This window comes from uncultured Tenacibaculum sp., from assembly GCF_947495995.1.
GTDB lineage: Bacteria > Bacteroidota > Bacteroidia > Flavobacteriales > Flavobacteriaceae > Polaribacter.
On sequence record NZ_CANMAX010000001.1, the window covers coordinates 403,698 to 519,040 of the forward strand.

Here is a 115,343-nt window from a genome sequence, read left to right on the forward strand (position 1 = left end):
AATAATTTAGGATATAGTCGTTTTACATATACGCCTAATTTTTCTTTAACTCCGGCAATATAAACCTCTTCTTTTTCGGCTTTTATTGCTTTAAGCATTAATACAGCAAAACGATCTGGATGAATACCATTAGCAGTTGCTTTGTCCATTTTTTCTTGAGGAGAACCATCTCCTGTTAATGCATTTTTAGACACATTGGTCGTTACAAAACCAGGGCAAACTAAAGTTACTTTTACATTGTTAGCATGAACTTCTGCTCGTAAACTATCAAAAAAGCCGTGTAATGCATGTTTTGTTGCTGCATAAGTAGAACGTAAAGGAGTTCCTATTTTTCCTACTATGCTAGTAGTAACTACAAAATGACCTGAATTTTGTTGTATAAAATGAGGTAAAATAGCTTTAGTTAAAGCTACAGTTCCCAAATAATTGATATCCATTAATCTTTTATCAACAGCAATACTTGTGTCTTTAGCTAAAGATCTTTGGCTAATTCCACCATTATTCACCAAAATATCTACGGTACCAAAAAGAGAAATTGCCTGTGCAACTTTGTCTTGAAAATCTTCGTATTTCTCTAGATCTAAAGGTAAAACCTTCACATTTTCTTTATCGTTACACAAGTTTTTCACTTCATTTAAAGCAGATTCATTTCTAGAAGATAAGATTAATTTTGTATTTTGGCGGGAAAGTAAGATGGCTAGAGATTTTCCTATACCAGAAGAAGCTCCAGTTATCCAAATTATTTTATTTTTTACACTCATTTAAGTCAATTATTTAAACCTAAAGTACTTAAATTAAATAAGAAATAGTAATTTTGGTATGCTTATTGGATACAAGAAGTTGAATTTAAATATATTTTAATATAAAATCCCTTACTAATGATGAAAAGATTTTTTGTTTTACTAATTTTTGTTGCTTCAATTGCAAATGCGCAATTTTCAGTTAAAGGGACAATGACTCCTCCTGAAAAGAGTGATTGGGTTGTATTGTACAGAATTGATGGAGCAAAACAAAAGTTTATTGGCAATTCAACAATAAAATTAGAAGACGTTGATTTAGGTGGAAGCGTACAGAAAGTAGGTCGTTTTGAATTAACTCTTCCGGCAGATGCTAAAGTAGGAGCTTACAGAGTTAGCTATAGAAATACTGGAGCTGGTTTTGTAGATTTCTTTTTTAATAAAGAAAATATTGAATTTGTTTTTAATCCACAATTCCCTGAGGAATCTGTATTATTTACAAAATCTAGAGAGAACAAAGTATATAGAGAATACTTAGATGCATTAGCTTTAACTCAGCGTGCAATTGATTCTCTTCAAGTTGAATATTTAAAATCTGACGAGAAGAAAACTAAAAAAGCTTATAAGAAAGCTTACAAAGAGCAAGAAGAACTTCAAGAGATTTATGAAGGTAAATCTGAAGGAATGTTAGTTAACACTTTCATTAAAGCTTCTGAAGCTACAAATTCTGATGATATTTTTGATGATACTCAAGAATACTTAGATTACGTTTTGGATAATTTCTTTAAAAATGTAGATTTTTCTGATAAAACCTTATACAACTCGCCTTTTATAGTCGATAAAGTAACGAACTATGTTTTCTACTTAAACATAGCTGAAAGCCAGTCATTACAACAAAAATTATACAAGGAGTCTATCGAAAAAATTATGGAAATAATTAAAGACGATAGTATCAAAAAAGAAATCCTAGAATATTTAATTACACGTTTTACAATTCAAAGAAATTCAGAAATAGTCGATGGACTTTTTGATCAGTATTACGCTAAATTACCAGCAGATTTACAGAATTCTAAGTTTAAATCTGAAAAGCTAGGAGAACTACTTGCTTCTGTAGGTAGAACTGCTCCTGATTTTTCTTGGAAAGAAGGAGATAAAGATTATACTCTATCAACATTAAATGATGGTGAAAACTATTTATTAATTTTTTGGAGTACGCAGTGTGGTCATTGTGTAAATGAAATACCTTCAGTTCATGAATTCATGAAAGAATACAAAGAAACATCTGTAGTTGCTTTTGCAATTGAAGAAGAGGAAAGTTTAGAATTTGATTCTTGGAACAAAAACAAACTATATAATTGGCATAATGTGAAAGGAACTCATCCTGAATTCAGATTTAAAAATGAAACTGTTTTAAAATATAGAATTGACGCAACGCCTACATATTTTATCCTAGACAAAGACAAAAAAATAATAGCTGTTCCTAATGCAGTTGAAGACATTAAAGAGTTTTTAAATAAAGAAAAAACAGCTTCTAAAGAATAATAAACTTAGGTTCTTAATAAAAAATAAAACGACAATCAGAATTGATTGTCGTTTTATTTTTTATTAATTCCATTCCATCGTAATTGGATCATAATTACATTTAATCGGTTTGGAATACTTTCCTGAACTTTCAGTATAAGCCCTACAATCTGTACATACATTTCTAAACTCACATATGTTACATGTATCTATTTGCTCTTTATTAATAAACCAAAGATCTCTAAACCCTTTTTTATTCATTGCACTATTAAGAGTACTGTTGTTTATATTCCCAAAACTAACTTTCAGTGAAGGGCAATTTTTTATTTCTCCTTTTTTATCAACTGATATTTTTTTAAATAAACACGTATTACAATGAGTAGATAAGTTATGAAACCTTGTTCCGATTGTAAACATTGATGGATTATTCTTACCACAATGTGTTTCATCTACTATGTTTAAACAATAATAAAACAAATTACATTTATTTATTTTATTTTTTTTATCTGAAATAGCATTATAAAAAACTACACTCTGCAACCTTCTGTTAAAAGGAATACATTCTTCTATTTTCGAATTTAAATTATCTGAATAAGGTAGTATTAACTCTATATAACGACATCTTGTTTTATTAAACTTTTTTAATATTTTCTCTATGTAATCTGGTGCTAAAACTTTATTGTAAAACCTTAGCTGAACATAAGGAACACCAATGTTATTTAAATTTTCAATGATTTTATCTAAATCATGATTTGATTCATCATCAAAATCAATAATACAATTTAAAATTTCTTCAGCATATTCATACTTTTTATTAGAATAAACTATCGGTGTTTTTAATTTTGTTTGAAAACAAAACCCTTTTTCTATTAAAAAATTTAAATATTCTTTAATTGTATCTTGCTGCTCTTCATCAAAATCTGCTAGAATGTTATCCATTCGTTCCCCATTGTAAAACTTAATTATCTCTACCAATGAATTAGGAATAAACTCAAACTCTCCTCTTTCAAGGTCACATATAATAGACCTGGCGTGTCCTTTAGTAGTTTTACAGTGAGAAAACAAGTAAATATAGTTCCTGTAATCTATCATATAATCTTCGATATTGGTCTAAAATCACCATAACATTCAACTCTTTTTGTGTTCAAACTTTTAATATACCCCTCTTGGTTTACAATTTTTTTTGATTCATTTTTTTTTAAACTTTCAAGAGTAAAGAAAATATTTTGAACAAATGAATCTTTAATTATTTCTTTAAAGTCTTTATTCTTTTCTTTCATCATAAAAACATAATTTTTCAGCTATTATTTTTTCTAAATTAAATTTACCTACATCTGATACATTTCCAAATTGACCTACTGGATTAATTTCTAAAAAATAGTATTCTCCATCAATTCCTCTAATAAGATCTATTGAACCACTTTTCATATCAAGATCAATCATTAACTTTTTCAGTTTTTGTTCAATATCTTCTGGTAATTTATAAATACAATTATTATAAAATGAATGCTCATCATCACTTCCATAGAAAATATTTCTATAGTCTATTTTTGTTTTAGAATTCTGTTGAGAAAAAATAGCTATTGAATAGAAATCTCCATCTAAATAAAAACTCCTGACTTCATATTCTTTTTCAATTTTTTCTTGAAATAATGAAGGGAAGAATACTTCTTTTTTGAGCTTAGGCTCTGAAGTATACATAGAATAATAATTAAAATCATCATTAAAAACTCTCACTTCTGTGGTGGGCTTTGTAATAAATTTTTCAACAGGTAAAGGAGCAGTATTTTGAATAAAACTTTGAGGTACTTTTATACCATACTTTATAGCTCTATTAAGTACATCTAATTTATTATAGCGCTGCATAGGCTTATTTATCCAAACTACATTTTTTAATGTAAACTCAATAATCTCATAAAAAGACAACATTTCATTATAATGATAAGTATTAATACCTAAAATACTTCTAAACTCATTTATATTATTGGGTACTAAATTACATACAGCATCATAAACTTTATTAATTTTTCTTCTATACCACACTGTAGTGATTTCCTCAGAAGAAATAATCCTATCATTAATTTTATCTTCTACATAAAATACAGGCTTAAAATCTATAAACTTAAAATGAAATGAATCTATAATATCATCACCATTAAGTCTTATAAAATCTGCATTAAATTTCTTTAACCAAACTATTACTTCATCTGTTGAAGTTTCTAATTCAGAAGTACTTAAAATTAATATCATATAAAGTATAAAATCAGTAAGAGCTACTTTTTAGCAGCTCTTACATATTACTAGTTTAGTTTAACTATTTTAAGATATAAAATCTTATAAAGAAATAGCAACTAATTGATTTTCGATAGGCTTACCATTATCATCGTCTTGCTTATCTTCACAAGATCCATCAGTTGGTCTTGTACATTTTGATGCTTTAGGCTCAGTCATCCCTCCCATAACGAATCTAGAAGAAGATAAATCAATTTTGTTTGTTTCGAATTTTTCTAAGTTCAAGCTCTCTAATTTTAAATTTTTCATTTTATATAATTTTTAAATAATAAATATATCCCAAACCATTTATAGACACTCAGGATTATGTCTACCTTTAGCTAAAAGTATTTTTACAATTTTTAATAAAAACTGGAATATTATAAATAGTAGAAGTTTTTCATAGTATTATTTTTCATAGCGTTCTACAAAAGTAAAATTACACTTCAATCAAAAAGTTAACAAAAAGTTAAATTACAAACAGTCATTTTAACAAAAAAAGCAATAGAAACATCATAAACACTCATTATCAATAAATAAAACAAAAAACGACAATCAGGGTTGATTGTCGTTTTTTGTTTTTATAAAAAGTTCTAAATACTACTAGTAAGCGTTTTCTAAAATACGTTCAGTAACATCTAGTGTTAAGTCTCCTGTTTCAGATAATGCTACCATTCCATGAGATTCTAATTGAGAAATAATATCTTTCAATTCTTCCTTTTGAATATCATAGTCACTAATCTTTGTAGCTACACCTAAACTATTAAAGAATTTTTCTGTTTCTTGAATTGCAGCTTCAATTTTTTCATCTGAAGTTCCTTCAGTAATGTTCCAAACTCTTTCTGCATATTGTAATAATTTTGCTTCCTTTTTATCCTTTCTTTCTCTTAAAAGTGAAGGTAAAATCATCGCTAAAGTTCTTCCGTGATCAATATCAAACTTAGCCGTAAATTCATGACCAATCATATGTGTACTCCAATCTTGTGGAACACCAGAACCAATCAATCCGTTTAATGCCATTGTCGCACACCACATAAAGTTTGCTCTCGTATCGTAATCTTCAGGATTGTTTAATGTTTGTTCTCCAATTTCAACTAAAGTCTGTAAAATACCTTCAGCAGTTCTGTCTTGAAATCTCGCATCTACAGGAAAAGTAATGTATTGCTCAACTACATGAATAAACGTATCTACAATTCCGTTGGCAACTTGTTTCTTTGGCAACGTGTAAGTTAATGTTGGATCTAAAAATGAAAACTTTGGATAAAACAAAGGAGAATAAATTCCATACTTTCCTGTTTCATGGCTGATCACTGAAAATGCATTCATTTCAGAACCTGTAGCGGGTAAAGTTAAAACAGCTCCAAAAGGAACAGCTTCTTCAACAGGAATAGGTGAAAATCCGTGTTTAATTAAAGATGTATAATCGTCTCCTTCGTATTTCGCAGCAATAGAAATATATTTTGTTGCATCTAGTACAGAACCTCCACCTACAGCTAAAATAAAGTCAATATTATTTTCTTTAATAAGTTCTGCTGCTTTGACACATGTATTTAATTGTGGATTTGGCTCTATACCGCCAAACTCAAATATTTCGAAACCTTTTAAAGCTTTAGTGATTTTATCGAATGTTCCAAACTTCTTGATACTTCCACCTCCGTAAGTGATTAATACTTTAGCATTTTTTGGAACTAATGTTGCTAGTTCTGACAATCGATCTTTACCGAAAACGATGTGAGTCGGATTGTAAAAGTTAAAATTAAGCATAGTGATTTATTTTATGTTTTTTATGAAAATATGAGGCTTTGTATTAGCATTATTTACAAACTCTAATACTTTTTCAAAACTACACTACACTTGTATCTTAAAAATTGATCTATGGTAATAAATGAAATTGAAAAACTTAAACTCTTCTTAAAAAAATAAAAAAGCGTCTTCGATATGTTCTATTTTGAAGTCATTTTTTTGCTTTAAAACAGCAATGATATCGAACCTTACTTCAACATCTAAATCGTACTCAATTACATAAGAATTCATAGCTTCAACTAACATTTTCTTTTTCTTTGTATTTACAAATTCTTCGGGATTACCAAAATAGTTTGTTGATCGAGTTTTAACCTCTACAGCGATCAACAAATTTTCTTTTATGATGATGAGATCTATTTCGGCTTTTCCTAATCTGTAGTTTTGTTCAAGAATTTTATACCCTTTTTCTTTTAAAAACTCTAAAGCTAGTTGTTCTCCTTCTTTTCCTAATTCATTGTGTTTTGCCATAACTTTTTAAATCATTTTTTTGTAAAATTCCCAAAAACCATAACGAATGCAAAAATTACTGAAGATATTAGGAAAGGAATTCCCGTAAAAAATATAATGCCTCCACTAGAATTACTTCCAAGATTAAAGTTCAAAAAGAAAAAAGAAACCCATAATAATATAAGACCTAGAAACTCTAATATTTCTTTAGTTTTAATTTTTTTTATAAAAAAACTAATCAACAATAAAACTTTGCCGATTAAAGATATAAGTCCTACAGACATAATTCTATCGCTAAAGCTTCCTTTTAAAGTAAATCCATAATCACTGATTAAATTAGGAATAGACGCCACATCTATTAATCCCATAAAACCAATACCGTGTCCTACTCCCAAAATAATTAAAGCATGCGATACGATTGTAAATATTTTGACTGTTTTTTTACCTGTCATAACCAATTCTTATTTCAAGAAAACTAATTTAGAGTTTTCATCTTTATGAATAGCTAATTCAATTGTTCTTCCCATTAACAACGCACGATTATCTGGTTCATGTCCTGCAGGAAAATCAAACAATATAGGAACGTTTTCAGGCAACACATTCAAAATTAAATCTTCAATAGACATTCCCCATTTTGTTGAATTCTCTTTTACTTTCGAAATATCTCCAATAATTACGCCTTTAACATTTTTGAAATAATCAGCTCGTTTTAAGCTAAACAACATGCGATCAATTGCATATTCATACTCACCGATTTCTTCAATAAATAGAATTTTATCTGTTGTATTAAGCTGACTTTTTGATCCTAACATTGATGCTAAAATTGCTAAATTTCCACCAACTAATTGTCCTGTAACTACCCCTACTCTATTATTTTGATTTGATGGCAATTGATATTCTAAACCTTCGCCAAAAATAGCTTTACGAAAAGTTTCTACAGATTCGTTAATTATGGTTACATCATCTTGCATACTGGTTCCCATAATCGCATGTAAGGTTTCAACTCCTAAATTGTGAATGTGATTATGAAAAACGGTAACATCAGAATAACCAATAATCCATTTGGGCTGTTTCAGAAATTGATTAAAATCTAAATGATCTATAATTCGCACAGAACCATAACCACCTCTGGCACACCAAATCGCTTTAATATTTGGATTGTCTAATGCTTTTTGAAAATCTTCTATTCTTTGTTCATCTGAACCTGCAAAATGATTTGACTGTGCAAATACATGATTACCCAATACGACTTGTAAACCCCAACTTTCTAGTAAGTCTACTGCTTTTTTAATAACAGCTTCTCTATTTATTAAGATTCCTGCAGGAGCAATAATGGCAACTATATCTCCTTTTTTAAGATACGATGGTGTAATCAACTTCATACAACCAAATAACTAAAATTAGTAGCAATCAACCAAAATTTGGTTTCTGTTTTTATAATAACTTAAAGTTTTACCGTTTTTTTCAAGTGCTGTTTCTAAAACTAAAAATATGGCGTTTTGCATTGCTATGGCTCCACAAATCATAATTACTGTTCCGTTATGTAAGTCTGAAATGATTTGATCTATTTGCTCTGCAATTATATCTTGAACATATACTTTTTTATCACCTTCTCTTGAAAATACATAATTGATCTTCGATAATTTTTCTTCATTTAATACAGATTCATAAATCTTTAAACTTGCTTTGTTAGGTAATCCGAAGTACAGGTCTATTGTTGTTGATTTCGCCTCATTTATCATTCCTAAAAATGGTGCGATACCAGTTCCTGTAGCAATCAAAATTACTTTCGGAACTTTCTTCGGAAAATGAAATGTTGGATTCTTTTTCACAAACGCGTTGATAGAATTTCCTGCAACCAAATTGTGCAAATAGTTAGAACAAATACCTAATTCGTGTCGCTTAACACTCAGCAGTAATTTATCATTAATTTTTGCGATAGAATACAAACGTTCATGTTCTTGATCATTCGGATAAATACCTAATAAATCTCCAGAAGTAAACTTTTCATTACAATCAAATTCTAACAAAAAAGTATCTTTAGCTAAATCGTTCGTTACTTTTTTAGCTAATGGTAATGAAACAGTTTTTTCTCTTTTGGTTAGTATCGTTTTATCAAGTTTTAATTCAGTTTGAATTGTATTACTGAACTCTTGTTTCCATTGTGAAAATGCTTCAAACGATTTATTATTTATTGTGTGAATTGGTAATAGCATTGTCGCATTTTTATTTGTTGTTAAAGCAGCATCAACATCGTATCCGAACTGACAAAACTTAGGATAAGCCAACGAACCAAAAGCAACTACTGAAAAAGAAAACGGATGATTATTAATTGTTTTATCTTGAAGTAATTTCAAGAATTTAGAAGCATTAGACGGAGCTTCACCTTCTCCGTAAGTTGCTGTTAATACAACTAAATGTTCCATATTTTCAAAAGTAGTGTACTTATTTAAATCGGTAATAAAAACCTTTTTACCAGCATTTATCATTGCTTTATAAAGCATTTTGGCAAACGTTTGTGTACTTCCATTTTCTGTACCAACCAAAATAACATACTCACATGTTTCCTTTTTGAATTTATTTCTAGTTTTTCCTTTTATACGTTGAAATGTCATTGCAAACCCAGAATAAATAAAAAACAGCGTGGCTATACTTGATAATGCTAAAATAATCGCCCAGATTATACTTCCTTGTCCGGTATGTAATAGTAAACTGTAATAGACTACTACTTTTGTAAACGGATAATTTACTTCACTTAATACTTCTCCTGTGATCTGATTTACTGTGAATTCTTTATCTGTAACTTGTACTAAAAAGTAATCTTCTACATCTGGTGAAAATGGAAAATCTATTTTTCTGAGTTCCGATAATTTTGTTTGCTGAAAGATTTTAAAATTAGAAATCTTTTGTTGTGATTCAGCTTTTAAATGATCAAAATCTATAACATGACTGATTTTCTCTTTAGGTAAAAGATTAAACTTTTCCAGAGAAAGATATACTCCAGATATTGTTATAATGATTAAAGGAATTATAGAAAGTCTTCCTAAGACTACATGAAAATACTGATAGAAATTTTCCCACGTAACTTTATTAAAAAACTTCTTTAAACTTCCTTGTCTTTTCAGAATTAAAACGAGTCCAGAAACTGTAATTAAAAACAATAAAAATGAAACTAAGCCAACAAAAAACCGACCAATACTTTTCAAAAATAAAGAACGATGCAATGTGGTAGCAAACTTATAAATTGAGGCTTTCGGTTTTATATCACCTAACCTCTTTCCTGTTTTCGGGTCAATATAACACGTTTGACTTTCTCCATCTTTGGTAATTACATCTGCTACTACGAAACTATTATTATCGATTTCAACAGAAATAACTTCTTCGTATTTTTCTTGTAATACTGTTATCATTTCTGCCACTGAAACCTCAGAAAGATTAGATACTGAATAGGTTTCTAACTGATTAGAAACAGGTTCAAAAGCTAAAATAATTCCTGTAACAGCAGCAATAATTATAAACAAAAAAGAAGATATCGCCAGTGTTAAATGGCTATACCTCCAAATTGAAAGTGTCATACTTTATATTTTATAACTTTCATGATCTTACCAAAAAGATCAATTTTTAATCATTTTTATTATTAAATATTCTCGATCTACAAGAACATTTAATTTGTTCTTTACTCTTTCTACTTTTTCTTCAACTTTTGTGATTTGTAAGTTTGTTCTTTCTATCAGTTTTTCAATGTTTGCAATATCATACAACGCAAAACGATCTCCTACAAAAGGTAACTTTTTCATAAAATCTTTGGCGACAAAAGTTAATACAAATACGCCTTTAACTTTTAAAACTCTATCTATTTCTTGAAGCAATTTACTTGGATCTTCCCAAAAATAAATAGTATTGACAGTCATTAATTTATCAAAATATAAATCTTGATAGGGAATTATTGTTCCGTCATACAACTTAAATGTGATTTTTAATTTACTTTGAAATTGTTTGGCTTCTTTATGCATTACATCAGAAATTTCTAAACCATGAAAATCTATATCCTGAACTTTTTCTTCTATGTAATTTAAATGATGACAATTACCATGGCCTAATTCTAAAACTACATCATTACCTTTTAGATTAAGACGATTAATTGAAGATCTAATCATTCCTAAATTAGAAGCATACATGGTATGACCAAGTTTAATTCCTTCAACTCCTTTAGGATTACTTAATTGTTCTTCTAATGATTGTATCTCAGTTTTAGACTTTCTGTAAAACAATAGTTTAAACCATTCTTTTAGCACATGCATATTAGAATATTTTTATTTCGGCACGCCTTCAATTTTAATTTTCTGTTAGGATAAAAGACTATGAATGTGTGAATATCAGGCGTGCTTGAAATTTATTTTTGAGGCATCATTCTTACATATCTAATGAAGCCTTTACCTTCAAACTTACTTTTTACGTTTTCTGAAGTTAATTCAAATTGAACATCATCGGCATAGTATTCTTGATCTTCAACTGCTGTTTCGAATCGAATTTTATAACCAGCATCAATTTTATCTGTAGGAATTTCTACCACTTTAATTGCACGTTGTCCTCCACTAATTGTCGCTCCTGTAACTGCATCAATATCTGGTCTTCTTTTTCCGTAAAAATCCCACCATTCAGAAATTTCGTGATACCACTCATCGTCATCTCCCAATACTTGAAGTGTTTCTAAATATTTTCCTTCTGTATCTAAAAGAGAAACTACAATATATGCTCCTTCTCCATCATAATTCTTTAACTGAATCATACATTTATATTTCGCTGTTTCCTTTTTTGTGAAAGCGAAAACTGTGAATGATAATAGTAGAACTAAACTTATTCTTGTGATTAATTTCATATATTATTTATTTTAAAAAACTTAAATCGAACTTTGATAATTGTTCATTTTCTTTTGCCAAATCGTATATCGTTTCATCAAAACTTGTTGTCACAGTTTTATCTGCTCCATTAGCTAATAAAAACTTTACTATTTCAGGTTTTTTGGCAACCATTACTGCTTTTTGTAATGCTGTTTGCCCTTCTTTATTCTTAGCATTTACATCGATTTTAAACTTCTGTAAGAATTTTAACAACGATAAACTCCCTTTATCAGCAGCTAGATGGAACAATGTATTTCCATCTTTCTGAGGTGTTGTAAAGTCAAATCCTTTTGCTTTTAACAAATTGATTTTCGACACAAATTCATCTTCTTTTTTAACATTATAAGACGCCGCTAAATAAAAAGCCAAGTTGTTTCCTTTGGCATCTTCAACAAATACATTTGCATTTTGCTCAAGTAAATAGTTAACTACAGCTGTTTTGTTTCTTAATGAATTGCTTAATGCAGATTGTCCTTTCTTGTTTTGAACATTAATATTCTTTGTTTTCTCTACTAATAATTGAACTACTTCAAGAGAATTTCTATAACTAGCATTCATTAACGGTGTATTACCTTCTTCATTTTGCTGATCTGAACTTACACCTTTGTCTATAAAATATTGTAATGAAGCTACATCTTGATTTCTATACGCTAGATTGTGAAGCGGAGTTAATCCTTTAGTTGTTGTTACATTTGGTTTCACACCTTTAGTTTCTAAATATTTGAAAAAAGCTAGAGAATTATAACCTCTTCGTCCACCTTGAGTAGCCATAATCATGGCATTTCCTCCAATCTTATTTTTATTCTTGTATGGTAATCCTTTTGCTATTAACTGATCAATAATTTTCTGATTTCCTTTTTTTGCAGCATAGTTTATAGCTCCGTTTCCATCGTTATCAGTCGCGTTTAAGCTTAAACCTTTTGACACGAAATAATCAATCAGCTTAAAATCTTTTTGAGTAGGAATCGCTAATAATAATGCATTAGCTCCATGTAAATCTTTATCTTTCTTTACATCTGCTCCTTTAGAAACTAGATAATCAAATAATGCTATATTCTTTACTCCTGTAGACACAGCAAAATTTAATGCAGTATAACCATGACTATCAATTACATCTAATTTAGCTCCTTTAACAACTAAATATTTTACCAAATCTAAACGATTTTTGTAGGCAGCCCAGAAAACATAAGTTCGTCCATCATGAGTTAATTTATTCACTTCATTTCCTTTAATCGTAAGTAAATATTTTATAATATCGTTGCTTACTATGTCCGACGTTTCCAATAAAGCATAAGAAATCGCATCAAAACTACTTCCGCTTAATGCTGTAGGGTCATTTCCTTCGGAAATTTTAGTTTTCACAAGTTCTAATGTTGGTTTAGATTTCCAAAAAGCTCTATCTAAAAATATATTTTTACCCTTTTGCGCTTGCAGCATTCCAACCACAAAAACACATAGTATAAAACTCTTAAATTTCATTATTTAGTGATTTTTTTCTCCGACAAAGATAGTTTATTTATAATAAATCTAAATAAAAATATTGAAGTAGATTTTATAACGGTTATAGTTTATAAAAACAAGAAGTAAAAACGAATTATTAACTACATTTGTAACCCAAAATAAGATTATAATTTTAACATGAGTTCTTCTAAAAGATATACGATTACAGCTGCATTACCTTATACTAATGGACCAATTCATATTGGGCATTTAGCTGGGGTTTATGTACCTGCTGATATTTATTCGCGTTTTTTACGTTTAAAAGGTAACGATGTTGCTTACATCTGTGGTTCAGATGAGCACGGTGTAGCTATACCAATGCGTGCTAAAAAAGAAGGCGTAACTCCAACGGAGATTATTGATAAGTATCATGCAATTATTAAACAATCTTTTGAAGACTTCGGAATTTCTTTTGATAACTACTCTAGAACTTCAAACAAAATTCATCATGAAACAGCTTCTGAATTTTTCAAAAAAATGTATGCTGATGGTGAATTTATCGAAGAAGTTTCTGAACAATTATATGATGCCGAAGCGGATCAGTTTTTAGCCGATCGTTTCGTAATTGGTACTTGTCCGAAATGTGGAAATGAAGAAAGTTATGGTGATCAGTGTGAAAAATGTGGAACAAGTCATAATGCAACAGATTTAATTAATCCTAAATCTGCAATTACTGGAAACGTTCCTGTGTTAAAGCAAACGAAACACTGGTTTTTACCTTTAGATAAACACGAACCTTTTTTACGTGAGTGGATTTTAGAAGGTCATAAAAATGACTGGAAAGCCAATGTATTAGGACAAGTAAAATCTTGGATTGATGATGGATTACGTCCGCGTGCTGTAACTCGTGATTTAGATTGGGGAATTCCTGTTCCTGTTGAAGGTGCTGAAGGAAAAGTTTTATACGTTTGGTTTGATGCTCCTATCGGATATATTTCTTCTACAAAAGAATGGGCTGCAAGAGAAGGAAAAAACTGGGAAGATTATTGGAAGAATGAAGACACGAAATTAGTGCATTTCATTGGAAAAGATAATATTGTATTCCACTGTATTATTTTCCCATCGATGTTAAAAGCACATGGAGATTATATTTTACCAGAAAACGTTCCTGCAAATGAGTTTTTAAATTTAGAAGGAAATAAATTATCTACTTCTAAAAACTGGGCTGTTTGGTTACATGAGTATTTAGAAGAATTTCCTGGACAGCAAGATGTGTTACGTTATACATTAACTGCTAATGCACCAGAAAATAAGGATAACGACTTTACTTGGAAAGATTTTCAAGCGAAAAACAATAATGAGTTAGTAGCTGTATTCGGAAACTTTATTAACCGTGTGGCTGTTCTTACGAATAAATATTATGATGGAGTTGTTCCTGCACCTAATGAGTTCACAGAATTAGATGAAGACGTTTTAGAACAATTACAACAGTTTCCTGATATCATAGAAAAATCAATTCAACGTTATAGATTTAGAGAAGCTTCTCAAGAGTTTATGAATGTTGCTCGTTTAGGAAATAAATATTTGGCAGATGAAGAACCTTGGAAAAAATTCAGTAAAGATGGAGAACGTGTAAAAACGATTATGTATGTTGCTTTACAAATAGCAACTGCGTTATCTGTTTTATCTGAGCCATTTTTACCGTTTACTTCTGAAAAATTAAAAGGTATTTTAAAAACCGATCCAAATTTAGGTTGGAATGATATCACAGAGAAAGATACTTTATTACCAGAAGGACATAAGATTCAAGAAGGAAAAGCTCCACTTTTATTCAATCCTATTGATGATAAAACTATTGAAGCTCAACTAGAAAAATTAGAAGCTACTAAAAAAGCAAATGAAGCTGCCAATAAAGCTATAGAAACTCAAAAAGATACTATTGAGTTCGATGATTTTACTAAAATGGATATTCGTATTGGTACTATTTTAGAAGCTGAAAAAGTAGCAAAAACCAAAAAGTTACTAAAATTAAAAGTAGACGTAGGAATTGATGTTCGTACTATTGTTTCTGGAATTGCAGAAAGTTTTTCTCCAGAAGACATTGTTGGACAACAAGTAACTGTACTTTGTAATTTGGTTCCAAGAAAAATTAGAGGTGTTGAAAGTCAAGGAATGATTTTGATGACCGATGCCGAAGATGGTTCTTTAGCTTTTGTTGAACCTCAACAAAAAGTAAAAAACGGAGGACAAGTTTGTTAATAATATAAAAAGAGCTGCGTAATGCAGCTTTTTTTAATTTCTCTGAATTGTAAATTCTGGATTATCAAATTTTACTTCATAGACTATAGATTCTGGTTTATATTCAAATTGTAAAACTCTATTTGGTTTTCCTTTGAGTTCGTAAACTGAACCATTTTTAACTACTTTAAACTGTATGGCATAAACTGCTGTTTTCTGAGTTAATGTAGTTTCAAAAATTCCATCTTTATCTTCATCCGTTAACGGAACTTCTACTTTCCATCTTGGATCTGTAAAATCTCCTTTAACTCCAATTGTTTTTACATCTGTTATACCTCTAGTATCTACTTTTAATGTTACTGTTTTTATGTGTTGTTTTTGTACACAACCTATTAATACGAATGCAATTATTGCTATGAATACTGTTCTCATCTTTTATAGTTTTTTAGAAATTAAATAATCTAATCCGAAGCGTCCGCTGCCTAAATACAAATTGTATGTTGAAACCCATAAGAATCCCATCGCTGGTAACATTCCCCAAGTACCTTGACTCCATTTTTGCATAAAAATGGCAACCAACATGGTACATAAAATTAAAAATGACGCTAATCTAGTTTTTAATCCGAAGGCAAATAATAATCCACCAACAGCTTCGCTAAAAGCCCCCATCCAAGCAAAAAACACAGGAAATAACGCAAATATTCCACCGTAAGCTGCTACATCTTCAGGAAACCAAGCTGACACTTCAAATAAACTTAAGTTTCTATCGGCTGCTGTCCATGGCATTCCGAATTTGCTTGCTCCAAAATCTATTGCTAATAACATTCCGCAGATAAATCGAATGATTGCAAAATGTAAATCTACCCACCAATGTTTTTGCAATACAGGAGTCATAATTTGTTTTAATAGTTTTCTCATCAGTTCTAAATTTTATAGTTATCTAAATTGTTAGGAGAATTTGTTTTCTCATTTTGATGACACAAAGATTCGAATTGATAAGTCCACCAACGACTTATACTGTATTCACAAGGCTCAGATACGATTTGAGACGTCTTAAACTATAGAAATAAGCTTTTAATTATGGATAAAAAAAGTAATTTTCTGCACATAATTTTTAGTAAATAATTATTAGAAAAATCACGAAATAGCTCTTATGAAATTCGTCAACAAATTACTGTTCACTGACTACTGATAATTGTTTTATAAACTCTGTAGGAGAAGTATGTGTGAGTTTTTTAAAAACTCGATTAAAAGTTGCTTTGCTATTAAAACCACAATCTAATGCAATACCTAATAATGAAAGTTGTTTGTGTGTTCCTTTTCGCAATTCATCTTTAAATGCATTTACACGAAATTCATTAATAAAATCGTTGAAATTTTTATCGTAACCTTGATTAATAATTTGAGAAAGTTGCGATCTATGCATTTGTAAATTTGAAGCTAAATCTGATAAATTCAATTCAGAATTTAAATACGGTTTTTCAACCTTCATGTATTCGTCAATCAATTGAATTTCTTCATTGGAAACTGTTTTCTCAACTGTAACTTCTTTTTCTTTTATAGTTTCAGGAGTAAAATCAAATGTTAAATTATTTAATTTTCCAGTGTCTGTAAAATAACCACGAACAGCTACATAAACTGTACTTACTGCTAAAAATAAATTCAACCACCATTGTTGTGTGTAACTTAGTTGAATAAAAGCAATATTAATTACTGTTTGAATGCTTCCGTAGAGAAATAATAAAGAAAAAATTACTAGAAAACTGAGTACCCAATTCAATTCTAATTTATAGGTATTTGAAAAAAACTGATTGATTTTCTTTCGATAATTATAGAATAATTGAAATGTAAAGGCCAAATACAACAACATTACAGCAAAATCTAAAAATACGAGTACGGGTTGAACAATGCGTTCATCAACAGCTATTTTTAAAACTCCGTTTTGTTTATCGTTAAACCCGGGTTGCAATGCATCATAAATATAAATCACTACACGAAAAATCACAAGTAGAGACATTAAAACAAAATGCTTAAAATCTGACCGTTTAAATTTAAAATTTGATTGTGTTATTGATTTCACATAGAAATACAACAACGGGGCTAAAGCTAAACTAATCGGCATTAACCAATAGTTGATTTTTGTGGTTCTATATGTATTATACCATCCCATAAAACCAACAGTGTAGCAAATTTGTTGGTAGCAAACCAACAACAAAATAAGACTGAGAATTAAATACGATGTGTTTCTTTTCTTCAAGTACTTTCCTAATAACAAGCCAGCAAATAACAATCCTTGAAGTACCAATACCAAAAGTGGCGTACTGTATAGATTAAAATCTGGAAATGCGTGAAACGGAATTAACATCATATCCAAATATAGAAAATATGATTTATAACCTTAAAAAAACACGAACAACTTTATTTCTACTTGTTTTATAGTTTGAAACCCTCACGAAGTTTGTGTAAATTAGCTTATCAAGATCTATTTATGAAAAGAGTTATTGTTTTTCTTTTTTTTCTATCGTTACACATCTGTATTCATGGACAGGTAAAAATTGGTGAATTTAAACACACATTAAATACCAACGACCAGAAAAAAATAAAAGGTTCTTTTTCTGTTGTAAACAAAACCAATGGTAATATTGCTACGTTTATAAGCGATAAAAAAAATATTTATGCTTATTTAACGAACGAAGAGTTAAAGGTTGAGCGTCAGTTACAATTCAAAAAGAAAAAGAAATATCGCGGTGTGGTTGGTAAACTATACGATAGTGATAATAAATTCACTTTTATAGTATCTAATACAAGCGTTACAGATTTTGGCATTATTGAATTTGATTTTAAAAAAGACACCGTTACTTTTAATAAAGACAATTTTAATTCTAAAGGATTGACTTTACTTCAAAATATCAATCAAAAAGACAAATCACATTTACTTTTTTTGAAGAAAAATACTTCTAAATTAATTCTTAGAACTTATGCTAACAATAAAGAAGCAATCAATACAACTTTTGATTTAAAACAAGAAAAGCTTTTGATTAGTGAACATAAAGAAACAACACTATCGAATCTACTTTTTAATATTCTTTACAACGATTATACGATCACTAAAATACAGTCTTTTGACTACGCAACTAACAATAATGAAATTGCAAATACAATTCAACCTGTTTCGGTAGAAACTGCTGCAGAATTCACAAAACTTTATAGTGATGAAAATAATATTACAATTGTATTTGATAAGAATAAATTCTATACTCAAATCTTAAACTTAGATTTAACTAAAGGAACTCATACTTTAAAAAAGATAAAAAAGCCTTTATTTTCTGTAGCTGGAAGTAAAAAAATTTCAAATTCATTCTTATACGATGACTTTTTATTTATCGCCAGTGCATCAAGAAAAAATGTAGCGATTGATATTCATAATTTAAAAACAAATCAACTCGTTAAAAAACTAACTTTAGACAATACTAAAGCTATTACGTTTAAAAATACTCCAATAGTAATTAAAGGAAAAACTTATAAAAATCAACCAGATAATAGACTTTCAAAACTGTTCTTTAAAAAGATTTTTTATGGTGATTTAGGTATTGCTGTGGCGAAGCAATCTGAAGATTTTATTATTACACTTGGAGGAAAAAAACCTGCAACACTGCATAATCCTATGATGAGTTTAAAAATGGGAGATAATGTATCTATTTATGCAGTTAATAATTACAGAGGATTTTTAGATCCGCATTCTTATGTATTGAACAGTATTAAAAATCAGAAATCAACTTATATAAAAGGTATTTACGATCGTAATTTTACCCTAATAGATACTAGTATTGAAACCACAGTTTATGAGAAGATCAACGATTTTATAAAGCGTAATAAAAATCAAGAAAACAGTCATGTTTTTGAGTACAATAAAAAGATGATTTATAGTTTTTACAATACAGAATCGAACGTTTACAAGTTTTTGGCATTCTAAAAAAAAGAGTGGTATTTCTACCACCCATAGTAACAAATCAATTTTGAGACTCTAAAGCCCCTAAATCTGGGGAATTATCTCTACTCCTCTGATAAAAAACTGTATTTAAAAATTTAACCACTTTATTTCTTATCTATCACATACTTTTTCATGTGATTAATAGAATTTATTTCATTAAACATTCTGAATTGCAAAACTAATTTCGTCTTACTAAAAAAACCTCCCTGTTTTCAGTGAAATTGAGAATCTTTTCATTGTTTGTAATCTTTTATCTATAACTTAGTCTTATAATTTAAAGTGTTTATGCTGAAGATCGCTCATCACGAAATTTACAATCATCCTTTACCAGATAATCATCGTTTTCCTATGGAGAAATATGATTTAATTCCGCAACAACTTTTGTATGAAGGTACTTGTACTGAAGACAACTTTTTTCAGCCTGAAATTCCTAATAATAAATACTTTTTCACTGTTCATACTCCTGAATATTTTTTTGATTTACTCAATATTACTTTATCAAAAAAAGAAGAACGTAAAATCGGATTTCCATTAAGTGAACAACTTATTGCTAGAGAAATGATTATTGCTGACGGAACAATGAAAGCATCTAAATTTGCTTTACAATATGGCGTTGCCATGAATATTGCTGGAGGAACTCATCATGCATTTACAAATAGTGGTGAAGGTTTTTGTATGTTAAATGATCAAGCAGTTGCAGCGCGTTATCTTCAAAAGAAAGGATTAGCTGAAAAAATTCTTATTGTAGATCTAGATGTGCATCAAGGAAACGGAACAGCTGAAATATTTAAAGATGATACTTCTGTTTACACTTTTTCTATGCACGGAAAAACGAATTATCCTTTTCATAAAGAACAATCTGATTTAGATATTCCATTAGAAAATGAAACTAAAGACGATGAATATCTTTCTACTTTAAAGAAGGTTTTGCCAGAACTTATTGCTCAAGAACAACCCGATTTTATATTTTACCAGTGTGGTGTCGATATTTTAGAAAGTGATAAACTTGGTAAATTAAGTGTGAGTTTAGCTGGATGTAAAGAACGTGATCGTTTTGTTTTGCAAACATGTTACGATCATAAAATTCCTGTAATGTGTAGCATGGGTGGTGGCTATTCTTTAGATATTAAAATTATAGTTGAAGCACATACAAATACCTATCGTTTAGCTCAGGAGATATTTTTTTAATGCAAATAAAAAAACGGCTACAAAAGCCGTTTTAAAATTCATTTTAACTGTCGTAACAAGTATAATATCCATCACTACCTCTTACACAGTAGTCTTTATGCGACCAATATCCCCATCCTTTACCAGAACCTCTACAATCTTCGTAGCACTCTTCTTTAGATGTGTAATATCCTCCTTTAATACTCTGTTGTTCTTGCTTGTTTAATTCTTTGTGCTCAAGGCTTTTTTCAAGTAAAGACTGCCTTAATGATTTTAAGTTCTTCATTACAATTGGTTTTAATTAAGGTTAATAATTTAAATGCAAAATTTAGGAATTATTTGATAAAGTGATAGCTATATCAATGTTAAGAAAACAAAAAAAATGACACCTGATAAATCATTATTTTTTGTGATATTTGAATCCCTAAATTGAAATTATGCAACTTTTATCATACATATCTTCTCAAACTTCTTATTCAGAAAAAAGTATTCAAAATACTGTTGAATTATTAAATGAAGATTGTACTATTCCGTTTATAGCTCGTTATCGAAAAGAGAAAACAGGCAATTTAGATGAAGTAGAAATTGGTGAAATAGTTGCTTTAAAAGAAGCTTTTGAAGCACTTGAAAAAAGAAAAAACACAATTTTAAAAACGTTAGAGGAGCAAGATGTTTTAACTCCAGAGTTAAAAACAAAAGTGTTAAATGCTAAAGATCTTACAACTCTAGAAGATATTTATCTACCTTATAAAAAGAAGCGTAAAACAAAAGCTGAAACTGCTCGTAAAAATGGATTAGAACCTTTGGCAAAAATCATTATGAGTCAGCGTGCTGATGATCTAGATTATGTTGCTTCTAAATACATTAATAATAATGTAGAAAATGAAGATAAAGCATTGGAAGGTGCACGACATATTATTGCTGAATGGATTAATGAACGTACTGATATTCGTAATTTGATTAGACGAGAATTAGAACGTTTTTCTACCATAACTACTAAAGTTGTAAAAACTAAAAAGGACGATGAAGATGCTCAAAAATTCAAAGATTATTTCGATTGGTCTGAAAACTTAAGTAGAATTCCTTCTCATCGTTTATTAGCAATTTTGCGTGGAGAAAAAGCTGGATTTATCCGAGTTAAAATAGAAATCGATGATGATCGTGTATTGGAGAAAGTAGATCGAAAGTTGATTAAAAATAATAATGAATGTGGTGCAGAAATTCAACTGGCAATTGATGATTCTTACAAACGTCTACTATTGCCTTCTTTAACTACTGAAGCAATGAATATAGCAAAAGAAAAGGCTGATGAATCTGCTATTACAGTATTTAAGAAAAATCTTGAACAACTTTTACTTGGCGCTCCATTAGGTGAAAAAAGAATTTTAGCCATCGATCCAGGATTTAGAACAGGATGTAAAGTTGTTTGTTTAAATGAGCAAGGTGATTTATTACATAATACAGCTATTTATCCGAATGCTCCTCAACATAAAACCACTGAGGCAGCCTACACTATTGAACATTTAATTAAAAAATATAATGTAGAAGCGATTTCTATTGGAAACGGAACTGCCTCTAGAGAAACAGAACGTTTCATTAAAAATATTGGTGCAACAAAATCTTTAGAAGTTTTTGTGGTAAATGAAGCTGGTGCATCTATTTATTCAGCATCAAAAATAGCTCGAGATGAATTTCCAAAGGAAGATGTAACCGTGCGTGGAGCTGTTTCTATCGGAAGAAGATTAGCAGATCCTTTAGCTGAATTGGTTAAGATAGATGCAAAATCTATTGGAGTTGGTCAATATCAGCATGATGTAGATCAGAATCAACTTAAAAAATCATTAGATACAGTTGTAGCTCATTGTGTAAATAAAGTTGGAGTCAATATTAACACAGCAAGTGCTTCTTTATTAAGTTATGTTTCTGGAATCGGACCTAAACTTGCGGAAAATATTGTTACTTATAGAAATCAAAATGGCGTTTTTAAAACGAGAAACGATATTAAAAAAGTAGCGCGTTTAGGTGGTAAAGCTTTTGAACAATCTGCTGGTTTTTTACGTATTAAACAAGGAAACAATCCTTTAGATGATTCTAGTGTACATCCAGAGAGTTACGCCTTAATTAAAAATATAGCCAAAGACCTAAAACTAAAAATTGAAGATTTAATTGGTAATACGAAGCAGCTTAAAGAAATTAAACTTAATAACTATGTAACTCCAGATTTTGGTTTACTTACATTAAAAGATATTGTTAAAGAGCTAGAAAAACCTGGTTTAGATCCAAGAGAAAAAGCCAAAGCATTTTCTTTTGATGAAAACGTAAAAACAATTGACGATTTACATATCGGAATGGTTTTACCAGGAATCGTAAATAATATCACCAACTTTGGTTGTTTTGTAGATATTGGAATTAAAGAAAGTGGTTTAATTCATATTTCTAATCTATCGGATACATTTGTAGATGACATCAACAAAATAGTGAGTTTACAACAACAAGTTATGGTTAAAGTGTTAGAAATCGACATTTCTAGAAAACGAATTCAGTTAAGGTTAGAAAAATAACTAGCATATTATTTTCCCTCATCAAAAGAGGTAGATTACTCAATTACGATTTTATAAACTCCTGTCTTCAGGTACTTTTACTAAAAAATCAACGAAATGAAAAATTTAGTAATTGTATTTGTATTGTTCTTAGGTATAAAATCTTTTAGTCAAAAGTTTGAAAAAACAGATGACTATTTTGTAACTGAAGTTAATGAAACAACACGAAAAGAATACTGGGATAAATTTCCTCATGAAGATCAAAATTTGCCTATTTTCTTAAAAGATAAGCACAACAATACTTTGTTAGAAATTTCTGTCAATCTAATGGCTTACGATGAAACTACTGTAGAAGTTTTAAAAATTGATAATTTCAGTACTTTCAATAAAATACTTCGTGTTTCTACAACGCACACCGCATGTTGTTCTAATACAATTTCTTATTATTTATGTATTTCTAAAAATGGAAAAATCACACAATTACCTCAACTTAACAATACACATTGTGACGGTCCTGAACCTTGGGTAGAATATGTTTTTCCTAATCAAAAAGATGGAGAAAAAGATAAAATTCTTGTAGTCGAATCTAACTACAATGTTAAAAAGCAAAACTATACATTAACCACTCAAAAATCATATGCTTTGCAAAATGGTTCATTTGAATTAATTCCTGTAAATACAACTCAGCTTACTTATCACAAATAAATAATTTTACAAAAAGAGTAACACTATGCTTTATTTCAAGTCTTCTTAAAAAACACTTGAAATGCGATCATTACTCTACCTCTTATTATTTTGCTTTACATTAACAGGATTCAGTCAAAAAAACAATCATGTTATTGACAGTTTATTCAACTCACACTTTACAAATGGTACTTTTAACGGTGCTGTACTCGTTGTAAAGAAAAACAATGTGATATATAACAAAGCGTTCGGATATTTAGATAATAGTAAAAGCTCTAGATTATCTGTAGATTCTAAATTTATAATTGGGTCTATCTACAAAGAGTTTCCTGCTGTAGCGATAATGCAATTGGTAGAAAATGATAAACTGACAGTTGATGAAACTATTTATAAAATTCTTCCTGAACTACCAGAATGGGGCACAAAAATAACTGTAAAACACTTATTACAATATTCAAGTGGTTTGCCTAAAGTGAATTGGCGACATTATTTCTCAAATCAAATTATTCCTACTGATGAAAGTTTATTTGAAGACATTAAAAACGTAAGTAAATTAGAATTTACTCCTGGATCAGATTATTTATACACCAACATGAGTCCGGTTTTATTAATGGAAATTGTTGAGCGAATTTCAAAACTATCTTTTCATGAATATTTGAAGAAAAACATACTACAACCTCATCACATTGAAGGTGTAGAAGTCAAGGAACAATTTCCTTTTCAGAATAAGAAAAACATGGCTGTAGCCTTCAATAAAGATTTTAAGGAAGATCCTTATAAAATAGCTGTTAAAAACTTACTTATTTGCTCGAATACAAACGGACTTTATACTTGGTTAAAGAAATTAGATAATTTCGAAATTATTTCTAAAGAATCTATGCTTTTCTTATCTCAAAAAGCAAATAATAACGATCATACACAAGCTCCTTTAGGAAGTTGTTCTTGGAAGAAAAACAACATCGAAATTCATCAACATCATGGATCATCTGGTAATTATGAATGTTTAGTTACAAGAGATAAAACTAAGGATACATTCATTATTCTTTTAACCAATCAAAAAAACAGAAATTTATCGATATTAACTCAAAAAATTAACGAGTTAATTGAATAAAAAACAATGTAAAATTACCGTTAAAAACATTCCTTTTTTAAGGCCTTATAACTAGTTTAAAAGTTGATAATTTCGTAAATTTACAAGACTTATCTTTTAAACATTTCGTTATGGAAAATATAGATGCTGCAAGACTTCAAATGGCATTCACGCTAATTTTTCATATTGTTTTTGCCTGTATCGGAATGGTTATGCCTTTTTTTATGATCGTCTCTCACAAAAAGTGGTTGAATACGGGAAATCCAGTATATTTAAAATTAACTAAAGTATGGCAAAAAGGAGTTGCCATTTTCTTTGTAACAGGTGCAGTTTCGGGTACTGCACTATCCTTTGAATTAGGACTTTTATGGCCCGAATTTATGGAACATGCCGGACCAATTATCGGTATGCCTTTTTCTTTAGAGGGAGCTGCATTCTTTGTTGAAGCGATTGCCCTTGGTTTTTATTTGTATGGATGGGATAAAATCTCTCCAAAATTTCATTGGTTTACAGGAGTTATTGTTGGAATTGCAGGTGTTGCATCTGGAATTCTAGTAGTTTCTGCTAATGGCTGGATGAACGCTCCATCTGGCTTTGATTATGTTGACGGACAGTTTCTAAATATTGATCCTGTTCAAGCATTACTCAATCCGGCTTGGTTTACTCAAGCATTACACATGGTTTTAGCTGCTTTTACAGCAACTGGATTTGCAGTTGCTGGTATTCATGCTTTTCAGATTTTAAAAAACAAACAAACTGAAATTCATAAAAAAGCTTTTAAAATAGCAATTACATTTGGTGCAATTGCTGCGATTTTACAACCGATTAGCGGCGATATTTCTGCGAAAGATGTTGCACAACGTCAACCAGTAAAATTGGCCGCTATGGAAGCGCATTACGAAACATCTAAAGGAGTTCCTTTGTATATCGGTGGAATTGTAGATCAGGAGAAAAAAGAAGTGAAATACAAAATAGAAATTCCGAAAGCTTTGTCTTTTTTAGCTTTTGGTGATTTTGATGCTGAAGTAAAAGGATTAAATGACTTTCCAGAAGATGAAATTCCGAATGTAGCTATTGTACATTATGCATTTCAAATTATGGTTGGTTTGGGCGGACTTTTACTAATGGCTGGTGTTTTCTTCTTCTTTGTAAACAGTAAGAAAAAACAGTGGTTAGATAAAAAACTGTTTTGGAAATTATTTGCTTTTTTAGCTCCTGCAGGATTTATTGCTTTAGAAGCTGGTTGGATTGTTACTGAAGTTGGAAGACAACCTTGGATAATTCATAAAATTATGAGAACTAAAGATGCTGTTACTCCTATGCCTGGAATTCAATACAGTTTTTATCTTTATGTTGTACTCTACTCTATTTTAACCATTACTGTAGCTTGGTTGTTACGCCGACAAATAAAATCATTAAATAACTCACCTAAATTAAGTCTATGATATCTGTAGTTTTATTTTTTTTAGCTTTCTCTCTTTTATTATATGTTTTATTGGGTGGTGCAGATTTTGGTGCTGGTATTATAGAATTATTTTCTTCTGAAGACAATCAGAAAATCACTAAAAAAACTATTTATCGTGTAATGGGACCTGTTTGGGAAGCTAATCATATTTGGATTATTATTCTTATCGTGATTCTTTGGGTAGCTTTCCCTCAATATTATAAAGTAATGGTAACTTCATTACACATTCCAATTACCTTGATGTTATTGGGAATTACTTTACGTGGTGTTGCTTTTATTTTTAGACATTATGATGCTTATGAGGATAAATCTCAACATATTTATAATTGGTTATTTAGAACTTCTAGTTTAATTACTCCAATCTTTTTAGGAATGATTTTCGGCGGAATGATTTCTAGTAAAATTGTATTACCAACAGATACTGTTATACCATCTTTTGCTGAAGCTTATATTACGCCTTGGTTTAATCTTTTTTCTTTTTTAGTTGGTTTATTTTTTGCTAGTCTTTGTGCTTTTTTATCGGCAGTTTTATTAATTGGAGAAGCTGATGAAGAAGGATATCCTATATATGTTAGAAAAACCAAAATCGCAACAATTGTTGTCGTATTACTTGGTTTCTTGACAATCTGTTATGGTTACTTTACGGATACTATTTTTGTACTTGGAATTATTAAAAACCCATTGAGCATTGGTTTAGTTCTATTATCTGCTTTAGGATTAATTCCACTTTGGTATGCTGTAAAAAAAGGAAATAGAATTAGCAGTAGAATTTATGCAGGAATTCAGGTAATTTTGATTATCGCTGTGGCATTAATTCCGCATTTCCCAAACTTGTTATTGATTCAAAATGACAGTAGAAGTCTTCTTGAAAACATAGCTCCTGATGCAGTAATTAATGTATTAGGAATTTCTTTGATTATAGGTGGACTTATTATTGTTCCTGGACTTTTTCATCTACTAAAATCTTTTAAGTTGATTAAGATTTTAGAGAATGATTGATAAAATAAAAAAGCTAACTATTAATAGTTAGCTTTTTTATTATTTCTTATGTAATGGTATTATTTCTTAGATGACGACAACAATCATGAAACATCATCATATCAGAATCTGTATAACATAAATCTTCAATACATTCCTCAGGAAAAGGACCTTCTGGTATATGATCGTAATCAGGACCTCTATATGGAGTTCCTAAACCTCCTTTAATTTGTTTTTGCTCTGATTTTTCTAATTCTAATCCAAGATTTTTAATTTTTGATATCATAGTTTTTAAATTTTCAAAAAATATAAAACAATTTAATTTAAATAGTATTAAAAAAAACTTCGTTAACTATTTATTAACTTATTCCCTCGTCTTAGTATCTAAAACTTTTAACAATGTTGGCATTCTATATTCGCCATGCATTTGTGTTACAGAATTAAAAGCCTCTTTTAAATCCATACCAATAGCAGAAACATATAATGGCTTTTTACTTTCTCCTCTAAACAATTCTTTTGCAAATTTATTTTCTACGTTAAACTGAGACTTCGCAACACCAATTACAGGAATAGTTTTATTTAACTCTTCATATAAATATCCTCCTAAACCTAATTTTCCTTCATTATTAAGAATAGCATAACCATCTACAATGATAAGTTCTACTTGAGTTAAATCAAATTGTTTTAAAAGACTAATAATACATGGCAATTCTCTTTTGTAAAATGAACCTGGTACATATTCTGGAACATCTTCAATAATTTCATCTTTAATATCTGCTGGCTCAGCATCAGCTATTGTATTAAAACTAACACAAACTGTTTTAGCTTTATTATCAAAATAATATGTATCAAAAGCAAGAATCATAGCTATTTATTTAAATTTTCATGTAAAATTAAAAAAAGAAAAGATCAGATGAGACAAATAAAAAAAACCAGTAGTTAAACTACTGGTTTTTCTTCTTTTTCAATTTTCTTTTTTCTTCTAGCAAATTTCCCCTCTACTTATTACCTAACATTAAAATTTCGTTACAAACAACTTCAGTGACATAGCGTTTTTCACCTTCGTTTGTTTCGTAGCTGCGAGATGTTAATTTACCTTCAATCATTACCTCGCTGCCTTTGTCTAAATAACTTTCAATTATATTGGCTGTTTTGTTCCAAGCAACTACAGTGTGCCACTGCGTATCCGTTACTTTTTCCCCTTGTGAATTCTTGTACGTTTCGTTGGTAGCAATAGAAAATTTTGCTAATTTTTTTCCAGAATCTAGATTAATAATTTCTGGTTTGTTTCCTAAGTGACCAATTAACTGTACTCTGTTTTTTAGTGCGTTCATAATATTAATTTATCGTTTAACAGTTAAGACTAAATTTGTTGTTCTAACGAACTGACACTGCAAAGATGCAACCTATTTAGAGTTAGAGTCGGTTGCAAAATAGTTACTTTCGATTGTAAACGTTTGTAGTCGATTACATTCGAATAAAATTGTATATTTGAGCCTTATGGAAAAAAGAACTTGTTTAGAGTGCGATGAAGTACTTAGAGGAAGAGCAGATCAAAAGTTTTGTTCAGATTATTGTAGGAATACGTACAATAATAAAGTAGATAAAGACACTAAAAATTTAATTCGAAACATAAATAATCGATTAAAGAAAAATTATAAAATCTTATCAGAATTAAATACCAAAGGAAAAACAAAAGTAACGAGAACAAAATTATACGATAAAGGATTCGACTTTAAACTTTTTACTTCTTTATATCAAACAAAAACAGGTAATACATATTTCTATATTTATAATCAAGGATATTTAGAGTTAGAAAATGAATTGTATTTACTTGTTAAACTAGATGATTAAAAAACAACTGTAACGTTTTATTACTTTTTACATCTAATACTTAAAAACTAGCTATGTATTTCTTTTTAATCTTTATACCAATAATTATAACCGTATTTTTTCTAATTTACTATTACAGCAGTAAAGAAGTATTAATTCGAAAGTTTAAGCAGATACCTAACTCATCTGTGAATAATTTGAGGACAAATCAATTGACTAAAATTACTGGTAAGGCTTCTCCTATTAAAGAACCTTTAATCGCTCCTTTTAGCAAGCGCAAATGTGTATTTTATAGAATTAAAATAGAACAGAAAAAACATAATGGGAATACTCCTACTTGGGTTACAGTAGCCAAAGAAGAAAAAATTGAACCTTTCTTTTTAAACAAAAATGGTGAATTCGTAATGGTTCAACCTTCTCAGGACTTAAAAAATTTTAAAGCTCATTTGGTGGTAGACAAAAAACATTCTACTAATACTTTTAATGGTGCATCACCAGAATTTCAAAAACTATTAGATAGATATAATATTAAAAGTAAAGCCTTTTTAGGCTTTAATAAGTCTTTACGATATAGTGAAGCAATTGTTGCTGTTGGAGAAGAAATAACTGTTGCTGGAATTGGAAAATGGAAGGACATGCAAGAACCTGTCGAAGGTTATGCCTATTCTAAAATAGCAGCTTTAGAAAGCGCTGAAAAACAAAAGTTATTAATAACCGACTTGCCAAAAGAGAAACTAAACACAAGGAGATAAATTTATTTCCAAGAATTACCTTTCATCTGTAAAGCAGCTTTTAAAATATCTTTCTGACTTATTTGTCCGACTAGTTTTCCGTTCTCTAAAATTGGAAATCTCCTACGTTTTGATTTTAAAAACTGATTCGCGGCATCGAAAATATTCATATTTCCATCTATGGTTTCTACTTCTCTAACCATGGCTTTTTCAACAGTATTATCTTTGTCTACTGGTAAATTATAATATCTACTTTCTGAGATGTGTTTAATGCAATCTCCTTCGGAAATAATACCTATTAATTCATTCTGATCATTCACTACCGGACCACCAGAAATTCTGTTCTTTACCAAGGTTTCTATCACATCTTCTAAAGACTGACTTTTTGAAAATGTAATTAAGTTTTTTGTCATATAATCTGACACTAAAATTGGCTCAACTTCTTTTTTTAAAACTGTTGTTCTTCTGCCTTGAAAACTCTTAATCCCCATAATTCATTGATTTGTAATATTTTAAATATAGTGATTTTCAATTACTTATAAAAATTGATTTATCTTTCTTAATCTTATATATTTATAAAACCTTAAAAACTAGCCATGCGAACTTCAACTAAACTCTTCCCGCTACTAATTGTTATCGCTACTGTTTATTGGAGCTTTTCAGATATGATTCCGAAGTATTCTGAAAGTAAAAAAGAGCCGAAAATTGGTGATTATTCTACTGAAAATGCATTTCAACATTTAAAAAATATTAGTAAAAAACCACATCACGTAGGAAGAAAAGCACATAAGGAAGTTCAAAATTATCTGGTTAATGAATTAAAAAAAATTGGTTTAAATCCAGAAATTCAAACCAAAACGGTTTTTAATGAAAAATGGAATGCAGGAACAACTATAGAAAATATTATTGCTAAAGTTGATGGAATTTCAAACGGTAAATCTTTAGTTTTATTAAGTCATTACGATAGTAGTCCGCATTCTTCTTTAGGAGCTTCTGATGCTGGTTCTGGGGTAGTAACAATTCTTGAAGGAATAAGAACTTTTTTAGCTAAAAATGAAAAACCTCTTAATGATATTATTGTTGTTTTTTCTGATGCTGAAGAACTAGGTTTATTAGGTGCAAAAGCATTTGTAAATCATCATCCTTTGGCTAAAAACATAGGATTAGTTTTAAATTTTGAAGCAAGAGGAAGCGGCGGTCCGAGTTATATGCTAATGGAAACCAATGGGAAAAACAGCAAATTAATTAAAGGCTTTTTAAAAGCTAATCCGAAATATCCTGCTGCAAATTCTTTAATGTATAGTGTATATAAGATGCTACCTAACGATACAGATTTAACTGTATTTAGAGAAGATGGAAACATTAATGGTTTCAATTTTGCTTTTATTGGTGATCATTTCGATTATCATACAGAACAAGATACTTTTGAGAGATTAGATAAAAGAACATTAGTGCATCAACAAGAATATTTAATGAGTTTGCTTACCTATTTTTCTAAAGCTGATTTATCAAGTTTCGAAAGTGATGAAGATTATGTTTATGTCAATTTCCCTTTCATTGGTTTATTAATTTATCCTTTTACCTGGATTCTTCCTTTATTAATTCTTTCCATAATTTTACTATGCGCTGTAATTACTATCGGAATTAAAAAAAGACGATTAACGATAAAAGGAATTGCAAAAGGTTTCATTCCTTTTTTAATTGCCATTGTTGCTTCTGCAGGAGTTGCTATAGGTTTATGGAAATTAATTGTGATTATTCATCCACATTATCAAGATATACTTCACGGATTTACCTATAATGGTTATCAATATATTGCTGCTTTTACATTTTTAACATTATGGATTGTTTTCAAAGTATATAATCTCTTTAAAAATACTAATCCGTTAGACGCTTTAATAGCTCCGATATTTATATGGATCATAATCAATATCCTACTATATAAATATCTACAAGGTGGTGCCTTTATGATTATTCCAGTAATTATAGCACTTATCGGATTGACTATTTTGATTTTCAGAAAAAAAAGAGCTCCGAAATCTACATTGTTTGCATTGCTATCAATTCCTTCGATTTACATTTTTGCTCCTTTAATTAAAATGTTTCCAGTTGGATTAGGTTTGAAAAGTTTATTTATTTCTACTCTTTTTATAACGCTTTTAGCCGGATTATTAATTCCAGTTTTTCAAGAACATAAAAAGAAAAATCTGTGGCAATATGCTTTTGGGTTTTTAGCAATTTTATTTTTCATAGCAGCTACTTTTAATAGTAGCTTTTCAGAAGAAAATAAACGTCCAAATAGTTTAGTTTATGTACAGAATTCAGCAGATTCTACTGCCTATTGGGGTACGTATAACAAGACTTTAGATACTTATACAAAACAAATTTTTGATTCAAATTATGAAGCTGGAGGAATTTCTAATGCAGAAACAAAAAGTAAATATAACACACGTTTCAATTTTTATAAAAAGGCAGATTTCAAGAATATTTCAACTTCAGAAATTATTATTCAGTTAGATACCATTATTGGTAATGAGCGACATGTGAAATTCAAATTAACTCCAAATCGTGACATCAGTAAATATGAAATTTTCAACAATAGTAAACTCTCGTTAAACTGTTTACAGGCTAATTCTGCAATTGTAATTAACAAAGAAATAGAATTACGAAAGGGGAATTTACTTGTATATCATATGGGTAATTCTGATGAAGATTTATCTATTAACCTTACTTTTAATAAAGATCAAAAACCTGATTTTACAATTAATGAAACTTCTAATGATTTATTAGAGAATCCTATTTTTAATATCGAACCAAGAACAAAAAAAATGATTCCAATGCCTTTTGTAACTAATGATGCGATAATTTGCACTAGAAATTTTAGTTTTTAACAAAAACACCATACAAATTAGAAATCATAAATCAGTTTATTAGTTATCTTTGCGCCCATGGAAATACCTTTTTTATTTATCGGAGGACCTGAGATTTTTGTTATCATGATTATTGTTGTGGTCGTTTTTGGTGCAGACAAAATTCCTGAAATCGCTAGAGGTTTAGGAAAAGGAATTCGCCAAGTAAAAGACGCTACCAACGATATTAAAAGAGAAATCAATGAAAGTGCTCAAAAACAAGGTATCGATACAGAAGTAGTTTCTGATATCAATAAAGAAGTTAATGAAGTTAAAGACAATTTAGATGATTTAACTGGTCCTATAAAAAGGAATATGTAATTATTATTTAACTCTACTTATAGTTAATCCGTCTCGTATTGGTAATAACACAGTTTCTACTCTTTCATCAGTAGCTAATAAACTGTTATATTCTAAAAGCATTTTAGTATCAATATCTTTCGGATTTAATTCTTCTACCACCTTTCCACTCCAAAGTACGTTATCAGATAAAATAATTCCTCCTTTATTCATCTTGTTAATGATAAGATTGAAATAATTTGGATAATTTGATTTATCTGCATCGATAAAAACTAAATCGAACTTTTCATCTATTGTAGGAATAATGTCAATTGCATTTCCAATAAATTGTTTGATTTGATTACTGTATTCAGATTTTTCAAAATACTTTACTTGTAATTCTTCTAACTCTTCATTTTTATCGATTGTGTACAACACTCCATCTTCTTTTAAACCTTCGGCTAAACACAATGCAGAATAACCTGTATAAGTTCCGATCTCTAAAATATTTTTAGGAGCGATTAATTTAGAAATCATCGATAAAACTCGACCTTGAAATGCACCACTTAACATTCTCGGATTTAAAACTTTTTGCCAAGTTTCTCTACTTAACTCTTGAAGTAACTGAGGTTCTTTTTGAGAATGTTCAACAACGTAATCGTCTATTTTCTGTGGTAAAAAGTGCATGAATATTTTTTGGCAAAAATATAAAAAACGGAATTCACATTGGTGTAAATTCCGTTCAATCTAACAAAAAATCAAAAAACGGTTTATTAAAAACCGAAATCTTTAAGAAGACATTTGCTCCTTTAATTTTTCCTTTAGTAATTCCTTATCATTTTCAGTCATACAGTGAACTTCTCCTTTGCAGTCCATTGCTTTTCCTTTAAAAATGTCCGTCAACGTCACATTTTGTTTTGTGTACTTTGCACATTTTTTACAAAATGCTATATGTAACTGAAGCTTTACCCTCTCAAAGAAAGTAGACTCATTATACTGAGATTTGTTACAAATCTCATTAGCTTCTTTGCATGTGATTTTTAAAAATTTAAACATCTTTTTATTTATTAAACCAATTTTTCTCCATACAACTTCTCAACTGTGTTCTCGCTCTATGGATTATTACCCATAAGTTGGACGGAGTAATATCTAGCTCCTTACAAATTTCTTCAGTTTCAAATTCTTGTATAGTTTTCATTCTAAAAACTATAGCATATTTTTCAGGAAGATTATCGATACAACGATCAATTTGCGTCTTTAATTCTTCGTTCTCTATATTCTTTTCTGCTTCGCTGCTCCACGATTGTGGTACGCGTTCTTCAATCCAGTTTCCTTCATTTTCGCCATCTTCATAAAAGCTCATACGCACTTCTGCCTGTCCTTTCTTAGAGTTGATTTTTCTATAGTAATCTATAATCTTTCTCTTCAAAATAGAAATTAACCAAGTACGCTCGGTAGACTTACCTTCGAAATTTTTAGCTGAACGTAATCCTGCAAAAAAAGTTTCTTGAACCAAGTCTTTAGCTGTATCGCTACTATTTACTCTAACTACTGCATAATTATATAAATAATCTGAGTAGCTATCTATCCATTTATCTGGATTTAAGGTATGCATGTTACTTACTTTATCCACGGGGTTAAATATACATTAATTTTTCTCTCCAGTTACTTTGCAATTTTCTCTTCTCCTCATATCCACTAAATATATTATTTCCCAAGTTCCGTTGTTGTTGAACAGTTGAAATGAGTTCGCTCCACAATGACTAAAATTTCCATTATAATAGAACTCATAAGGTGTCCAAACAGAAGCTAAATTTCCATCAACTTTTATGGTGTAGGATAATAGTTTTTCAAAATACGTGTCAGAAGCTTTCTTACTAGCTATCGTTTTTAATAGTTTTTCTCTGGTTTCACTTACCAAAATATTCTTTCCTGTTTTGTTTGTAAAAGTCGTTTGAATTTTTATCTCTTTATGTAAAGTTTTACGCACCAAACTTGAGTCACCTTTATGTAGCCCGTCAAAAAAAAGCGATATCATTTCTTTAATTTTCTGGTCTTCAGAACTTTCTTGAGAAAAAACAGTGAATGAAATAAATGTAAAAACAATTAGAAAAGAAAACTTATACATGTTCGTATTTTATGTAAAACTAACAAAAAAGAAACTATCAAAATCAAATTAACACAATATTAACGAGTTTGCGGTATTTTGTATATTTTTACTCCATATTTATAACAAATCACACATGTCTGTAGCTAAAAAACAATATAAGAGAATCACGGTGAAGTCGTTGATTGAAATGAAAAGTAACAATGAAAAAATTTCAATGTTAACTGCCTACGATTATACAATGGCAAAAATAGTTGATGGTGCTGGAATTGATGTTATTTTAGTTGGAGATTCTGCATCTAATGTAATGGCAGGACACGAAACTACTTTACCGATTACTTTAGATCAAATGATTTATCATGCTAGTTCTGTAATTCGTGCTATAGATCGTTGTTTAGTAGTGGTTGATTTACCTTTCGGAACATACCAAGGAAACTCTAAACATGCATTAGATTCTGCTATTAGAATTATGAAAGAAACTGGCGGACACGCTGTGAAACTTGAAGGTGGTAGTGAAATTTCTGAATCTATTTCTAGAATTTTAACTGCTGGTATTCCTGTAATGGGACATTTAGGTTTAACTCCGCAATCTATTTATAAATTCGGAACTTATACTGTTAGAGCTAAAGAAGAAGCTGAGGCTAAAAAATTAAAAGAAGACGCTAAATTACTAGAAGAATTAGGTTGTTTTGCTTTAGTTTTAGAGAAAGTTCCTGCAAAATTAGCTCAAGAAGTTGCTGAAAGTTTATCTATTCCTGTAATTGGAATTGGTGCTGGAAGTGGTGTAGACGGACAAGTACTTGTAATGCACGATATGTTAGGAATGACTCATGAATTTAATCCTCGTTTTTTACGTAGATATTTAGATTTACATACAGAAATGACCAATGCTTTTAAACAATACATTAGCGATGTTAAAAGTCTGGATTTCCCTAACGAAAACGAGCAGTATTAATTTATGGCAAATAAGAATTATCCAGATATTCCTACACGAATAAAAGCTGTTACTATAGACACTATTGTTTTAGTAGTTTTTTTGTTAGGAGCGTCAGATGTTTTTTCTAATCAAGAAAACCCTGAAATTCTTTATAAAATAATCACTTTTATCTCTATTTTTTTGCTTTACGATCCTGTAATGGTTTCACTATTTGGTGCTACGATCGGTCATCGTTTTTGTAAAATAGAAGTACAAGATGAAAGTAGTGGAAAGAAAATCAATTTTATTAAAGCTCTAATACGTTTTGTTACTAAAGCTTTTTTAGGATGGTTTTCTCTTTTATCTATAGCTAATAGCCCTAAAAAACAAGCAATACATGATTCAATAGTTAATTCTGTTGTTGTAACCTTTGACTAGACTTTTTAAATGAAAATACTCCATTTAGATACCAATCACGATTTAATGATTCAACAGTTAACCGAATTAGGTTACGAAAATCATGAAGATTATACTTCTTCTAAAGAAGAAATCGAAGTTAAAATTCATAATTACGATGGTTTTATAATTCGAAGTCGTTTTACTATTGACAAACAATTTTTAGATAAAGCAACAAATCTAAAATTCATTGGTCGTGTTGGAGCTGGATTAGAAAATATTGATTGTGATTATGCCATTTCAAAAGGTATTCAACTTATTTCTGCTCCTGAAGGAAATCGAAATGCTGTAGGTGAACATGCATTAGGAATGCTTTTATCTTTATTCAACAAACTAAATAAAGCCGATCAAGAAGTACGTTCAGGAAAATGGCTTCGTGAAGAAAATAGAGGAATAGAACTCGACGGTAAAACAGTTGGACTTATTGGTTATGGTAACATGGGAAATGCTTTTGCTAAAAAACTTCGTGGTTTTGATGTTGAGGTACTTTGTTACGATATTAAGGATGGACTTGGTAATGAAAATTGTAAACAAGTTTCTTTACAAGAACTTCAAGAAAAAGCTGATGTATTAAGTTTACATACACCACAAACAGAATTGACCATCAATATGGTTAATGAAGAGTTCATTAATAACTTTAAAAAACCGTTCTGGTTAATTAATACTGCTAGAGGAAAATCTGTAGTTACCAAAGATTTAGTTTCCGCTTTAGAAAGTGGTAAAATTTTAGGTGCTGGTTTAGATGTATTAGAATACGAAAAAAAATCTTTTGAAAACTTATTTACTGAAAGTAATATTCCTGAAGCTTTTCAATATATTATAAATTCTGAAAAAGTATTACTCTCTCCACATGTTGCGGGTTGGACAGTAGAAAGCAAAATAAAATTGGCGCAAACTATTGTAGATAAGATAAAAAAGTATCATTCTTAAACTTCAACTTTTAATATCTTAAAACAGTTATTCTCAAAATAACTGAATACAACTTTAGCAATAAGTTGTGATTTTTTGACCCCCTAAATTAACACAGTTATTAACCTAGGTTATTAATTCTTAATTATTTAATGAAGCTAAACAATAATTAGCTTCTACCTCCGTATACCAATATATCAATTTAAAACCTCAAATTTTTAAAAATGAAAACCCCTAAATTAATTTTAGCTACAGCAATAGCTTTGCTTAGCTTCAAAGTCTATGCGCAACCTGCGCCACCAACTGGAAAAAAGTGGAAAAAAATCGAATCTCTATCCGATGAATTCAACAACGGATTTAATACTGGTAAATGGGCAAAAAACATTCCTGGTTGGGAAGGAAGAAAACCAGCTCGATTTGAAACAGCTAATGTTTCTGTTTCTGGTGGAAATTTAAAATTGGTTGCCAAAACAAAAGCCAATCCTTTTTCTGGATGGACACATGAAGGCGCTGCTGTTAGAAGTGTAAATAAAGCTCCGTATGGCTACTACGAAACTCGTATGAAAGCTAACAAAACTTTTATGTCTTCTACATTTTGGTTAATTAATGAGTCAAATTCTGCAACAAGCACTTGTGATAGAAGAGTAACAGAACTTGACGTTGTAGAAGTTGTTGGAATTGACACTAGAAATCCGAATGGAAGTTTCCCTAACACTATGAATTCAAATTCGCACAGTAGACAACCTTGGTGTCCGAATCCTCCAGGTGGACAAACAAGTAATTGTCCATGGCCTGTAGGATGTAATTATACAAGAGGAACTAAAGGAAACAAAGCTAAAATCGGTGCTCCTTCTTGGAAAGATTACCATACTTATGGCGTTTGGTATAGAAACAAAGATCAAGCTACTTTCTATTTAGATGGAAAAGATGTTGGTACAGTAAATTTACCTTCAGATTTTAATTTGAACATGTTTTTACGTTTTGTTGTTGAAACATACGATTGGAACCCTGCTAAACCTGGAAGTGACGGAATGAACAGACCTTTATCTGAAAGAACTACATATTACGACTGGGTAAGATCTTACGAACTTGTTGATGACAATAGTCCAATTACTGATAAAGTTAGCTTTAAAAATCCTCAAACAAATGTTACTTCTCAGAAAAACTACACTTTCAATATTAATTACGAAGCAAATGCTTCAAGAGATGTTGTTGTAGAATTTTGGTCAGCAACGAAATGGTTAGGTAGTGAAAAGAAAACTGTAGCGAAAGGAAAAGGTACAACGAACATCACTATAACTTTACCAGAAGCTCCAACACCAGGAAATAGTTACATTTATAAAACTCACGTTAGACCTGTAGGAACAACTTGGAGAGAAGCTCTAGACAGAAAACAAATTAACAATGTAACTGTTTTACCTGCTCAACTTATTGCTAACGGAACCTATTTTTTAACCTCTACAATTTCTAATCAGAGGTTATTATCTAGAGGAGCTGAAAATCATAGCGCTCGTATGCACGATCCTGGGAATTGGAACGATCAAAAATGGGAATTTAAACATCTTGGAAACAACACATACACAATAAAAAACACAGGAAATAATCGATATTTAGAAGTTTCTAACAACGGATGTTTTAACGGAAAAGATGTGAATACAACCAATCAAGCTTCTTTAGATCATCAAAAATGGACTATCATTAGAAACACAAACAATTTCTACAGTTTAAAACCTAATCATTGTTTGAGCTCTGCTTTAGATATTGCTGCTGGAGCTATAAATGCAAATGTTCAAATTTGGGATCATAGTACAACAAATAATAATCAGAAGTGGAAAATTTCACCCACTACATCAAACAGAAATGTATCAGCAACTATTACTCTAGCTGAAGAAACTTCTAATATTAAAATTTATCCAAACCCAACAACTGATAAAATCACAGTGAATGGAATTCTTAAAAATGATATTATACGATTGTATGATGTAAATGGAAAAGAGTTACTTCAGAAAAAAGCAAATAGTAATACAACTATTTTAAACACTAAAGCACTAGCTAAAGGTTTATACTTTATTTCTGTATCTGAAAGATATAAATCTCAAATAATTAAAAAATAATACTAAAAAAAGGTCGTTTTAATAACGACCTTTTTAAATTAGCTTTAATAAAAACTGAAAATGAAAAAACTAATCCTCACTTTATCGATTTTAACCATTACTTTTTCTTGCTCAAAAGAGCCGTCAATTAATGTTGAAACTATAACAGAATTATCTCCTTCCGATCCAAATAATCCGAATCCTTTTAATGGAACTATGGATCCAATTAGTACCGTTCCTTATACTGATATTTCCAACAACACTTATATTATTGAATTGGAACGATGGAATATTAAAAACAACAGATCTAATGCTGTAGAAACTACAGATAATCTTCAAGAAGCTATTGATTGGGCTACAAATGAAGGTTATGGAATTATAAAATTACCTAAAGGACATTATTTAATCGGAAAATACGGAAACGATATTTATCAAGCTGGTATTGAATTACACAGTAATACTGCTTTTTTATTAGATAAAGACGCGATTATAGAAATGGCTCCAAACAACAAATGGAATTATTGTGCAATTGCAGTTCGTAACAAAACTAATGTGGTTATTTCTGGTGGAACCATTCTTGGTGATCGAGATAATCATACATATACACCAAGAGCATCCGATGGAAGTCAAGTTCACGATGAAGGACATTTAATTTGTATTGAAGGAAACAGCAAAAACATTACTGTACAAAACACAACTCTTGGTAAAGCAAATGGAGACGGAATTTTACTAGTAGGAAGTCCGAGAAATGAACAGCAAGAATTACAAAATATCCATATTAAAAGAAATCATTTTACAGACAACAGAAGACAAGGTGTTTCTATTGTTGGAGGGAAAAATATTCTAATAGAAGACAATGAAATACATCATACCAATGGAACTTCTCCTCAATTTGGAATTGACTTAGAAGGTGCTGGTCGATTAAATGAAGATATTACGATCAAGAAGAATTACTTCCATAATAACAGAGGTGGAGATATTGTAAATACAGATGGAAAAAATGTAAAAATTGATAATAATATTCTTACTCAAGGAGAAGACAGTCAATATATAGACGGACCATTAGTGTACTGGAAAAATGCTGACATGGTTGTAACGAATAACAACATTACCATGCGAACTGTTTCTGTAAATAACTGGAACGGAATTATTATGTATTCTAACGATAATCCTAAAACCAATCCGGCTACAACTTTTATTGAAAATAATATTCTTAATAACTGCGGAATGTATATGTACAAAGGAGCTGATTTAGTTATTAAAAACAATTTGATGGATCACGGACATTTAGCTTTTAAAGAAATGACTAATCTTACTTTAACCAACAATAAAGTAACTCACGAAAACAGATGTTGGGCGTATCGTTTTTTACAAGTTTCTGGAACAGCTTCTGGAAATACATTAAACGATGAAGATTTTGATATTCCTTTAACTAATACTCCTTGGGACGGTTGTTGGATTAATTAATAGTAATACTATTTTCTCTTTTTGTATATTAGTTTCAGTATAATTCCAATTTTTATTTGAAATGAAATACGAAGCGAATACTCCACAAGAATATATAGATCAACTTCCGGAAGATCGTCAATCTGTTGTTCAGCAATTACGAGACGTAATTAAAAAACATCTTCCTGAAGGTTTTGAAGAAGGTATTAATTACAATATGATTGGATATTATGTTCCGCATTCATTGTATCCAGACGGTTATCATTGTGATCCAAAATTACCTTTACCTTTTATGAATATCGCTTCTCAGAAAAACTCTGTGAATTTATATCATAGTGGAATTTACGCTAATCCAAAAATACATGATTGGTTTGTAAATGAATATCCGAAACATTGTAAACGAAAACTCGACATGGGTAAAAGTTGTATTCGTTTTAAAAAGCTAGATGATATTCCGTATGAATTAATTGGAGAGTTATGTAGTAAAATAACAGTTGAGGATTGGATTTCAGCATATGAAAAAAATGTAAAGAGATGAAAAAAGGTAAAGTAACAGGAATTGGCGGCGTATTTTTTAAAACTGAAGATGTAAATTCAACTAAAGAATGGTATAAGAAACATTTAGGTTTTAATACTGATGATTGGGGATGTACATTTTGGTGGAAAGATAATGATGGAAACAAAGCATCGACACAATGGAGTCCGTTTAAAAAAGACACAGATCATTTTCTTCCTTCGAAAAAAGGTTTCATGATCAATTATAGAGTTGAATATTTAGAAGATTTACTAGAACAACTCAAAAATGAAGGCGTAACTATTCTTGGTGAAATTGAAGAATATAGCTATGGTAAATTTGCTTGGATTGTTGATTTAGATGGTAATAAAATTGAACTTTGGGAACCAATTGACGAAGCATTTTTATAGTTCTTGAGCCTGAGCTATTAAATCTAAAGTAACTTCGAAAATTGGTTTATTTACCATTTTACTTTTTAACCAAGCATAAAAGCTCATCACGAAAATATCTTCTTGTTTGGCTCCAATCCACTCAAAAGAGTTTTCTACGGTTTGAAAGAATTTGTCTGAAGTAATCTCTTTCGGATTATCATAATAAAGCGCTACATATTTCAAGAAAATTAATACACGCTCCTGCCCTACTTCCTTTACATACGTTCCGTATTGTCGTTTAAATCTTGACAATCGGTTTTCAAAAACATCAAAATTATCCAACTCAACAAGCAACAATATTTCAATTAAACTCTTTTTAATTACCCATTCTTTCCCAACCTTTTCCAAATACCATTTATCTGTATGATATAATTTAGTCAATAATTTATACGACTCTTTTATTGCTCCTTTCTGAAAGTAAAACACCACTAAACTTAAATGCAAGTCTAATGCTCCAACAACATCTGAATGTTTCTTTTTCAAAATAAACTCTAATCTTTCAATAGCCTTATTTTGATTATTCATATAATTCAAATTCAGCGTATACAATAACTCATATTTTAATCTAAATGTACGCTCATACTTTCGCTTGTTCTTTAAAATCTCATTGTCCATGAGTTGTAAAAAATGCATCGACTTTTCAAACTGCTTCGTTCTAAACAAAGTATTGGCTATCATATATAAAACATGAATATGAAAAAAACGTTCTTTTTCTTTATTCGGATGTTCCTGCAACAACGTATACATTGCTAACATAAAAGATTCAACTTCTAAATAATCTTTAGTTACAAATGCAGAAATACTAGCAATAGTTAATAATTGATAAAGCGACTTAAAAGACAGCGTTTTATTAATATCTATATCTTGTTCGTGAAGTATTTTTAATACAATTTTCTGAAAATCTATAACTTCTCCTTTGGCAGAAATCTGATACAAAATTGCTCTGACCTTAGCATACACAATGTTCAGCTCTTCTTCTAGCTCTGCTTGTTTTTTATTTCTCCTGAATACTTCAATTAGCTCATCTAAATTTTCTTTTTCATTCTCATGTGAAAATTGAATTCTTAAATGATAGATTTCATTCAGGTAAGGATACAATTGATACTCTTCAGCAATTTTAGTTGCCTTTTGTAACAATTTAAATCCTAAAGCATATTGTTGCTGTTGTAAAAAAGAACGTGAAACTAAAATGTATTTTATCACGGCTACTTTCTCTGAATTCTCTTCTTCTAAATTTAAAGCTGCTAAATACTCAATTAAAGCTTCATACAATCGTTTTCTAAGTGCATGATACGCATCTTTTTTTCCACCAGAATATAATGCTTCACACATCTCTTCTGAAGAAAGTTCATTTGCATAAATTAATTTAAACAACTGAATGTTTTTCACATCAGTTCTTTTGTTTTTTTTACTTAGAAAACTAATAAACCGCGTATAATCTTCCGTAGAAAATGAAGAAATAATTGTATTTAAACTCATTTTTAATCGTCAGTTTTAAATATAAAAACTCAATAAATATAAGAATTAATTAAAGTATTTAAATTTACATATCATCAGTTTTAATAAAATTTAGTTTTCTATACCTCTCGATCACTTCTCATCTTTGTAGTGTAATTATTTAAAATAAATTATTATGGATTATCAAACAACAATTACAAACAAAGACGCTACAAACAAGAAAGAAAAAGGAAAAGAATTTAAAGTTTACGATCAAAAGCCAACAAGTGCTTTTGTGAGTGCATCTTGGGCATCTTTATTTGTGGGAACAATTGCTTTTTGTATCGGTTTATGGAATGCCGATATGTTATTAAATGAAAAAGGATATTACTTTACTATTTTATTATTCGGACTATTCTCTGTAATCTCTGTTCAAAAGGCAGTAAGAGATAAATTAGAAGGAATAGAAGTTACCAATATGTATTATAGTATAAGTTGGGCAACAACAATTATTTCTATACTTCTTTTAGTTATAGGATTATGGAATGCTGATTTAGAATTAAGTGAAAAAGGGTTTTACGCCATATCATTTATGCTAAGTATTTATGCTGCAATTGCTGTTCAAAAAAATACGAGAGACATTGCTTTTATCGAAAGAAATCAAAAGGACAATCAGAAAGATTTGTTTTGATAGTTCGATTAACTCCATAGTTGATCAAAAACCCCAGTAATATAATTTTGCTGGGGTTTCTTTTTATTTTTATAAATTTGAGAAGTAACTCACTTTAAATCAACAAAAATGTCTGAAGAGAATAAGAATTTAGAAGACCAAGCAAACGAAGCAGCAGAAAACATTGAAAATACTGCTGAAGAAACGACTGGCGACACTAAGGAATCTGCTAAAGAAGCATTCAATAAAGCTGCCGATAAGGCTACTGAATTAGCTGGAGAAGCTAAAGAAGCTTTTAAAGGTGCTGCTGAAAAAGCTGGTGAATATGCAAAAGTTGCTGAAGAAAAAGTTTCTGAATTTGCAGGAGAAGCAGGAGAAAAACTTGCCGATTTAGCAGACGATGCAAAAGAAGCTTTTGATGGTGCTAAGGAAAAAGTAAATGAAATGTTAGCTAGCGAAGAAGTTCAAAAAATGAAGGCTAAAGCTAACGAACTTGCTGAAGATGCAAAAGAAGCTTTTGACGATGCTGCTGAAAAAGCTGCTGATTTTGCTGAAGAAGCTATTGAAGAAATAAAAGAAGCAAAGGGAAAAACAAAGAACTTCTTTCAACGATTATTCGGAAAGAAATAGACATAAAAAAACTAATCCTTTTTCAAGGATTAGTTTTAACAAAGTTTAGGGATTACCGAAGTTAATTACTACTTAAGGAGTAATGGTTTCTTCTTGAGCTATTAATCCAAAGAATTTATCTAAATTCGGTAAAATCACGATTCTTGTTCTACGGTTTCTTGCTCTATTTTTAGCTGTAGAATTATCTACTAAAGGCACTGAACTTCCTCTTCCAGCCGCAATTAATCTGTTTGAATCTACATTATATTTTTTCTCTAATAAACGTACTATAGAAGTAGCTCTTTTTACACTTAAATCCCAGTTATCTTGAAGTACAGCATTATTAATTGATCTAGAATCTGTATGCCCTTCGATCATTACATCCATACTTGGCTCAGAATTAATTACATTTGCTAACTGCTGAATAAGTTTGTATGCTTTTTTCTTAACTCTATAACTAGCTGTGTTAAATAATAATTCATCTGATACAGAAATCATAACCACAGTTTGATCGATATCTACATTAATATCATCAGAGTTTTCTAATTCAGAAGTATTAATTGATTTCTTTAAGTTATATGCAATAGCTACATCCATAGAATCCTTTAATGTTTTAGCATTTGCTAATTCAGCTGGATCTACTTTGGCTAAAGTTTCTCTCATTTTTTTCTTCATAGAATTAGACATTACTGCAGTTTTACCTACCATATCTAATTTCACATTATTTTCTTCCTTTAAAGAAGAATTATAGTTTTTAAGTGAATTGATTTTCTCATTATAGTTATCAACTCGCTTTTCAATCTTAGCAAACTTAGCTTCTAGTTCTTTTTTCTCAAAAGCAGTTTTCTGAAGAGCTCCTTTTGTTTCTTGATATTGTTTCTCTAATTCTACATATTTCTTTTTTGAGACACATGAGGTTAATGCCAATGTTGAAATACTTAAGAGGATTACAGTTTTTCTCATTGTTAAAATTTAATTGGTTGTTACTTTAACGGAAGCTTTTATTAAATATTATGCGAAAGAAATTTCATTTGATTTATTTTTTTCACTCTTCTATTTAATTGATTTATAAATAAAAAAAGTATTAAACAATACGCTACCTACTGAAAACAAACATCAAACTAGAAATTTTGCCTCCTGTAAAAAACCTCGTTTTGACCTCAATTTTTGACAATAAAAAAACGCTAAGAAAAATCTTAGCGTTTGTATATTTTTATTCAAATTCGACTTATTTATTCGAATCTTCTGCTGCTTTTTGTTCTAATTCAGCTTGAAATTCTTCTAATACAGGTTTAACTGTACTTTCAGGAAGATCGGCAACTTTTATGTACATTAATCCATCTACTGCGTTATTAAATTTCGGATCAACATTAAACGCTACTAATCGTGCATTTTGTTTCACATACTTTTTAATAAGCACTGGAATTCTTAATGTTCCTGGTTCTAATTCGTCAATGATTTTGTCAAATTTCTGCATATCAGAATCTGTAGCATCAAATACAAAATCTTTATCTCCATCTTTAAGTTTCACCTTAAATTCTTTCTTCGGATAAATATATTGAGCTACATATGGATCGTAATAATGCGACTTCATAAATTCAATCATTAACGATTTAGAGAATTCAGAAAACTGATTACTAATACTTACACCGCCCATTAAATATTTATACTTAGGATAACGTAATGTTACATGCACAATTCCTTTCCATAATAAGAATAAAGGCATTGGTTTTTGCTGATATTCTTTAACGATAAAAGCTCTACCCATTTCGATGGTATTTTCCATCATTGGATGTAATTCAGGCTCAATTTTAAATAACGTTTGAATATAGAATCCATTAATTCCATAACGCTTAAAAATATCTTTACCTAATCCCATTCTGTAGGCTCCAACAACTCTTTTTGCTTTATTATCCCAAAGTAATAAGTGATGGTAATATTTATCGAACTTATCTAAATCTAACGGATTGTTTGTTCCTTCTCCTACATCTCTAAATGTAATTTCACGTAAACGTCCGATTTCATGTAGAATATTCGGAATCTCTTTTGTATCTGTAAAGAAAACTTCGTAATTCTTACTAATTAAAAGACGTTTTCCGTGGTCTCTTAATCCGTCTATTTCTTTTGCAAATAAATCAGGATTTCGCTGACTACTAATCTTTTTTGCTTTTTTAGGAATTTTTAGCTTTTGAGTAGAAATCAATCTTTGATTTTTCTCAAAAGGATTTGCCAACATGTATGTTTTCTTTCTTATGAATTCATAGAAAGCAGGAATGTCTTTGTAGTTATCTTGATCTTTAACCGATATTGGCTTACCTATTCTAACCTTAATTACTCTATTTTTTTGTGATAGTAATTCTGAAGGTAATTTAGCCGTTCTTAACGTACCACTTATTTTAGATAGAAAATAGAACAATCGACTGTTTCTGGCATGAAAATAAATAGGTATAACAGGAACTTTTGCTTTTTTTATTAGTTTTATAGCTCCTTCTTCCCATTCTTTATCCACCATAAGTTTACCTTCTTTAAAGGTTGAAACTTCTCCAGCAGGAAAAATACCTAAAGGTTTTCCTTCACGTAAGTGTAATAATGCATTTTTAATTCCTGAAACACTTGATTTTACATCTTTATGATTCTCAAAAGGGTTAACTGGCATTACGTAAGGCTTTAACGGCTCTACTCTATGCAATAAAAAATTTGCTATGATTTTATAATCTACACGATGTTCTACTAATAACCGTAGTAATAATACACCATCTACACCACCTAATGGATGATTCGAGATTGTTATAAAAGGACCGTCTTTAGGAATTCTTTTTAAATCTTCTTCTGGAATGTCATATTCGATATCCAGCGTATCTAATACTCCTTTTAAAAAAGGAAGATCATTCAAGTGCTTATTCTTATCGTAGATTTTGTTTGCTGTAGTAATACGCAAAATCTTCATTAGAACCCAGCTAAAAAAATTTCCTAAAAAACCTAATTTATCAAGTTTAATAGTCTTTGCGAATTCTTTAGGTGTAACTAAACTCATAAAGTTTGATATAATCGTATGTCGCAAATATAGGAGAAAAATACTTTGGTTAGCCTTTTTCTTGAATTACTAACTGAGCTGTTTCTGTATTAATTTGTCTGATAATTGCTTTTCCTTTCGTTCTAATACTACTTATTGCCTGATCATCAAAATGTCGTATAGTATATAACGTAACATCTCGATAAGATTTAATTGTGTAGAAAGATTTTAATTCGTCGTAAAAAGCATCAAAACTATTGAACTTATCTTCTATACAAACAGAGAAACTAATGGCAGAGTTTTGAATTAAGTTTACTTTCAATTTATAGTCATGTAATTTTTTAAATACATCACTAATATTATCTTCTACCATAAAAGAGAAATCTTTAGCTGAAATTGATACTAGAATCTGATTTTTCTTTACGATATAACACGGAACTTTAGGTGTAATTCCTTCTGTTTTTAAAACAGTCGTTCCTTCTTTATCTAAATCATCAAAAGATCGAACAAATAACGGAATTTGTTTTTGCTCTAACGGCTGAATTGTTTTTGGGTGAATTACAGAAGCTCCATAAAATGCCATTTCTATCGCTTCGGTATATGAGATTTTTCTCAATAACTCTGTTTCGTCAAAAACTCTTGGATCTGCATTTAATACTCCAGGAACATCTTTCCAAATTGTAACACTATCAGCATTTAAACAATATGCAAAAATACCAGCTGTATAATCTGAACCTTCTCTTCCTAAAGTTGTAGTGTATTCTCCATCATTTCCTAAGAAACCTTGAGTAATATTTAATTTAGAAGTATCTACTTTTTCTTTGATAATAGCTTCTGTTTGCTTCCAATTTACTTTAGCATCTCTGTAGCTATTATCTGTTTTAATAAACTGTCGCACATCTAACCATTGGTTTTCTACGCCAATTTTAGATAAGTATGCACTTACTATAGTTGTAGAAAGAATTTCACCAAAACCAACAATTTGATCGTAAACATAATTATAATCTTTAGAAGTATTAATCGACATACGGCCAGCTAATTCTCCAAAAAGATATGTTACTTTCGTATATACTTCGTCTCCTTTTTCAAAAAGACCGTCTAACATATTTGTATGAAAATCTTTGATCGCTTGTAATGCATCATTTACATCATCCGACCCTTCTGTGAATGCTTTTATTAAACGTTCAAAAGCATTTGTCATTTTTCCCATTGCAGAAATTACAACTAATGTGTTTTCTGTTCCTTCATGTTGTAATACACGTACAACATTTTTCACTGCATCAGGGCTTTTTACTGATGCTCCTCCAAACTTAAAAATTCTCATTTATAAATCTTTCTAAATTTTGTTCATTCATTTGAGCTACATCCCAATCTCTTAAAACTTTCGCTCCACTTTTTTCGTAAAATTCAATTGCATTTGTATTCCAATCTAATACTTCCCAAGCCACACGTTTATACCCATTATCTGAGGCATATTTCATAATTGATTTATACAACTCTTTCCCGGCTCCGATTCCTCTTTTAGATGCTGTTACCATTAAATCTTCTAAATGAATTGCTTTACCTTTCCATGTAGAATATCTTTCGTAAAACAACGCCATTCCTATAATGGTTCCGTCAGCTTCTTCAGCTACAAAAGTGTTAAATCTAGGATTTTCTGAAAATCCATCTCTTATTAAATCTTCAACAGTAATTTCTACCGCATCTGGCTCTTTTTCAAAAACAGCTAACTCTACAATTAAATCATGAATTGCTTGAGCATCTTCCTTTTTTCCTTTACGAATAGTAAAACTCATGTTTAAAATTTTTCAGCAAAAATAGTTTTTATAACACCTTGTTAAAAAAAATAACAAATTACAACACATACAATTGTTTTGTTGATTTTTCCACTTTAACAATTCCTGTAAAATACTAAACTAAAACGTTGTAGTTGTAAAAAAAGTTATCATCTTTGTAGGTAGATAAAATAGTGTACTCTTTATGGCTAAAAAAAATCAGACCCTCGGCGAATTTATCATTGAAAATCAAGCTTCTTTTAAATATACTTCAGGTGAATTATCACGTTTAATTAACTCTATTCGTTTAGCAGCAAAAGTTGTGAATCATGAAGTTAATAAAGCTGGACTTGTAGATATTATTGGTGCTGCTGGTGAAACTAATATTCAAGGTGAAGATCAGCAAAAACTAGATGTTTATGCAAATGATAAATTTATACAAACGTTAACCAATAGAAATATTGTTTGTGGAATTGCCAGTGAAGAGGAAGATGACTTTATTATTGTAAATAGTCAAGATGAGAATCACCAAAATAAGTATGTCGTTTTAATTGACCCTCTTGATGGTTCATCTAACATTGATGTTAACGTTTCTGTAGGAACAATTTTCTCAGTTTACAGAAGAATTACTCCTGTTGGAACTCCTGTAAAATTAGAAGATTTCTTACAAAAAGGAAGCGAGCAAGTTGCTGCTGGATATGTAGTTTATGGAACTTCTACAATGTTAGTGTATACCACTGGAGATGGTGTTAATGGATTTACTTTAAATCCAGCAATTGGAACATTCTATTTATCTCACCCAAACATGCAATTTCCCGAAGATGGAAAAATTTACTCAGTAAATGAAGGAAACTATATTCATTTCCCTATTGGAGTAAAGAAGTACATCAAATATTGTCAAGAAGAGGAAGGTGACAGACCATACACAAGTAGATATATTGGATCTTTAGTTTCAGATTTCCATAGAAACATGATTAAAGGTGGAATATATATGTATCCGAAAAGTTCTAAAAACTCTAATGGTAAACTTCGTTTATTATACGAATGTAACCCAATGGCATTCTTAGCAGAACAAGCTAAAGGAAAAGCGAGTGACGGTTTTAATAGAATTATGGATGTACAACCAACGGAATTACATCAACGAATTCCATTTTTCTGTGGAAGTAAAAATATGGTAGAAAAAGCAGAAGAATTTATGAAAGAGTATTCTGAATAATAACCATTTATTATTACTATAATATAATCTTATTACGATATAAGGATCAAATAGGACTAACTGTTGTTAGTCCTATTTTTTTGCTGTAACTTCGTATCAGTTAATTAGTAATCAAATAAACAAAAATTATGGCTTTTGAATTACCAGAATTAGGGTACGCTTACGACGCGTTAGAACCAAATATAGATGCAAGAACTATGGAGATTCACCACTCTAAGCATCATAATGGATATACAAATAAATTAAACGCTGCAATTGAAGGAACAGATTTAGAAGGTAAATCTATCGAAGATATTTTAACGAACTTAGATATGAGCAATGCTGGAGTTCGTAATAATGGTGGTGGTTTTTATAATCACTCATTATTCTGGACTGTAATGAATCCAGAAGATAGAGGATATTTATCTGGGGAATTAAAAGATGCTATCGAAGCTGAATTTGGTTCTAAAGAAGCTTTTATCGATGCTTTCTCTAAAGCTGCAGCTACTCAATTTGGTTCTGGATGGGCTTGGTTATGTGTACACAAAGGTGGTAAAGTAGAAGTATGTTCTACTCCAAATCAAGATAACCCATTAATGCCAGGTGTTACTTGTGGAGGTACTCCTATCTTAGGTTTAGATGTTTGGGAGCACGCATACTACTTAAACTACCAAAACAGAAGACCAGATTATATTGATGCTTTCTTTAAAGTAATCAACTGGAATGAAGTTGAAAGAAGATATGCTGAAGCTAAGTAATTAAATTAGCATCTTAAAAATATAAAAGCGCACTATAATAATAGTGCGCTTTTTTTATGCTTTATTGTTTTTATAATTCTCAATCTTTATAAATATTCTCGTAACGTTTTAACCTATTGAAACTTCCTCTAAATTTATTTTAAAAAAATAAACAACTAATCATATTTTTTAATTACTTTCGGTCGCGGAAAGAAGAAAAAATTTGCTATAGATCTAAGCCCATTTTTTATTTAAAATCAAAAAACTAATCAAACTTAAAACAAGTTATGAAGAAACTTATGCTATTTGTATTGGCAGTTATCAACGTGCCTTTAATTTACGGTCAGAAAAAAGAAAGTGATGTTGTTTATAGAAGAAGCTCACTATTTTCTCTTATGGTTACAGACAAAGACCGAAAGTATGCAGATGTAATTGAAAAAACTTTTACTTCTGCTAAAGTCCCTGAAAAATTCAACGACCACAACCTTAACTTAAGAACAATTAACAAGGTATACAACGACAAGTTAGCTAAAAAAGAAAAAAGAGAAGCTCAAAAAACTGCTATTAAAGAATACTTCAATACCAACGATATTGCTAAAACAGTAGTTGCTAAATGGTTCAACAGAAGTGAAAAAGGTGGTTTTAATATGGATCTTGTTTCTGAAAGAGGTTTGTATAATGCTACTGAGTTAGATGTGAAAATCGCAAAAAACAGTGAGCGCGGACTTAGTTTATTAGCTGATGCTGGTGAGGAACTTATTAATAACACTTTTGTTATTGTTAATGATTTCAAATACATCAGTAAAGAAAAAGTTGCTAAGAAAGCTAAAAAAGGACTTCGAATGATTAGTAGTTTAACTGGAAAATCTGGCGGATTTGGTTCTAAAGTAGCCAACACAAGTCTTGATGTTCTTGGTAAAGGATACGTAATCATTACTACTACACATCTTTATAAATTAGTTTGGAACGAAGAAATTGCAAACACTTTTTATAATGATTATTGGACAGATGACGCTAATCTAGATGAAGCAAAAAAGAAAGCTTTTGATGAGTCTGATGTTTTCCAATTAGAGTTTGTAGGTACAGAAGTAGCTTGGGCAGATTTACAGAGTACATCTTTTACCAAAAAAAGTGAAGAAGAATTGGTATCTATCGCTACAGTAAAAGCTGTAGATGCTGTAATTGCAAAGCTTCAAAGAAAATATGAAGTATTTAGAACTAAAACTCCTCTTTTAAGTGGTGACCCTTTAGCTGCAAAAATTGGTCTGAAAGAAGGGTTAGAAAAAGGAGATAAATATGAAGTATTAGAACAAGTAATCGATAAAAACGGAAAAACTGTTTACAAGAGAAAAGGTGTTATTAAAGTCGACAAGAAACATATTTGGGATAATCGTTATTTAGCAGGAGAAGAAAAAGACGCTAAAAAAAGTGATAAAGAATATACTTTATTTAAAGGAGGTAGAAACTACTACTCTGGAATGCTAATCAGACAAATCAACTAAAAACTCTATGAATACTTCAATTTTATCTAAGTATAGTTTAATAGTTTTATTACTATTATCATGCTTAAGCATTAATGCACAACGAAGAAAAAAAATAGCGAATAAAGACACTAAAAATTGGGTTTACGATATCGAATGTGAAGGTGTAGGAAAAAAAGGCTTTAAACTAGTTAAAGTATGGTCTTACTCTAAAAAACCAAGATTCGCTATAGACCAAGCAATGAAAAATGCTGTTCATGGAATTATCTTCAAAGGATATTCTGGTGGAGGAAATAGTTGTACTGCTTTTAAAGCTTTAGTTAGCAATAATGATGAGAAACATCGTGACTTTTTTAACAAATTCTTTAGTGATAGTGGTGAATACAGAAAATATGTAACCGCTGCAGCTGACGGAAATATTGCTCCTGGTGATCGTTTAAAAATTAGTAGAAAGAAATACAAAATTGGTGTAGTTGTTAATGTAGCAACAGATCAATTACGTAAACGATTAGAAACTGAAGGTATAATTAAAGCATTAGATGCTGGATTCTAAAAACATACAAATGAAAAAAAACATAATTTCATTTTTTAGCTTTGTATTATTCACCATAATGTTTTCATATGGACAAGCTAAAAAACCAACTTTAATGGTTGTTCCAAGTGATGCTTGGTGTAACCAAAATGGATATATGCTTACATTTAATAATCAAGGGACTATAACTAAAGTCCCTGATTATAAAAGAGCTTTTCAAGAAAACACTGAAGTATTACAAGTTATCAGTCAAATTAATGGTATGATGGCTGAGCGAGGATTTCCATTAAAAAATATGGAATCTGCTATTAAAACTTTAGAAGCTAACGCTGCTGAAAATAATATGCGTTCATCTAAAGATAGTGGTAGCGGAATTAGTGAAAGCCCGATTGACGCATTAAAAAAAGTAGCGAAAGCAGATATTATTATGCAATTAACTTGGACTATCAATAGAACTGGTCCAAAAAAATCTATCAATTTTAATTTACAAGGCTTAGATGCATACACGAATAAACAAGTTGCAACAGCTACTGGGACTGGAGCTCCTTCTTTCTCTGCTGAAGTGCCTGTTTTACTTTCTGAAGCTGTTTTATCTCATATGGATAGCTTTACTAATTCTTTACAAACACATTTTGATGATATGTTTGAAAACGGAAGAGAAATCACAATTAAAATTCAAAAGTGGGATGATTGGGATGAAGATTTAGAATCTGAATTTGATGGTGAAGAACTTGGTACTATTATAGAAGACTGGATTGCAGACAATACTGTTAAAGGTAGGTTTAGCACTACTGACATAACTGAAAACATGGCATTATTTGAACAAGTTAGAATTCCTCTTTATAATGACAAAGGAAGAGCAATTGATGCTAGAAGATTTGTTAAAAAATTAAGTAAGAAACTTAAGAAAGCTCCTTATGAAATACCAAATAAACTTGTAATGAACGGATTAGGAAGCGCAACAATAATTCTTGGTGGTAAATAAAATAATTATGAAAAAAACGATAACAATACTATCTCTTTTTTTTGTTGCACTTTTAATCGCTCAAAAAAAGAGTAATAATATTTCTTTGGCTGCTTATGTTCCAAGACAGTCAAATAGCATACCTGCATCTGCTAAAAAAATGTTGGTAAATAGATTAACAAAAATTATTACTAAAAATGGTTTTGCTAAAAACCCTTATAACTCTAGATTTGTTTTAGTACCTAATGTTTCTGTTTTATCTAAAGATATTACTCCTACTGCCCCGCCAAAAACAGCATTAAATTTAAATGTTACATTATATATTGGTGATGGTATGTCGGGTACATTATTTGCTAGTGAATCTATAGAATTGAAAGGTGTTGGTAATAATGAAACCAAAGCATATATCGCTGCTGTTAAAAGATTATCACCAAAGAATCCTGCTATTTTAGATTTTATAGAAACAGGTAAGAGCAAAATTATTGAATACTACGATACTAACTGTGCTAATATTCTGAAAAAGGCATCTGTATTAGAAACTCAAAATAAGTTTGAAGAAGCCTTATCAATGCTTACTAGCATACCTGAAGCTAGTTCTTGTTTTGGGAAAGTTGAATCTAAAATTAAGAGCTTATATCAGAAAGCAATAGATAGAGACTGTAAACAAAAGCTTGAAAAAGCATCTGCTATTTGGAATGCGAATCAAGATGTAGCTGCTGCAAATAAAGCAGGAGAAATTCTATCAACTGTAGAGCCACAAGCAAAATCTTATCCGAAAGTAAAAGTTTTATATAAGAAAATTGCAGCAAGAGTTAAAGATCTTAATGATAGAGATTGGAATTACAAACTAAAAGTTTTAGACTTAAAGAAAACTTACATAAAAGCAGCGAGAGATGTTGGAGTTGCATATGGTAAAAATCAACCTAAAACAGTTAATTACAATGTAAGAGGTTGGTATTAAAACTTGAAATTTAAAACCTTGTATTATATACAATAAAAAAGCACCCAGAACGGGTGCTTTTTTGCTTATACCTTTTTTCGAAAATCGTAAACTTTTTAATTCTTTTTAGAAGTTTGTTTGTTTAAAAATGTTTGTACAATCTTTTCAAATAGTTTAAGCTAGCCTTCAATATTTATAGTTCTGAAGGCAACGTTAACAAATTAAAATACACTAAAGAACTAATTTAGTTTGGTTAAGCTCCTAAGAGCAAATTTCATTTATGTTCAACTATTAACATAATTGCGGGATTAATTTAAATTTATACCAATCGGTATATTTTTTGTCAAAAAAATTTATTCTTTCAATTCATTAATAATCATTTGCTTCATTACATCTGCCAAATCAAAAAGATAACTTTCATCTTTCATGATATGTGACATGTAAACTGCTCCTTCTATCATATAGGAAAATCTTTTAGCATAAATTTCACTAACAATGTTACTTTTAACTTCATTCGTATCTTTAGCTTTTTCTATAAGATTTGTAAACTTTTCTAAGATTCTTTCGTTATACGATCTTACAAGTTTAGATATCGAATTTTGCTGATATTCAGAATCTACTCCAATATTTAAAATTGGGCAACCTCCAAATTTTTTACAGTAACTATAATAGTTTTTATAAAAACTAGAAACATTAATTAACTTATCTAATGCTGTTTTCCCCCTTGCAACGTGAGCATTTAAATCTTTTAAAACAGTTCTTATACAATATCTAAAGGCTTCTATAGCTAATTCTTCTTTGCTTTCGAAGTGCCCATAAATAGCTCCTTTGGTTAAACCGGCTGCCTGAGTTATTTTTGATAAGCTCATTCCCGAGTATCCTCTCTTATTAAATATAGGAGCAACTGTTTCAATTATATGTAATCTTGTCCTTTCAGATTTCAACATATAAGACAAATATATAAAAATATACCAATTGGTATATTTTTAAGGCAAAAAAATTCTTCTAAATGAGGAACTTATTTTATAATTGAGCCAATGCTTGTTCTAAATCTGCTAGTAAATCATCAATATCTTCAATACCTACACTTAGTCTAATTAGTGAATTTGTGATACCAATTTTTAACCGCTCTTCTTCTGGAATAGAAGCGTGAGTCATGGTTACAGGATGGTTTACTAAGCTTTCAACTCCGCCTAAAGACTCGGCAAGTGTAAAAACTTTTGTGCTTTCTAAAAATTTAAACGCAGTCGCTTTATTTGAATCTTTAAATCGGAAAGAAACCATTCCTCCAAAATCTTTCATTTGCTTTTTTGCAACTTCATGACCTTCATGATCTGAAAAACCGGGATAAAAAACCTTTTCTATTTTATCATGCTCATTTAAAAACTCTGCTATTTTTTTTCCATTTTCACAATGGCGTTGCATTCTAACATGTAAAGTTTTAATTCCTCGTAATGCTAAAAAAGAATCCATTGGTCCGGCTACTGCACCTGCAGCAAACTGAATAAAGTGTAGTTCTTTTGCTAAGTTTTCATCTTTCACCATTAACGCTCCCATTACAAGATCTGAATGCCCACCTAAATATTTGGTTGCAGAATGCATTACGATGTCTGCTCCTAAATCTAATGGACGCTGTAAATATGGAGTTGCAAACGTATTATCTACAGCAATTAAAAGATCTTTATTTACACTTTTCACAGCTAGTGCTATGGCTTCAATATCCGCAATTTTCATTAACGGATTTGTAGGTGTTTCAATCCAAATTAATTTTGTTGCTGAAGAAATTGCTTCAACTACATTATTTGGATTATTCATATTTACATACTGAAATTTTAATCCATACCTTTCAAACAATCTTGTAAACATTCTGTAAGTTCCGCCATACAAATCATCTCCAGCAATAACTTCATCTCCTGGTTTTAATAAACGTAAAACGCAATCTATTGCTGCCAAACCAGAAGCAAAAGCAAAACCATGAGTTCCGTTTTCTATAGATGCAAAGGCATTTTCTAAAGCTGTTCGTGTAGGATTTGCAGCTCTAGAATATTCATATCCTTTATTTTGTCCTGGACTTGATTGTGCGTAAGTAGAAGTTTGAAAAATTGGAGTCATTACAGCACCAGTAGCTTCCTCGTGCTGTTGACCTCCATGTATTATTTTGGTATTAAATTTCATCCGATCAATAAAAATTAGAATCTAAACTAATTTTGATAACGCCATTATCGTTCCTAAATGAATTCCTTCATGTAAATTATTAAATGCTATTGCATTATCAATAGAACTTAATACATATCCTGTACTTGTTGGATATTCTGTATATTCTTGGAAAATTCCTTCTTTGTAATCTTCTTCTAAAGTATCTGGTAATCCAGCTAATAATTCTTTTACCTCTTCAAATTCTTCTGCTGAAAACTCTTCAGATGGAGAAGTTCCTTTTCTATATTTTTCAATTAAATCATCTGGAATTAAACATTGTAAACCTGATAATTTATAATGTAATAATTGCTGAGTAACTACTAAATGAGCCACATTCCAAGCAATATTATTTTTAAATCCTTCAGGAATTTTATGCAATTGTTCGTGAGTTAACCCTTCTATTTTTTTTAATACAAGTTCTCTAGATTTTCTTAAAATATCAAATTGTGTATTCATTTTCTGGCTATTTTAGCGCATATAAAGATACACTTAATACCATGAAGAAAGTTTATTTTTTACAAACTTGTGATACTTGTAGAAGAATTTTAAAAGAAGTAAACCTTGAAGGTTTTGAAAAACAAGAAATAAAGTCGAATCCGATTACAGTTGCTCAGTTAGAAGAGCTTTATAGCTTCTCTAAAAGTTACGAAGGTCTTTTTAATAAGAGAGCTAAATTGTACCGAGAAATGGATTTAAAAAATCAAAACTTAACTGAGGATGATTACAAGCAATATATTTTGGATGAATATACCTTTTTAAAGCGTCCTGTTTTTATTGTTGAAGATGAAGTTTTTGTTGGAAACAGTAAAAAAACTATTGAAAGTTTAAAAGAAAAGCTTCTCTAACGAGAAGCTTTATTTTGTTTGTTATGATTTTTCCATTTCAGAAATCATAGATCTGAATTCGTCTTTGGTTAGGTTTGTTTTTAAACCTAAAAGTACCAACTCATCTCCTCTATCGGCAGTCATAATTACAATTTCTTTAATTTTATCTTTCTTTTCTAAGAAATAAATTTCTGCTTTATCACCTCCATCTTTTGTTCTAACAAGAGATTTTAATTTACTATCTTCAATAAAAGTTGTAAAATCTTTAGAAACCTCGTCTACTTGTTCAGAAAAAGTTAATACTTTAAAGTTTCTTGCCTTTTTAATTAAAATTTCTTCTTCACCTAAATCATCACTATCAATAAACATTCTAGCTATAAAACCTGGAACATTAAGAGATACTTCTGCTTCTTTTTTATGTGTTTTATAAAATTGTTTAAATGAAGTTGATTGTGCGTTAATTGCTACTGCTGTAAAAATTACTAGAGCTAAGGTTACTATTCTTTTCATAAAAAACTTGGTTTACTTTATATTTTAATTTTATTGAGATTAATTGATTTATTTCTTTTTCATTTTAGTTACTATAGTACCTAATTCATCTTTAGTTAATGTAATTTTTAATCCGATCATTACCATTTTTTCTTCATCGCTATTCGCTCTGATAATAATCTCTTTTACTAAATCATTCTTTTCAATGAAAAAGATACCTGCTTTATCTTTTCCGTCTCTAACTTTCATTAAAGTTTTTAAACCTTTCCTTTTTGTAAACTTATTAAAGTTACGTTCTATTGAATTGTTTTCGTTATTAAAAATAACAATTTTACAATGCTCTGCTTTTTTCATCAACTCTTCAAACTCTTCAGTTTCATCTTCATCTGAGAAAAAATTTCCTAATGATACTGGTACACTCATTGAAAACTGACTTTCATCTTTATTGGCTTTATAAAAATCAGAATAAGCTGTGTTTTGTGCGTTAATCGCAAATGCGATACAAATTAAAATAGTGGTTATTAATCGTTTCATAATACTTGGTTTTATACGATGAAGACGACACTCATAATTTTTTGTTACAAAAAAATCCTGCTTTTCAGCAGGATTATACTAAATACTATAAAAAACTAATTTAAGATGTCGCCGTTTTCTCTGATGCAGAAACAGCTAAATTAAATACTACTAATCCAAATCCTATCTTGTTAATAGCGTCACCAATGTTATAAATAACATCCATAGCTAAACCTCCAAAAATACTATCGTACCAACCTGGAGTACCTGCCATATAACCAATTGGGTATATCGCCCAACCTACTAACACGAACCAACATAAAGTTTTGTGTGCTGATAAAACTGCTCCTCCTGCTTTTTCTGCTAGTTTTTTTGCTGAACCTAACCAAATATCGTATACGATAATAAAATAAGCAATACCAGATATTAAGCCCCATAACCAAGCTTGTTCTCTATACACTGCCTCTCCAAAATAACCTGTTACCAACATCACTACCGATAAGAAGATTAACCTCCACATTAGTGATTTTTTAGCTCCAGCTACTTTAAGTATTAAATAGAATTCAACACACATTAGTGGTACTGTTAAAATCCAATCTACATATCTAAAGAATGTAGGAGAACTTCCGTTACTGTACCAATAATCTCTCATATACCAATAATGCACTGCGGCAATAAATGTAATTAATCCTGAAACTAAGATGGATGTTTTCCATTTTTTATCGTAATTATTCATTGAGAAAAAGAAGAAAACAGATGCAGCCATCATAGCCATACAACCTACAAAAAATGTAAATCCTACATAATCATCTGTAGCGATTTCGGGTGTAGCCCCCATAAGTGTGAATAAATGTTTCATTTTAAGTTGTGATTTTTGTTTAATCAAATTTACGAAATATTAAACAAAAATGTTTAACTTTATATCGGGGATGTTAAACAAAAATTATTTTTCATGGCTGATTATAAGAATATTACCATTTTCAGTACCTTTTTATCTCTTTGGATTGCTGTATTTTTCAATTACGATATAGAAAATTTTTTAGCTTATGTTTTAATATTATCATTTGGAGTTTTACATGGCGCAAATGATCTTAAGTTAATCGAAAAAAAACACGTTGATTTTAATCGAAAACTTTTTTTAAAAGTTCTTTTTACTTATTTGTTAATCATTTTGAGTATCACAAGTATCTTTTTCTTTTTCCCCTTGTTTGCTCTTAGTTTATTTATTTTGTTTAGTAGTTATCATTTTGGTGAAGAACACTTATCTAGTAAGCTAAAAAAATCGTCTGTATTAACAACAATCTCTTATACCATACACGGACTTTTAGTATTTTCTATACTATTTTTTTCTAATTCGCAATCAACTTCAGTTATTATAAATGATATCACTGGATTTTATCCTAATGAAGAAATTTTCAAATATGCTCTTTATACATTACTTATATTAATGAGTATAACATTTATAATTTGTTCAAAAACTAAGCTAATAAAGATTGTTGATATTGTAGAAGAATGTTTTTATCTGTTGATCTTATATGTGATTTTTAAAACAGCATCTTTACTATGGTCTTTTGCTATTTATTTTGTTTTCTGGCACAGTATTCCTTCCTTAGTAAGACAGGTAAGATATTTGTACGGAAATAATAAAAGAGCCAGTTTTAAAGCATATTTAAAATCTTCTTTCATATACTGGATTCTCTCTTTGATTGGACTCGGAATTCTTTATTTGATATTCAGCGAAAATGAAACGGTTTTTACGCCAATTCTATTTATAATGTTAGCCACAATAACATTTCCGCATGTTTGGATTATATCGCGTTTGGATAAGGATTATTAAATAAGAAGACTTTATTTTTCGTTTTCCGAAAACCAAGTATTTGTTCTCAATACAGCATTTTCTCTAATATCTTGCCAAAATAAATTAATATCACCTGCATGATAATTTTTCAAAAATGACATAAAAAAACGTAATGGAAATTTCGGATTAGTACTCCAAACTAATCCATCTGTAATTTGAATCTTTAGTGCTTGGTCGTAAATTTTCCCATTGGTATATAAGAAACCTTTGTGTAGTTCTAATTGAGTTTCTTTAGCATCATCCCAAGTAATTGGATTTGTAGTTACCGAACCTTTGTACCAATTTTTATCTTTTTTTGGATAATTATTTTTCTTGTACGTATTCCATGAAATAAAACCTCCCGTTTCTTTTGGTGATTTCATCAATTTTATACTAGAAAACTCATTTTCTTTTACTCTAATACCGGGAATATAAGCTGCTATTAATTGTTTCTGAAGCGTTTTATTATCAAAGAAATCTTTTAGTAAACGAACTGTATGTGTAGTTCCTTGACTATGACCAACCATTATGATTGGTCTACCATTATTATATTTCTTTAAATAAACTTCAAAAGCACTTTTAACATCTGAATATGCCACATCTTGAGCTTCTTTTCCTCCTTTATTGAATAATCTATACGAACGAATATGAGCTTGACGATAAAATGGAACATAAACTTTGCCTGAAGTTGCAAAAGCTGAAGCTTGCATTAATGCCGCTTTATTTAAAACGATATTATTTTGTTCTTCATCTGTAATTGGAACATTCCAACGAATATCTTTTTTGCTTGTATTTAATGTAGGATATACATAAAAAACATCTGCTTTTAAAGTATCTAAACGATTTGAAGCATATGTTTTAAAATTATCTTGATATTTAGAAGGCAAAACAGCCCAAGAACTCTCTTCGTTATAATTAGGAGCCTTGGGTATGTCTGTAGTACGAAATGTTTGTGTTTTATAAGTAGATCTACAACTTGTAGTAATTAAAATTATAGATAGTAAATAAAACAGATTTCGCATTATAATAATTTAGAATTGTATTTTAAGACTTGCTGTAGCACCATTAAGTTGTAAGTTGATATCTGGATCAAATGTATAAGCACCTGAGTTTAAACCTCCGTTGTATAAGTCAACAGCTTTTTTTGCTTTTTTCTTTGCACTACTAGCTAATGGAATAGCTCCAATTACAAAACCAGCTCCAACAGCAGCTAATTCCCATTTAGCATCTCCACCAGCAACAGCTGTTCCCAATGGCCAACCTATAAGTCCGCCTCCAATACCACCTAAAACTAAAGCCCACGTATTTGCAGATTTAGATTTTTTCATTAGAGTATAGGCTTCTTTATTCGATTCCATTAGACTTAATACATCAGCTTGAGAAAGTCGGTTTCCTTCTTGCTGAAAATAATGTCCACCAAAATTACTAACCAGCTCAATAGGCTTTGCATTATTTTGAGCTATACTAAAAAATGAGCTCAGTAAAAAAGTTACTAATAGAAGTGTGTTTTTCATAGTTTTCATATTCAATTGGTTATTATTTATAATCTTCGTAAGATTTTTCTTCTACCAAATCTGAACCAGTTAAAGTATTAATATCTTTTTTCACAACCGATCGATCATCATTAGTAAAATATACTGCTCGTGCCAATTCAACAAAAGTTTCACCAAAATCTTTAGCTCGCTCACACTCTCTGATATCGTCTTCTATTTTCCAAAGCTTTTTATTGATCTCTAATAAATCGTTGTGTAACTTTTTAAGTTCACTTTGATTAGAAACTTCATTATAAATATGATCAACAACAGGTGTTAATACATCATATTCATTTTGAATATTTTTAAGTTTATTCTGATCGTTTATTTCATTTAACTTAATTGCTAAAATCGTGTATTTGTCTATAATTTCTCCGTTAGAAACTTCTATCTTCATTAATCTTGATTTAATTCTTTATTTAAATAAAACGACGTTCTATAATTTCGAAAAAACGTGTTTCATATTCTTCTTTTGTACTCCAATCGTAATCTGGCTTTACCATTTTATTAATGAAGTTTTTCGCTTCTTTTTCTGTTTTAAATGTATTTAACTGTGAAAGCACACGATTGAAATCTGTTTGATCTCCATCAAATAAGTGTTTCACAAAAGCAATACGATCGTTAAGTCCGATTTGAATTGTTGTTTGTAAGTGATCGTTGATCGTTTTTTTAGGTTCAACTTTCTGAAATAAATCAGCCATCACATCAACAGGAAGTGTATCTTTTAATTCATCTTCAAGTGTAGGAGCATTTGTTGCTGCTACTTCCTCTTCTTTTTCTTCTTCTACAGGAGCTTTTAATTCTTCTATAAATTCTACTTCTTTAAAAGCAGGATCGTCGTTACCAAATAATAAATTTTCAAGTTCATCAAAAGGTTGCTCCTCAATTTCTTCAACCTTATTTTTTATTGGTTCAGGAATTATTGGTTCTTCTATTTCTTGAACCTCTTCTTCTACTTTTATGAATATTGGTTCTTCTTCAATGATCTCCTCTACTTCTTCAAGTATTTCAACAATATCTTCTTCGATATTCTCTTCAATACTTTCTTTAATTGTTTGCTCTACAAAAACCTCTTCTACAACAGGTTCAGTAATAGGCTCTTCTTCTACAACTATAACCCCCTGTTCTGTAACCTTCTCTTCTTTAACCACAGGCTCTTCTGGAAGATCTACTACAACTTCATCAATAGCTTCTACGGTTTTAGTTTCTTCAATTATTGCTATTTTTTCTAGAAGCTCTTCTTTGGTTTCTTTAGCTTGTGGTGTAGTATTAATATACTCTTCTACATAAGCCAATAATGCTAGTTTTTCATATACTTCATGCGCTTTTTCCTTCAATGCCAAAACATCATCTTTGTTTTTCATCTGTAAAATGCTATGCGCTAAACTAGTTAGATCTGAAGCCAATTTTTTGTGCATAAGTTATGGGTAGGTTTTATTTTTTGCTGTTAAAATTTAATAAATTTGTTCCCTTATCGAAATGTAAGACAAAAATAATTATTTGAGCATTAAAATTACAAAATGTTTCTTGAAAATACAGTAAATCATACAGAACAGTTTGGGTGGATAGAAGTAATTTGCGGCTCAATGTTTTCGGGGAAAACTGAGGAACTCATACGTAGATTAAAAAGAGCAAAATTTGCAAAACAAAGGGTTGAGATTTTTAAACCTGCTATCGATGTACGATACGATGAAGAAGAAGTCGTTTCGCACAATGATAACAGAATTCGATCAACACCAGTTCCTGCATCAGCAAATATTAGGTTACTTGCAAATAATGTTGATGTTGTTGGTATTGATGAAGCTCAATTTTTTGATGATGAAATTGTTGCTGTTTGTAACGATTTAGCCAACAGGGGAATTCGGGTAATCGTTGCTGGTTTAGACATGGACTTTAAAGGAAATCCATTCGGACCAATGCCAGCTTTAATGGCTACTGCAGAATATGTTACTAAAGTTCATGCCGTTTGTACTAGAACTGGTAACTTAGCACATTATAGCTTTAGAAAAGCTGAAAGCGAAAACATTGTACTTTTAGGAGAAACTCAAGAATATGAACCTTTAAGTAGAGCAGCTTATTATAAGGCAATGAAAGAGCAAAATGCTCAACACAAAGAAGAGGAGGAATGAACAATCATGTAACCGTTTTAGAAATCGACGCTAATGCTATTTTACACAACATTAGTTATTTTAAACAAAAACTTCAACCAACTACCAAGATTTTAGCTGTAGTAAAAGCTTTTGGTTATGGTAGTGAAGCTGTTGAAATTGCAAAAATCGTAAAAGATCATGTCGATTATTTTGCAGTGGCTTACAGTCATGAAGGAATTGCGTTAAGAGAAGCTGGAATAGATACTCCTATTTTAGTATTACACCCGCAAATCCCAAATATTGAAGCTATTGTTAAATACAGACTTGAGCCTAATTTATACAACTTTAAAATATTTGAAGCTTTTATAAATTATGCTAACGATGTTCCTTTAATGAACTATCCTATACACATTAAGTTTAACACTGGTTTAAACAGATTAGGGTTTTGGCATACAGATGTACCCAATATTATTGCGACATTAAAAAAGTCTAATAATGTTATTGTACAATCTATTTTTTCTCATTTGGCTGCTAGTGAAGACTTGAATGAACAAGAATTTACAGTGAATCAAATTAATAACTTCGCTTATATTGTAAAGCAAATTTATCAGCATTTAGGTTACGAACCGATGCTACATATTTTAAACACTTCTGGAGTAGTAAATTATCCAAAAGCACAATTTGATATGGTAAGAGTTGGTATAGGAATGTATGGATTTGGAAACGATGCTAATGAAACAGCCAACTTAAGAAATACACATAGCTTAAAAAGTATTATCTCTCAAATACACATGATTCAACCAGGAGAAACTGTTGGTTACAACAGAGCTTTTGTTGCCAGTCGTCCTACGCAAAGTGCAACGATACCTATTGGTCATGCAGATGGAATTTCTAGAAGATTAGGAAATAAAAATGGTTTTGTTATTGTCAATAACAAACCTGCACCTATCATTGGAAATGTTTGTATGGATATGCTTATGGTTGATGTTACTAATATAGATTGTAAAGAAGGTGATGAAGTAATACTTTTTAATCATCAGCAACATATAGAGTATATGGCTCATAAATGCGAAACCATTCCATATGAAATATTAACAGCTCTATCTCAACGAATTAAAAGATTTGTAAAACGTTAAAATTTTATTAAATTACACTCAGTAATTAATATTTAAAAATCTATTCAAATGGGAATGTTAAAAGAGTTTAAAGACTTTGCCATGAAAGGTAATTTAGTAGACATTGCAGTTGGTTTTGTAATGGGTGCTGCTTTCAACAAAGTTGTTGCTTCTTTCACAGGAGGAATTGTTTCTCCGTTAATCGGTATGATATTTAAATCTGATTTTAAAGATTTAAAAATTGTTTTAAAAGACGCTGTACTTGATGAAACTGGTAAAGTAGTTTCTAATGAAATAGCAATTCTACACGGTCAATTTATAACCAATGTAATCGACTTTATCATTGTTGCTTTTGTAATGTTTATGATTGTAAAAGGTGTTAACGCAATGAAGAAAAAAGAAGAAGAAGCTGCTCCTGCACCACCAGCTGGACCAACTCAAGAAGATTTATTGGCTGAAATTAGAGATTTATTAAAGAAGAACTAATCTTCAAATCACTATAAAGTTTAAAAGGCTATTGATGTTTATCAATAGCCTTTTTTATTATTTCGGTTGATTGGTTTCTTATTAATTTTTAATATACTTTTCTACTGCTACAGCTTCCTTAGAATCGTTTTTAAACCTTAAATAATACATTCCGCTTGATAAACCTTCAATAGAACCATAACCATCTATTAATTTAATCGTACGAATTAAAGCGCCACTTACATCAACAACATCAATTGTCTGTAATTTTAAAAGATAATTGTTGTGTATTACTAATCTTCCATCACCAATGTTGTATTTTAAAATCGGAATATTACTTTTTTCTATAACATCTTCTGTTACACTCAATGTACTTTGTGCTCCAGAAAACTTAACTTCTGCTAATCCCATAGACTGAAAAGCACTATTAAAAGGATTTAAAACAGCAAACTTTACTAGCCTTACTCCTTCCTTTTTAACATCGAAATTTTGAGCAAAATTACCTCCAGGATAAATAGCAATTTTAGTTGCATAGGTAAAATCATCAATATCATCTGTAGTTGATGTGTAAATTTCTATATCCCTTAGCCCAGTTTTAACCGATTGTGCAGGGCTATTCCAGTTCCATAAATGTACCTGGTCAATATCTTTTGCTTCTCCTAAATCAAAAATAATTTCACCAGAAGTATTACCTCTTTCTGTAAACCACATATTACTTTCATCTTCATCGTGCGGAGTTCCTGGTGTTATATCACTTGTTGAAAAACCTGTATTATTAATTAAGTTATTTGCTATAGACGGATCTTTTTCAGTTGGAAAACTTAATATTGAAGCAGGTGAAAATAAACCTTCTTTATCGCCTGCAAAATCATGAAATGTTAACTTCGGATTCTTAATTTCTAACGGATACGCATTTGACAAAATACCTTGATCGTTAAAAAAGTTATGAATTCTATTCATGATACTTGCAAACCATTCAGATTTATCTGCAAAACCATGAACCTGCTCACTACCTAACCATAAACTTGCTGGTACTCCTTTATAATGTAAATACTGAACCATTTGGTGTGCCTCTGATACTCTTCCATCATTAGTTCCTGAAAAACATATTACTGGAGGAAAATCTGAACCATACACTTTATGCGAAATAGGATCTGTTAACTTTGCAATCTCTTCTCCCCAATCTGCTTTTATTTCGTTATAATCATCTGTTGGTATTTTTATAGCCGGATCTATTAAAAAGAACGCATTTGGTTTTGAAGAAACACTTAGGTCATCATTAGGATCATCTAGTCCTTCAGATAAAAAAGTAGACATTGCAATATGCGATCCTGCAGAAGCTCCAGCTGCTGAAATTTCATTCGGATCAATTCCTAACATATCGCTATTAGATCGTACCCAACGCATGGCACTTCTCGCATCTAAAACACAACTCTCTACACTTCCGTAGGTATAAGAAACAGATATTGCAACCATTCCTTGAGACGCTAAATAATTACACCAGGGAAACATTTGAAAATATGATCCAGACACCCAGCTACCACCATGAAACATTACAATCGCTTTCCTATTATCAGTATTCGTCCATGATTCAGGATAATATACTCGTAAACTAACATCTTTTCCATCAGTTTGCTTGTACACAAACTCTTGAAAAGTAGTATCATTGATCTTAGGAGTTATAATCATTTTAACCGTCGCAGTAAAACCACCTTCTTCAGTAGTTACACTAAGTATTACTTCACCTACAGCCAATGCTTTTACCAATCCGTTTGCATCTATAGTAGCTATGCTTTCATCACTTGATGACCATATGTAGTTTTTATTAATAGCATTAGACGGTCTAATAATTGGCGGCAATAGCAATAATTCACTTCCTTGATCTATAGTTAAAAACTTTTGTTCTTCAGCAACAAAAACACCTGTTACCGCTACTGTATTATCTGCTTCTGCTAAAACAGTAATATTACTTTCTGCCTTAAATCCTCCATCTTCAGTAACAGCTTTAATAGTTACACTTCCTGTGGTTAAGAAAGTTAATTTTCCCGTTGCATCTACAGTTGCTATTGATTCATCGCTAGAAGTCCAAGTAACATTTTTATTGGTTGCATTTGTTGGTTGAATAATTGGAAATAACTGTAGTTCTTTATTTTTTTCTATAGCTATATTTTCTTGATCTTCATTAAAAGTCACCGAAGTAACAGCTACAGTTACACCAGTATTAATTTCGAATCCTTCTTTAATCCATCTATTAATTTCAATAGCTGTGTATTCATTTTTCCAATTATGCATATTTAACTTACGAAGATTCTTGTAAAACGCTTCTAAAGAATCTAATCCCAAAACTTCAGTAATATATCGTTCAAAAGATCTATCAGGATCTACATAATTTGGCAATGTAGTATTGGTAACCTCTTCCGACGTTTTATCTTTCCAATCGGCAATACTTTGCAAATCTCTTTCAATATATAACGATGGTATTGTACTCTGACCAGAGTACGTGTTTCCTGAAAACACTAAATCTTCTGAAGTAAAAGTTCTATTGACAAAAACATGCTTTGAACGATCGTGAGTATTGTGGACAATGTTATCACTTAAAGTACTGTTTGTAAATTCACTTCTATCTAAATAAATGTAATTGGTCGATTTTAAATTGTATAGTGTATTATTTTCAATTTGTACATCTTTATTCTCTCCTCTTAAATACATTCCAACTCCAAAATGAGAAGCTTCATTTACATTTTGATGTACAATAAAATTATCTTTAAAAATTCCATTTTCCCAATCATCAATTTCAATAGCCCAACCTAAAGTTCTATTTGTTTGTTTAGATTCTCCTAACGAATTAAATACATTATCATTTACCAATAAGTTTTTAAATCGATAAGCACCTGTACGCACATTACCTCCTAACGAAATTCCTATTTCGCAATCGTAATAGAAGTTGTTTGTAATGGTAATATCTGTACTACTTCCTTCTCCTTTATTCGCTGTAAATTTTGTTCCAATACTACTTGGTCTGTAAAAAGAATTACCGTCAAATACTGTATTTTTTACGGAACTAAAATATAAATTGTGATTAAAAATAGTAGCCTGACCTCCATTCTGATCATTATTACCTGCTAACGATTTTTGGTACCATCCGTTATGATCAAAAATATTTTCTTCTAAAGTTATATCATTTACCTGATTTGTAAAAATACCCGATGAATGGCTATCAGCGGCATAACTATCAAAGAACAAGTTTCTTCTTAATCTAATATTGGTAACTCCACCTAATTCTTTAGACGAAATATTACAACCTTCTGTAAAACGGAAAGCACAACCTTCTACTAAAACATCATTTACAGTTCCTGCAGATGCTGCATATATAAAAAAGCCAGGAATATTTCCTTTAAATGAAGTAAACTCAATATCGTTTGGATCACTTTTCTTTGCGTAAAAATCAATTCCTATTACGTAAAAATGATTCAATTCCCCTAAACTTCTAAATCCTATTTTTCCATCTAATAAAATTAAAGGCAATTCTTTTGAAGTTCCGTAAGTTGCATACACAAAAGGAGCTGTAGCTGATGCTCCACTTTTTGGTTCTAATGTTTCTGTAAAAGTATTTCCTCTTTTTAAAAGAATCCACGCTGCCTCACCGTTGGTAACATTTGTTAGTGCTGCTTTTACTGTTTTAAATGCTTTTATTGATGCACTTGGTAAAAAAGGATCAGCACCTACTACTCCATCAGTATGAACATATACTTCGGCGGAATCGTCGTCTCCTTCTTCGCTACTAACATATATAATTTTAGAAGCATTTTCGGGATTTAATTTCGTCCAACCATTACTATCTATGGTTTGTGAAAAAAGATGAAAGCTATTAATAAACAATATTAAACAGCTAATTTTTGATAAAAGTTTCATTGGGATTATTAATAATTTGATTCCACAAGAATAAAGCATGGCAGATTAACGTATTACCCTGTTTTCAGTGAAATTATCTACAAGTACATACGCCATTATACAAGACAAAAAAACCGCAACTAATATGAAGTAGTTGCGGCATTATCCAGTTTAAAACATTAGATAAAATTATTTTTTAATCATTTTTTTGCTTGAAATAACTTTACCTGTTTTATTATAAATTTTTATGATATAATATCCTTTCGGAATTTCTGAAATATCAACTGGTTGTTTTACATTTTCTATTTGCTTTACTAAAGCTCCAGATTGATTATATAATTTCACTTTTGAAACCTCATCAGCATTTGAAACTCTTAAAACATTAGTCATAGGATTTGGAAACAGAGTGACTTCTACATTCTCATTATTTGTAGTATTGGCAACACTTCCATAAGTTAGATTTAATTTTGCAGAAGCTACTGTAGCATTCTCTTTTGAAGCAAAAGCAAAATCGTTACCTCCACTTAAACTTAAAATTAAACTCAATTGATCTTCTGTAATTTTAGAAGCATCTAAAGGAATTGTTACTACTTTAGCAACTCCAAAAGAAGTATTTACCTGACCAAGAACATCGTTATTATTAGGTTTATTCGCATTTGAAAGCGATGTCTCTGTCCAATTAGAATTCGAACCTTTATGAACAGTTAATGCTCCGCTACCAGCATCTGAATACACTGTAAAAGTTAACGAAGCTTTTTTCACTACTCCTGAAACAGCAGAAAGATTAAACAATAAATATCCAACTCTTTTTCCACTTTCTATACGAATCATGTCAGAATTAAAATTCTTTCCATTTTGTAAATATGAATCATGAATCGGACTCAATTCTAAGTCTTGATCTAAAATTTGTTCAGCTTTCACAATTACTTTATCTAAATTATACAAATAACCTGTAGCTCCTTTAAACACTAACTTTAAAGCTTTCGTTCCAGAAGTTAATCGAACACTTACACTGTACTTCTGGTAATTGTGCCAAGTATTATTTACCGGAATAGCAACACTACCTACAGAAATACCATCATCTAAAACTTCTATTTCTCCTCCAACTCCATTACTTGACGCGTAAAATTCAAACAAATAATCTCCTGTATTACCAACATTCACATTGTAAGAAACAGTGTCTCCGTTTTTAATGAAACCTAGATTTTGACCTGTTGAATTTGGCGTATTTTCAATTTTTACACTTCCTGATTTGCTCGAATAATCTTCAGCTTCAAAATTTCCTGGTAATTGAATAGCTGCACTTACTCCTTTTACTTCTATTGAAACAGAATTTGATGTTGTTGTAGCTCCATCATTATCTGTTGCTTTTGCAGTAATTTCATAGTTTCCTGTTTGAGCTATCGTTACAGAAGTGTTGTAAGGAGCTGTATTCTCAGTTGCTATTAAGTTTCCATTTGAAAAGAATTCAACTTTAGCAATATTCCCGTCTGAATCAGAAGCGTTTGCTGATAATTGTATCGGCTCATTAACAGTAAACTCATTACCATTTGCTGGCGAAGTAATTGAAACTTGAGGTGCTTGATTATTTCCACCACAATCTACTAATACCTCAGCAGGACCAACACCTGTTGGCTTTGTATATGTTTTTGATAACACAAACTTATCCATTTCAAAACCATCTTCTCTCATTGAAAATGAAATTGTATGAATACCTGCCGTAGGAACGTTGATAAAAATCTTTTGCGGTTCTCCACAATGATTAGCACCAGTTCTCTGCTTACTTTCCCAAGTCCAAGCATTTTTACCAGTACACCACTGCATTCTTTGTCCAGATTCTGGCCATGTTCCGTCAATACCAACATGAACACCATTATCTTCTGATCCTGTAGAATGAGCTCTTACCCAAACAAAGTATTTACCAGGGGTTGTAAACTTTACTCTATAATTAATAATCGCAACTTGACCTGGTGTATTTGAAAAACTTTCTCCGTTAACTAAAGGATCTCCGTGTGTAACTCTAGTATCAGGTAAAATCTCTAAATATCCACTTTCACTAGCTCCGTTTGTATGTAAAGCATCTGGATCTGGACCCGGTAAATTACTATCTGTATTCTTATACCATTGTCTTTTCCCAGTTTTAGATTGACTTAGAAAATGCTCTGCCTCAACAGCAACTACTCCATTTTGTTCTAAAGCAGCACAATCTCCGTCACCTCCGCCAGTATCTCCACCACCGTTTTTATTGGTAATTAAAGCTACCCAATCGTTATTATCTGGTGCAACTAAATTATTTCCTAAAGTTTGTTTCGCTGATAAATTACCTCCAGATCTTGGATTAAACCATTGTACATTGTATTTATTATTTCCTGTTGGTAAACTTAAACCAGTTGAACCTCCATTTGGTCTGTAAACCGCATAAACTTCACTAGCTTTTGCAAATACAAAATCTCCATTATCATTAGTTACACCATCGGCACTAATCATATCAATTAAATAAGATTGTAAGTTTTTATTAAAGAAATCTAGCGCATAGCTACCTTCTTTATATTTCTTACCTCTTTTTCTATGATCGTTACCATTAATATCTCCATCATCATTTAAATAACCACTGTAGTATTCAACTCCAGCTCCACCAGCTAATAAAGTACCCCAAAGCACTTTCTTTCTTACATCTTTATCAGATACACGAATTCCTTGTGAAGCAGAACCTTGCTCATCATTTGCAACTACCCATTTTTTTCCAGAAGCTCTAGATTTATTTAACCAGTTAATTACATCGTTATGAATTGAATTCTGATTCGATTGTAAAGATGCTCCTGTTAAATCTGATGCGTTTCCTAAAAGCGGAGTATAACGTTGATCTTTTTCTCCTGGATATGTATGAATAACAATATTATGATTGTATGGATCTAATTGCTTTATATAAGTCGCTGTGGCTTTTACCACATTATTAGGCAAAGTAGTTTCTTCAGTAATATTCCAGTTTAGTGCTAAGTGGTGAGAAAATCTAGCAATTAACTCTCTATAATACAGTTTTCGTTGCCTACCAAAAGTATTACCATCCATCTTATTATCATTCTCTGTTTCCATTGTTTTAAAATGAAGATAAATACCTTTTTGATCTGCATACTGCATCACTTTTTCCCATTGCGCCATTTTAGAAACATCGAAACGATCTTTGTGTACTTTATTCCACTGTTGCGATCTTCCTGTGTTTCCATATTCTTGCAAAGAAACTTTTAAAATATGAGGAAAAACAGCACCACAATCTCCACTAGTATTCCAAGTTAAAAACGACATTACGTTCGCTCCTTGGTTATGCAGATAGTTTACCATTCCTAAAATTTCTGTTCCTTTACCATTAGCCCAAGTATAAGAACTTGCGTCACTTGCCACATAATCTTGTTGATGAGGTTGCCAAGTTTTACTTCCAATTTTATTTAAGTTGTTCGTATAACTTGGTGTAGCATCAAAATCAACATAATTAAACGCATTTTCTGGAGAATCGGCACCAGCTTTTACAAACCATTTTCCATTCGGATTTTGAGGATTGGTTCCTGTATGCTTTAAATAATGTTCACCTATGTACTGTAATCTTCCTAAATCTTTATTTCGAAAATCTCTTCCGGTTTTGTTAGATTCAGTAATAGTTAAGTTTCCTGAAGTACCATCCATAAATCCAGCACTAGTTCCGCCACCATTTATAGCTACATCTGTACCTTTTTTGAAGGAAGCAGTCCAACTCCATTGACCGGTTTGATCTGGTGCAAAATGAACTCTCCATTTATTTCCAGATGAACAGCTATTATTTTCGGCATTTCCGCAGGCAGCGAAAAAACCAGGAACAGTGTATGATCTATTGCTTGAATTATGAGTAAAAGTTACTTCTAATCTATAATCTGAAAACGGATTAGGATTTGCGGTTTCAGAAGTATTGGGTCCGTTAAATGTTAATGATATCTTATGCCATCTCTTAAGCTCTCCTGAAGTAGTTTGAGCATAACCAATAGCAATAATGAAGAAAGCAAGCAGAAAGCTTCTTACATCAATTAGTTTCATGATTTTTTGTTTTAAAAAGTCTTTTAAATATGGTTGTTTAGTAACCTATTATGAAGAAATAGGGGAATCAAAAAAAATAGGAAGCACAAACAGTTACACAATAAAACTGTTGTTTAACTATGTAGAAATAGTTAATATATATACTTGTTTATGTTTGTTCGGGGTTTTAGGGGACTGTTTATTTCTTGGTATTTTCTTAGGGGATCTTTTTTGTTATCTGAGAAGATAACTTGCGGTTGAAGTTTGTTTTTTACGTTTTCATTACACTCTGATTTTAATTAGATTAATATTTGGATTTATAAGTTAACGTAAAAAAACAAAAACTCGTATAGCTACGAGTTTTTTGTATAAAAGTTTGAGTAAATTTTATTGATGCTTACCTTTATTCCAACCATGTTTTCCAAGATATTGTTCTCCACTCTCCACTGCTCCATCTTCAATACTTGTTCCCATAGAATCATTCCATCTGTTTAAGTATCCGAATAAAGAAATCACTCCTAACATCTCTACGATTTCACCTTCGTCCCAGTACTTGTAAAGTTCTGTTTTTATAGTTTCATCTACACTATTAGGAATAATAGATGCTGCTAAAGAAAAATCTAATGCAACTCTTTCTGCATCACTAAAAGCTGGGTGAGTTTTATAATCCCAAATATTATCTAATTTCTCTTGTTCTGCTCCATAACGTTCAGCAGCTCGAATAGCATGAGCTTGGCAATATCTACAACCTGTAGCATTACTACTTACCCAAGCAATCATTCTTTTTAAAGCAGATGTTACACGACCATGATTTGCCATTACAGCTTTATTCAAATTAATAAAAGCCTTTGAAATATCTGGTCTTCTTTGCATTGTAAGTACAGAGTTAGGGCAAAATCCTAATGTTTCGTTATAAAAATCCGACAACCTTTTTGTTTCCTCATCATGATTAGGATCTAATGGCGTTACTAATGGCATAATTTGTTTTTTATTTAAGTAATTTTGTAATTTAATACAAGAAACGAAAAAAAACGCAAATGGCATCAAATATAGTAACCACAGAGTGGAAGAAAAATTTATTATTTAAGAGTGATAATCCTAACGGAGCAACAATATTAATGGATACTTCTTTTGAAAATGGAGGTAATGAAGTTGGAGCTTCTCCTAAAGCACTAATGTTATCTTCTTTAGCTGGATGTTCTGGCTTAGATGTGGTTAAGATTGCTGAAAAAATGAGAGTTACTTTTGATGATTTAAAAATTGTAGTTGAAGCTTCTTTAACAGAAGAACATCCTCGTTTTTACGATAATGTACATGTAAAGTATCTTTTTGAGGGTAACAATTTAGATCAAGATAAACTAACTAAAGTAGTAAACTTATCTATTGAGAAATATTGTGGAGTTATGGAAATGTTTCGTCAGTTTGCAAAAGTAACTACAGAAATAGTTTTTCAATAATTAACTCGATTTTCTTCAATGAAATGGACCTTAAAGCCTAAACCAGATATCGCTGTAGTACATTCTTTAGCTAATGATTTAAATATTGATATCAAATTAGCTGAAATCTTAGTTCAAAGAGGAATCAAAACTTTTGATGAAGCAAAACACTTCTTTAGACCTTCTTTAGATGATCTTCACGATCCTTTTCTAATGCAAGATATGCAAGTAGCTGTTACTCGAATAACTAAAGCCATAGAAAATGGTGAAAAGGTTTTAATTTATGGTGATTATGATGTAGACGGAACTACTTCTGTTTCATTGATGTATTCGTATTTAAAACATATTCATCCGTATTTAGCGACTTATATTCCTGATAGATATAATGAAGGTTACGGAATTTCATTTACAGGAATTGATTTCGCCCATGACAATGAGTTTACTTTAATAATAGCTCTTGATTGTGGAATTAAAGCTATTGAAAAAGTTGCTTATGCTACTGAAAAAGGAATTGACTTTATTATTTGTGATCATCATAAACCTGGAGATCAAATACCTGATGCAATTGCCGTATTAAATCCTAAACGGGTAGATTGTCATTATCCTTACAAGGAACTTTGTGGTTGCGGAGTTGGATTTAAGTTAATACAAGCTATTGCTCAGCAAAAAGGAGAAACTATTGATGATTTATTACCATATCTAGATTTGGTAGTTACTGCAATTGGAGCAGATATCGTTCCAATGACTGGCGAAAATAGAATTTTAGCTTATTATGGTTTAAAAGTTATAAATACATCTGCTAGAATTGGAATTCAAGCTTTAACTCAGCATTTAAACAAGAAAGAACTTTCTATATCTGATGTAGTTTTTATTATAGCACCCAGAATTAATGCAGCAGGAAGAATTAAACATGCTAGTTATGCTGTAGACTTATTAATTTCTGAAAATCTTGATTTAGCTAAAGATATTGCAAAAGAGATAGAAGAGTTTAATGCGCATAGAAAAGAACTAGATCAAGAAATTACACAAGAAGCATTAATTCAGATTCAAAATAATAATGAAACTGACACTTATACAACCACAGTGTATCATGAAGATTGGCATAAAGGCGTAATCGGAATTGTTGCTTCTCGACTTACAGAAACCTATTACCGACCTACAGTAGTGTTTACCAAAAGTGGTGAGTTTTTAACGGCCTCTGCAAGATCTGTTAAAGGTTTTGATGTTTATAATGCTTTGGATGCTTGTTCAGAATTTATTGAACAGTTTGGTGGACATAAATATGCAGCTGGTTTATCTATAAAACCTGAAAACTACGAGAACTTTAAATTAAAATTTGAAGAGACCGTTAAGAATACCATTGAAAAAGAGTTATTAGAACCTGAAATTGAAATTGACGCCGAATTACATCTCAGTAATATTTCTCCAAAATTCTATAGAATTATTAATCAAATGGCTCCTTTCGGACCTTTAAATAAAAGGCCTGTTTTTCAGTCCAGTTCTGTTAGAGATAATGGCTACGGAAAACAAGTTGGTCAAGATAAAACACACCTAAAACTTACTGTTTTTCAAGGAAATCCTAAAAACTGTATTGGTGCTATTGGTTTTAGTCTTGGAGATAAAATAGAAAATGTTCAGCAAGAATTTGATATTGTATATCAACTTGATGAAAACACTTGGAATGGAAACACCTCAATTCAACTACAATTAAAAGATTTAAAATAGCTTATTTAGATTAAATAAAAATAAATTATATTTGTTTCATAAAACAACAACTATGGAGCAAGTAAAAACGATTTACACAAATGATATTGGAATATCTTTTCAATGGGTTAATTCAAAATCAGAACTAACACAAATAGTTTTCCGAGATGTAGGATTTCATTTAACCTTAACTGAAATTGAATCTTTTTTAGATTTTACTATTGATGCTAAAATGCAAAATCGATGTAGAGAATGTAAAATGGGTGATAATTGTAGATCTTTATTATTACGAACTCCTTCCAATAGAGTTAGCTTAGCTGTTTCTATGGTTGATTTAGGTCAAATCGAAGATTTATTAAAAGGAACTCTTTTCCAATTAAAATTCAATGACTACATCGAAGAAATTTGTAGAAACTAAATAAAAAAACAGCTTAGGTTGATATACTATCAACCCAAGCTGAACGGATATATAAAAACAATCAATCACTTAAATAATTTAAGTAAAAAGAAAGTCTTTCTTAATTATTCTCCTTTAAATTGAAAAGACTCTGTTTTTCTGTCACCCACAGTTCCATGCGCTACAGTTATTGTAAACAGTGGATATTTCCCTTCTTTAATCTCGATTATTTTAGGATTATAAACACCTTCTATTTTGTATAATTTACTACCCGAATATCCATCTCCATCTGGACTAACTGATATTAAATAACTATCCAAAGATTCATCAGTTCCTGAAATAGCTTTTCCTTTTGAAATTTTAGAATCTGAAAATTTATAAACAGCTAGAAATAAACTTTTACTGAATAAATCTTTGTGTAATGGTTTCTCATTATACATTCTAGAGAATATATAATTCATTTTTACCTCTGAATTAGATAAATCATATTTTTGCTGTGCATTACTTCCTAAAACAGTACCTAAAACTGCGATTAAAAAAAATCTTTTCATTGTACTTTAATTATATGTGCATTTTTAAAATAGCCTAAGCTAACTTTTACATCTGCCTAGGCTTATATAAAAACAATTAATTATTCAAGCTGTATTTTATTGATATAATTTTATTATTCAAAGTATTGAACTTAACAATAATTGATGCTCCCACTTCTCTATCTTTTAAGATTATTAATTTTCCTCCTTCATTATCAGTAGTATCAATAAAGTTTTGAAATTTTGGATCTGTAATTGAATCTCCAATATTAAAAGTTGTAGACTTAAAAACTAAACCTGATCTTTTTAATTCAAAGCTTTCTAAATCATAACTCCCATCTTCATCTTCATCGCTGAAATTAAAAGTATAAAACTCGTTCTTTAAGCTTTTTATCTCGTATCCTAAATCAGATTGACTAACCGTTAAGCTTTCATTCATTAAAGTTTCTAAACTACTCTCTTGAGCATTCGTCTCTACAATTTGATTAAAAGCCACTCCTTTTACCAATAAGCCTGGATAATCTCCTTGCTGAATTTCATTATTATCAGCTACAATAGATAATTGATTCTGACTATTTGCTGCGTAATTAAACGCTAATACAATGATTAAAATTTTTATTACTTTCATATTACTTCTATTTAGTTAACACAAGGTTGTTCTACTACTCCTGTATTCTTATTAATTTTTGTTTTTAAATGATCTAAAGGATCAACAGTTCTACCGTTTTCTTTTACTTTTACATGTACATGCGACTCTGTAAATCCGCTTTGAATTGCACTTCCTAAATTACCAGAAGTTCCTTGATATCCTACAATATCACCTCTTCTAACTCTTCCCACAGCTCTATTTCCTTCTTGTAAATGGAAATACTGAACCAAAATGTCTTTTCCATCTACTCTTGAAGAAATAGCAACAATATATCCTGCATTTGGAAAATGATGCCTTGTTACATTTCCATCATATAAAGCAAAAACTGGACTTCCATAACTATTTTTTAAATCTACTCCTCCGTGAAACTTTGGTATTAAACCATTTCCATGTGGATTTCTCTTTTTTCTTGTATTTCCAAACATTCCTCCTCTAGTTCCTGAATTTCTTTGTGGTGCAATCTGTGGATTCGTAATTGGATCTCCATCACAAGGCTTTTTAACACAGTTTCCATTTTTATCTCTGGTTTGTCCATCACCACAAGGTTGTGGTAAAGAACTTCCACCTCCTCCACTAGTTGAATCATCATTCACATCTCCATTTGACACACCTATACCATATGCTGTAAAAAGGTGAATTGGGCTAGTAGAAAATACATGTGTATTAGTACTTCCTCCAACCGTAACTTCATCTAACCTATTACTACAAAACTCAGAATTTGGATCAAGAGATTCATCACATTCTCCATTAACATTCGACTGAAAAAAAGTGAATAGTGGTAAAATACCAGCCTCTTGTACTTTTTCTCGTACTGCCAAACGGTGAGAGATTTTCCCTTCAGTTATTTTGTAAGCGTCGAAAAATGTTCCATCATAATTATGATAAAAAATCTTTCCTTGCTTTAATCTACCGTCTGAATACACTACTGTTTCTTGGGTAGTTTCAATAAATGAAAATTCTTGACCATTTACACTGTAGAAAATCAATCTACTTTTAAAAGGCATCGACACATTCAAATCAACAGATACATTAGTTAGTAAAGCATCTGTAAAATCAAGGTCAACTTGATTTAAAGTCTTCCAATCAGGAGTAATTTCTAAACCTTCTTGTTTCCTCGAGAAATAATTATCAGATTCTTCTTTACTATTAGATTTAGCGTTAAAAATCTGTTTAGCCCGAAAAAGAGAAACCGTTTCGAACTGTAAATCATTATTAGGTTCGAATTCTAATTCTTCATCATTGCAATTTGCAAAAAATAAAACTACCCCTAAAAAACATAGGAATAGTTTCACATAACTTAATTTTTCTTTTAGCATTTTTTTAAATTTTTACTTTTTCAAGACAAAAGTACTTATGGTAAAAGTAATATGAGTACGGGTAGCCCACACTTTTAGTGTGGGAAATCCGCATTTTTTTATTTTTCCTTAATTAGATATAAATAAACAGGATAGTGATCACTATATCCTCCAGAATACTGTCCGTTTGAAAAACTTCTGAATGGATACCCTTTATATCTTCCTTGTTTTTGCATTAAAAAACGTTTATTAAAGATTCCTGATTTAAACATTTTATAACTTGAAAAATCTTTCTTACCATCCTTATTTAATAATGGAGCAGTAAACATGATTTGATCAAAAAGACTTAAATTATCTCTATAAGCAGTAGTATTTAATCCTTTCTCAAACATCTTTTCATAAGGGTTGTATACATCTCCTTCAGCTACATTACTTTTGTCTGCTTTAGTTTTTATAACTTCTTTAAATGATTTGTTCATTGGATCATCATTAAAGTCCCCCATAATAATAATCTTAGCATCTTTATCATTCTCTCTAATCTTCTCCATAATTTGAGTTACTTTAAAAGCAGCTTTTTCTCTTAACGGACTACTTTTAGCTTCTCCTCCTCTTCTAGAAGGCCAGTGATTAACAAGAATATGAACTAATTCATCATCTAAATATCCTGAAACTCGTAAAATATCTCTCGTATAGACTTTCTTATTGTTTGAATAGATATTAGGATTTACAGCTTCGAAATGTATTGGTTTAAAATAACGTTGTTGGTATAATAAAGCTACATCAATACCTCTTTTATCTGGAGAATCGAAATGAATAATACCGTAACGTTGCTTTTTTAAGTGCTTGTTTTTCACTAAATCTTCTAAAACTTGTTTATTTTCAATTTCAGAAACACCTATAATAGCCGGACTAGTTTTTGCTTTCTCTTTACCTAGTTCACTAATTACTTTACCTAGTTTATCAATCTTATCCCAATATACTTGAGATCTATTAGCCTTCAATTCCATCATTGGGCTAAACTCATCATTCTTGGTAACATCATTAATAGTATCAAACAAATTTTCTACATTATAAAATGCTACTGTTCTAATCTTATACGCTTTCTGTGCACTTGTTACAAATATGCTTAATAAGAACACAAACGGTAAAATTATTTTTCTCATGAAATCATTTTTTAACTGCGCAAAAGTATAAACAAAATTCAAGCCAATCATTTAATTGTGTATAATATCTTCAAATGTTAATATTAACTTAACATTAACAGTTTTGAAAAAAACTAAGTTTGCAGGCATTTTTTTTAAAAATTATAAACTTTTATGAAACAATTTATCTTAACAGTATTGTTTTGCTTTACAATCTCTTATGGGGTATTTGGGCAAAATACTGTAAAAGGAGTTGTAAAGGACAGCAACTCAGAAAAGGTATTACAAGGTGTTTCTGTTAGTATTGAGGGGAGAAATGATAGTCAGGTTACTAACACTGACGGAATTTTTACTTTACAAAATTTACCTGACGGAAAATTCATTGTTACCTTAAAGAAAACAGGTTACGAAACTCAAAACTATCCTGTTACGTTATCAGGCAGTGTTGTAGATTTAGGAGACATTTTTATGTATGAAGATGAATTTTCTGACAATCAAGACCTAAGTACTATTATTATTGCAGATGATGAACTAAATGACGACAGCAGTGCTGCCGACAACATTTCTAGTTTATTACAATCTTCTCGTGATGTATACTTACGTGCAGCTGCTTTCGAATTTAGTGCTGCTTTCTTTAGAATTCGTGGTTTAGATTCTGACAATGCTAAGTTATTGATCAATGGAATCGAAATGAACAAACTAGAAACTGGTCGTCCTGAATGGGCAAACTGGGGTGGTTTAAACGATGTATTAAGAAATCAGGAGTTTACTAATGGTTTAGCACCTTCAAACTATACATTTGGGGGAGTTTTAGGTTCTACACACATTAGTACAAGAGCATCTCAATACAGAAAAGGAGCTAGAATTTCTTATGCTTCTTCTAACAGAAGTTACAGACACAGAGTAATGGGGACTTACTCTTCTGGATTATTAAAAGACGGTTGGGCTTTTTCTGTTTCTGGTACAAGAAGAGCAGGAAACGAAGGTTTTGTTGACGGAACTTCTTACGATGCTACTTCTTTATTTACATCTATCGAGAAAGTTTTCAACGATAAGCATAGCTTAAACTTAACTTCAATTTTTGCTTCTAACAAAAGAGGGGTTGGTTCTCCAAACACTCAAGAAGTTACAGATTTAAAAGGTATTCGTTATAATTCTAACTGGGGATTCCAAAATGGAAAAATCAGAAACTCTAGAATTAAAGATGTTGAAGAGCCTTTTACAATGTTAAGTCACTACTGGACTATCAACGATAAAGTAAACTTAAATACTAATGTTTCTTATCAATTTGGAAAAATTGGTAGAAGTAGAATTGATTTCAACGGTGGTGAAAATCCTAATCCAGCAAACTTTAGAAACTTACCTAGCTTCTGGATTGACGAAGGTGATTTAACTCAAGCTTTTGAAGCTGAACAACGTTTCTTAAATGATGGACAAATCGATTGGGAAGAAATTTACAGTGCAAATATTAACAACTCTCAACAAGGTATTGATGCAGCCTATGTTTTAAGTGAAGATAGAGTTGATGACGATATTTTTAATGTAAACACAATTTTAAACGCTGATCTTACTGATAACATCACACTTAACGGTAAGTTACAATACACAAGATTAGAATCTGAGCGTTTTGCTAATGTTTTAGATCTTTTAGGAAGTACTACTGGTTATTTAGATATTAATAGATTTGGTTCTATTGGTGATCCTGAAAGACAAAGTGATTTGTTAAACCCAGATAGAATTGTACAAGAAGGTGATCGTTTTAAGTATAACTACATCATAAACTCTCAAGTTATGAATGGTTTCTTACAAGCGCAATTCAAATACAATAAAGTTGATTTCTATGTAGCTGGAGATATTACTAGAACTTCTCACCAAAGAGAAGGTTTATACCAAAGTGGACGTTTTGAGAACAACTCATTAGGAAAATCTGAAAAACAAGACTTTACTACTTTTGGAGCAAAAGCTGGTATTACTTATAAATTATCTGGTAGACATATCTTAGATTTTAATGCTGGATATTTAGAAAAAGCTCCAACAATTAGAAATACATTTACTCAAATTAGAGAGAGTAACTTAATTACTGAAGGATTAGATACTGAAAAGGTATTATCTTTTGATGCTAGTTACATTATAAGATCTCCAAGATTTACTTCTAGAGTTACTGGATATTTCTCTCAAATTACTGATGATATCGATTCTAACTTCTTCTTCTTCCAATCTGATTTATTTGACAGTTTCGTTCAAGAAACAGTTACTGGAGCAGATAAAAGACACATGGGAGTTGAATTAGGTTTCGAATACAAGCTAACACCTACGTTAAACTTAAAAGGTGCTGCTAACATTGGTGAGTACTACTACAGCAATAACCCTGACAATGTTCAGTTCTCTGCTGAAGATACTGAAACTACAAGAGGTCAAGGTTTCGTTGATGGTGTTCAAAATTTCGGAACAACATACTTAAAGAATTATAGATTAAACTCAGGTCCACAAAAAGCATACTCATTAGGTATTGAGTATCGTGATCCAGATTACTGGTGGGTTAGTTTAACTGGTAACTATTTCGATGATACTTACATTGGTGTAAGTCCAGTATTAAGAAGTAGCGCTTTCTTTACTGATAGCGACGGATTACCAATTAACAACTACGATCCTATCGAAGCTAAGAAATTATTAGCACAAGAAGAGTTCGGAGGTTACTTCGTAGCTAATGCAATCGGAGGAAAATCATGGAAAATAAGTAAAGACAACAAATACATTGGATTTACTTTAGGAATTAGTAATATCTTTAATCAGCAGTTTAGAACTGGTGGTTTTGAACAAGCTCGTACTGGAGGGTTCAACCAATTAAGTGAAGATTTCAACAGGTCTCAAAGATTATTTGGTCCAAGATATTGGTTTGGTAGAGGTACAAACTACTTCTTTAACGTTTATTATAGATTCTAAAAAATAAAAAAATACATTTCAATCATGAAAATTAATTCAATTAAAATAATAACTGTAATCTTAGTTACATTATTACTATCGTCTTGTGTAGATGATAACTTTGATGTTCCTACACCTTCAGGTAATGAAGAAAACAGAGAGTTAAGCATTATCTTAGGTAACATTGCAAACGATGTTACTTGGAACTTAGTAACTATTGCAGATCTTAAATCAAGATATAACTCTGGAGATGCTCCTTTATTAATCGAATCTAACGATGTTGTTAAAGGATATGTAGTTTCTTCTGATCGTTCTGGAAACTTCTTCCAAGAGATTTACATTCAAGATGCTGCTGAAAACCCAACAACTGGTATTAAAGTAGTTTTAAACTTAAGAAACAACTACACTAAGTACAATGTAGGTAGAGAAGTTTACGTTTACTTAAACGGTTTATATTTAGGGGAAACTAACTCTGGAGATGGTATTACAACTATCGGTGGAAAAGTAGATGCTGATGATAATAATGAAGTAGATGTAATTAGTGAAAATCAATTAGACGATCACCTTTTCCGTTCTCCAGTAACAGAAACTATCGTTCCTAAAACTATTGAGGTTTCTGCAATTAACAGTGACTTAGTAGGTACTTTTGTTAGAATTGAAGATGCATTTTTCCCTACAGCTTTAGACGGTTTAACTATTGTTGATCCAAACGAAGATTTTGATACGCAAAGAACTTTATCTGCTTGTAATGGATTTGGTTTCTCTGATTTCATTTTAGAAACTAGTTCTTTCTCTAATTTCTCTTCAGTAAAAATGCAATCTCAAACTGGTGGTACTATCGACGGTATCGTAACTAAAGACTTTGGTGGAGATAACTTTGTTATTGTAATTAACGATATCGAAGATATTAGATTCGAAGATTCTTTATGTCAGCCTTTAGATTTAAGTACTTTTACTCCAATCTTTGAAGAGGATTTTGAAACTACTACTGGAACTGGACCTATTACTTTAGCTGGATGGACAAACTACATCGAAGCTGGTTCTCGTTCTTTCACTGGTTATACTGACGGAGATACTAACAGTAGAGCTACTCGTATTGGTTCTTTTAGATCTAACGATGCTTCTTCAATCTCTTGGTTAATTACTCCTGCTATTGATTTAGATGCTACTGCAAATGAATTTTTCTCTTTTGAAAACTCTAACAGTTTTGCTGATGGAAGTGAGTTAGAAATTTTAATTTCTACTGACTGGGATGGAACTGAAGCTAACGTTACTTCTGCTACTTGGGAAGCTTTACCAGCTGCAGTTGTTAGCGATGGTGAATTCTTCAGAAACTGGGTAAGCTCAGGAGATGTTGATTTATCTGCTTATTCTGGAAGTGTTTATATCGCATTCAAATATATTGGAAGTGGAGATGCTGGTTCAGATGGTACTTTCGAAATAGATAACGTTAAGGTTCTTGCTCAATAAGAACTTTTAATCATAAAAGTAAAAAAGTCGAGTTTTAAAACTCGGCTTTTTTTATGCGTTTATATTTCAATTATTTTCTTAAAAAAATCATTAATTAACCTCAAAAAAACATAAGGGTAAGTAGTCAAAAACTAAATATTACTCAACTTTAATTTCAATATCACAAAAACCAAAACTACCACACTGAATATCAGTGTAGTTAAAAATAAAATTAATCAAATTGTTAAAAGTAATCGAGAAAGTCTTCAAAACTTAAGTAATTATGTAGATTTGCAGCATTTCATAACAATTACGTAACATTCTCCAAAATGGAGGTGTTTACTTTTGTCGAGTTTAATTATCTTAATATAAAGATGGGAGATCCTTTTATTTTAATGCTAGTAGCACTGGGGGCACTAGCAATTTTAGATTTAGTTGTAGGTGTAAGTAACGATGCCGTTAACTTTCTAAACTCAGCAATAGGTTCTAAAGCTATTCCTATTAAAACCATAATGATTATTGCCAGTGTTGGTGTATTCTTTGGCGCTGTTTCTTCTAGCGGAATGATGGAGGTTGCTAGAAAGGGAATTTTCAACCCTAATATGTTTATGTTCGAAGAGATCATGTACATATTTATGGCGGTAATGATTACCGACATACTCCTTCTCGACATTTTTAATTCATTAGGAATGCCAACTTCAACTACAGTATCTATTGTATTTGAATTATTAGGAGCCGCTGTAGCTATAGCTTTAATTAAGATATCAGGAACAGATGGATCTATTTCACAAGTTTGGAATTACATCAACCATGATCAAGCTACTTGGATAATTTTAGGTATTATTCTCTCCGTTGTCGTCGCCTTTACAGTTGGTGCAATTGTACAATATTTTTCAAGAATTATTTATTCTTTTGATTTTGAAAAAAGACCCTTATACATCAATGCTTTATTTGGAGGTTTTGCAATCACGGCAATTACATACTTTATCATTATTAAAGGATTAAAAGGAACTCCGTTTTATGCAAACATGAAGGGTTTAATTGAAGGAAATTCAATACTTATTGTGCTTGGAAGTTTTGCTTTATGGTCTGCTATTTCTCTTGCTTTAATTAAATTTTTTAAAATTAATATTCTAACAGCTATTATTGCTATTGGTACATTTTCTTTAGCTATGGCTTTTGCTGGAAACGATTTAGTAAACTTTATTGGTGTACCTATTGCTGCTTTAAATTCGTATCATGCTTGGCAACTTTCTGGTGAAGCTGCTAATGAATTTTCAATGGGGATTTTAGCGGAAAAAGTTCCTTCTAATGTTACATTGTTATTAGTAGCTGGAGCTATTATGGTAATTACATTATGGACTTCTAAAAAAGCTAGAGCTGTAATCGAAACAGGTATTAACTTATCTAGACAAGGAGATGGTCATGAAAAATTTAGACCAAATAACTTATCTAGAATTGTTGTTAGAGCTGCAATGTTTACCAACATGGGATTTAATGCACTTATTCCTGAGAAAACAAGAAACTACATCAATTCAAAATTTGAAAAACCAGTAATAAAATTACCAAAGGATAAAACATACGAATTACCAGCTTTTGATTTGGTTAGAGCTGCCGTAAACTTAATTATGGCTAGTATTCTAATCTCTATTGCTACTTCTATGAAACTTCCTTTATCTACTACTTATGTTACCTTTATGGTTGCCATGGGTACATCTTTAGCAGATAGAGCTTGGGGTCGTGAAAGTGCTGTATATAGAGTTGCCGGTGTATTAAACGTAATTGGCGGATGGTTTTTAACTGCGATTATCGCATTTACAGCTGCTGCAATAGTTGCTTCTTTAATTTCTTGGCACCAAGCTATGATTCCTGTTTTATTATTAGTTGTAATTGCCATGTTGGTTAGAACAACTATTCAATATTCTAAAAAGAATAAAGAGGAAAAACAACAACAATTTGTTGAGCGTGCTGAGTTATTATCTATCAATGAAATTATAGATGAAAGTTCTGAGCATATTGCAAATGTTGCTCAACGTGTAAATAAACTATACTCAAGTGTTGTTAACGATTTAGCAACTCATGATTTAAATAAATTAAGAAAAACAGAAAAACACGTTTTAAAGTTAAACGAAGAGATCGAAAGCCTAAAAAATGGAGTTTTTTACTTTATTAAATCTTTAGACGATACTTCTGTTAAAGCAAGTAAGTTCTATATCTTAATTTTAAGTTATTTACAAGATGTAACTCAATCTATCAGTTATATTTCTAAGATTACTTTTAATCACGTAAACAACAATCATAAAAATCTTAAGAAATCTCAATTAAAAGATCTTAAGAATATCGATAATAAACTAAGTGATTTATTAATGAAGGTTAGCGCTACTTTTGATGAAAAGACATTTGATAACCTTACATACATCTTAGACGATCAAAAAGAATTAACTTCTGATTTATACAATTCAATCGAAAACCAAGTAGATAGAATTCGTACAGACGAGACAAGTCCAAAAAACACTACACTTTACTTTAGTATTTTATTAGAAACTCAAGATTTAGTTGGAGCTTTAGTGAGCTTATTAGAAAACTGTAATGAGTTTTATATTTCTACAAAATCTACTTCAGTAAGAATGTAAAAACTTATAAGACAAATAAAAAAAGCCTCGATTAAATCGAGGCTTTTTTTATTTAAATGAGTTTAATATTTCACTGAGAAAATGATTAACATCTGCGTTTTTAGTTAACCCTAATCGAACAATTACCATGTCTTGATCTGGAAACACAAAAACATTCTGACCTTGATATCCATTAAAAGAATACATATTTTTTGGCACATCAGGATATCTTCCTCCAGCATTTAACCATATTTGCGCTCCGTACCATCCATCTGAAGTTGGTGTTGGTGTTGTTGCATAATCTACCCAATCTTTATCAAAAAGAGATTCACCATTCCACTGTCCATTTTTTAAATACAACAATCCGAATTTTGCCCAATCTCTTGCAGTTGCCCAAGCATAAGAAGATCCGATATAGTTCCCTTTCATATCTGTTTCAACAACCATTGAATTCATTCCAATCTTATCGATTAACTCTTCATACCAGAAATCAAGATATTGTTGATGTGTATCAAATTGCTTTCTAATAATCGCAGATAAAACATTTGTAGTTCCAGAAGAGTAATTCCATGTTTCGTTAGGTTTACCTATTAAAGGTTTATCAATTTGTAATTGTGTTACATCTTCAGCTAAAAACAACATTTTAGTAACATCAGAAATCGAATTGTAATCTTCTACCCATTTTAAACCGCTATTCATTTGTAAAAGATTATGAATTGAAATCTGACTTCTTTCATCATCTTTCCACTCTTCAAAAGGGGCTTTATCGTATACATTTAACTTTCCATCGCATTGTAAAATTCCCATTACTGTACTGGTGATACTTTTCGTCATCGACCAACCAAGCAATAATGAGTTTTTATCAAAACCTTCAGCGTATTGTTCAGCAACAATCTTGTCTTTATATACTACTAAAAACGCTCTAGTTTTAAACGTATCATTAAACATACTGGCAACAGTTTTGTTTAATTTATCATAATTGATTTCAGAAAAAATAGAATCTTTCGGATCTAAATTTCCATAAGGAAAAGGCGTCGTTGTATCTGGAGTTGCCCTTTTTGGTGTTAACGGATTAGAATCTATTTCTGTTCCTTTCACCACTAAAACACTTCCTAAGCCTTCTCTGTAAACAGACTTTCTTGTTAACAATCCGAATGCAGAAGAAGAAGCTTCTTTTGTTTCAGTATTAACACTATTAGATGCTAAGTTTATTGGTGAAAAATTAGTATCTGTACTATCTGTAAATTGTAAATTTCGTTTTGCTAAAAAAACTGAAGATCCTGTGCTTTTAGCTGCATAGCCAGCTAAGATATTTAACTTAGGATAATTGTAAAAAACAGCTACTAGCACAATAGCTATTAAGAGTAACACTACTCTTTTAAAGATTTTCATAATTTGGGTCGTTTTTCACAAATGTAAGAATTTATCTGTTTGATTGTTCTTTTGATAACATAGCCGTATTTTTGTGTAAAATTAATTTTCATGCTAGATATCAATAAAATCCGTGCAGATTTTCCAATTCTTGAAAGAAAAGTGCATGGAAAACCTTTAATATATTTTGACAACGGAGCGACATCTCAAACTCCGACAGCTGTTATCGATACTATTGTCGATTACTATACGAACTATAACGCAAATATTCATCGTGGAGTTCATACATTAAGTCAAGAAGCTACAGACAAGTACGAAGAAGCTCGAATTAAAATTCAGAAACATTTTAATGCAAAGCATTCTTATGAAATCATTTTAACTTCTGGTACTACAGAAAGTATTAATGTTATTGCTTCTGGTTTTTCAGCTATTTTAAAAGAAGGCGACGAAGTTATCGTTTCTGCCTTAGAACATCATTCAAACATAGTTCCATGGCAAATGATGTGTGAAAAAGCTGGCGCAACTTTACGTGTTATACCAATGGATGAAGACGGATCGTTACGTATTGATCTTTTTGAAGAAATGCTAAACGAGAATACTAAGCTTGTTTTTTGTAATCATGTTTCTAATGCTTTAGGAACTATAAACCCTATTGAAAAGATTATAGAAAACGCTCATAAATTCGGAGCTTATGTTTTAATTGATGGAGCACAAGCTTGTCCGCATATTAAACCAGACGTACAGCAATTAGATGTAGATTTTTATGTTACGTCTGCTCACAAAATGTGTGGCCCAACAGGAGTTGGAATGTTATACGGAAAACAAGAGTTATTAGAAATGCTTCCTCCGTATCAAGGTGGTGGAGAAATGATCGACACTGTAACTTTTGAAAAAACTACTTATGCTGGTTTGCCTCATAAATTTGAAGCTGGAACACCGAATATTTGTGGTGGAATTGCTTTTGGAGCTGCAGTTGATTACATGAACGCTATCGGATTTGATAACATTCAAGAAAGAGAACATCAACTTTTAGACTACGCAACTAAAAAGCTTTTAGAAATTGATGGTTTAAAAATCTACGGTACTTCTACAAAAACTTCTGTAATTTCATTCAATATAGATGGAATTCATCCATATGATATTGGATCTATTTTAGATAAGTTAGGAATTGCTGTTAGAACTGGTCATCATTGCGCGCAACCTATTATGGATTTTTATAAAATTCCTGGAACGGTTCGAGCTTCATTAAGTTTTTATAACACTGAAGATGAAATAGACACAATGATTGAAGCTGTTAAAAAAGCCAAAATGATGTTAAGCTAAAAAATCATTTTTGAAACAAAAAATTAACAAATCTGACGTTTTTTGTTAATTTTTAAACATATTCTTAATCCAAGAAAGCATATTAAAAAGCTCTGTATCCTAGTATTCACCTAAGACACAGAGCTTTTTCTATTGTATTTTTATATTCTAAGAAAAAAAACTACTTTTCACATCGTTAAAATTTTAACTTTTTTAACATTAAAAACTAAATTATTTAACACAACTTCCAAAATAGTGTTGAATAACCCAGGGATTATTAATTATTAACATTTTAAAACCATTACAAATGAAAAGAGTTGTATTGAGTGTCGCAATTGTTGCTGGCTTATTAATAGGGTGCCAGGACGAGGATACTAAAAACACTGATCTTAATCAAGAACAAACATCTATCGACATGAGCGATTTTTACGTTCAAACAGATGAAACTAGTTCAAGATCAGCAGATGGAGCTGGTGATAAATGTCATTCTATGCGAGTATTAAATCAGAAATTAAAAGAAAATCCTGGTTTATACAAAAAAATGTATGATGTAGAATATCAAACTAGAAAATTTATTGCTGCTAAAAAAGGAAATGGAAACGGAGGAGGAAACAACGGCGGTGGAGACGGCGGAGGAACTCCTGTTACAGATAATTTAGGAGTTATCAATATACCTGTATATGTACATGTAGTTTACAGCAATTCACAAGAGAACATTTCAAATACTCAAATTGCTTCTCAAATGACAGTTTTAAACAATGATTTTAGAAAGCAAAATTCTGACTCTAGCAATACTCCTGCTGAATTTGCTGGTGTAGCTGCTGACGCAGAAATCACTTTTTCTTTAGCTGGTACATTTAGATATGCTAACTCAAGAACTTCTTGGGGAACAAACGATGCAGTAAAATCTACTTACCCGCCAATTACACCTGAAACTCATTTAAATATTTGGGTTTGTAACATTGGTGGAGGAATTTTAGGTTACGCTCAATTCCCAGGTGGAAATTCTGCAACTGATGGAGTTGTATGTGCTCCTCAATATTTTGGAACAACAGGTTATGTACAAGCTCCTTTTAACGGAGGAAGAACTATGACTCACGAAGTTGGTCATTATTTAAACTTACGTCATATTTGGGGTGATGGTAGATGTCGTCAAGATGATTTTGTTACAGATACACCATCTTCTGATCGTCCAAATTATGGATGTCCAACATATCCAACAGCTCACTGTAGATCTAACGACATGACCATGAATTATATGGATTATACTGATGATGCTTGTATGAGTTTATTCACTGAAGGTCAAAAAGCTAGAATGAGAGCTATTTTCCAACCAGGTGGAGCTAGAGCATCTATTTTAAATTAGGAATTCAATCTTTATAAAAGAAGTTTACTTTAAAGTAAACTTCTTTTTTTATTTTTAAGCATGAAAAAAATTATTCTGCTATTAACAATTATATGTACTTCAATGAGCTGTACTTCTCAAAAAGAAAGCGTACAAAGAACTAACTCAATTAAAGAAATCTTATTTTCAGCTCACACCAGAGGGACTTCAAAAAGTATTTCTGTAGTAGAACTTCAAGCAATTTTTAAAAATAACGGTAACACTTCAATATTTACAATTACAGATAAAGAAAAAAAACAGTTACTTGAGTTAATTAAAAAATTAAATTTAAAAAGTATTTCTCAAATAGAAGCTCCTTCAAACAAAAGACATTCAGATGGTACTTTACACGCTTCATTAACAATTAAAACAAATAAAGAATCTTTTACATCTAGTGATTTTGATGATGGTAATCCACCTGCAGAATTAAAAGACATTATAAATTTATTACAAACATTCTCTCAAGAGTAGTTTTCTTCTGTGTTTTAGAATTATATGTATCTTTACGCTCATGAAAAAGAGTTTAGGTTACCAAACTACTATTGATTTTTACGATTGTGATGAAAACATCATAGATTCTGTAAGTGTAATAGAAAACATTTTAACTACCGCTGCAAAAATCATGAACCTATCTGTAGTAAACACTACAATTCATGAATTCTCTCCTATTGGTATTAGCGGTGTAGTAGTTATTAAAGAAAGTCATATCGCCATTCATACTTGGCCAGAACATAAATATGTAGCTCTCGATTTTTTTACTTGTAATTCGTCTTTTGATTTAGATGAAGGAATTTTGTGGATTAAAGAACAATTTAAAAGTGGAAGATTCGAAAAAAACTCAAACCAAAGAGGTTTTCTTGATGTAATTAAACAATGATTAAACAGAAAGTAGCTTTATTATTTGATGACGAAAGAGGAAATCTAAAAGGCGATAAACTTTTAGAACACTTTATCTCGTGGCTAATCATAGTTAATATGTTTGCCATTGTTTTAGAATCTTATAAAGATATTCAAGAAGCTTACAGCAACTTTTTCAATCTTTTAGAATTATTTTCAATCACTATTTTTTCTCTAGAATACATTTTAAGAATATGGATTGCCGATGTTTCTTACCAAGGATTATCTAAAGGTAAAGCAAGATTAAAGTATATGACTTCCTTTATGGGAATTGTAGATTTAGTAGCTATTCTTCCTTTTTTCCTTCCGTATTTTATAAAAGTTGATTTAAGAATATTAAGAACACTTCGTCTTTTTAGACTACTTCGTTTATTGAAATTAAAACGTTATTTCAAATCTTTAAGTGTTATTAAAAACGTAATATTAAAAACAAAGAACGAAATTATTGTTACTATTTTTTTAGTATTCATCTTATTAATACTTGCCTCTACATTAATGTATAATGTAGAAAAACATGCACAACCAGATGCATTTGAAAATATTGGTCAAGCCATGTGGTGGGCAGTAGCAACACTTACCACTGTTGGTTACGGAGATATTTATCCGATCACAGGAATGGGAAAAATCTTAAGTGCATTTATTGCTTTATTAGGTATTGGTATTGTAGCATTACCTACAGGAATTATAAGCTCTGCTTATATAGAAGAAGTTAGAAAATTAAAAACCAAAGAACAACAATGTTGTCCGCATTGTGGAAAAGAAATACAATAAACTATGTTTGGAACAAACTCAAATACAAATGATTTAAATAGATTAAAGGTTGGATCTACCTTTAAACTTTACAATACATCCTGGGAAGTCACAGAGATCGGAGAATACAACTGGCGCATGGAAAATTCTAGCACAGAGTATGTAATAAGATCTTCTGATAGAGAAGCATATTTAGAAGTAGAGCTTCACAAAGGTGAGCTTGAACTTACTTTTAGTGAACAAATTAGCATTGAAACGCCTATATTAGAAAGTGCAATAGAAACAAAACAATTATTATTTGACAATAAACTGTTTGAGTTAGAAGAAAGATATAGTGGTGATTATAAAAACTTAACTTTTCATACTTCTAGAGAAAATTTAGATTGTTTTCTTTTTTACACAGATGACGACGAATTAATTACAATTGAGCGCTGGGATGATAATAGTTTCGAAGTATTTCTAGGTGAAGAATTAAAATCAAAAAAGATAAAAAACATTAAACTATAATTATGAAAAAGCTATTCGTATTTGCTGCATTCAGTATATTATTACTGAGTTGTAGTAGCAGTGTTAAACCTGCTAAAAGTGTTTCTATAGAACCTTCAGAAGAAATTTTCAATAAACTTTACAACAAAGATTTTTCGATTGTTTTAGATGATATGAAAATTGAAGAGGAATCAAATTTTATGGTATATCAACATAAATATAAAGTACTTACTTTAGAAAACGATTCTTTACAAACGAAAGATACTTCGTGGAAAACTGTAAATAAAAGCTTCTTTAAAACTCATGAGAACGATCTTGGTATGGAAATTCTTTCTAAGCACAATGGAAAAGTTTCTAGAGTTGCACAGCCTGTAGGTTTTGGTTGGGCTATTGGAAATGAAAAACATGGTGAATGGGAAGCTGTTCAAAGCGACAGTACAAAAACAAGTAATAATACAACACATCGTAGAAGATGGGTAACACATTCTTCTAGTCCGTTTTTCTGGTTCTGGATGTTATCTAGACGTAACACATACAGAAACGACTATAATGGCTACAGAAATAGTTATAGTTCCGGTTCTGCTTACTACGGAAGAAATTCTGGTAGAGGAAGCTATGACTATGGAACTCGAAGTAACTACCAAACTAAAAAAAGGAGTTCTTTTTTCACTAGAAAAACTGCAAATAGAGCAAAATGGAATAGCTTATACAAAAGAACATCAAGAAGTTCTTCAAGATATTCAAGTGGTTCATCTACAAGATCTCGTTCAGGAGGTTTCGGAAAATAATAATTGTGCCGTACACTAAAAAACAAAAATCTTTTGCTTTAAAAGTAGCATTATTTGCTACAGGTATTAGTGGTATTGTTGCTGAATATATTTTATCTACCCTAGCCTCATATTTTATTGGAAATGCAATTTTACAATTTACTTTAATTGTATCGATCATGCTTTTTTCAATGGGACTAGGAAGTAGATTCAGCAAGTTATTTACCAAAAGCGTCATATTATATTTTATTGTAACCGAGCTTACCTTGTCTGTTCTGGTTTCTTTTTCCGCAATAATTGCTTACATTACTTACGGAACTACAGATATTTCTTGGTTAATAATATATGTTTTGGCAATTTTAGTAGGTTTACTAATTGGTTTAGAAATTCCGTTCGCTACAAGAATAAATGATAGATTCGAAGAATTACGTTTGAACATTTCCAACATTCTTGAAAAAGATTACTTCGGAAGTTTAATCGGTGGATTATTTTTTGCCTTTATCGGACTTCCATATTTAGGTTTAACCTACACTCCTTTCATATTAGGTTTATTAAATCTTGCGGTATCTTATTATTTATTCCGAATCTTAAAAGAATATGTTTCAAATACAGTTACTCGTAAATTACAAATCGCTTACGTTGTAGTTTTAAGTAGTATTTTATTAGGTTTGTTTTTTGCCGAACCTATTGTAAAATATGGAGAACAAGCTAAATATAAAGACAAGATTGTATTCACTACACAAACTAAATATCAAAAAATTGTAGTTACAAAATGGAAAGATTGGTATTCTCTGTATATTAATGGAAATCAACAATTATCTTCTTTTGATGAGTTTTTATATCACGAACCTATGGTTCATCTTCCTATGAATATATCAGGAACTCATAAAAACATATTAGTTTTAGGCGGTGGCGATGGTTGTTTAGTTAGAGAAGTCTTTAAATATAAAGATGTAGAAAAAGTAACTTTAGTCGATTTAGATCAAAACATGATTGATTTAGGTAAAAATCACGAGATTTTTAAAACACTAAATCAGAATGCTATGAATAACAAAAAACTCACTACCGTTACAGGAGATGCTTTTAATTTTCTTGAAAAGAATAAAGAAAAGTACGATGTGATTTTTGTAGACTTACCAGATCCTAATAATGTAGATTTAAATAAACTATATACTAAAGAGTTTTATAAACTTTGTTACTTCTCATTAAAAGAGAATGGTGTTTTTATTACCCAAGCTGGTAGTCCGTATTATGCAACTAAAGCTTTTTATTGTATTGACAAAACATTAAAAGCTGCCGATTTCCAAACAATACCTATGCACAATCAAGTACTAACTTTAGGTGAATGGGGATGGATTATGGCTACAAGAAACACAATAAAAAATGAAGACATTCAACAATTATCGTTTCAAAATCTCCCGCTTCGTTGGTTGACTAAGAAAGCTATTCCACAATTAACTTCCTTCGGAAAACCTTTAGCAGATACAACTAATATTAAAGTAAATACAATATTTTCTCCTAAACTGTATACCTATTATAAGAAAGGGAATTGGGATTTATATTAAATTATTTCCTACCAAAATCTGCAGGAATTTCTCCCCAAACTTTAGTTTCCCATTTTAAAATCGGATTAGTTATAGGATTTTCTTTAAGCCACTTTTCAGCTCTTTTAATCAATTCCAATAAATCTTTGTTTTCCTTCGTGAAAGTAATATTGGTTCTACATTGCTTCTTTTTAACCCAAGAAATTGCAATTCTAGAATCTGAATATAAAGGATAATTAGGCATTTTTTTGTTTTTCAATAAAGCCAAACCGTGAACTAAAGCTAAAAATTCTCCAATATTATTCGTTCCTTGCTTAAAAGGACCTTGAATAAAAATCTGTTTTTTTGATTTTGTATCTACTCCTCTATATTCCAAAATACCAGGATTTCCAGAACATGCAGCATCTACCGATAAACTTTCTAAAACTGGAGTTCCATATTTTTTCTTTTCTTCTTCAGAAATTTTCTTCTTAGTGGTATCCTTACCTTTATAATCGTTGTAACTCTTTTTATAAGCTTTTTCAGCTTCATCTTTATCTAAAAAAGCTTTGTATTGAGCTCCTTCATATCCTGTAATTTGCTTTTTACAGGTATCCCAATTAGAAAAAACACCAGTTTTTTTCCCTTTCCAAACCACATAGAACTTCTTTTTTTTACTCATTCTCAGATAAAATTACCTTTTCTATAATACTTGGATAATGTTTATACTCCAATTCATGTACTTTTTTCGCAATGTCTTCAGCAGAATCTTGTTCTGTTAATTCAGTTTTAGCCTGAAAAATGATGGCTCCTTCATCATAATGTTCATTTACATAATGTATGGTTATACCTGTTTCTTGCTCATTATTTTCTTTTACTGCCTTATGAACATGACTTCCATACATTCCTTTTCCGCCATATTTTGGTAATAAAGCTGGATGAATATTGATGATTTTATTCGGGAAATTCTTCACAATTGCTTCAGGAACTTTCCATAAAAAGCCAGCCAAAATAATCAAGTCTGCTTCTTTTTTTAGAAAATCCAGCACTTTATCGCTCTTAAAAAACCCCTCTCTATTAAAAACCAAACTACTGACATTTAATCTTTTACATCTATCTAAAACTTTGGCATGCTCGTTGTTAGTAAGCACATGAGTAACCTCACCAGTTGTTTTAGTTTGAAAAAACCCAATAATATTTTCGGCGTTACTACCTGAGCCGGATGCAAAGATGACTATACGTTTCATAATCTTAAAAATAGCTATGTTGTTACTGCAAAAAAACAATAATTATTAATATGAATGTGGTGCTAAACAAAAGATTTTATATTTTAGACCCCACATTTTTGAGCAAAAATTAGATTAAATTCACAGGATTCGTATTTTTGCCTCGATTTTAAATTTAAAAATTACAAAATTATGTCAGACATTGCATCAAGAGTAAAAGCAATTATCGTTGATAAATTAGGAGTAGACGATAACGAAGTAACTAACGAAGCTAGTTTTACTAACGACTTAGGAGCAGATTCGTTAGATACTGTTGAGTTAATCATGGAGTTTGAAAAGGAATTTGATATTCAAATCCCAGACGATCAAGCAGAGAACATCGCTACAGTTGGTCAAGCAATTAGCTATATAGAAGAAGCAAAAAAGTAAATTAATTACATATGCAATTAAAACGAGTTGTCGTAACTGGACTTGGCGCATTAACGCCTATAGGAAACAATATTGAACAATACTGGAATGGCTTAGTTAACGGAGTTAGCGGGGCTGCACCTATAACATACTTTGATGCTGCCAAGTTCAAGACTCGTTTCGCATGTGAGCTTAAGAACTTCGATGTTAAAGATTACATCGACAGAAAAGAAGCTCGTAGAATGGATCGATTCACTCAGTATGCTATGATCGCTTCAGATGAAGCTATTAAAGATGCAGATTTAAATATCGATCAACTTAACAAATATAAAGTTGGAGTAATTTGGGGAGCTGGTATTGGAGGTTTAGAAACTTTCCAAAATGAAGTGATAAACTTTGCAGCTGGAGATGGAACACCAAAATTCAACCCTTTCTTTATTCCAAAAATGATTGCAGATATTGCACCTGGTAACATTTCTATAAAACATGGTTTTATGGGACCTAACTATACCACTGTATCTGCTTGTGCTTCATCTGCTAACGCAATGATAGATGCACTAAATTATATTCGTTTAGGTCACTGTGACGTTATCGTTACTGGTGGTAGTGAAGCTGCTGTTACCATTGCTGGTATGGGTGGATTTAACGCTATGCACGCTTTATCTAAACGAAATGAAAGTCCTGAATCTGCTTCTAGACCTTTCGATGCCGAAAGAGACGGATTTGTTTTAGGTGAAGGAGCTGGTGCTTTAATCTTAGAAGAATACGAACACGCTAAAGCTCGTGGAGCTAAAATTTACGCTGAAGTAATTGGTGGTGGAATGTCTTCTGATGCGCACCATATGACTGCACCACACCCAGAAGGTTTAGGTGTTATAGCAGTTATGAAAAACTGTTTAGAGAATGCAGGTATAAAACCAGAAGAAGTAGATCACATCAACACACATGGTACTTCTACTCCATTAGGTGATGTAGCTGAATTAAAAGCTATTTCTGAGGTTTTTGGTGATCATGCTAAAAACATTAATATTAACTCTACTAAGTCTATGACTGGTCATTTACTTGGTGCTGCAGGAGCTATAGAAGCAATTGCTTCTTTATTAGCAATGAAAAATGGTATTGTACCACCTACTATTAATCATACCACTGCAGACGAGAATATTAATCCAGATTTAAATCTTACGCTTAACAAAGCTCAAGAAAGAGAGATTAATGTTGCGTTAAGTAATACTTTCGGATTTGGTGGTCATAATGCATGTATAGCTTTTAAAAAATACGAGCAATAATAAATTAATTTCCATATATGAATTTTCTTCGTAAAATAGTTAACCCTAAAACTAAAGAGGACGAAGAATTCTTTTATGAACTTAAGTCATTGCTTAACTTCAAACCTATTGTTTTAAATCATTACAAAAAGGCTTTTATTCACAGGTCTTTAAAAATGACTGACAATAAGGGAAAACCTATTAATTACGAACGTTTAGAGTTTTTAGGAGATGCTATTCTAGGATCTGTTATTGCTTCTTTTCTTTATAAAGAGGCCCCAAGAGGTAACGAAGGTTACTTAACTCAAATGCGTTCAAAAGTTGTTAGTAGAGAAAATTTAAACAAACTTGGTAAAGAGTTAGATTTAATTCGATTTGTTAAAAGCAATATTAATCAAAATCAAGTAGGAGAAAATATTCACGGTAATATTTTTGAAGCTCTTATTGGAGCAATTTATTTGGATAGAGGTTATAATTATTGTCATCAATTTATTTATGATCAAGTAATCTTCCCTTATATTGATCTTCAGCAACTAGAAAATAAAATTACAAGCTATAAAGGTTTTATCATCGAATGGTGTCAGAAAACAAAACGCAAATATGCTTTTGAAAGCTATGAAGACACCGGTAATCAAACTCAGAAACATTTTAGCGTAAGAGTAATCATCGACGGACAAAAAATTGCCAAAGGAAGAGCCACTTCTAAAAAGAAAGCAGAAGAGATGGCTGCTAAGCGAGTTTACTATGCTTTTCAAAACCAAATAACTAACTCATAATAAGATTACAAGAAATCGTTTTCGTTAATTTCATCTTATTTTCACATTACATTCTGTAAATTAGCATAAATTATTTTCATGCAAATTCATTCATTAACGTTAGATGATTTTTCATCATGTGACTATTTCTTAGTAGGCATTCATAGTACCATGGAAGATTATCGTTTAGCGTACCTTTTGAATTTACATTTGCAATTAAATTTATATCGTTCAAACTATGATATAGATTTAAAAAACGATGATAAAGACGCATTTTTTTCGTTATACGAATTCACTCATAATGCTACTGAAAATTGTTGGTTTTTAATATCTAATCATCACAAAAACAATATAGAAGGAAATAATTTAAGTTTATTTTCGGAAAGTCAAACAGTAACATATTTACTTCCGGAAAGGAAGAAAGTTGATTATTTTTTAAAATTAGAGGGAGATTTTAGTAGCAATACTATAGATAATATAATCGAAAAGATTAATAAAATCCCACAAGTAATCACCTCCTATTCCATAGATACAAACAAACTAAAATCTAAAGAGTCTTTAATTTTTTAACCTATGCCACACAACAAAAAAACAAAAATTGTTGCTACACTAGGACCTGCAACGAGCACAAAAGAAGTTCTTACGAAAATGGCTGAAGCTGGAGTAAATGTCTTCAGAATAAACTTTTCTCATGCAGATTATGATATTGTGAAGGAACGAGTACGTCAGATACGTGAAATAAATGACGAAAAAGGGTACAACGTAGCTATATTAGCCGATTTACAAGGTCCAAAGCTAAGAGTTGGAGTAATGGAAGAAGGCGTAGAAGTTAAAGCTGGAGATCGTTTTATTTTTACTACTGAAAAATGTACAGGTACAAAAGAAAAAGCTTTTATGACATATCAGCGTTTTCCTAAAGATGTTAAACCTGGTGAAAATATTCTTGTTGATGATGGAAAATTACTTTTTAAAGTTATTTCTACAGACAAAGAAAAAGAAGTTGTTACTGAAGTAATCAACGGAGGCCCTTTAAAATCTAAAAAAGGTGTAAACTTACCAAATACAGATATTTCTTTACCTGCACTTACTGAAAAAGATAAAAAGGATGTTGTTTTTGCATTAGATCAAGAAGTAGATTGGATTGCTTTATCTTTTGTTAGAAATCCTGAAGACTTAAGAATGCTTCGTGATTTAATTAAGCAAAAATCAAGATATAGAGTACCTGTTATTGCAAAAATTGAAAAGCCAGAAGCTGTTGAAAATATAGATGCTTTAATTCCATATTGTGACGGTTTAATGGTAGCAAGAGGAGATTTAGGTGTAGAAGTTCCTATGCAAGATGTTCCTTTAATACAAAAGAGCTTAGTACGAAGAGCTAAAAAAGCTAGAATTCCTGTAATTATAGCAACTCAAATGATGGAAACTATGATTGAGAATAGTGTTCCAACTCGTGCTGAAGTTAATGATGTAGCTAACTCTATTATGGATGGTGCTGATGCTGTAATGTTATCTGGAGAAACATCAGTAGGAAAACACCCTATAAAAGTTATTCAAAAAATGACTGAAATTATCGGAAGTGTTGAATTTTCACCTTTAATTAAAGTTCCTGTAGAGCCGCCACACGTAAGAACGAATAGATTTATTACTAAATCTGTATGTCATCATGCAGCTTTAATGGCTGATGATATTAAAGCTTCTGCTATATCTACATTAACAAATAGTGGATATACTGCTTTCCAAATTTCTGCTTGGAGACCAAAGTCTCACGTAATTGCATTTTCTTCTGAAAAGAGAATTTTAGGAAAACTAAATCTTTTATGGGGAGTTAGAGCTTATTACTATGATAGAGATTTAAATACTGACGATACAGTAAAAGATATTAATGAAATTATCAAAGAAAAGAACTTTGTAAAAACAGGTGATTTCGTTATTAACTTAACTTCTATGCCTGTTGAAGAAAGAGGTATGGTAAACACACTAAGAGTGTCACAAATAGACTAAAAACACTATTTAAATTAAAAATAAGAAACCCCGTAATTAAATTACGGGGTTTTTAATATTATAGTAAAACAAGGAAACTAGTCTGCTAGTATAATTGCTTTATTATCTTTAATTTCTATTGTTCCAGAATTGATCGCTAAAGTTAGTACTTTATCATCAGCTGGTAATTTTTCAATACTACCGTGTAAATCATCAAAAACTAAGTGATTTTGACTATGAACATGTACTTTAACTAACCCTTCGTTTAAAACAGACACAATAGGTGCGTGATTGTTTAAAACTTGGAACTCTCCATTAACACCTGGTACAACAACAGAATCTATTTCTGATGAGAATACTACCGCTTCTGGAGTAACAATTTCTAAAAACATAATTAACTTCTAAATATTAATATTAAGCTTCAGCTAACATTTTCTCCCCAGCTTCAATTGCATCATCAATTGAACCTCTTAAGTTGAATGCTGCTTCAGGATATTTATCTAATTCTCCATCCATAATCATGTTGAAACCTTTGATAGTATCCTTAATATCTACTAAAACTCCAGGAATACCGGTAAACTGCTCAGCTACGTGGAATGGTTGAGATAAGAAACGTTGAACACGACGAGCTCTGTGTACTACTAACTTATCTTCTTCAGATAATTCTTCCATACCTAAGATCGCAATAATATCTTGTAACTCTTTGTAACGTTGTAATAACTCTTTTACTCTTTGTGCCGTATTATAATGCTCGTCTCCTAAAATTTCTGGCGTTAAAATTCTTGAAGTAGAATCTAATGGATCTACCGCAGGATAAATACCTAACTCAGCAATCTTTCTAGATAATACTGTAGTAGCATCTAAGTGAGCGAAAGTAGTTGCTGGTGCTGGATCCGTTAAATCATCTGCAGGTACATATACTGCCTGTACAGAAGTAATCGATCCTTTCTTAGTAGAAGTAATACGCTCTTGCATCGCTCCCATTTCAGTAGCTAACGTTGGTTGGTAACCTACGGCAGAAGGCATACGTCCTAATAATGCTGATACCTCAGATCCTGCTTGTGTAAAACGGAAGATATTATCTACGAAGAATAATACATCTTTCCCTTGATCTTCACCAGCTCCATCACGGAAATATTCAGCTATAGTTAAACCAGATAATGCAACACGTGCACGTGCACCTGGTGGCTCATTCATTTGTCCAAATACGAAAGTCGCTTTAGAATCTCTCATAGTAGCTTTATCTACTTTTGATAAATCCCATCCACCTTCTTCCATAGAATGCATAAAATCATCACCATATTTGATAATTCCAGATTCTAACATCTCTCTTAATAAATCGTTACCTTCACGTGTTCTCTCACCTACTCCAGCGAATACAGATAAACCACCGTGACCTTTTGCGATATTATTAATTAATTCCTGAATTAATACAGTTTTACCTACTCCTGCTCCACCAAATAATCCAATTTTACCTCCTTTAGCATAAGGCTCAATTAAATCGATAACTTTAATACCTGTAAATAAAACTTCAGTAGAAGTTGATAATTCTTCAAACTTTGGAGCTTGACGGTGAATTGGTAATCCGTCTTTACCTGTCTTTGGTAAATCACCTAAACCATCAATTGCCTCTCCTGTTACATTAAATAAACGTCCGTAGATATCGTTTCCGATTGGCATTTGGATTGGATTTCCTGTCGCTAATACTTCTTGACCTCTTTGTAGTCCGTCAGTAGCATCCATAGATATAGTACGAACAGTATCCTCTCCTATGTGTTGTTGAACTTCTAAAACTAATGTAGTACCATCAGCTTTTTTAATTTCTAATGAATCATAAATTTTTGGTAACTCTGAATTTTCAGTGTTAAACTCAACATCGATAACCGGACCAATAATCTGAGAAACTTTACCTTTTATTGTAGACATTACTTTCTGTAATTAAGTTATTGTATTTATTAAGTGTTTATTATCCCACTTTTCAGTGCGCAAAGGTAATTTTTTTATAACAATATAAAAAACTTTATAAACAAATTTTAATTTGAAACAAATCCATAAAAAAAGCCTCGCAAACTGCGAGGCTTAATATTATTTACTTTTCGAAGTATGTAATTACTTCTTTAAGTTGATTTCTACACGTCTGTTTTGTGCTCTACCAGCTCTAGTTTTGTTAGAAGCGATTGGGTAATCTTCTCCTAAACCTACAGATGATAATCTTCCAGCAGGAACTCCGCCTTTAGAAGTTAAGTAATCTAAAACAGCCTTAGCTCTTCTTTGAGATAATTTTTGGTTAGCTTTAGCAGCACCTTGACTATCAGTGTGACCTTCGATGTTGAAGTTAGCATCTGGATATTCTTTCATGATTCCAGCGATTAAATCTAACTTACCAGTAACTCCAGGTCTGAATGAAGATCTTCCAGAGTTGAAGTAGATAGCTCTTGCGAACTCGTCTAATTTCTTCTTAGCTTCTTCAGTGATAACTGGCTTTGGCTCTGGACAACCTTGTCTTGAAGCAACACCAGGAACATCTGGACACTTATCTACGTTATCTTTAACACCATCATTATCTTTATCTCCCCAAGGACATCCTTTGTTTTCAGCAGGACCAGCTTCTTGTGGACAGTTATCATTCTTATCAGCGATACCATCACCGTCAGAATCAGGACAACCATTCATTGCTTTAGTTCCAGCTTCAGTAGGACAAGCATCATCTTTATCAGCGATACCATCGTTATCAGCATCTGGACAACCGTTTAACTCAGCTTTACCAGCTTCGTTTGGACAAGCATCGTCAGAATCTTTGATTCCGTCTCCATCAGCATCTGGACAACCGTTGAATTCTTTTAAACCAGCGATCTCTGGACAAGCATCTTCCTTGTCATAAACACCATCTCCATCAGTATCTTTTCCACCGAAACGGAAAACAACACCTAAACTGTGTTGGAAGTGGTCTTGAATTTTGTCAGCGAATTCTTTCTTAGCACCAGTTTGGAAATTTAAACCGATGTTCTCGTTGAACCATACGTTGAATCCAGCACCAACATTTAAAGTACCTTCTCCACCTTCTTGGAAATTTCCATTCTCTAATCTACCGAAGTCAGTATAACCTCCCCCAACGTATACGTAAGGATCCCACCAACCAGTATCACCGATTAAATGGTTAAAGTCCCACTTAACGTTTAAGTCTGCAGACCAGTATAATTCATTGATATCTTTAGATACCGCGTAATTTTTAATCTTGTTGATCGATCCAGCTAACTGTAAAGTAAATCCATCTGCTAAGTATTTTTCAACACTTACTCTAGAGATAGATGGTAACAAGTTATCAGACCATTCACTAGTACCGATGTAATCTTGCGCGTAGTCACCAAACTCACTAGGAATTCTAATATCTACAACGTTAACACCGAAACCAACAACCCAAGGATTGTTTTCATCTTGCGCATTAACTCTACTTGAAGGTAGTAACGTTAACACAGCTATAAAAATCATAGCTAAATTTAATTGTTTCATTATCAAAAATTTAAATTAAAAGTTCGTTTATATATAACGCAAATGTAAGTTCTAAAAACTTATTTACAAAAGCAAATCTACAAAAACTTATAAAAAAAACAAGTTTTTGTTCGTCTTTTACGAAATAACTTTCAAAGCTTTTCCTACTTTTACAAATGCATTTATCGCCTTATCTAAGTGCTCTTTTTCATGAGCTGCAGACAATTGAACCCTTATTCTCGCCTGCTCTTTTGGAACTACTGGATAAAAGAAACCTATCACATAAATTCCTTCTTTTAAAAGTTTATTTGCCATTACTTGAGACAACTTTGCATCGTACAACATTACCGGTACTATTGCAGCATCTGCCCCTACCAAATCAAAACCAGCTTTTTCCATTTCTGATCTGAAATAATTTGTATTCCACTCTAATTTATCTCTTAAAGAAGTATCATTAGATAACAAATCAAACACCTTTAATGAAGCTCCAACTATTGCTGGGGCAAGTGAGTTAGAAAATAAATATGGTCTTGATCTTTGACGTAAGATTTCTATAATTTCTTTTTTACCTGTAGTGTAACCACCCATAGCTCCACCTAAAGCCTTCCCTAAAGTTCCTGTAATAATATCTATTCTACCCATTACTCTCTTTAACTCTAACGTACCTCTACCAGTTTCACCAATAAAACCTGCAGCATGACATTCATCTATCATAACCATTGCATCGTATTTATCAGCTAAATCACAGATCTTGTCTAATTCAGCAACGATACCGTCCATAGAGAATACTCCATCAGTAACAATAATTTTAAACCTATGGTTTTGTTTATTTGCTTCAATTAATTGTTGTTCTAATGAAGCCATATCATTATTATTATAACGATAGCGTGCCGCTTTACATAAACGAACACCATCGATGATAGAAGCATGATTTAAGCTATCAGAAATAATAGCATCTTCTTTTGTTAATAATGGTTCAAAAACACCTCCGTTTGCATCAAAAGCTGCTGCATATAAAATTGTATCTTCAGTTTGATAAAACTCAGCAATTTTAGCTTCTAAATCTTTATGAATATCTTGAGTTCCACAAATGAAACGCACAGAAGACATTCCGAAACCATGAGTATCCATAGTATCTTTAGCTGCCTGAATTACTTCTGGGTGATTTGATAAACCTAAATAGTTATTTGCACAAAAGTTAATTACTTCTTCACCTGTAGAAATCTTAATTACAGCATCTTGTGAAGATGTAATAATACGTTCTGTTTTATATAATCCAGCATCTTTAATATCCTGAATTTCTTTTTGTAAATGTTCTTTTATTTTTCCGTACATGGCTTGTTTGTTTGTGTGGTAAAATTATGCAATTTCTTCCACTAAAATTTCATCATTTATATATATCAATATTTTTTTATCTACCTTAAAATTCAACTGACCTAAATCGTTGGCGTATTTATTAATTTGATGCATATGTGAACGATCTGGTTTTCCTGTTTTATAATCGATAACAGTTACCATATTATTATAGAACACTAAACGATCTGGAATAATAATTTCATCCATATCATTTCGTATTTCTCTTTCGTTTACAACAGTAACCTCATCAGAATAAAAATAAGTCAGTTTAGGATGATTTATAATATCTCGAATTCGAACAGCAAGGTTATCTAAAACCTCTACATCTAAATCTCCTTTACTCTTATAAAAGTTTAAAATTTCATCTACATCTTCGTTCGTTTTTATCTTAGATAGAATATCGTGCGTAATGTTTCCGTAAGCAACAGCTTCTTCTGCATCGGTATTCCAAACTTTCGATGCACTTGATAGCAAAACAATATTATGATCTTGCCAAGAAGTAGAAATAAATTGATCTTGTAATTTCAATTTATTAGTATCAACAACAACTTTCTCACTATTTCTTTTTGATTCTCCAAAAACATATTCATTTAGATCTTCTTCCCATCTTCCTACTTTTTTCAAATAAGAAATAAAAGCTCCGGAATAATAATTCATATTTTCACCTGATTTAGTTAATCTCTTCTCTGTGATAATATGTAATTGCTCTACCGATCTTGTTAATGCAACATATAATAGGTTGAAATTATCTAATTCTAATTCTTGTCGTTGCTGATGATAAATTTCTTTTCCTAAATCATTAATATATTCGAGGCTTTTACTGTAATCAATAAGTAACTCTTCAAAACCTAAAAAGTCGTTTGACAAATTATGAAACCAAACTTTAGGTTTTACTTGTCGATAAATATCTAAATCGAAAGGAAAAATAACCACAGAAAACTCTAAACCTTTAGATTTATGAATCGTCATTATTTTAACCGCTTCAGATTCGTCTGGCGTTGCAATACTTAGATTGTCTTTTTTAGAACTCCAAAAATCTAAGAAATCTTGAATCGTAACACCTCTCCCCTGTTGATCTAAAACCAAATCAAGAAAAAATTGAACGTAAGCATCTGATGTTTCTAATAGCGAAAATCCACGGATGATGTATTCTATCTTTTCGTAGAAAGGCAACGTATTAAAAAGTTCTAATTTGAAATTCGTCCCTAAACCATTTAACAACTCTATGAAAGTTGGTAAATTACACTTCACCTTGTCTGTTAGAAATGTATGTAGATCACTATTTGTTTGTAAATGTTTATGGAGGAAACATAGTAATTCGAATCGGTTTTGCTCGTCATTAGGATATAAAATTAATTTCAAGAAATTAATAATGAATAATACCTTATTACTATTCGCTAATAACAATGTCTCAGATGAAACTATCGGAATTCCTTTTTCTGATAAATAATTCGCAACAGAAATTCCTTCTTTTTTCTTGCGAACTAAAACAGAAATTTCACTCAAAGCGTATTCCTTCTGTAGCTCTAAAATTTGCTGATAAACTTTTTCTGGATATTTATTTTTCTCTTCTTCTTTATCTTCTTTCTTTTCTAAAAACGAAACACTAACACAACCTCCAGTTTTACTATTTTCTTGTTGCTGATTTCCTTCTATAAATAACTCTTTATAATTCGGATTAGAAAATAAGGTTGCTACATGCTGGAAAAAATCATTATTGAAATTGATAACTTCAGAATAACTTCTAAAATTTCTTCCCAAAAGCTTTAATTCTTTTTCAATATTGAAAGTTACATTTTCAGAAGAACTCAAATTGATTAACTGTTCTGCTTTTCCTCCACGCCATCTGTAAATCGCTTGCTTTGCATCTCCTACTAACAACAAACTACTACTTTCTTGTGCTAACGCATTATCTATTAAAGGAATTAAATTTTGCCATTGCAAGATTGAAGTGTCTTGCATTTCATCAATAAAATAATGCATGAAACGCTGACCAATTCTTTCATATATATATGGTGTAGGTTGATCTTTAATATGATCTGAAATCAGCTGATTGAATTCGGCATTTAATCGAATATTATTTTCTTCTTTAATCGTATTTAATTCCTTATTGACATTATTTAACACCGCTAATGGAACCAAACTTTTTAAAGCTAACTGCTGTAATAATACATCTTGAAAAATCTTTTCTGATTCAAAATACAAATTCAAAAGTTCTGGAAGAATTCCATCGATTGCAGATTTAATATCTTCAGATTTTGATTTCGAATAGAACATATTTTCTTCTATTCTTTCTTTCAGCTTACTCTGATCGAAAAACTTAGCTTGTAGTGGATCTTTTTGTAAGGCTATAAAATGTTTAGGAATTAAAGAATAATAGAAATCTTTATGATCGAGATTCATAGTAGCAATCACTTCTAATCCTCTTACACCTATTTCTTTCAATCTTTTTACTGCTTCCTTTTTACTTTTCTTCAGCTTGTCTTGCAAAGCATTAAAATCCCCAACTGTTTTCTGACTTAATTTCCTGAAATGTTTTACATCATCTTCCCTTAATAAAACTTTAGAAAATTCTTTCAATTCAAAAGAAACATCCCAAGATTTATCCTCGTCTATTTTCGATGCAGAATATTCAATTAAAAGTTTAGTAATATCGTTTCGAACACCAATTTTAGAGACTAAAATATCAACTGCTTCATTCAGCAGTGAAACCGCATCCATTTCAACTTCAAAGTTTAAAGTTAGTCCAAGATCATAAGCGAAATTCTTAATAATCTTATGCGTAAAACTATCGATAGTTGTAATTGAAAATGCAGAATAGTTTTGAAGAATCGCATTTAAAACTTTCTGACTTCTTTCTTTAATTATAGTTACATCTATTGGAGTTTCTTGCAAGATCAATTCTAGCATATCTGTAGACTCTCCATTAGAAAAAGCGTTTAAGTTTTTTAACACTCTTTCTTTCATTTCTCCTGCCGCCTTATTCGTAAATGTAACTGCTAAAACTTTTTGAAAGTAAAAGATATCTTTCGACTGTAGTAAAATCTTAAGATATTCTTTAACAAGTGTAAACGTTTTTCCGCTACCTGCTGAAGCATTATATATTTGAAAAACAGATGTATCTTGCACGTACTAAATTTTATGCAAGGTAAATAAAAATTACCCTAAATAAATAGGGTAATTTTAATATTTGAGCTACTGTAATTCTCTAATTAGTTTAGAATTGATTCTTATAAAATCGTCGTTTTTTGCTTTTTCTGATAACGCTAAAGCTCGTTTTGCCGAATCTAAAGCTTCTAATTTTCTATTTAAATCTTTAAGTATTAAAGCTTCTCTTGTTACTTGAAAGAATAAAGCTTTACTAGAACTTGTAACTTTTCGAACATAACTTAAAGCTTTGCTTAAATCTGTTTTTGTTTCGTGTAAATAAACTGCCGCTCTAAAATAATCGTTGTTACTAGGACCAGATAAAGTCTTATCTATCGATTTTAATATTTCTTTCTGTTCATCTAACTCTAAAGGAATTACAACTCTTGTTGTTTCCCATTCAATAAAAAGTTTAGCGCTGTTTAACGTAATATCTTGTAAACGGATGTCTAAAGTTTCTACGTTAGATAACATTTTGTTTACCGGAACTTGAATCGTAAACAATGGCTCTTCCTTTACATAATTTACCCATCTAGAACTAGAATAGTTAAACCATTTTATTTCCCAACTATTTTTATTTGGATAACTCAACAACGTATAACTTCCTTTTTCTAATAATTGATCGTTTACTTTTACTGGTTTTGAAAATGATATTTTGGTAGCCGCATTTGCTCCTGTTCTCCATACTTGATAAAACGGCAATAATTCACCAAAAATTTTCCTTCCTCTTTTACTTGGTCTTGAATATTCTATAGTAATTTCTGAAAGCCCGACACTTTGTGTACTTACAGATTTCGGACTTAAACTTGGGGTTTTTATTTGTCCAAACACTACTCCATTAACGAAAAGAAATAGGATGATAATTTTATGTTTCATTTTTTACTGATTTTTATTGAAATATGCTGATGGTGATACTCCCATCAAGTTTTTAAATGATTTATTAAATGTTGTTTTTGAATTGAATCCAGCTTCTTGTGCTAATCCAAAAAACGTGAGTTGTTTTCCTTTTTCTGACTCTGCTAATTGTACAAACTCTTTTATTCGATAGTAATTGACATATTCAAAGAAATTCATTCCTATGTTTTCATTCAATAATCTTGATAATTCCGGACTATGAACTCCTAACATTTCGGCTAATTCCTTTTTTAAAAGCTTATTGTTTAAATATGGTTTCTTCTCAAGCATTAATTGTTCTAAATCTACTTTTAATCTTTCTAAGTCTTGAACACCTAATTTTGATTGCTGATACTTTTTCTCTTTTAATTCTGGAATAGATTTCAACACTTCAGGATTCATCATTAAATAATATGTGATGAATAAAATAATGAACGTTAAAATCAACCAAATGTATGGTCTTGAATTTCGTTCTAACATTGGAAACCCTAAGAAACTTGTCAAAAATAAAATCAACCAAACCAATAAACATAATCCTGTTATTACAAGAAAATTCTTTAAGAACTTTGTATGCGGAACATAAGAAATCTCTTTTCGGTACACTTCAGAAAAAGATCGAAAAACTTTAAATCCTAAATACCAATATCCAATATTTATGATTAATCCAACAGCATGACAGATGTAAATAACATGTATTAACGGAACAACTTTATTTCTCGCTAATTGGGTTTCTCTAGATGGCAAAATAAAATAACCTAAGATGAAAAGAGAATATAAAAAACCAGGTACATAATGTACTACGTCTTTCTTTACGAACTTTTGTTTATGCAACACAGATCTTACAAAGAGAAAAATAGTCGGACCAAATAGCAAAGCAGAAAACTCCGACATAGCAATTAGTCTAAAATTCTTATTGAAAAAACCACCACTATGCAAAACTTTACCTAAAAAACCTACCGAGAGAACAGCAATTAAAATCAACATGAAACTATTAATATATGTTCTCTTTTTTAAAGAAATAAAATAAATACTAATGATTAACAGACTTTGGAAAAATCCAAAATAAATAAGTTGATTAAGTATCGTTTGCATATTTTTTGTGGTGAATTTAATCAATTACAAATTGATGCACATTTTTTAAATCTTTATACGTTGATAATGGATATTGCTTTAAAAAAGACTGAAACGCTTGTTTAGTTTCCCAAGTTACAATCGTAATTAAAGTTGGATTATAATAATAACCTAAAGGAGATTTTCCATTTGTAAGTTTAATAACAATTTTACCTCCTGTTTTTTCAACTTCTTGAACCCATTCTTTTATAAATTTTTCACTCTGTTTATTCTTTTTCCAAAACGAGGTTACTACATTATGTTTATTTCGATCAATCTCAAACTTTATATCATTTTGTATTTCATAGTACGCTAATTCAAAATGTGTAAATAATCTTCTTCTTTGTTCATGAAAATCTGGAACTTCTTTTTCAATAACATTTAAAAACTGCTCTCTTTTCACAATATTTTCCCACTTTCCAAAAATCAAACTCTTCGGAAGATAACTTCCTAAAATCAGTTCACCTGTTTTAAATCCTTTCTGCGAAGTGAAGGAATATTTAACTCCCACAGGAAAAATAGTTTTCTTATAACGACCGAACAACTTGTTAAAATCTTTCTTTGTGTTACTAATTAAAAGTATATCTAACACCTCTCCTTTTTTAAATTCGTATTGTTGAACACTTTTTTGCCCATAAAAATCACAAGTCAAAAGCAACAACATTACAACCATCAATTTTAATTTCATTTTTTCTGTTTTAAAATTTTCATCAAAACAAAAACAAGCTTCTTTTAAAAACAATTTTTTGATGTACGCATACGGTATATGTACTTATAATACGTGTGTTTTGTTGCAAACTCTACATTTTATAACAATTTGTTAAATCCGTTTTCATTTTAAAATTCTCATCTCATTTTTGAATATATTCGTGTAACAAACAAACCTAAATAACTATAATGAGCAGTATCTTAAAAATTGGAATGGCGCAAATTTCTCCTGTTTGGCTGAACAAAGAAAAGACCATTGATAAAGTGAAATCTTATATACTGAAGGCAGCAGATGAAAATTGTGATCTTGTGATATTTGGTGAAGGATTATTACCTGGATATCCGTTTTGGTTATCGATAACTAATGGTTCAGAATTCAATTCACAAATCCAAAAAGAGATACATGCTCATTATATCAAGAATTCTGTTCAGATTGAAAAAGGCGATTTAGATGATATCTGCAAAATCGCTAAAGAAAAATCAATTGCTATTTATTTAGGGATTATTGAAAGAGCAGCTAACAGAGGAAATCATAGTTTATATTGCTCACTAGTTTACATTAATGAATTAGGAGAAATTAAATCTGTTCACAGAAAATTACAACCTACATACGAAGAACGACTCACTTGGTCTCCTGGAGATGGACATGGATTACAAGTTCACCCACTAAAAGACTTTACAGTTGGTGGTTTAAATTGTTGGGAAAACTGGATGCCATTACCAAGGACTGCTTTATATGCCCAAGGCGAAAACTTACATGTTGCTGTTTGGCCTGGCGCAGAAAGAAACACTTTCGATATCACAAAATTTATCGCTAAAGAAAGTAGATCTTTTGTAGTTTCTGTTAGTGGATTTATGAGTATTGAAGATTTTCCTAAAGACACACCTAACTATGATGTTATTGTAAAAAATGCTCCAGAAATTTTAGCAAACGGAGGATCATGTATTGCTGGTCCAGATGGAGAATGGGTAATTCCGCCGGCTACAGGAAAAGAAGGACTTTTTACTGGAGAAATTGATTTTCAGAAAGTATTAGAAGAACGTCATAATTTTGATTGTGTCGGACATTATTCTCGACCAGACATTACAAAACTTACTTTAAACACAGAAAGACAATCTATTATTGATTTTTCTAACTAATTACTTATGAGCTTAAAAGATTTAAATACCGCTTTACTACTTGTTGATATTCAAAAAGGATTTGAGGACGAGGATTATTGGGGCGGAAATAGAAATAATAAAGATGCTGAAAAAAAATGCGAAGAGATTTTAGCTAAATGGAGAACTGCTGAATTACCTGTATATCACATTATGCATAGTTCTCAAGATCCGAAATCTTTATTACATGAATCGCATCCTGGTTTTCAACTTTGTGATGAAATTAAACCTTTACCAAACGAACCTATAATTGTTAAAAATGTAAATAGTGCCTTTATAGGAACAAATCTAAAGGAGACTTTAGAAGAGAACAATATCAACACTGTTGTAATTGTTGGATTAACTACAAATCATTGTATTTCTACCACAACAAGAATGTCTGGAAATTTAGGTTTTAACACCTTTTTAATTTCTGATGCCACAGCTACATTTGATAGAAAAGGAATCAATGGTGAAGTTTTTTCTGCTGAAACTATTCATCAAACTACATTAGCGAATTTGAATGAAGAATTTGCTGAAGTAATTTCTACAGAGGAATTATTAAAACGATTATAGCATTTAAAACTTACTTTATAAAACAAAAAAGAGACGCTAAAAAATTAGCGTCTCTTTTTTGTTTTTATATAGAGTTAGTTGTTCTTTTTTTTGAATATCCGTTATAAATCATATTTGATATTTCAGCGTCATTCCGAATTTATTTCGGAATCACACAATGTTAATAAACAAAGATTTATGATGAGAACCTGAAACAAGTTCAGGTTGACGTTTGTTTATTATTGCACATTATGGATAAACATATTCTTTTTTATCCTAAACCGACATCTAAAGACATCATTACGATAAATCCACCTATAAAACCTAGCGTAGCTATATCTGTATATTTATCTCTTTGTGTTTCTGGAATAACTTCCTCTACCACAACAAAAATCATTGCTCCCGCTGCAAAAGCTAAAGCATAAGGTAAAATTGGCGTAAAGAAAGAAACGGC

General features: G+C 30.8%; 111 protein-coding genes (2 of these 111 cut by a window edge). 54 read left to right on the top strand and 57 right to left on the bottom strand.

Annotated elements, in window-relative coordinates; all coding sequences use genetic code 11:
- Window positions 1-761, bottom strand: the 5' portion of a protein-coding gene (locus tag Q1A15_RS01785; protein ID WP_299617784.1) for an SDR family oxidoreductase. Its footprint begins 34 nt before the window's first position; 761 of the gene's 795 nt are visible here — the first part of the coding sequence; the start codon lies at window positions 759-761; the stop codon falls past the left edge of the window.
- Window positions 762-878: 117 nt separating this feature from the next.
- Between Q1A15_RS01785 and Q1A15_RS01790 the strand changes: the two genes are divergently transcribed.
- Window positions 879-2,279, top strand: coding sequence for a TlpA disulfide reductase family protein (locus Q1A15_RS01790; RefSeq protein ID WP_299617787.1), 1,401 nt, complete (start codon window positions 879-881; stop codon window positions 2,277-2,279).
- Between the two features lie 63 nt (window positions 2,280-2,342).
- Here Q1A15_RS01790 and gwsS read toward each other — a convergent pair whose 3' ends face one another.
- The 11 genes from gwsS to Q1A15_RS01845 form a co-directional block, all read right to left on the bottom strand.
- Window positions 2,343-3,350 carry a grasp-with-spasm system SPASM domain peptide maturase gene (gene gwsS, locus Q1A15_RS01795; protein ID WP_299617790.1) on the bottom strand — a complete coding sequence of 336 codons (1,008 nt, stop codon included), beginning with the start codon at window positions 3,348-3,350 and terminating at the stop codon, window positions 2,343-2,345.
- A gap of 171 nt (window positions 3,351-3,521) precedes the next feature.
- The gene (gene gwsG, locus Q1A15_RS01800) at window positions 3,522-4,508 is read right to left on the bottom strand and encodes a grasp-with-spasm system ATP-grasp peptide maturase (protein WP_299617793.1); all 987 of its coding nucleotides are present in this window, start codon (window positions 4,506-4,508) and stop codon (window positions 3,522-3,524) included.
- Between the two features lie 84 nt (window positions 4,509-4,592).
- Window positions 4,593-4,775: a hypothetical protein gene (locus Q1A15_RS01805; protein ID WP_299617795.1), complete on the bottom strand. Its 183-nt coding sequence runs from the start codon at window positions 4,773-4,775 to the stop codon at window positions 4,593-4,595.
- Window positions 4,776-5,132: 357 nt separating this feature from the next.
- Window positions 5,133-6,293, bottom strand: a complete 1,161-nt coding sequence (locus Q1A15_RS01810) for an iron-containing alcohol dehydrogenase (RefSeq protein ID WP_299617838.1) — start codon at window positions 6,291-6,293, stop codon at window positions 5,133-5,135.
- A gap of 147 nt (window positions 6,294-6,440) precedes the next feature.
- Complete coding sequence (locus Q1A15_RS01815) at window positions 6,441-6,800, bottom strand: YraN family protein (RefSeq protein ID WP_299617841.1); 360 nt, start codon at window positions 6,798-6,800, stop codon at window positions 6,441-6,443.
- Window positions 6,801-6,811: 11 nt separating this feature from the next.
- Window positions 6,812-7,231, bottom strand: a complete 420-nt coding sequence (locus Q1A15_RS01820) for a hypothetical protein (protein ID WP_299617844.1) — start codon at window positions 7,229-7,231, stop codon at window positions 6,812-6,814.
- A 9-nt stretch (window positions 7,232-7,240) separates the two neighbouring features.
- Window positions 7,241-8,161 (bottom strand): LD-carboxypeptidase, encoded by a 921-nt coding sequence (locus tag Q1A15_RS01825; protein WP_299617847.1) that lies wholly within the window; start codon window positions 8,159-8,161, stop codon window positions 7,241-7,243.
- An 18-nt stretch (window positions 8,162-8,179) separates the two neighbouring features.
- Window positions 8,180-10,354, bottom strand: a complete 2,175-nt coding sequence (locus tag Q1A15_RS01830) for a PepSY domain-containing protein (RefSeq protein WP_299617851.1) — start codon at window positions 10,352-10,354, stop codon at window positions 8,180-8,182.
- 39 nt (window positions 10,355-10,393) lie between these two features.
- Entirely contained in the window at window positions 10,394-11,080 is a 687-nt protein-coding gene (locus Q1A15_RS01835; protein ID WP_299617854.1) for a class I SAM-dependent methyltransferase, read from the bottom strand.
- Between the two features lie 92 nt (window positions 11,081-11,172).
- Complete coding sequence (locus Q1A15_RS01840) at window positions 11,173-11,658, bottom strand: DUF2271 domain-containing protein (protein ID WP_299617857.1); 486 nt, start codon at window positions 11,656-11,658, stop codon at window positions 11,173-11,175.
- Window positions 11,659-11,665: 7 nt separating this feature from the next.
- Window positions 11,666-13,159: an ankyrin repeat domain-containing protein gene (locus Q1A15_RS01845; RefSeq protein ID WP_299617859.1), complete on the bottom strand. Its 1,494-nt coding sequence runs from the start codon at window positions 13,157-13,159 to the stop codon at window positions 11,666-11,668.
- A 159-nt stretch (window positions 13,160-13,318) separates the two neighbouring features.
- Here Q1A15_RS01845 and metG point away from each other — a divergent pair, with 159 nt between their 5' ends.
- A complete protein-coding gene (gene metG / locus Q1A15_RS01850) occupies window positions 13,319-15,379 on the top strand; it encodes a methionine--tRNA ligase (RefSeq protein WP_299617863.1) in 2,061 nt (686 codons plus the stop codon).
- Between the two features lie 33 nt (window positions 15,380-15,412).
- Here metG and Q1A15_RS01855 read toward each other — a convergent pair whose 3' ends face one another.
- The 3 genes from Q1A15_RS01855 to Q1A15_RS01865 all read right to left on the bottom strand — a co-directional run bounded on the left by Q1A15_RS01855 (window position 15,413) and on the right by Q1A15_RS01865 (window position 17,726).
- Window positions 15,413-15,790 carry a hypothetical protein gene (locus tag Q1A15_RS01855; RefSeq protein WP_299617866.1) on the bottom strand — a complete coding sequence of 126 codons (378 nt, stop codon included), beginning with the start codon at window positions 15,788-15,790 and terminating at the stop codon, window positions 15,413-15,415.
- A 3-nt stretch (window positions 15,791-15,793) separates the two neighbouring features.
- Complete coding sequence (locus Q1A15_RS01860; RefSeq protein WP_299617869.1) at window positions 15,794-16,276, bottom strand: DoxX family protein; 483 nt, start codon at window positions 16,274-16,276, stop codon at window positions 15,794-15,796.
- 253 nt (window positions 16,277-16,529) lie between these two features.
- Complete coding sequence (locus tag Q1A15_RS01865; RefSeq protein WP_299617872.1) at window positions 16,530-17,726, bottom strand: helix-turn-helix domain-containing protein; 1,197 nt, start codon at window positions 17,724-17,726, stop codon at window positions 16,530-16,532.
- Window positions 17,727-17,846: 120 nt separating this feature from the next.
- Here Q1A15_RS01865 and Q1A15_RS01870 point away from each other — a divergent pair, with 120 nt between their 5' ends.
- Together Q1A15_RS01870 and Q1A15_RS01875 are read left to right on the top strand one after the other, a co-directional pair.
- Entirely contained in the window at window positions 17,847-19,331 is a 1,485-nt protein-coding gene (locus Q1A15_RS01870; protein WP_299617875.1) for a hypothetical protein, read from the top strand.
- Between the two features lie 303 nt (window positions 19,332-19,634).
- Window positions 19,635-20,537 (top strand): histone deacetylase, encoded by a 903-nt coding sequence (locus Q1A15_RS01875; RefSeq protein WP_299617879.1) that lies wholly within the window; start codon window positions 19,635-19,637, stop codon window positions 20,535-20,537.
- Window positions 20,538-20,580: 43 nt separating this feature from the next.
- On the opposite strand, the gene Q1A15_RS01880 is transcribed toward Q1A15_RS01875, so the two are convergent.
- A complete protein-coding gene (locus tag Q1A15_RS01880) occupies window positions 20,581-20,802 on the bottom strand; it encodes a hypothetical protein (RefSeq protein ID WP_299617882.1) in 222 nt (73 codons plus the stop codon).
- Between the two features lie 151 nt (window positions 20,803-20,953).
- Between Q1A15_RS01880 and Q1A15_RS01885 the strand changes: the two genes are divergently transcribed.
- The 5 genes from Q1A15_RS01885 to Q1A15_RS01905 all read left to right on the top strand — a co-directional run bounded on the left by Q1A15_RS01885 (window position 20,954) and on the right by Q1A15_RS01905 (window position 27,294).
- Window positions 20,954-23,077: a Tex family protein gene (locus Q1A15_RS01885; RefSeq protein ID WP_299617885.1), complete on the top strand. Its 2,124-nt coding sequence runs from the start codon at window positions 20,954-20,956 to the stop codon at window positions 23,075-23,077.
- 96 nt (window positions 23,078-23,173) lie between these two features.
- The gene (locus Q1A15_RS01890) at window positions 23,174-23,761 is read left to right on the top strand and encodes a hypothetical protein (protein ID WP_299617888.1); all 588 of its coding nucleotides are present in this window, start codon (window positions 23,174-23,176) and stop codon (window positions 23,759-23,761) included.
- A gap of 61 nt (window positions 23,762-23,822) precedes the next feature.
- Entirely contained in the window at window positions 23,823-24,851 is a 1,029-nt protein-coding gene (locus Q1A15_RS01895; protein WP_299617891.1) for a serine hydrolase domain-containing protein, read from the top strand.
- A gap of 110 nt (window positions 24,852-24,961) precedes the next feature.
- Window positions 24,962-26,275, top strand: coding sequence for a cytochrome ubiquinol oxidase subunit I (locus tag Q1A15_RS01900; protein WP_299617894.1), 1,314 nt, complete (start codon window positions 24,962-24,964; stop codon window positions 26,273-26,275).
- Window positions 26,272-27,294 (top strand): cytochrome d ubiquinol oxidase subunit II, encoded by a 1,023-nt coding sequence (locus Q1A15_RS01905; protein ID WP_299617897.1) that lies wholly within the window; start codon window positions 26,272-26,274, stop codon window positions 27,292-27,294. The genes Q1A15_RS01900 and Q1A15_RS01905 overlap by 4 nt, the downstream gene beginning before the upstream one ends.
- 46 nt (window positions 27,295-27,340) lie before the next feature.
- On the opposite strand, the gene Q1A15_RS01910 is transcribed toward Q1A15_RS01905, so the two are convergent.
- From Q1A15_RS01910 to ssb, 3 genes are all read right to left on the bottom strand, one after another.
- Window positions 27,341-27,559, bottom strand: coding sequence for a hypothetical protein (locus Q1A15_RS01910; RefSeq protein ID WP_299617900.1), 219 nt, complete (start codon window positions 27,557-27,559; stop codon window positions 27,341-27,343).
- Between the two features lie 78 nt (window positions 27,560-27,637).
- On the bottom strand, window positions 27,638-28,138 hold the full coding sequence (locus Q1A15_RS01915; RefSeq protein WP_299617903.1) for an endonuclease V: 501 nt from the start codon (window positions 28,136-28,138) through the stop codon (window positions 27,638-27,640).
- Window positions 28,139-28,271: 133 nt separating this feature from the next.
- A complete protein-coding gene (ssb, locus tag Q1A15_RS01920) occupies window positions 28,272-28,607 on the bottom strand; it encodes a single-stranded DNA-binding protein (RefSeq protein ID WP_299617906.1) in 336 nt (111 codons plus the stop codon).
- A gap of 166 nt (window positions 28,608-28,773) precedes the next feature.
- On the opposite strand from ssb, the gene Q1A15_RS01925 reads away from it, so the two are divergent.
- Together Q1A15_RS01925 and Q1A15_RS01930 are read left to right on the top strand one after the other, a co-directional pair.
- Window positions 28,774-29,127, top strand: a complete 354-nt coding sequence (locus tag Q1A15_RS01925; RefSeq protein WP_299617909.1) for a hypothetical protein — start codon at window positions 28,774-28,776, stop codon at window positions 29,125-29,127.
- Between the two features lie 191 nt (window positions 29,128-29,318).
- On the top strand, window positions 29,319-29,858 hold the full coding sequence (locus tag Q1A15_RS01930; protein WP_299617912.1) for a hypothetical protein: 540 nt from the start codon (window positions 29,319-29,321) through the stop codon (window positions 29,856-29,858).
- Window positions 29,859-29,860: 2 nt separating this feature from the next.
- On the opposite strand, the gene Q1A15_RS01935 is transcribed toward Q1A15_RS01930, so the two are convergent.
- Entirely contained in the window at window positions 29,861-30,328 is a 468-nt protein-coding gene (locus Q1A15_RS01935) for a CBS domain-containing protein (protein ID WP_299617914.1), read from the bottom strand.
- Window positions 30,329-30,433: 105 nt separating this feature from the next.
- On the opposite strand from Q1A15_RS01935, the gene Q1A15_RS01940 reads away from it, so the two are divergent.
- A complete protein-coding gene (locus Q1A15_RS01940) occupies window positions 30,434-32,728 on the top strand; it encodes a M28 family peptidase (protein ID WP_299617917.1) in 2,295 nt (764 codons plus the stop codon).
- 57 nt (window positions 32,729-32,785) lie between these two features.
- A complete protein-coding gene (locus Q1A15_RS01945; RefSeq protein ID WP_299617920.1) occupies window positions 32,786-33,067 on the top strand; it encodes a twin-arginine translocase TatA/TatE family subunit in 282 nt (93 codons plus the stop codon).
- Between the two features lie 3 nt (window positions 33,068-33,070).
- Here the strand turns inward: Q1A15_RS01945 and Q1A15_RS01950 are convergent, their stop codons facing one another.
- The 3 genes from Q1A15_RS01950 to Q1A15_RS01960 all read right to left on the bottom strand — a co-directional run bounded on the left by Q1A15_RS01950 (window position 33,071) and on the right by Q1A15_RS01960 (window position 35,153).
- Entirely contained in the window at window positions 33,071-33,712 is a 642-nt protein-coding gene (locus Q1A15_RS01950) for an O-methyltransferase (RefSeq protein ID WP_299617923.1), read from the bottom strand.
- Between the two features lie 373 nt (window positions 33,713-34,085).
- Entirely contained in the window at window positions 34,086-34,640 is a 555-nt protein-coding gene (locus tag Q1A15_RS01955) for a sigma-70 family RNA polymerase sigma factor (protein ID WP_299617926.1), read from the bottom strand.
- 33 nt (window positions 34,641-34,673) lie between these two features.
- The gene (locus tag Q1A15_RS01960; protein ID WP_299617929.1) at window positions 34,674-35,153 is read right to left on the bottom strand and encodes a nuclear transport factor 2 family protein; all 480 of its coding nucleotides are present in this window, start codon (window positions 35,151-35,153) and stop codon (window positions 34,674-34,676) included.
- Window positions 35,154-35,268: 115 nt separating this feature from the next.
- Between Q1A15_RS01960 and panB the strand changes: the two genes are divergently transcribed.
- The 7 genes from panB to Q1A15_RS01995 all read left to right on the top strand — a co-directional run bounded on the left by panB (window position 35,269) and on the right by Q1A15_RS01995 (window position 41,876).
- Window positions 35,269-36,087: a 3-methyl-2-oxobutanoate hydroxymethyltransferase gene (panB, locus tag Q1A15_RS01965; protein ID WP_299617931.1), complete on the top strand. Its 819-nt coding sequence runs from the start codon at window positions 35,269-35,271 to the stop codon at window positions 36,085-36,087.
- 3 nt (window positions 36,088-36,090) lie between these two features.
- Complete coding sequence (locus Q1A15_RS01970; protein ID WP_299617934.1) at window positions 36,091-36,486, top strand: RDD family protein; 396 nt, start codon at window positions 36,091-36,093, stop codon at window positions 36,484-36,486.
- Window positions 36,487-36,495: 9 nt separating this feature from the next.
- The gene (locus Q1A15_RS01975) at window positions 36,496-37,434 is read left to right on the top strand and encodes a 2-hydroxyacid dehydrogenase (RefSeq protein ID WP_299617937.1); all 939 of its coding nucleotides are present in this window, start codon (window positions 36,496-36,498) and stop codon (window positions 37,432-37,434) included.
- A gap of 203 nt (window positions 37,435-37,637) precedes the next feature.
- Window positions 37,638-39,527 (top strand): RICIN domain-containing protein, encoded by a 1,890-nt coding sequence (locus tag Q1A15_RS01980; protein WP_299617940.1) that lies wholly within the window; start codon window positions 37,638-37,640, stop codon window positions 39,525-39,527.
- Between the two features lie 60 nt (window positions 39,528-39,587).
- Window positions 39,588-40,973 (top strand): right-handed parallel beta-helix repeat-containing protein, encoded by a 1,386-nt coding sequence (locus tag Q1A15_RS01985; protein WP_299617942.1) that lies wholly within the window; start codon window positions 39,588-39,590, stop codon window positions 40,971-40,973.
- A gap of 61 nt (window positions 40,974-41,034) precedes the next feature.
- The gene (locus tag Q1A15_RS01990) at window positions 41,035-41,490 is read left to right on the top strand and encodes a DUF1801 domain-containing protein (RefSeq protein WP_299617945.1); all 456 of its coding nucleotides are present in this window, start codon (window positions 41,035-41,037) and stop codon (window positions 41,488-41,490) included.
- Window positions 41,487-41,876 carry a VOC family protein gene (locus Q1A15_RS01995; RefSeq protein WP_299617949.1) on the top strand — a complete coding sequence of 130 codons (390 nt, stop codon included), beginning with the start codon at window positions 41,487-41,489 and terminating at the stop codon, window positions 41,874-41,876. The genes Q1A15_RS01990 and Q1A15_RS01995 overlap by 4 nt, the downstream gene beginning before the upstream one ends.
- Here Q1A15_RS01995 and Q1A15_RS02000 read toward each other — a convergent pair.
- Window positions 41,871-43,376 (bottom strand): hypothetical protein, encoded by a 1,506-nt coding sequence (locus Q1A15_RS02000; RefSeq protein ID WP_299617952.1) that lies wholly within the window; start codon window positions 43,374-43,376, stop codon window positions 41,871-41,873. The two genes, Q1A15_RS01995 and Q1A15_RS02000, sit on opposite strands and share 6 nt — an antisense overlap.
- Before the next feature lie 154 nt (window positions 43,377-43,530).
- On the opposite strand from Q1A15_RS02000, the gene yiaA reads away from it, so the two are divergent.
- Window positions 43,531-44,025, top strand: coding sequence for an inner membrane protein YiaA (yiaA, locus tag Q1A15_RS02005; RefSeq protein WP_299617955.1), 495 nt, complete (start codon window positions 43,531-43,533; stop codon window positions 44,023-44,025).
- Between the two features lie 108 nt (window positions 44,026-44,133).
- Window positions 44,134-44,634 (top strand): hypothetical protein, encoded by a 501-nt coding sequence (locus Q1A15_RS02010; protein WP_299617958.1) that lies wholly within the window; start codon window positions 44,134-44,136, stop codon window positions 44,632-44,634.
- Window positions 44,635-44,706: 72 nt separating this feature from the next.
- On the opposite strand, the gene Q1A15_RS02015 is transcribed toward Q1A15_RS02010, so the two are convergent.
- The 4 genes from Q1A15_RS02015 to Q1A15_RS02030 form a co-directional block, all read right to left on the bottom strand.
- On the bottom strand, window positions 44,707-45,576 hold the full coding sequence (locus tag Q1A15_RS02015) for an OmpA family protein (protein WP_299617961.1): 870 nt from the start codon (window positions 45,574-45,576) through the stop codon (window positions 44,707-44,709).
- 265 nt (window positions 45,577-45,841) lie between these two features.
- Complete coding sequence (locus Q1A15_RS02020; RefSeq protein WP_299617964.1) at window positions 45,842-47,647, bottom strand: lysophospholipid acyltransferase family protein; 1,806 nt, start codon at window positions 47,645-47,647, stop codon at window positions 45,842-45,844.
- A gap of 49 nt (window positions 47,648-47,696) precedes the next feature.
- Window positions 47,697-48,950, bottom strand: a complete 1,254-nt coding sequence (locus tag Q1A15_RS02025; RefSeq protein WP_299617967.1) for an aspartate kinase — start codon at window positions 48,948-48,950, stop codon at window positions 47,697-47,699.
- Complete coding sequence (locus tag Q1A15_RS02030) at window positions 48,937-49,422, bottom strand: GNAT family N-acetyltransferase (protein ID WP_299617970.1); 486 nt, start codon at window positions 49,420-49,422, stop codon at window positions 48,937-48,939. The genes Q1A15_RS02025 and Q1A15_RS02030 overlap by 14 nt, the downstream gene beginning before the upstream one ends.
- Before the next feature lie 184 nt (window positions 49,423-49,606).
- Between Q1A15_RS02030 and fbp the strand changes: the two genes are divergently transcribed.
- The 6 genes from fbp (at window position 49,607) to Q1A15_RS02060 (ending at window position 55,271) form a co-directional block, all read left to right on the top strand.
- Window positions 49,607-50,617, top strand: a complete 1,011-nt coding sequence (fbp, locus tag Q1A15_RS02035) for a class 1 fructose-bisphosphatase (protein WP_299617973.1) — start codon at window positions 49,607-49,609, stop codon at window positions 50,615-50,617.
- 128 nt (window positions 50,618-50,745) lie between these two features.
- Window positions 50,746-51,354, top strand: a complete 609-nt coding sequence (locus tag Q1A15_RS02040; RefSeq protein WP_299617975.1) for a superoxide dismutase — start codon at window positions 50,746-50,748, stop codon at window positions 51,352-51,354.
- A gap of 266 nt (window positions 51,355-51,620) precedes the next feature.
- On the top strand, window positions 51,621-52,835 hold the full coding sequence (locus Q1A15_RS02045; RefSeq protein ID WP_299617978.1) for a hypothetical protein: 1,215 nt from the start codon (window positions 51,621-51,623) through the stop codon (window positions 52,833-52,835).
- Window positions 52,836-52,842: 7 nt separating this feature from the next.
- A complete protein-coding gene (locus tag Q1A15_RS02050) occupies window positions 52,843-53,367 on the top strand; it encodes a hypothetical protein (protein WP_299617981.1) in 525 nt (174 codons plus the stop codon).
- Between the two features lie 10 nt (window positions 53,368-53,377).
- On the top strand, window positions 53,378-54,331 hold the full coding sequence (locus Q1A15_RS02055) for a DUF6175 family protein (RefSeq protein ID WP_299617983.1): 954 nt from the start codon (window positions 53,378-53,380) through the stop codon (window positions 54,329-54,331).
- Between the two features lie 7 nt (window positions 54,332-54,338).
- A complete protein-coding gene (locus Q1A15_RS02060) occupies window positions 54,339-55,271 on the top strand; it encodes a hypothetical protein (RefSeq protein WP_299617986.1) in 933 nt (310 codons plus the stop codon).
- A gap of 332 nt (window positions 55,272-55,603) precedes the next feature.
- Here the strand turns inward: Q1A15_RS02060 and Q1A15_RS02065 are convergent, their stop codons facing one another.
- The 3 genes from Q1A15_RS02065 to Q1A15_RS02075 all read right to left on the bottom strand — a co-directional run bounded on the left by Q1A15_RS02065 (window position 55,604) and on the right by Q1A15_RS02075 (window position 57,902).
- Window positions 55,604-56,197 carry a TetR/AcrR family transcriptional regulator gene (locus tag Q1A15_RS02065; protein WP_299617989.1) on the bottom strand — a complete coding sequence of 198 codons (594 nt, stop codon included), beginning with the start codon at window positions 56,195-56,197 and terminating at the stop codon, window positions 55,604-55,606.
- Window positions 56,198-56,273: 76 nt separating this feature from the next.
- Window positions 56,274-57,425: a cystathionine gamma-synthase gene (locus Q1A15_RS02070; RefSeq protein ID WP_299617992.1), complete on the bottom strand. Its 1,152-nt coding sequence runs from the start codon at window positions 57,423-57,425 to the stop codon at window positions 56,274-56,276.
- A gap of 21 nt (window positions 57,426-57,446) precedes the next feature.
- Window positions 57,447-57,902, bottom strand: a complete 456-nt coding sequence (locus Q1A15_RS02075; protein WP_299617995.1) for a DinB family protein — start codon at window positions 57,900-57,902, stop codon at window positions 57,447-57,449.
- A gap of 41 nt (window positions 57,903-57,943) precedes the next feature.
- On the opposite strand from Q1A15_RS02075, the gene Q1A15_RS02080 reads away from it, so the two are divergent.
- The gene (locus tag Q1A15_RS02080; protein ID WP_299617998.1) at window positions 57,944-58,291 is read left to right on the top strand and encodes an ArsC/Spx/MgsR family protein; all 348 of its coding nucleotides are present in this window, start codon (window positions 57,944-57,946) and stop codon (window positions 58,289-58,291) included.
- Window positions 58,292-58,312: 21 nt separating this feature from the next.
- On the opposite strand, the gene Q1A15_RS02085 is transcribed toward Q1A15_RS02080, so the two are convergent.
- From Q1A15_RS02085 to Q1A15_RS02095, 3 genes are all read right to left on the bottom strand, one after another.
- Window positions 58,313-58,780: a DUF4252 domain-containing protein gene (locus Q1A15_RS02085; protein WP_299618001.1), complete on the bottom strand. Its 468-nt coding sequence runs from the start codon at window positions 58,778-58,780 to the stop codon at window positions 58,313-58,315.
- Between the two features lie 48 nt (window positions 58,781-58,828).
- Complete coding sequence (locus tag Q1A15_RS02090; protein WP_299618004.1) at window positions 58,829-59,293, bottom strand: DUF4252 domain-containing protein; 465 nt, start codon at window positions 59,291-59,293, stop codon at window positions 58,829-58,831.
- Window positions 59,294-59,393: 100 nt separating this feature from the next.
- The gene (locus Q1A15_RS02095) at window positions 59,394-60,131 is read right to left on the bottom strand and encodes a bacteriorhodopsin-like (RefSeq protein WP_299618006.1); all 738 of its coding nucleotides are present in this window, start codon (window positions 60,129-60,131) and stop codon (window positions 59,394-59,396) included.
- A gap of 93 nt (window positions 60,132-60,224) precedes the next feature.
- On the opposite strand from Q1A15_RS02095, the gene Q1A15_RS02100 reads away from it, so the two are divergent.
- Window positions 60,225-61,109, top strand: a complete 885-nt coding sequence (locus Q1A15_RS02100) for a Brp/Blh family beta-carotene 15,15'-dioxygenase (protein WP_299618009.1) — start codon at window positions 60,225-60,227, stop codon at window positions 61,107-61,109.
- Between the two features lie 11 nt (window positions 61,110-61,120).
- Here Q1A15_RS02100 and Q1A15_RS02105 read toward each other — a convergent pair whose 3' ends face one another.
- The 4 genes from Q1A15_RS02105 to Q1A15_RS02120 are packed head-to-tail and all read right to left on the bottom strand — an operon-like array spanning window position 61,121 to window position 64,059.
- Entirely contained in the window at window positions 61,121-62,131 is a 1,011-nt protein-coding gene (locus Q1A15_RS02105) for a DUF3089 domain-containing protein (protein ID WP_299618012.1), read from the bottom strand.
- Between the two features lie 9 nt (window positions 62,132-62,140).
- The gene (locus Q1A15_RS02110) at window positions 62,141-62,623 is read right to left on the bottom strand and encodes a hypothetical protein (protein ID WP_299618015.1); all 483 of its coding nucleotides are present in this window, start codon (window positions 62,621-62,623) and stop codon (window positions 62,141-62,143) included.
- Between the two features lie 22 nt (window positions 62,624-62,645).
- Window positions 62,646-63,038, bottom strand: a complete 393-nt coding sequence (locus Q1A15_RS02115) for a DUF6165 family protein (RefSeq protein ID WP_299618018.1) — start codon at window positions 63,036-63,038, stop codon at window positions 62,646-62,648.
- Window positions 63,039-63,060: 22 nt separating this feature from the next.
- Entirely contained in the window at window positions 63,061-64,059 is a 999-nt protein-coding gene (locus tag Q1A15_RS02120) for a hypothetical protein (protein WP_299618020.1), read from the bottom strand.
- Window positions 64,060-64,161: 102 nt separating this feature from the next.
- On the opposite strand from Q1A15_RS02120, the gene Q1A15_RS02125 reads away from it, so the two are divergent.
- From Q1A15_RS02125 to mscL, 3 genes are read left to right on the top strand one after another with little or no spacing between them, the layout of a single operon-like run.
- Window positions 64,162-64,770: a thymidine kinase gene (locus tag Q1A15_RS02125; protein WP_299618023.1), complete on the top strand. Its 609-nt coding sequence runs from the start codon at window positions 64,162-64,164 to the stop codon at window positions 64,768-64,770.
- Complete coding sequence (alr, locus tag Q1A15_RS02130) at window positions 64,767-65,867, top strand: alanine racemase (protein WP_299618026.1); 1,101 nt, start codon at window positions 64,767-64,769, stop codon at window positions 65,865-65,867. The genes Q1A15_RS02125 and alr overlap by 4 nt, the downstream gene beginning before the upstream one ends.
- Before the next feature lie 54 nt (window positions 65,868-65,921).
- The gene (gene mscL, locus Q1A15_RS02135) at window positions 65,922-66,332 is read left to right on the top strand and encodes a large-conductance mechanosensitive channel protein MscL (RefSeq protein WP_299619769.1); all 411 of its coding nucleotides are present in this window, start codon (window positions 65,922-65,924) and stop codon (window positions 66,330-66,332) included.
- Between the two features lie 81 nt (window positions 66,333-66,413).
- Here mscL and Q1A15_RS02140 read toward each other — a convergent pair whose 3' ends face one another.
- The 3 genes from Q1A15_RS02140 to Q1A15_RS02150 all read right to left on the bottom strand — a co-directional run bounded on the left by Q1A15_RS02140 (window position 66,414) and on the right by Q1A15_RS02150 (window position 75,221).
- Window positions 66,414-70,223, bottom strand: a complete 3,810-nt coding sequence (locus Q1A15_RS02140; RefSeq protein WP_299618029.1) for an Ig-like domain-containing protein — start codon at window positions 70,221-70,223, stop codon at window positions 66,414-66,416.
- A gap of 168 nt (window positions 70,224-70,391) precedes the next feature.
- Window positions 70,392-74,264, bottom strand: coding sequence for a carbohydrate-binding protein (locus Q1A15_RS02145; RefSeq protein WP_299618032.1), 3,873 nt, complete (start codon window positions 74,262-74,264; stop codon window positions 70,392-70,394).
- 366 nt (window positions 74,265-74,630) lie between these two features.
- Complete coding sequence (locus Q1A15_RS02150) at window positions 74,631-75,221, bottom strand: carboxymuconolactone decarboxylase family protein (protein WP_299618035.1); 591 nt, start codon at window positions 75,219-75,221, stop codon at window positions 74,631-74,633.
- Window positions 75,222-75,280: 59 nt separating this feature from the next.
- On the opposite strand from Q1A15_RS02150, the gene Q1A15_RS02155 reads away from it, so the two are divergent.
- The 3 genes from Q1A15_RS02155 to Q1A15_RS02165 are packed head-to-tail and all read left to right on the top strand — an operon-like array spanning window position 75,281 to window position 77,801.
- A complete protein-coding gene (locus Q1A15_RS02155) occupies window positions 75,281-75,700 on the top strand; it encodes an OsmC family protein (RefSeq protein ID WP_299618038.1) in 420 nt (139 codons plus the stop codon).
- An 18-nt stretch (window positions 75,701-75,718) separates the two neighbouring features.
- Entirely contained in the window at window positions 75,719-77,404 is a 1,686-nt protein-coding gene (recJ, locus tag Q1A15_RS02160; protein WP_299618041.1) for a single-stranded-DNA-specific exonuclease RecJ, read from the top strand.
- A 52-nt stretch (window positions 77,405-77,456) separates the two neighbouring features.
- Window positions 77,457-77,801, top strand: coding sequence for a hypothetical protein (locus tag Q1A15_RS02165; protein ID WP_299618044.1), 345 nt, complete (start codon window positions 77,457-77,459; stop codon window positions 77,799-77,801).
- A 104-nt stretch (window positions 77,802-77,905) separates the two neighbouring features.
- On the opposite strand, the gene Q1A15_RS02170 is transcribed toward Q1A15_RS02165, so the two are convergent.
- The 4 genes from Q1A15_RS02170 to Q1A15_RS02185 form a co-directional block, all read right to left on the bottom strand.
- The gene (locus Q1A15_RS02170) at window positions 77,906-78,331 is read right to left on the bottom strand and encodes a hypothetical protein (protein WP_299618047.1); all 426 of its coding nucleotides are present in this window, start codon (window positions 78,329-78,331) and stop codon (window positions 77,906-77,908) included.
- A 76-nt stretch (window positions 78,332-78,407) separates the two neighbouring features.
- Window positions 78,408-78,938, bottom strand: coding sequence for a hypothetical protein (locus Q1A15_RS02175; RefSeq protein WP_299618050.1), 531 nt, complete (start codon window positions 78,936-78,938; stop codon window positions 78,408-78,410).
- An 11-nt stretch (window positions 78,939-78,949) separates the two neighbouring features.
- Window positions 78,950-80,275 (bottom strand): M23 family metallopeptidase, encoded by a 1,326-nt coding sequence (locus Q1A15_RS02180; RefSeq protein WP_299618052.1) that lies wholly within the window; start codon window positions 80,273-80,275, stop codon window positions 78,950-78,952.
- 98 nt (window positions 80,276-80,373) lie between these two features.
- Window positions 80,374-81,417 (bottom strand): endonuclease/exonuclease/phosphatase family protein, encoded by a 1,044-nt coding sequence (locus Q1A15_RS02185; RefSeq protein ID WP_299618055.1) that lies wholly within the window; start codon window positions 81,415-81,417, stop codon window positions 80,374-80,376.
- Between the two features lie 153 nt (window positions 81,418-81,570).
- Here Q1A15_RS02185 and Q1A15_RS02190 point away from each other — a divergent pair, with 153 nt between their 5' ends.
- From Q1A15_RS02190 to Q1A15_RS02200, 3 genes are all read left to right on the top strand, one after another.
- Entirely contained in the window at window positions 81,571-84,339 is a 2,769-nt protein-coding gene (locus Q1A15_RS02190; RefSeq protein ID WP_299618058.1) for a carboxypeptidase-like regulatory domain-containing protein, read from the top strand.
- Window positions 84,340-84,363: 24 nt separating this feature from the next.
- Window positions 84,364-85,788 carry a DUF5689 domain-containing protein gene (locus Q1A15_RS02195; protein WP_299618061.1) on the top strand — a complete coding sequence of 475 codons (1,425 nt, stop codon included), beginning with the start codon at window positions 84,364-84,366 and terminating at the stop codon, window positions 85,786-85,788.
- A gap of 353 nt (window positions 85,789-86,141) precedes the next feature.
- Entirely contained in the window at window positions 86,142-88,400 is a 2,259-nt protein-coding gene (locus Q1A15_RS02200; protein WP_299618063.1) for an inorganic phosphate transporter, read from the top strand.
- A gap of 48 nt (window positions 88,401-88,448) precedes the next feature.
- Here Q1A15_RS02200 and Q1A15_RS02205 read toward each other — a convergent pair whose 3' ends face one another.
- Window positions 88,449-89,771 carry a serine hydrolase gene (locus Q1A15_RS02205; protein ID WP_299618066.1) on the bottom strand — a complete coding sequence of 441 codons (1,323 nt, stop codon included), beginning with the start codon at window positions 89,769-89,771 and terminating at the stop codon, window positions 88,449-88,451.
- A gap of 90 nt (window positions 89,772-89,861) precedes the next feature.
- On the opposite strand from Q1A15_RS02205, the gene Q1A15_RS02210 reads away from it, so the two are divergent.
- From Q1A15_RS02210 to Q1A15_RS02245, 8 genes are all read left to right on the top strand, one after another.
- Window positions 89,862-91,073, top strand: a complete 1,212-nt coding sequence (locus tag Q1A15_RS02210; protein WP_299618069.1) for a cysteine desulfurase — start codon at window positions 89,862-89,864, stop codon at window positions 91,071-91,073.
- Between the two features lie 286 nt (window positions 91,074-91,359).
- Window positions 91,360-92,418 carry a zinc metalloprotease gene (locus tag Q1A15_RS02215; protein WP_299618072.1) on the top strand — a complete coding sequence of 353 codons (1,059 nt, stop codon included), beginning with the start codon at window positions 91,360-91,362 and terminating at the stop codon, window positions 92,416-92,418.
- Window positions 92,419-92,478: 60 nt separating this feature from the next.
- Entirely contained in the window at window positions 92,479-92,907 is a 429-nt protein-coding gene (locus Q1A15_RS02220; protein ID WP_299618074.1) for a hypothetical protein, read from the top strand.
- A gap of 40 nt (window positions 92,908-92,947) precedes the next feature.
- On the top strand, window positions 92,948-93,313 hold the full coding sequence (speD, locus tag Q1A15_RS02225) for an adenosylmethionine decarboxylase (protein WP_299618077.1): 366 nt from the start codon (window positions 92,948-92,950) through the stop codon (window positions 93,311-93,313).
- On the top strand, window positions 93,310-94,104 hold the full coding sequence (locus tag Q1A15_RS02230; RefSeq protein WP_299618080.1) for an ion transporter: 795 nt from the start codon (window positions 93,310-93,312) through the stop codon (window positions 94,102-94,104). Before speD ends, Q1A15_RS02230 begins: the two co-directional genes overlap by 4 nt.
- 3 nt (window positions 94,105-94,107) lie before the next feature.
- Entirely contained in the window at window positions 94,108-94,590 is a 483-nt protein-coding gene (locus tag Q1A15_RS02235; protein WP_299618083.1) for a DUF4178 domain-containing protein, read from the top strand.
- A gap of 2 nt (window positions 94,591-94,592) precedes the next feature.
- Complete coding sequence (locus Q1A15_RS02240) at window positions 94,593-95,357, top strand: hypothetical protein (protein WP_299618086.1); 765 nt, start codon at window positions 94,593-94,595, stop codon at window positions 95,355-95,357.
- 5 nt (window positions 95,358-95,362) lie between these two features.
- Complete coding sequence (locus Q1A15_RS02245; RefSeq protein WP_299618089.1) at window positions 95,363-96,901, top strand: polyamine aminopropyltransferase; 1,539 nt, start codon at window positions 95,363-95,365, stop codon at window positions 96,899-96,901.
- Window position 96,902: 1 nt separating this feature from the next.
- Here Q1A15_RS02245 and Q1A15_RS02250 read toward each other — a convergent pair whose 3' ends face one another.
- The gene (locus Q1A15_RS02250) at window positions 96,903-97,541 is read right to left on the bottom strand and encodes a ribonuclease H family protein (protein WP_299618092.1); all 639 of its coding nucleotides are present in this window, start codon (window positions 97,539-97,541) and stop codon (window positions 96,903-96,905) included.
- Window positions 97,534-98,106: a phosphoribosylglycinamide formyltransferase gene (locus Q1A15_RS02255; RefSeq protein WP_299618095.1), complete on the bottom strand. Its 573-nt coding sequence runs from the start codon at window positions 98,104-98,106 to the stop codon at window positions 97,534-97,536. Before Q1A15_RS02255 ends, Q1A15_RS02250 begins: the two co-directional genes overlap by 8 nt.
- A 171-nt stretch (window positions 98,107-98,277) precedes the next feature.
- On the opposite strand from Q1A15_RS02255, the gene Q1A15_RS02260 reads away from it, so the two are divergent.
- The 5 genes from Q1A15_RS02260 to pyk all read left to right on the top strand — a co-directional run bounded on the left by Q1A15_RS02260 (window position 98,278) and on the right by pyk (window position 102,514).
- Window positions 98,278-98,514: an acyl carrier protein gene (locus Q1A15_RS02260; RefSeq protein ID WP_075340350.1), complete on the top strand. Its 237-nt coding sequence runs from the start codon at window positions 98,278-98,280 to the stop codon at window positions 98,512-98,514.
- A gap of 11 nt (window positions 98,515-98,525) precedes the next feature.
- Window positions 98,526-99,779: a beta-ketoacyl-ACP synthase II gene (fabF, locus tag Q1A15_RS02265; RefSeq protein WP_299618107.1), complete on the top strand. Its 1,254-nt coding sequence runs from the start codon at window positions 98,526-98,528 to the stop codon at window positions 99,777-99,779.
- 17 nt (window positions 99,780-99,796) lie between these two features.
- Window positions 99,797-100,534, top strand: coding sequence for a ribonuclease III (rnc, locus tag Q1A15_RS02270; RefSeq protein WP_299618110.1), 738 nt, complete (start codon window positions 99,797-99,799; stop codon window positions 100,532-100,534).
- A 78-nt stretch (window positions 100,535-100,612) separates the two neighbouring features.
- A complete protein-coding gene (locus Q1A15_RS02275; protein WP_299618113.1) occupies window positions 100,613-101,083 on the top strand; it encodes an IPExxxVDY family protein in 471 nt (156 codons plus the stop codon).
- Between the two features lie 3 nt (window positions 101,084-101,086).
- Window positions 101,087-102,514: a pyruvate kinase gene (pyk, locus tag Q1A15_RS02280; protein WP_299618116.1), complete on the top strand. Its 1,428-nt coding sequence runs from the start codon at window positions 101,087-101,089 to the stop codon at window positions 102,512-102,514.
- A gap of 77 nt (window positions 102,515-102,591) precedes the next feature.
- On the opposite strand, the gene Q1A15_RS02285 is transcribed toward pyk, so the two are convergent.
- The 8 genes from Q1A15_RS02285 to Q1A15_RS02320 all read right to left on the bottom strand — a co-directional run bounded on the left by Q1A15_RS02285 (window position 102,592) and on the right by Q1A15_RS02320 (window position 113,177).
- Window positions 102,592-102,885: a F0F1 ATP synthase subunit epsilon gene (locus tag Q1A15_RS02285; protein ID WP_299618119.1), complete on the bottom strand. Its 294-nt coding sequence runs from the start codon at window positions 102,883-102,885 to the stop codon at window positions 102,592-102,594.
- Between the two features lie 22 nt (window positions 102,886-102,907).
- On the bottom strand, window positions 102,908-104,419 hold the full coding sequence (gene atpD / locus Q1A15_RS02290) for a F0F1 ATP synthase subunit beta (RefSeq protein WP_299618122.1): 1,512 nt from the start codon (window positions 104,417-104,419) through the stop codon (window positions 102,908-102,910).
- A 183-nt stretch (window positions 104,420-104,602) separates the two neighbouring features.
- The gene (locus Q1A15_RS02295; protein WP_299618125.1) at window positions 104,603-106,003 is read right to left on the bottom strand and encodes an OmpA family protein; all 1,401 of its coding nucleotides are present in this window, start codon (window positions 106,001-106,003) and stop codon (window positions 104,603-104,605) included.
- A gap of 117 nt (window positions 106,004-106,120) precedes the next feature.
- On the bottom strand, window positions 106,121-107,317 hold the full coding sequence (gene kbl, locus Q1A15_RS02300; protein ID WP_299618128.1) for a glycine C-acetyltransferase: 1,197 nt from the start codon (window positions 107,315-107,317) through the stop codon (window positions 106,121-106,123).
- Window positions 107,318-107,341: 24 nt separating this feature from the next.
- On the bottom strand, window positions 107,342-110,467 hold the full coding sequence (locus Q1A15_RS02305) for a UvrD-helicase domain-containing protein (RefSeq protein ID WP_299618131.1): 3,126 nt from the start codon (window positions 110,465-110,467) through the stop codon (window positions 107,342-107,344).
- A 66-nt stretch (window positions 110,468-110,533) separates the two neighbouring features.
- The gene (locus tag Q1A15_RS02310) at window positions 110,534-111,361 is read right to left on the bottom strand and encodes a DUF2911 domain-containing protein (RefSeq protein ID WP_299618134.1); all 828 of its coding nucleotides are present in this window, start codon (window positions 111,359-111,361) and stop codon (window positions 110,534-110,536) included.
- A gap of 3 nt (window positions 111,362-111,364) precedes the next feature.
- Window positions 111,365-112,471, bottom strand: a complete 1,107-nt coding sequence (locus tag Q1A15_RS02315) for a helix-turn-helix domain-containing protein (protein ID WP_299618137.1) — start codon at window positions 112,469-112,471, stop codon at window positions 111,365-111,367.
- A gap of 16 nt (window positions 112,472-112,487) precedes the next feature.
- Window positions 112,488-113,177, bottom strand: a complete 690-nt coding sequence (locus Q1A15_RS02320) for a hypothetical protein (protein ID WP_299618139.1) — start codon at window positions 113,175-113,177, stop codon at window positions 112,488-112,490.
- Between the two features lie 209 nt (window positions 113,178-113,386).
- Here Q1A15_RS02320 and Q1A15_RS02325 point away from each other — a divergent pair, with 209 nt between their 5' ends.
- On the top strand, window positions 113,387-114,337 hold the full coding sequence (locus Q1A15_RS02325) for a carbon-nitrogen hydrolase family protein (RefSeq protein WP_299618142.1): 951 nt from the start codon (window positions 113,387-113,389) through the stop codon (window positions 114,335-114,337).
- 6 nt (window positions 114,338-114,343) lie between these two features.
- The gene (locus tag Q1A15_RS02330) at window positions 114,344-114,910 is read left to right on the top strand and encodes a cysteine hydrolase family protein (protein ID WP_299618145.1); all 567 of its coding nucleotides are present in this window, start codon (window positions 114,344-114,346) and stop codon (window positions 114,908-114,910) included.
- 250 nt (window positions 114,911-115,160) lie between these two features.
- On the opposite strand, the gene Q1A15_RS02335 is transcribed toward Q1A15_RS02330, so the two are convergent.
- A protein-coding gene (locus Q1A15_RS02335) for a ZIP family metal transporter (protein ID WP_299618148.1) crosses the window boundary here: on the bottom strand, window positions 115,161-115,343 show its end. Its footprint extends 654 nt past the window's final position; only the last 183 of its 837 coding nucleotides appear in the window; the start codon falls outside the window, past its right edge; it ends in the stop codon at window positions 115,161-115,163.

Coding starts and splice junctions, on each gene's coding strand:
- Q1A15_RS01790 (WP_299617787.1), top strand. CDS start 879: ATGATGAAAAGATTTTTTGTTTTACTAATTTTTGTTGCTTCAATTGCA.
- gwsS (WP_299617790.1), bottom strand. CDS start 3,350: ATGATAGATTACAGGAACTATATTTACTTGTTTTCTCACTGTAAAACT.
- gwsG (WP_299617793.1), bottom strand. CDS start 4,508: ATGATATTAATTTTAAGTACTTCTGAATTAGAAACTTCAACAGATGAA.
- Q1A15_RS01810 (WP_299617838.1), bottom strand. CDS start 6,293: ATGCTTAATTTTAACTTTTACAATCCGACTCACATCGTTTTCGGTAAA.
- Q1A15_RS01815 (WP_299617841.1), bottom strand. CDS start 6,800: ATGGCAAAACACAATGAATTAGGAAAAGAAGGAGAACAACTAGCTTTA.
- Q1A15_RS01820 (WP_299617844.1), bottom strand. CDS start 7,231: ATGACAGGTAAAAAAACAGTCAAAATATTTACAATCGTATCGCATGCT.
- Q1A15_RS01825 (WP_299617847.1), bottom strand. CDS start 8,161: ATGAAGTTGATTACACCATCGTATCTTAAAAAAGGAGATATAGTTGCC.
- Q1A15_RS01830 (WP_299617851.1), bottom strand. CDS start 10,354: ATGACACTTTCAATTTGGAGGTATAGCCATTTAACACTGGCGATATCT.
- Q1A15_RS01835 (WP_299617854.1), bottom strand. CDS start 11,080: ATGCATGTGCTAAAAGAATGGTTTAAACTATTGTTTTACAGAAAGTCT.
- Q1A15_RS01840 (WP_299617857.1), bottom strand. CDS start 11,658: ATGAAATTAATCACAAGAATAAGTTTAGTTCTACTATTATCATTCACA.
- Q1A15_RS01845 (WP_299617859.1), bottom strand. CDS start 13,159: ATGAAATTTAAGAGTTTTATACTATGTGTTTTTGTGGTTGGAATGCTG.
- metG (WP_299617863.1), top strand. CDS start 13,319: ATGAGTTCTTCTAAAAGATATACGATTACAGCTGCATTACCTTATACT.
- Q1A15_RS01855 (WP_299617866.1), bottom strand. CDS start 15,790: ATGAGAACAGTATTCATAGCAATAATTGCATTCGTATTAATAGGTTGT.
- Q1A15_RS01860 (WP_299617869.1), bottom strand. CDS start 16,276: ATGAGAAAACTATTAAAACAAATTATGACTCCTGTATTGCAAAAACAT.
- Q1A15_RS01865 (WP_299617872.1), bottom strand. CDS start 17,726: ATGATGTTAATTCCGTTTCACGCATTTCCAGATTTTAATCTATACAGT.
- Q1A15_RS01870 (WP_299617875.1), top strand. CDS start 17,847: ATGAAAAGAGTTATTGTTTTTCTTTTTTTTCTATCGTTACACATCTGT.
- Q1A15_RS01875 (WP_299617879.1), top strand. CDS start 19,635: ATGCTGAAGATCGCTCATCACGAAATTTACAATCATCCTTTACCAGAT.
- Q1A15_RS01880 (WP_299617882.1), bottom strand. CDS start 20,802: ATGAAGAACTTAAAATCATTAAGGCAGTCTTTACTTGAAAAAAGCCTT.
- Q1A15_RS01885 (WP_299617885.1), top strand. CDS start 20,954: ATGCAACTTTTATCATACATATCTTCTCAAACTTCTTATTCAGAAAAA.
- Q1A15_RS01890 (WP_299617888.1), top strand. CDS start 23,174: ATGAAAAATTTAGTAATTGTATTTGTATTGTTCTTAGGTATAAAATCT.
- Q1A15_RS01895 (WP_299617891.1), top strand. CDS start 23,823: ATGCGATCATTACTCTACCTCTTATTATTTTGCTTTACATTAACAGGA.
- Q1A15_RS01900 (WP_299617894.1), top strand. CDS start 24,962: ATGGAAAATATAGATGCTGCAAGACTTCAAATGGCATTCACGCTAATT.
- Q1A15_RS01905 (WP_299617897.1), top strand. CDS start 26,272: ATGATATCTGTAGTTTTATTTTTTTTAGCTTTCTCTCTTTTATTATAT.
- Q1A15_RS01910 (WP_299617900.1), bottom strand. CDS start 27,559: ATGATATCAAAAATTAAAAATCTTGGATTAGAATTAGAAAAATCAGAG.
- Q1A15_RS01915 (WP_299617903.1), bottom strand. CDS start 28,138: ATGATTCTTGCTTTTGATACATATTATTTTGATAATAAAGCTAAAACA.
- ssb (WP_299617906.1), bottom strand. CDS start 28,607: ATGAACGCACTAAAAAACAGAGTACAGTTAATTGGTCACTTAGGAAAC.
- Q1A15_RS01925 (WP_299617909.1), top strand. CDS start 28,774: ATGGAAAAAAGAACTTGTTTAGAGTGCGATGAAGTACTTAGAGGAAGA.
- Q1A15_RS01935 (WP_299617914.1), bottom strand. CDS start 30,328: ATGGGGATTAAGAGTTTTCAAGGCAGAAGAACAACAGTTTTAAAAAAA.
- Q1A15_RS01940 (WP_299617917.1), top strand. CDS start 30,434: ATGCGAACTTCAACTAAACTCTTCCCGCTACTAATTGTTATCGCTACT.
- Q1A15_RS01945 (WP_299617920.1), top strand. CDS start 32,786: ATGGAAATACCTTTTTTATTTATCGGAGGACCTGAGATTTTTGTTATC.
- Q1A15_RS01950 (WP_299617923.1), bottom strand. CDS start 33,712: ATGCACTTTTTACCACAGAAAATAGACGATTACGTTGTTGAACATTCT.
- Q1A15_RS01955 (WP_299617926.1), bottom strand. CDS start 34,640: ATGCATACCTTAAATCCAGATAAATGGATAGATAGCTACTCAGATTAT.
- Q1A15_RS01960 (WP_299617929.1), bottom strand. CDS start 35,153: ATGTATAAGTTTTCTTTTCTAATTGTTTTTACATTTATTTCATTCACT.
- panB (WP_299617931.1), top strand. CDS start 35,269: ATGTCTGTAGCTAAAAAACAATATAAGAGAATCACGGTGAAGTCGTTG.
- Q1A15_RS01970 (WP_299617934.1), top strand. CDS start 36,091: ATGGCAAATAAGAATTATCCAGATATTCCTACACGAATAAAAGCTGTT.
- Q1A15_RS01975 (WP_299617937.1), top strand. CDS start 36,496: ATGAAAATACTCCATTTAGATACCAATCACGATTTAATGATTCAACAG.
- Q1A15_RS01980 (WP_299617940.1), top strand. CDS start 37,638: ATGAAAACCCCTAAATTAATTTTAGCTACAGCAATAGCTTTGCTTAGC.
- Q1A15_RS01985 (WP_299617942.1), top strand. CDS start 39,588: ATGAAAAAACTAATCCTCACTTTATCGATTTTAACCATTACTTTTTCT.
- Q1A15_RS01990 (WP_299617945.1), top strand. CDS start 41,035: ATGAAATACGAAGCGAATACTCCACAAGAATATATAGATCAACTTCCG.
- Q1A15_RS01995 (WP_299617949.1), top strand. CDS start 41,487: ATGAAAAAAGGTAAAGTAACAGGAATTGGCGGCGTATTTTTTAAAACT.
- Q1A15_RS02000 (WP_299617952.1), bottom strand. CDS start 43,376: ATGAGTTTAAATACAATTATTTCTTCATTTTCTACGGAAGATTATACG.
- yiaA (WP_299617955.1), top strand. CDS start 43,531: ATGGATTATCAAACAACAATTACAAACAAAGACGCTACAAACAAGAAA.
- Q1A15_RS02010 (WP_299617958.1), top strand. CDS start 44,134: ATGTCTGAAGAGAATAAGAATTTAGAAGACCAAGCAAACGAAGCAGCA.
- Q1A15_RS02015 (WP_299617961.1), bottom strand. CDS start 45,576: ATGAGAAAAACTGTAATCCTCTTAAGTATTTCAACATTGGCATTAACC.
- Q1A15_RS02020 (WP_299617964.1), bottom strand. CDS start 47,647: ATGAGTTTAGTTACACCTAAAGAATTCGCAAAGACTATTAAACTTGAT.
- Q1A15_RS02025 (WP_299617967.1), bottom strand. CDS start 48,950: ATGAGAATTTTTAAGTTTGGAGGAGCATCAGTAAAAAGCCCTGATGCA.
- Q1A15_RS02030 (WP_299617970.1), bottom strand. CDS start 49,422: ATGAGTTTTACTATTCGTAAAGGAAAAAAGGAAGATGCTCAAGCAATT.
- fbp (WP_299617973.1), top strand. CDS start 49,607: ATGGCTAAAAAAAATCAGACCCTCGGCGAATTTATCATTGAAAATCAA.
- Q1A15_RS02040 (WP_299617975.1), top strand. CDS start 50,746: ATGGCTTTTGAATTACCAGAATTAGGGTACGCTTACGACGCGTTAGAA.
- Q1A15_RS02045 (WP_299617978.1), top strand. CDS start 51,621: ATGAAGAAACTTATGCTATTTGTATTGGCAGTTATCAACGTGCCTTTA.
- Q1A15_RS02050 (WP_299617981.1), top strand. CDS start 52,843: ATGAATACTTCAATTTTATCTAAGTATAGTTTAATAGTTTTATTACTA.
- Q1A15_RS02055 (WP_299617983.1), top strand. CDS start 53,378: ATGAAAAAAAACATAATTTCATTTTTTAGCTTTGTATTATTCACCATA.
- Q1A15_RS02060 (WP_299617986.1), top strand. CDS start 54,339: ATGAAAAAAACGATAACAATACTATCTCTTTTTTTTGTTGCACTTTTA.
- Q1A15_RS02065 (WP_299617989.1), bottom strand. CDS start 56,197: ATGTTGAAATCTGAAAGGACAAGATTACATATAATTGAAACAGTTGCT.
- Q1A15_RS02070 (WP_299617992.1), bottom strand. CDS start 57,425: ATGAAATTTAATACCAAAATAATACATGGAGGTCAACAGCACGAGGAA.
- Q1A15_RS02075 (WP_299617995.1), bottom strand. CDS start 57,902: ATGAATACACAATTTGATATTTTAAGAAAATCTAGAGAACTTGTATTA.
- Q1A15_RS02080 (WP_299617998.1), top strand. CDS start 57,944: ATGAAGAAAGTTTATTTTTTACAAACTTGTGATACTTGTAGAAGAATT.
- Q1A15_RS02085 (WP_299618001.1), bottom strand. CDS start 58,780: ATGAAAAGAATAGTAACCTTAGCTCTAGTAATTTTTACAGCAGTAGCA.
- Q1A15_RS02090 (WP_299618004.1), bottom strand. CDS start 59,293: ATGAAACGATTAATAACCACTATTTTAATTTGTATCGCATTTGCGATT.
- Q1A15_RS02095 (WP_299618006.1), bottom strand. CDS start 60,131: ATGAAACATTTATTCACACTTATGGGGGCTACACCCGAAATCGCTACA.
- Q1A15_RS02100 (WP_299618009.1), top strand. CDS start 60,225: ATGGCTGATTATAAGAATATTACCATTTTCAGTACCTTTTTATCTCTT.
- Q1A15_RS02105 (WP_299618012.1), bottom strand. CDS start 62,131: ATGCGAAATCTGTTTTATTTACTATCTATAATTTTAATTACTACAAGT.
- Q1A15_RS02110 (WP_299618015.1), bottom strand. CDS start 62,623: ATGAAAAACACACTTCTATTAGTAACTTTTTTACTGAGCTCATTTTTT.
- Q1A15_RS02115 (WP_299618018.1), bottom strand. CDS start 63,038: ATGAAGATAGAAGTTTCTAACGGAGAAATTATAGACAAATACACGATT.
- Q1A15_RS02120 (WP_299618020.1), bottom strand. CDS start 64,059: ATGCACAAAAAATTGGCTTCAGATCTAACTAGTTTAGCGCATAGCATT.
- Q1A15_RS02125 (WP_299618023.1), top strand. CDS start 64,162: ATGTTTCTTGAAAATACAGTAAATCATACAGAACAGTTTGGGTGGATA.
- alr (WP_299618026.1), top strand. CDS start 64,767: ATGAACAATCATGTAACCGTTTTAGAAATCGACGCTAATGCTATTTTA.
- mscL (WP_299619769.1), top strand. CDS start 65,922: ATGTTAAAAGAGTTTAAAGACTTTGCCATGAAAGGTAATTTAGTAGAC.
- Q1A15_RS02140 (WP_299618029.1), bottom strand. CDS start 70,223: ATGAAACTTTTATCAAAAATTAGCTGTTTAATATTGTTTATTAATAGC.
- Q1A15_RS02145 (WP_299618032.1), bottom strand. CDS start 74,264: ATGAAACTAATTGATGTAAGAAGCTTTCTGCTTGCTTTCTTCATTATT.
- Q1A15_RS02150 (WP_299618035.1), bottom strand. CDS start 75,221: ATGCCATTAGTAACGCCATTAGATCCTAATCATGATGAGGAAACAAAA.
- Q1A15_RS02155 (WP_299618038.1), top strand. CDS start 75,281: ATGGCATCAAATATAGTAACCACAGAGTGGAAGAAAAATTTATTATTT.
- recJ (WP_299618041.1), top strand. CDS start 75,719: ATGAAATGGACCTTAAAGCCTAAACCAGATATCGCTGTAGTACATTCT.
- Q1A15_RS02165 (WP_299618044.1), top strand. CDS start 77,457: ATGGAGCAAGTAAAAACGATTTACACAAATGATATTGGAATATCTTTT.
- Q1A15_RS02170 (WP_299618047.1), bottom strand. CDS start 78,331: ATGAAAAGATTTTTTTTAATCGCAGTTTTAGGTACTGTTTTAGGAAGT.
- Q1A15_RS02175 (WP_299618050.1), bottom strand. CDS start 78,938: ATGAAAGTAATAAAAATTTTAATCATTGTATTAGCGTTTAATTACGCA.
- Q1A15_RS02180 (WP_299618052.1), bottom strand. CDS start 80,275: ATGCTAAAAGAAAAATTAAGTTATGTGAAACTATTCCTATGTTTTTTA.
- Q1A15_RS02185 (WP_299618055.1), bottom strand. CDS start 81,417: ATGAGAAAAATAATTTTACCGTTTGTGTTCTTATTAAGCATATTTGTA.
- Q1A15_RS02190 (WP_299618058.1), top strand. CDS start 81,571: ATGAAACAATTTATCTTAACAGTATTGTTTTGCTTTACAATCTCTTAT.
- Q1A15_RS02195 (WP_299618061.1), top strand. CDS start 84,364: ATGAAAATTAATTCAATTAAAATAATAACTGTAATCTTAGTTACATTA.
- Q1A15_RS02200 (WP_299618063.1), top strand. CDS start 86,142: ATGGGAGATCCTTTTATTTTAATGCTAGTAGCACTGGGGGCACTAGCA.
- Q1A15_RS02205 (WP_299618066.1), bottom strand. CDS start 89,771: ATGAAAATCTTTAAAAGAGTAGTGTTACTCTTAATAGCTATTGTGCTA.
- Q1A15_RS02210 (WP_299618069.1), top strand. CDS start 89,862: ATGCTAGATATCAATAAAATCCGTGCAGATTTTCCAATTCTTGAAAGA.
- Q1A15_RS02215 (WP_299618072.1), top strand. CDS start 91,360: ATGAAAAGAGTTGTATTGAGTGTCGCAATTGTTGCTGGCTTATTAATA.
- Q1A15_RS02220 (WP_299618074.1), top strand. CDS start 92,479: ATGAAAAAAATTATTCTGCTATTAACAATTATATGTACTTCAATGAGC.
- speD (WP_299618077.1), top strand. CDS start 92,948: ATGAAAAAGAGTTTAGGTTACCAAACTACTATTGATTTTTACGATTGT.
- Q1A15_RS02230 (WP_299618080.1), top strand. CDS start 93,310: ATGATTAAACAGAAAGTAGCTTTATTATTTGATGACGAAAGAGGAAAT.
- Q1A15_RS02235 (WP_299618083.1), top strand. CDS start 94,108: ATGTTTGGAACAAACTCAAATACAAATGATTTAAATAGATTAAAGGTT.
- Q1A15_RS02240 (WP_299618086.1), top strand. CDS start 94,593: ATGAAAAAGCTATTCGTATTTGCTGCATTCAGTATATTATTACTGAGT.
- Q1A15_RS02250 (WP_299618092.1), bottom strand. CDS start 97,541: ATGAGTAAAAAAAAGAAGTTCTATGTGGTTTGGAAAGGGAAAAAAACT.
- Q1A15_RS02255 (WP_299618095.1), bottom strand. CDS start 98,106: ATGAAACGTATAGTCATCTTTGCATCCGGCTCAGGTAGTAACGCCGAA.
- Q1A15_RS02260 (WP_075340350.1), top strand. CDS start 98,278: ATGTCAGACATTGCATCAAGAGTAAAAGCAATTATCGTTGATAAATTA.
- fabF (WP_299618107.1), top strand. CDS start 98,526: ATGCAATTAAAACGAGTTGTCGTAACTGGACTTGGCGCATTAACGCCT.
- rnc (WP_299618110.1), top strand. CDS start 99,797: ATGAATTTTCTTCGTAAAATAGTTAACCCTAAAACTAAAGAGGACGAA.
- Q1A15_RS02275 (WP_299618113.1), top strand. CDS start 100,613: ATGCAAATTCATTCATTAACGTTAGATGATTTTTCATCATGTGACTAT.
- pyk (WP_299618116.1), top strand. CDS start 101,087: ATGCCACACAACAAAAAAACAAAAATTGTTGCTACACTAGGACCTGCA.
- Q1A15_RS02285 (WP_299618119.1), bottom strand. CDS start 102,885: ATGTTTTTAGAAATTGTTACTCCAGAAGCGGTAGTATTCTCATCAGAA.
- atpD (WP_299618122.1), bottom strand. CDS start 104,419: ATGTCTACAATAAAAGGTAAAGTTTCTCAGATTATTGGTCCGGTTATC.
- Q1A15_RS02295 (WP_299618125.1), bottom strand. CDS start 106,003: ATGAAACAATTAAATTTAGCTATGATTTTTATAGCTGTGTTAACGTTA.
- kbl (WP_299618128.1), bottom strand. CDS start 107,317: ATGTACGGAAAAATAAAAGAACATTTACAAAAAGAAATTCAGGATATT.
- Q1A15_RS02310 (WP_299618134.1), bottom strand. CDS start 111,361: ATGAAACATAAAATTATCATCCTATTTCTTTTCGTTAATGGAGTAGTG.
- Q1A15_RS02315 (WP_299618137.1), bottom strand. CDS start 112,471: ATGCAAACGATACTTAATCAACTTATTTATTTTGGATTTTTCCAAAGT.
- Q1A15_RS02320 (WP_299618139.1), bottom strand. CDS start 113,177: ATGAAATTAAAATTGATGGTTGTAATGTTGTTGCTTTTGACTTGTGAT.
- Q1A15_RS02325 (WP_299618142.1), top strand. CDS start 113,387: ATGAGCAGTATCTTAAAAATTGGAATGGCGCAAATTTCTCCTGTTTGG.
- Q1A15_RS02330 (WP_299618145.1), top strand. CDS start 114,344: ATGAGCTTAAAAGATTTAAATACCGCTTTACTACTTGTTGATATTCAA.